Source organism: Serratia sp. JSRIV006 (genome assembly GCF_019968685.1).
GTDB classification, from domain to species: domain Bacteria; phylum Pseudomonadota; class Gammaproteobacteria; order Enterobacterales; family Enterobacteriaceae; genus Chania; species Chania fonticola_B.
Genome location: NZ_CP074137.1, coordinates 4251266 through 4364026, shown reverse-complemented (window position 1 = coordinate 4364026; position 112761 = coordinate 4251266). Strand labels below are relative to the sequence as shown.

Here is a 112761-nt window from a genome sequence, read left to right as displayed (position 1 = left end):
CAATGCCTTTTTCCCGTGCGCTGGAGTATTTGCCCAACAGCAGGCCACACAAGGCGGCGGAGCTGAAGCGCTGGGAAATGAAATCGAGGATCTCCTGCGCACCTTCCGACTGGGCCTCCACATAGCGGACGGCTTCGTCATAACGTTGCATATGCAGCAAGCCAGCGAGCGTGGCCGTCCAGTTCAGCTGTTCGTGGCGCATGATGCGCAGGTTGTCAGCATAGCGTTTTACCTGGCTAAGCTGGCTGCTGAGGGTGTTGATGTCGTTCTTGTCGCGAAAGCTGATCACCCAACCCTGTAGCTCATCTTCCTGCATGATCCGCACCCGGCTGGCAATGACTCGCACATGGTTGAAACGGCACACCTCGTCATGGGTGTCGTGCCCCAGCTGCGTAGCGGCAAAGAAATCGGGCTGCGACTGGATGATCTCACCGATATGCTGGCCCAACAGATTATTGGCCGGTTGGCGCAGGTCCAGCAGCTCACGCGCGGCGTGGTTAATGGTGATGATGCGCAGTTGCGGATCTATGGCGATCACCCCTTCATAGATAGCTTCCAGCAGGGCTTTTTGCTGGCGCACCAGCAGCGCGATCTCTTTCGGCTCTAATGAAAACATCTGGCGTTTCAGGTTTTTCGATAATAGCCAGGAAAAGATAAACAGTGCCATCAATAGCAAAACGATCGAGGCCACGATCTGGGTCAGCGTATGGGCATTTAAACTGTCGATATGGGATTTAAGATACCCGACGGAAACAATACCGATCACCCGGTTATTGTCATCCACAATCGGTGCCTTGCTGCGTAATGAAATACCGATCCCCCCATTGCGGATCGAGATAATGCTTTTGCCTTCCAGCACTTCTTTATTATCGCCCCCCACCATGGGGGTGCCCAAACGGTCGGCGTGTTCGGAATGGTAAAGGTGAATGGTATGGCTATCGCCGATCACAATATAGCTGGCATCGCTGCTGGCGCGGATTTTTTTCATCAGTGTAGCGATATATTGCGTGTCGTTATTTTCAACTGCGGTGACCAGGGAGGGGATCAGCGCAATCTCACGTGCCTGCACTTGGGCACGGGCACCCAGATCCCGGTGCAATTGCGCATCTAGTTTGTAGTAAGTGTAAACACCGATCAGCGTCAGCAACACGCAGGAAAAGGCGACCAGGCACAGGAACAGCTTGATATGAAAAGAGAGTTTGATGTGCATGGTTTGCCGCGAGTCCTGGTGTCCGTTTGGGTGACTACCCTATCATGAGTCGCCCTTGAAGTAATATTGCCCAAGATCAAGTTGTGAGCAGCGGCACGGCTTTATTGTAAGGAGGAATGAAAACAAACCTATTATTAAACCCATTAACTCCACAGGTTATTTTACATAAATCGTATTAACACCATAGAAACCATAATCCCCATTAAAAACCCTTGTTTATTTTGAACAAAATCACAGCGGTGACTCCAAGCGTTTCTCTATGATGGCCGAACAAACAATAAGAGGCCAGATTATGAGCACAACCGATGATTCCTACCTCGTTACCAAAGATAAAACTGCCGATATTCCGCTGCGCGAAAAGTGGTGGCATATTCTGGATAATTACAAAATAGGAATTATACCGCTGCCCTTCTTCGTGCTGGCAGGAGTGCTGATCCTGCTCGATTGCCTGGCAGGGAAATTACCCAGCGATATCGTGGTGATGGTGGCGACGCTGGCGTTCTTCGGCTTTGCCTGTGGTGAGTTTGGCAAGCGTCTGCCGCTGGTGGGGAAAATGGGGGCTGCCGCCATCTGCGCCACCTTTATACCTTCCGCACTGGTGCACTATGGTTTGCTGCCGGACGTGGTGGTTGAATCCACCACCAAATTCTACAAGTCGACCAATATTCTTTATCTTTACATCTGCTGCATCATCGTCGGCAGCATTATGAGCATGAACCGCCAAGTGCTGATCCAGGGTTTCCTGCGTATCTTTGTGCCGATGTTGTGCGGTGAGGTTGCCGGTATGCTGGTCGGGATGGCGGTGGGTATGGCGTTGGGCCTGGATCCGTTCCAGATCTTCTTCTTCCTGATCCTGCCGATCATGGCCGGTGGCGTGGGGGAAGGGGCGATCCCATTGTCGATGGGCTATGCCGCCATTTTGCATATGGAGCAGGGCGTAGCCTTGGGGCGTATCCTGCCGATCGTGATGTTGGGTAGCCTGACGGCTATCGTGATTGCTGGCCTGCTGAACCAAGTGGGGAAACGCTATCCGCACCTTACCGGCGAAGGCAGCCTGATGCCGAGCAAGCAGGGTGATAGCGAGGTCGCGGCAACCGAGAAACTGAGCGGTAACGTGGATGTTGCCACGATCGCCTGTGGCGCGCTGCTGGCTATCCTGCTGTATATGGTGGGCATGTTGTTACACCGGCTGATCGGCTTGCCGGCCCCGGTAGGGATGCTGTTTGCCGCGGTGGCGGTGAAGCTGGCACACGGCGTTTCGCCACGTATTCAGCAAGGATCGCAGGTGGTGTATAAATTCTTCCGCACCGCCGTGACCTATCCGATCCTGTTTGCCGTAGGGGTTGCTATTACGCCGTGGCAAGAGCTGGTGGATGCCTTCACCGTACAGAACCTGATTGTGATCGTGGCCACGGTAAGCACGCTGGTGGCCACCGGTTTCCTGGTTGGCAAGAAGATTGGTATGCATCCGATCGACGTGGCCATTGTTTCCTGCTGCCAGAGCGGACAAGGCGGAACCGGTGACGTGGCGATCCTGACTGCGGGCAACCGGATGTCACTGATGCCGTTTGCCCAGATCGCAACGCGCATCGGCGGAGCGATCAACGTTTCGCTGTCGCTGCTGGTGCTGTCGCATTTCTATTGATGACCCCTCACCCCAACCCTCTCCCACAGGGCTGAGTGATCCCCAGTAATATGGTCAGCATCCCATGACCATATTACTGTACTCATTCCCTAACTTTTTCAGCATATTAACTATATTCATCCGTCTCACTATTCCCGCTCTGTCTCTCAGGACCTCACCAGCAAGCCTCAGATACGACAGGATCCGTCTCCCTTTCTCACTATTTGCCTGATAATGCCTATGAAGTTGTTTCTTTTCCGCCATATACCCCGTCAGCCACATCACCAGGCTGGCCATCGCTGCCACTACACTCAGAACCGCCAGGCGACCCCAGCCCTGGCTGCGGCTTAGTCTCAGCCCATATCCGAAGCGCGGACTTTTTTCGTCGCGGAAGTTCTGCTCTATCTGCATCCGACGACTGTACAGGGTCATTATCTGATGAGGCTCCAGGCCTTCAACATTACTGAACAGCAACCACGGTTCCTGAGCGCTACTTCGATGCTCTTTCTCCGTTTTTGACCGTCTGCCTTTTCCGTGACGTCCCGCCGATGGGCGCTTTTGCAGATAAAAGCTACCGTAACAAGGCATCCTCGGCTTACGAGCAAGTACACCGTAACCGACTTTTATGGGAGTGCTCTCCGCCTGCAAGTCACTGATTTTCATCCAGCGGGTGCTTCCTTCCAACTGGAAGCAGACGAGCCCTCTGACCCTGCCCGTAAAACACCAGCCCAGTTGGCTTATGTGCCTGAACCAGTCAGTTCTGAAGCCCGCATCCGTGATTATTGTGACGGGTTTTCCGTCGGGAATGGCCGCGTGGAGACGGTCAAGGAAGGCGCACTGAACCTGGCTGTTTTGTGCCAGCCAGGCGGGCACCACTTCGCTCATCAGAGGGAGGGAACGGCCATTACAGACTAGGCTTGCTCGCAGCAGATGCCAGTTTTTGTCATGCCATCCGCTCCAGTCGACAGCAATAACGCAGAACGGCATCAGTGAGGTGATAGACCGCGTAAGCATCTGTTGAATAAGGGGAAGTTCGTGATGAATAGCGGTATTACCGAGGGCCCGATCGACACGTTTAATTTTATTTTTGACGTGAGCTCTGCCTGGAAGCGAACGGCCGAGACTGGTTAGCGTCAAGTCAGCGCCGTTGCAAAGTGCAATGGCCATAGAGATAAGTACATTGATCCGAAAGGAATGAATACCACGTAAAGACGCGGAGAAAAATTTCTGGCAAACTGTTTGTAAAGGCACGATGAGGTCTCTTCTGTTTTGTTAGCGCAACCAGTAGATCACACTTCATCGTGCCTTTCATTTTTTTGTGGGGATTCCTCAGCCCACAGGGAGAGGGAGCTGAAAGCCCCTGCTCTGTTGGGAGATAGGCGAAAATCTCAGCGAAGGTGAGTCAACTAAAGTCCATGATCGATCACCGTACTTTCAGACCAACTTGAACGGTCCTCAATGCGAGAGGGAGCTGAAAGCCCCTGCTCTGTTGGGAGATAGGCGAATATCTCAGCGAAGGTGGGTCGACTAATGTACATGATAGGTCCTGGTACTTTCATACCGATCTTGAGGAGTTAATCTGTAATTTGTTGATGTATAAGTAGAACATAGTAGTTGAAATGTGGCTCGTTCAGTCCCCTCTCCCTGTGGGAGAGGGTTAGGGTGAGGGGGCTAGCGGTGAGGTTAAGTGACTCTTGCTGATGAAAAAACAACCATAGCTATTGAGTATTCAAGAGTGGTGTAGCACAATTGAGCTACATTTTTTGTCATCGCCGAGGTTTGACCATGTCAACCACCACCATCCGCCTGCCTGAAGAACTTAAAGCTCGCGTCGCGGCCGCAGCAGACAAGGTTGGCGTGAGTTCTCACAGTTTTATTCTGCAGGCTATTACGGAAAAAACTCAGCGGGAAGAGTTACGTCGCGATTTCGAGGAACAGGCGGAACAGCGTTATGCCAACATTATCGCCACGGGTGAGACCATTTCCTGGGACGATATGCGCGGTTATCTGGAAAGCTATGTAGCCGGAAATAGCACGGCCACCCAGCCTGTAGCGAAAAAATTGGGGGGGCGATGACCAAAATCGAGTTGGCGCCAGAGGTCAGGGATGATATCGAGCGTATTCTCGACCATTTGGCGCATTATGAGGTAGCCGATACCGGGCAGCGAATTCAGGAGATTATCCAGGCGATTACGGTACTGGAACATAATCCGTTGATTGGCAGGCCACTTGGCTCAGGAACGCGTGAGTTGATTATTGGCCAGCAAACGCGAGGATATTTGGCGCTTTATAAGTACGTGCCCGATATTGATACGGTATTTGTTCTGGCCATCCTTAGCCAGAAGGAACTGGGTTATTAATTGTTGAGGTTTTAGCTAGAGGCGCAGCATCCTGTTCCCTATCAGGCTCAGAATTCCCAGTCCTCATCTTCGGTATTCACCGCTTTGCCCATCACATAGGAAGAGCCGGAGCCGGAGAAGAAATCGTGGTTCTCATCGGCGTTGGGTGACAGCGCCGACAGGATTGCCGGGTCTACTTGTGCCATTGCCGGTGGGAACAACGCCTCGTAGCCCAGATTCATCAGCGCCTTGTTGGCGTTATAGTGCAGGAAGGTTTTGACTTCTTCCGTCCAGCCCACCCCGTCGTAGAGCTCTTCGGTATAACGCACCTCGTTGTCGTAGAGATCCTGCAGCAAATCGAAGGCAAAGTTCTTCACCTGCTGGCGGCGGGCCGGGCTGGCCTGCTCCAGGCCTTTCTGGAACTTGTAGCCAATATAGTAGCCATGCACCGCTTCATCGCGAATGATCAGGCGGATCAGATCGGCGGTGTTGGTCAGCTTGGCCCGGCTCGACCAGTACATGGGCAGGTAAAAGCCGGAATAGAACAGGAACGACTCCAGAAACACGCTGGCGACCTTTTTCAACAGCGGATCGTCGCTGCGATAGTGCGCCAGAATGATGCAGGCCTTTTTCTGTAGCGTGGCGTTTTCCTCGCTCCAACGGTAAGCCTCGTCAACATCCCGGGTTTGGCACAGGGTGGAGAATATCGAACTGTAGGAACGGGCGTGTACCGCCTCCATAAAGCTGATGTTGGAATACACCGCCTCCTCGTGCGGGGTAATAGAATCGGCGATCAGCGCCGGTGCGCCAACGGTATTCTGGATGGTATCCAGCAGCGTCAGCCCGGTAAATACGCGGATGGTGAGCTGTTGTTCCTTGGCGGTCAGCGTGGCCCAGGACGGAATATCGTTCGACAACGGCACCTTTTCCGGTAGCCAGAAGTTGCTGGTCAGCCGGTTCCACACCTCCAGATCCTTGTCGTCATCAATCTTGTTCCAGTTGATGGCCTGCACTCGTTGCATTGTCATAATCTTCCTCACAGCGCGCAGGACACGCAGCCCTGCACCTCGGTGCCTTCCAACGCCATCTGGCGCAGACGGATGTAATAAATGGTCTTGATGCCTTTACGCCAGGCGTAGATTTGCGCGCGGTTAATATCGCGGGTGGTGGCGGTATCGCGGAAGAACAGCGTCAGCGACAGCCCCTGATCCACATGCTGCGTGGCGGCGGCGTAGGTATCGATAATCTTTTCCGGGCCAATTTCGTAGGCGTCCTGGTAATACTCCAGGTTGTCGTTGGTCATGTAGGGGGCTGGGTAATAGACCCGGCCAATCTTGCCCTCCTTGCGGATCTCGATGCGTGAGACGATCGGATGGATGCTGGAGGTTGAGTTATTGATGTAGGAGATGGAGCCGGTAGGCGGCACCGCCTGCAGGTTCTGGTTATACAGCCCGTGCATCATCACCGCAGCGCGCAGTGCCAACCATTCCTCACGCCCAGGTATGGCGATATTGGCGTTGGCAAACAGTTCGCGTACCCGCGCGGTTTTTGGCTGCCACTCCTGCTCGATGTATTTGCTGAAATACTCCCCGCTGGCGTAGGTGGAGTTCTCGAAACCGGCAAAACTGCTGCCGCGTCCTATTGCCAGCCGGTTGGAGGCGAGCAGGGCGTGGTAGGTCACGGTGTAGAAGTAGATATTGGTGAAGTCGATGCCTTCGTCCGAACCGTAGAAGATGCGTTCGCGCGCCAGATAGCCGTGCAGGTTCATCTGGCCCAGGCCGATGGCATGTGTTGCCTGATTCCCGGCGGCGATAGACGGCACCGAGCCGATATCGCTCATATCCGCTACCGCCGTCAGCCCGTAGATCGCGGTTTCCACCGCCTTACCGAAGTCTGGCGCATCCATGACTTTGGCAATGTTCAGCGAACCCAGGTTGCAGGAGATATCTTTGCCGATCTCGGCATAGCTCAGGTCCTGATGGTACCGGCTGGCGCTGTTAACCTGCAGGATCTCCGAGCACAGGTTGCTCATATTGATGCGCCCGGCGATCGGATTGCTGCGGTTGACCGTATCTTCAAACATCATGTACGGATAGCCGGATTCGAACTGGATCTCCGCCAGCAGTTGGAAAAATTCACGGGCGTTGATGCGGGATTTGCGGATGCGTTTGTCATCCACCATCTCACGGTATTTTTCGCTGACGCTGATCTCAGACAGCGGTACGCCGTACACCTGTTGCACATCATAGGGAGAGAACAGGTACATCTCTTCGTTATTTTTTGCCAGCTCGAAGGTGATATCCGGGATCACCACCCCCAGCGACAGGGTTTTGATGCGGATTTTTTCGTCGGCATTTTCCCGCTTGGTATCCAGGAAACGCAGAATGTCTGGGTGATGGGCGTGCAGATACACAGCCCCAGCGCCTTGACGTGCTCCCAGTTGATTGGCGTAAGAGAAGGCATCCTCCAGCATTTTCATTATCGGGATCACCCCGGAGGACTGGTTCTCAATGCGCTTGATTGGCGCACCAACCTCGCGGATATTGCTCAGCAGAAAGGCCACACCGCCGCCGCGTTTGGAGAGTTGCAGCGCCGAATTCACCGCGCGGCCAATCGACTCCATATTGTCTTCAATACGCAGCAGGAAGCAGGAAACCAGCTCGCCGCGCTGCTGTTTGCCGCAGTTGAGGAAAGTGGGGGTTGCGGGTTGGAAGCGCCCGGAGATGATCTCTTCCACCAGATCCTGCGCCAGAGCGGTATCACCCGCCGCCAGCCGTAACGCAACCATGCACACCCGGTCTTCATAGCGTTCCAGATAGCGCTGGCCATCGAAGGTTTTCAGCGTATAGCTGGTGTAATATTTGAAGGCGCCGAGGAAGGTCTCGAAGCGGAATTTCCTGGCATAGGCCTGTTGGAACAGCTGCTTGATAAAGGCGAACTCATACTGCTCCAGCACCGCTGCTTCGTAATATCCCTCATCCACCAGATAGCGCAATTTCTCCGCCAGATTGTGGAAGAACACGGTGTTTTGGTTCACGTGCTGCAAAAAGTATTGCCTGGCGGCCAGCCGATCCTTATCGAACTGGATGCGCCCTTCGGCGTCATAAAGGTTGAGCATCGCGTTGAGCGAATGGTAATCCAGCGTGGCGCTGGCGGACCTGGTCAGTTCTGTCGTTGCCAAAATGCGGTGACTCCCTGTTGAACGATTGCGACGTCTTGTGTGGCGCCGAGTAGCTCAAATCGATAAAGCACCGGTACCTGGCATTTTTTGGCGATGATGTCACCGGCGATGCCATACGCGGCGCCGAAATTGGTGTTACCTGCGGCAATCACACCGCGCAGGTAACCGCGATTCTGCGGATCATTGAGAAAACGGATCACCTGGATCGGTACGGCACCGACGCTGCTGCCGCCGCCGTAACTGGGCACGATCAGGATATAAGGGTGCTCCATCAGTACTTTTTTACTGCCCGCGATCGGGATGCGTATCGCGGGCAGTGCCAGCTTCTCAACGAATCTGTGGGTGTTCTCCGAACTGCTGGAGAAGTAGACCAGCGGATCCATGGCACACCTCAGGAGGTTAGGGCGTTGGCTAACGCGCCGATCTTGTCCGGGCGGAAACCAGACCAGTGATCGTCACCGGCGATAATCACCGGAACCTGTTGATAGCCCAGTGATTTAACGTGGTTCAGCGCCTGCTGATCTTGCGTTAGATCGACCACGCGATAGTCGATCCCTTGTCTATCCAGGGCACGGTAGGTGGCATTGCACTGGACACAATCTGGTTTGGTGTAAATAATAATACTCATGATTCGCATTTACCTTTTGTGTTGAAGGAAAGGCGGATAAGTCAGAAAGTTGAGCATGCTAGAGCGTTTCTGACGGCGTCACCAACCCAAGCGTTTCCCCCTGTGTTGATGAATGAATACTATATGTGGATATTTATATTATCAACACCACTATATGTGGTGTTTTTCGGTTTTTTGGGCGCAGGCCGCGCCGAGGCTGGAAAAGCGGTGGGGAAATATTTTTTGCGATGAGGATCGAGCAGGCCGGGTTGCCCCGGCCAGCAAAATTACTGCCGCATGCTGACTGCCAGGCGGTTAAAGGCGTTCATAATGCTGATGGCAAAGGTCAGATCGCTGATTTCGGCATCGCTGAAATGGGCTTTCAGGGCGTCAAAGGCACTGTCCGGTGCGCCGGTTGCCGCAATCAGGGTCACCGCTTCGGCCCATTCCAACGCGGCACGTTCTGCCTCGCTGAATTCATGGCTGACGCGCCAGCCCGCCAACGTATCCAGCTTGGCGTGGTTCGCTCCCCCTGCACGCAGCGCTTTGCCGTGCATATCCAGGCAAAAAGCGCAGCCGTTGATCTGCGAAACGCGCATAAACATCAGCTCAATGATCGCTTTATCCAGCGGGCCTTTCTCTAGCCCGCCCAATGCGCTCACCATGGCTTTATAAGGGGCCGGTGACAGTTCGGCGTACTGCAAACGTTGCTTGATCATGTTCAAACCTCGGATTAATGACGTAACCAATGTATGGCGCTACTTTAGCCGCGATATGGTCTATGCTATAGAGCCATAAAATGATTATTTAACCAGGCCATGACACGCCCTATTTTTGCTGCCCTACGGCTGGATCCCCAACTGGCCGAGCCCCTATACCGACAGATCTATCTGCGGATCAAAGACGCGATCGTGCAGGGAACCCTGGTGGCTAACAGCCGTTTACCTTCGGTACGCGGCTTGGCAAGCGATTTGGGGGTAGCACGTGCGACGGTAGAAAATGCCTACGCTGCGCTGGTGGCTGAAGGTTTTCTGCAAAGCCGGGGCCAGGCGGGAACCTATGTTTCCTCCCAGTTGCTGAAAATGCCTGAGCGCCCCAAGCTGTCAGCGGTACCCCCCTTGGCGACTCCGGCGCCCTCCGCATTTCAGTCTCATCCCGCCGGGCCGACTCAACCCTTCCAGCTTGGCCTGCCCGCGCTGGATGCCTTCCCACGGGCGGTATGGCAGCGCATCGTTGCCCGGCAACTGCGTGGCACCACGATGGCCTCACTGGCACACCCACCACCTAATGGCCTGCCGGAACTGCGCGAGGCAATCGTGCATTACCTGCACCTTTCCCGTGGCATTGTCTGTCGGCCGGAACAGGTATTTATCTGTGCGGGTTATCAGGCTTTGCTAGAGCTGGTGATCAACGCGTTGTTGAAACCGGGAGAGGCGGTCTGGCTGGAGGACCCTGGTTATCCGGTTACCCAGCCGCTGTTTAGCGCCGCCGGCATGCAAATTGTCCCAGTGCCGGTTGATGAGGAAGGGATGGATATTGACGCCGGTATTGCCACCCGGCCAGACGCCCGCATGGCGGTGCTGACGCCGACTCACCAAAGCCCACTGGGCGTTACCCTCAGCCTGGCCAGGCGTATGGCGCTGCTGGATTGGGCAACCCGTCACTCGGCATGGATCATCGAAGACGATTACGACAGCGAATGCCGCTACTACGGCAAACCTTTGCCGCCGTTAAAAAGCCTCGATCCTCAGGGGCGGGTGCTGTACGCCGGGACCTTCAGCAAAACCCTGTTTCCGGCGTTACGCATGGCCTATCTGGTGGTGCCCGCAGAGCAGACGGCGGCTTTTGAGCGCTGTAGCCAGCTGCGAGGCTGCGGTTGCCCACCGTTACTGCAAGCCGGAGTGGCCGATTTTATCAACGGCGGGCATTTTTACCGCCATCTGAAGCGCATGCGGTTGCTGTATCGCCAGCGGCGCGCATGGTTGGTGCAGGCCCTGACACAGCGGCTTGCAGACTATTTGACGGTGGCACCGCAGGCCGGGGGCATCCAGATGTTGGCGCATTTGCAAGCTGGGCTCAATGACAGTGAGCTGGCAAAGAGAGCTTGGCAACAGGGGTTGTCGATACAGGCATTGTCGGATTGGCAGATGTCTACGCCTGCCGATAATGGTTTATTGATGGGCTTTGGCAACTTCACCAGCTATAGCGAAGCGGAGCGCGCGGTGGACCGGCTGGCGGCGATTATCGAGGGCGGAAAATAAAGCGGCCCACGGAAAACCGTGGGCCAGACGCACATCTGTTTTTATGGTTAAAACCAGCTACATGGGTTAACGCCGTGCAAGCAAGACGCCGAGGACGATACCAACAGCGGCACCGATGCCTACGCCCTGCCAAGGTTTTTCTCGTACATAGCTATCGGCATTGCCGGCTACGTCGCGAGCATGTTGTGTCAGGCTGCTGGAACCGCTGAAGCGTGCACGGGCATCGCGTAATATCCCTTTTGCCTTACTGTGCAGTTCATGCAGTTCTTCTTTGGTCTTGCTGCTGGAGTCACGTAATACTTCATCCAGCGTATCGGCCAGCAGGTTCACGTCCTGATCGATGTCTCGTTCTACTTTCTCTGTCTTGTTAAACATTCGACTCTCCGTTACGACACATGTCCTTTAAGTGTAGACCATTTTGAGAAGTGTGCTGGCGATCACGAAAATTAATGGCTATCCCCGCGAAAAACGAAGCTTTTTTCGGGGCTTATCCCCGCCTAAGGGCCTGGCGACAAGCTCTGTACATTTGGTTACTCAGCGAAACCAATCACTCACGGAAACGGCGAATTGATTCCTCTATTATCTCCTCAACGGCCCAACCGGGCTTACCGAAAAACACAATCTGAGGATTTAAAGATGAAAAAAGTATTAGCGCTGATCGTTGCTGCCACCATGGGCCTGTCTTCTGTTGCTTTCGCTGCTGATACTGCGGCTGCACCGGCACCTACTGCGGCTCCTACTACTGCGGCTCCTGCGGCTGAGAAAGCTCCAGCTAAAGCGACTCACCACAAGAAAGAACACAAGAAAGCCACCAAAAAAGCACCAGAGCAGAAAGCTCAGGCCGCTAAAAAGCACAGCAAAAAAGCGCCAGTAGCTCAGAAGGCTCAGGCTGCCAAAAAGCATCACAAAGCCGCCACCAAACCCGCTCAAAAAGCTCAGGCCGCTAAAAAACACCACAAAGCTGCCGCGACCAAAGCTCCAGTAGCTCAGAAAGCTCAGGCTGCTAAAAAGCACCAAAAAGCCGCAGCCAAACCCGCTCAGAAAGCCCAGGCTGCTAAAAAACACCACAAATCAAGCAAGAAAGCCGCAGCTCCTGCCGCTAAATAAGTGAAGATAGCGGAGCCGTCAAAGGTTCCGCCTCCTCTGCTGAATACTCTGACACCCGGTTTTCCGGGTGTCTTCTTTTGAGGTGAGGTCATCATGATGAACCGCTACCTGTTTGAAGTGATCTTCAGTGCCGTCACGCTATGTGGTCTGGTGGTTGCCTGGCAATTGTTCCTGGCCAGCAGCTTCCTGTAATTATTGCCCGATAGGCGTTTCGTGCAGGTGCAGCCAGCGTAGCCCGTCTGCGGTCTGAGTAAAGACCACGGTGGAATAACGCAGGGTCGCAGGTTGGCCTGGCAGCGTTTGCTTCTCGCGATAGTTGACTACGGCCCCCGTTGGCCATTCTGCGACCATCTTCATTTCTTCGATCGCAATCTCCAGCCCCGGCTTTGCAGCCCGATGCGCCTGGAAAAATCCCTCCAGTTCGTTGGACCCCAGCTTGCTGCCGTTTAGGGCAATCATGCAAAAATCTGCCTGAAACCGCGCCAAGAGCGGTTGCAGTTCCCCAGCTCCTTTTCCCAGCCAGTCGGCGATAGCCACATGGGCGTCAATCACTTCGGTAAAATAACGATTCATCAGGATCCCTGTTCAGCGTTGAGATGGCGCACGATGGCGCGGTTGGTAATACGCAGGCACAGCAGCATCGGGAACAGCGTACTGGCTGCGGCGAGATAAAAACAGTAACGATAGGCCATGAGCGCCTCCATATGGCCGAGCAACAGATTGAGCAACAGGCTGAGCAGGGTAACGCCAAAGCAAAAGCTCAACTGGCGGTTGATATTCCATAGGGCGCTGGCATCGGCCAACTGGGTGTCGGCAATGGTGAGAAAGGCGCAGCTTTGTGCCGTGCTGCTACATAGGCTGCCACCCAGCCCCATCAAGGCAAACGCGAAGATTTGCCAGCTATGCTGCCCGGCATCTCCGATCTGCGATAAGGCCAGCATCCCCAGGCCTTGCAAAGCGCAACCGGCAATAAACAGCGGGCGCGGGCCGCAACGGTTGAAAACCTTGCCGGTCAGGGTGATAGCAGCGAAAGAGGCCAGTGACCAGGGAACCATCAGCCCGCCCACCTGAGTGGCCGACATACCCAGCTGGTTTTGCAGGTACAGCATCGCCACCAGGCTGACGCCGATGAACAGACCAGGGATGCACTGGTAGACGATCATGGCGATACGCAATTGTGGGTCCCGCACCAACCGCAGGTTCAGCAGCGGGTGTGGATGGCGCAGGCTGTGCCGCAGGTAGTAAGCAAACACCAACAGCCCAGCGAACAGCAAGCTAGCGCCTTGCAACAGCAAATGGGGGTCGCTCAGACGGGTCAGGCCAAGCAGGATCAAGGTAAGTGCCAGGCAGGCGCTAATCAGCCCGGTGACGTCCAGCCGCTTAACCTCGCTGGCCGCAGGCTCGTTACGCAGCCACAGAACGGCCAACAGCAAAGCCAGTGCCGCCAGCGGCAGGTTGCTGTAAAACACCCAACGCCAGTCAAGATGATCGACAATCAGGCCACCCAATGCCGGGGAGAGCGCCGGAGCCAGCAGCCCCACCAGCATGATGGCGGCAGAAAGCCCGGCGCGTTCATGGCTGCGAAACAGCTGATAGGTGAGCGTTTGGCCAATCGGGATCAGCAACCCTCCGCCCATACCTTGTATCACCCGCCAGCCGATCAGTGCTTCGATCGAGCCAGCGCGGCCTGCCGCCGTGGTTGCCAGCATAAACAGCACCAACGACAGCAGAAAGACCTGCCGCCCGCCAATGCGTTGCGCTAGCCAGGCGCTGAGCGGGATCACCAGCGTCAGGCCAAGCAGGTAACCGTTGCTGATCCAGGCCAGTTGGCTGATGTTGGCCTGCAAAGCGTGTCCGATCGCCGGGTAGGCGACGTTGGCGATAAACATGTTGATCAGATCGACAAAGAATCCGAGCAGATAGACGATTGCCACTTTAGTGCGATAAGCCATGAAGCCTCCGGTTGAAGGCGTGCAGTGTAGCGGGCGGGAAAGGGCTGATAAATCGGCGCTGGGCGATTACACTGTCAAAAATATTTTGACAGTGGGTGGGTGAAAGATGCTCAATTTAGCCAGATTAGCGATGTTTGCGGCGGTGGTCGACACCGGCAGTTTTACCGCTGCGGCGGAGGCACTGGGGCAAACCAAGGCGGTGGTCAGCTTTAACATCAAGCAGTTGGAAAGCGAGCTAGGCGTTTCATTGCTGGTGCGCAGTACGCGGCGGCTGTCACTGACCGATGCTGGCGAGCGTTTTTATCCACGTTGCCAACGGCTATTACAAGATGCGGAGTACCTGCTCGACGATGTGCGTCGCGATCATCACGGCTTGAGTGGCATTCTGCGCATCACAAGCACGCCGGAATATGGTGCGCAGGTTGTGGTTCCGGCCTTGGCCGCCTTCGCGCAGTTGCATCCGCGCTTACGCATTCAGCACGTTTCTTCTTCCTATCACGCGGATCTGATTTCCGAGCGGTTTGACGTGGCTATCCGTCTGGGTCAGTTGGCGGACTCCAACCATCATGCGGCGCTGATCGATAACTTCGCTATCTTGCCGGTAGCGTCTCCGGATTATCTTGCACGGTGGCCGATCGCGTCATTGCCTCAACTGGCTCAGGCTGCCTGGCTGGCCCACAGCCGCCTCCCTTCGCCGCTGAGTTGGCAAGTGCTCACCCCTGAACGTCAGGCGGTGTTGTTCAGGGTGGAAGATGACGCCAGGCTGATGGCCGATAGCGCCACCGCGTTGCTGACTTTCGCGTTACAAGGTGCGGGGGTGGCCCTGCTGCCAGAATGGTTGGTACGGCCCGTTATTGCCAACGGGCAGTTATGCCACCTGCTGCCAGATCATCAGTTCCCGGTACAGAGCATTTATGCGCTCTATCCCAACACGCGCCATGTGCCTGAGAAGGTCCGAGCGTTTATCGATTTCCTGCGGGCGCGGATAGCCACGGCTGAATAAAAGCCAGCACGGCAGCGATGGTTTGCTGGTGGGCGCGTTCACGCTCGGTGGGGGACGATCCACAGATAAAGGCTTCCCCTTCCTCCGCTAATATCTCTGGGGCGGCTGGGGTACAAAGCTGTAAGAAATCGAAGTGATTGCTGCCCGGCAAGACGACGGCCTTGATTGGCTTCTGCCCGCTGTGCGTTGCCAACGACTCAGCTCCCAGACTTTCCGGATCGCTGCCCGGCATAAAGCGTTGTGCGGCGATAACCAGCAGCGGCGCGCTGATTTGGCGCAGGCTGGCCGGTTGCAGATAGGGCACCATGCCTGGGTCCAGGGCGATGGCGAAGCGGATGCGGGCATCGGTGTAATTAGCGTCAAACTGGGTGGCAGAGATGCTGTTTTTGTTAACACCGGCATAAAACAGGCAGTTAGGCGAGCGAGGCTGGCGCTGGCAACCGGCGATAAAATCCTTTAACGCGACTTGGCCGCCAATTGCAGATATCGCGCTGTAACCCCCTTTGGAATGCCCTGCCACACCAATGGCCTGTGCGTTGATCCGCGGCTGCCATGTGCCATCCTTGAGCATGGCATCGATCAGCGCCGAGATATCGCGCGTTTGTTGCCACAGTTCGAGCGATTTTGCCGGGATGGAATCACCGCTGGTACTGCCCGGATGATTGGCTGCAACCACGATCATTCCTTGTTCCACCAACGCCTTCGCCAGCCAGGCTTGGCTGCTATTGTTGCCACCGCTGCCGTGGCTGATGATCACCAAGGGAAAATGCCCGGTTGCCGGTGGGGCGTCTGGCAGAGCAGGGATGCCTGCAAATACCGGCCTGCCGCCAACCTGTTGCGGCTGGCCTTGGGCATGAGTGGGATAATAGATACGGCTAACCAATGGGCGATCGCCGTTATAAAACGTTTGCAGGCGGCTGGCAACCTGCCAGGGCGCGGCGGTGGCGACACTGCTAAACAGCAGGCACAAGATCCATAACTTTTTCATGATGACTCCTTCAAGGGGAAAACCAGACCATCGCATTCGCGTTCTCCTGGCGCGACCTCGATCGCGATCCAGGTCGTTAAGCGATTGTTTTAGCTGATTATGGTCTCTACACTGGGGCGTTCCCGAATAACCACAGAGGTAACATGCCGCTTATCCCGCTGTCTTTTCTCTTCAGCCTGTTGTGCCTGGCGTTGATCGTGCGCCTTGGTTGGCCACGGCCACACCGTTGGCTGCTACAGCTGTTGCTGTTGATCTGCGCCTGGCAAAGCCTGCTGGTGGGGATCCGTTTTGGCTATCAGCAACCTTGGGTCGCTATTTTACAACCGCTGGGGGCCGCTCTGATCCCGCCTTTGTGTTATCTGGTGCTGATGCTACAAGCCCGTGGGCCGATGGGCTGGCGCATTGTTGGGCATCTGACGTTCCCGCTATTGGTGCTATTGGCGCAGTGGCGCGTCTTGGCGGCGCTGGATGGGCTGATCGTTATTGGCTATCTCGGTTACGGCGCGGCTATTTTGCTGTACCTGCGGCGCGGTGAGAATGCCTTGCAGCAGGTGGCGCTGGCGGACAGTTGGCTGAGCTATCGCTTATGGTGCGGATTGGGCGGCCTGCTGATCGTCTGCGGCCTGACCGAGTTGGCGATCACCCTGGATTATTCGCTATTAGCCGGGAGGCATGCTGGCGCACTGGCGGCTTTTGGCAATGTGATGATGGTCTTGGGAGTCGGACTGGTGCTTGGCCGTGAGCGCCAACAGCAGGAACCCGAAGAACAGCCCTTGCCACCAGTGAAAACCGAGGCGCTAACAGAGGATGATGAGCACTGCTTTGAACTGATCAACCAGCGGCTCCGCCAGGACGATCTCTATCTGGAACCGGCACTGAACCTAGCCCGGCTAGCACGCAAGGTGGGCATACCGGCACGTAAGGTCTCCCAGGCGATTAACCAGCAAGCGGGGATGAACGTATCCCAATACGTGAATCAATTACGCATTCAGCAAGCGGCGCAGTGGTTGAGCAGCAGCGATCGCCCGGTGACCGAGATTATGCTGGAAGCCGGTTTCAGCACCAAATCCAACTTTAACCGTGAGTTTCTGCGGGTTCAGGGGATGAGCCCCAGCGAATGGCGTAGACAGCAGGCGGGGGGCCAATAGCTGCAGATTATTCCTAAACCAGAATGAGTACGGATAAATTAATTGTTTCATCTCCTGATTACGGTAAGGTCGCAAAGCTACCCAGAACTGATAGGAGAAATAGATGTATTTACGGCCGGATGAAGTGGCTAAGGTGTTAGAGAGTACCGGTTTTGAGCGTGATTATGTCACCGATCAGACCTACGGTTTTCGCAAGGGCGAGCACTACGTGTATGTGAATCGGGAAGCGCGAATGGGCAGAATGGCGTTGGTGATCCACCCGGCATTGAAAGAGAAGAGCCTCCATTTTGCCACGCCGACCTCGTTGATGCGTAACAGCGAGCAGTATCTTGAGTTTCCCCTGGATTTAAGCGGTGATACGCCCAACACGCGTTACGGCATTCCTCACGGTTTCAGCTCCCGCGATGCGCTCTCGCGCTACCTCTACAGCATGTTCCTTTAAACTCTCCCCCGTAAGCGGGGGAAAGCTTCACCAGTTGCCCAATGCTTCCCGGTTATAGCGTTCGTTGTAGGCCCGGCGGAACTGCGCCAGTTCAAACGCATCCAGATCCAGTTCGGCAAAGTAAAACAGCGCCGCCTCGGTGTGTTCGGCATGCAGTTCCGGCGACAGCCCGGCACGCAGCAGCGTTTCCCGCCACAGGCCAATCTGCTCATCGTCCGCCTGCTTGATAAACGTCAGATAGATAAACAGCATATAGGCGGCCTGATGCATCTCTTCGGTATAGCCGTTGTTCAACATGCGGATAAAGCTTTGGCTGTGGCGGTTGCCCATTTCCTGCAGCATGGACTCCACCAGCATCGGTTTTACTTTCAGCAAATGCGCCAGTGAATCTATCGCCTTGCGGGTGTCGGAGGTCAGGACACGATAACCAATAATGAAAACTACGATCAGGGCGGCGATGATGATCCACGTCATGTATGATTTTTACCGTCTTGGTGCGCAGCATCCGCGCCCGAAATTGTCAGTGTTGCTCGCCGCTGAAATTGTCTGCGGCCCGTTGTTTATTATGGACATGGCGATTAAAGGTGGCGGCATCTTGTGCCAGCGCATCCAAATGGGCACCCAGCATCTTGATCTGCTTGACCAGGGCATGCTGTTCCGGCACCGAACTGGCGGTGCTTAGTTTGTTGACCAGCTGTTCATTCTGCATGCGCAGCGCGATTTCACGCCGTTGCGCTTCGGCCAGCTGCTGTTGCAGAGCCTGGTAGCTTTGTTGCCATTCACGGTGCTGCTGTTCGAAGCTGGCTTGTAACTCATTCATTGCATTCTGAAACTGGATTTCCAGCTCGCGCATATTCATGGGTTGGATCCTTTGCGGCACTCAATAATGGCCTGCAGTATAACGAAAACCGCTCACAACCTCACCCGTTGCCGTCAATTCCTTGCTTGCAACCCTGGCAAGGCGTTTTACAATCAAGCCATTCAATAGCCCGGCGGTGGGTGAAATCTCCCGAGAGTGATGTGAAATGAGCAACGAAGAGAACGATTTTTTTGCCCAGGCGATGGCCGATGTGAGGCCGTTATCCGCAGGGCAATCCACGCTGTACCTCAAGGCGCAGGATCCCGTCGATAAACGTGCTCGCCGGGAAGCTCAGGCGTTACAGTTGGAGAACTTCCTCAGCACCGGCTTTCTGGACATTATTCCCTGCGATACCCCGCTGGAATATAAGGGCGAAGGTATTCAGCAAGGGGTGCTAGACAAGCTGCGTCACGGCCACTATCCACCGCAAGTAAGCCTTAATCTGTTGCGTCAGCCGGTCGAGAACTGCCGCCAGGCGCTGTTCCGCTTTATCATCCAGGCGGAGAAAGACAGCCTGCGTTCGTTGCTGATTGTGCATGGCCGTGGGCGGACAGATCAAAGCCATCCGAATATCATCCGCAGCTACCTGGCCAAATGGCTGGGGCAGTTTGAGCAAGTGCAGGCGTTTTGCCGGGCACTGCCACGTGACGGTGGTGAGGGGGCGTGCTACGTCACCTTGCGTAAGTCTGCCGCAGCCAAGGCGGATAACTTCGAACGCCATGCCAAACATAGCCGCTAAGGTGTGAGCATGGCGGCGCAGGGGAGCGCCGCCACAGGGGAGCGTTAGCGTTTAAACCACTTATAATCCAGAGAGTAACGGCCAGCACCGGTGACGGCAAGCAGCAGCAGACCGGCGATAATACTGATGTTTTTAAAGAAGTTGATTTCGTTGGCGATCATTTCTGCCCCGCTAAAACGCCAGAACGGGTGGCCGATAAAGGCGGTGCCCAGCACATAGAGCGCATAAATGATGGCTATCGGCCGGGTGAAGGCCCCCAGCACGATGAAGATACCGAAAATGAACTCCACCACCACGGCGACAACCGCGGCCAGGTAAGGCATTGGCGTACCGTAGCCCTCCATCGCCGTGACCGTGGCACCAAAGTTGGTCAGCTTCATCCAACCGAAAATCAGAAACAGGATCATCAGCAAAATTCTGGCCAACAGAATGGTGCCGTCTTTTACACTTTCGCTCATTGTGAACCCCTTAACCACTACCCAAAATAGGTTGCTGTACCTGGTAAATACTAGATCAACTTCACATTTTATCTAGGGAGATGGCGTGAGAGAGCTCACGGAATATCAGCAGACGCCGAAGTCGCCGTCTTCGTGATAGGGGTTCACTTCGTTGGCCTGCACCTCGGTGCGTTGCTCTACCCCCAGTTCGACCCAACTGCATATCAGCGCCTCTCCATCCTCTTCGATAACGGTCATTTTTGGCCCACCGGTTTTACGCTGCACAAAATCACCCACGTTAAATGACATATCGTTTCTCCAGATCTGTTTGGGGGAAAACTGAGTATAGGAGACCGGAGGGATCCCTCTATAAACATTTCTCAGTTGCCACCTTACGCAGGGGCGTGCCTGCTTAGATGCCCGATAAATTGTCGTTTGTGCCTGAATTGGTTAAGTATTATGCTGGCAGCAGGAAAATCACGCTATTTAGGGAACATCATGACAATTGAAATTCGCCCGGCGGTGAAAGCCGATGCCAAGCTAATTCTGGATATGATCATCGAGCTGGCCGTGTACGAAAAGGCTCGTGATGAGGTGCGTACCAACCAGGCAGAGATCGAGGAAAGCCTGTTTGGCCCCAACGCCTGCGCAGAGGCGCTGATTTGCAGTGTCAACGGCGAGCCAGCAGGCTATGCGGTGTTCTTTATGAGCTACTCGACCTGGCTGGGTAAAAACGGCATCTATCTGGAAGATTTGTACATCACACCCAAGTTCCGTGGGGCGGGAACGGGCAAAGCCTTGCTGCGCCATATCGCTCAGCTTGCTTGCGAGCGCCGTTGCGGACGCCTGGAATGGAGCGTGCTGGACTGGAATCAGCCAGCGATTGATTTCTATCTCAGCATTGGTGCGGCTCCGCAAGATGAATGGGTGCGCTATCGTATGGAAGGCAAGGTACTCGAGCAGTTTGCCATGTCTTGATCTGCGCTTGGAAATGCCGCCGGTAGAGGAAGTTCAGAGCGAGCCTGAACCGGAAAGCCACGAAGGCGAAATGGTAAGCGAGAGCGAGTAAGTTGTACCGACAGTGAAACGGTGTTGTCCTGAAGTTGCCCAGATCCGTTTGCTGTGAATAAGCTTGGAAAGTATTGGGGGGAGGCAGCCTCCCCAATATTGGATGTTTTAACGATATTTAATAAAGCGAAAAGCCATTACGCAGCGGGTTTTTGTACCGCCAGGATAAAGATCATCGGGCGTTCTTTTTCTTCATCCAGTGCTGGGTTGTCGGCAATCTGCTGAGCCGAGGGACCCCACTCGTTCAGGTAGCGGATGGTGAATCCCTGCTGGACCAACAGATTGATATAGGTGCCCAGCATACGGTGCTGCTTGATCACTCCTTCCGCCAGCCAGTTGGAAATACGCTGTCCTTCTTGCTGGTAGCCATTGATTGGCCAGGATTTTTGCCCTGCCTCATCCACCAACCAGCCCTGATGCTTTGGCGCAGTATAAATCGGGTGCTCGGCGGTAAAAATAAACTCCCCACCACTCACCAATGCCTGATAAACGGTTGCGAACAGCTTGCTGAGGTCTTCGATATAGTGCAGCGTTAGCGAGCTATAGACCAAATCAAAGCTGGCTGCTGGGAGCTGTAACGCCTCCAGATCCTGCTGGCGGTATTCAATCGCCGGATCTTTAGTCATCTCTTTTGCCTTGCCCAACATCTTCTCTGAAAGATCCATTCCCAGTACCTGGGCTGCACCTTGTTCACGAGCACTGCGGCAGAACCAACCGTAACCACAGCCAAGATCGACCACCTTTTTGCCCTGCAAATCTGGCAGAATGCTGCGGATAGTTGACCATTCCGGTGCGCCATCTAAACCCTGTACCGAACGGCTGAGCTGTGCATAGCCGTCGAAGAAGGTTTGATTGTCATAGATATTTTGTGACATAACGTCTCCTGTATTAAATAAACCGCATAACAGCGCGGCGCATTAATGGTATTCGTTCAGCAACTGACTGCCAACAAAAAAAGGCATAATGTAGCGACCACAGAATAAATCAGGAGCTTGGGTGAATATTATTTCGGTGCGTCAGGAGCCAGCCTATCGCGATGTGGCTATCGATTATTTCCAGCGTCAGTGGGCATCGCCAGAGACCATGATGCTGTATCAAGACTCGATAACCCATTGTATCGATGCGGTAAACCCGCTGCCGCAGTGGTATTTGTTGCTGGATGGGGAAACCGTTGTGGGTTGCGCGGGTTTGATTACCAATGACTTTATCAGCCGTATGGAGCTGTATCCGTGGCTATGTGCATTGTACGTCGATGAACAGTATCGCGGGCAGGGATGCGGCGCATTGTTGGTCAATCACGTAGCCAAGGCCGCAGGCGAACTGGGATTTCCCCGTTTGCATCTGTGTACCGACCATGTGGGTTATTACGAGAAATTGGGGTTCAGCTTTGATGGGCTTGGTTATCACCCGTGGGGTGAGTCGTCACGGGTCTATTCGTTGGATGTTGCCTAACCTTGATGTTGGGGGCGCAGCGGCGCCCCTAAGGTTGGGCATCTCGCTATTTGGGTTGGTTCCAAGGCATTTTGGCCAACAGCGTCGCCATCCCGCAAAATCCGCTGATACCGGCAAATAGCAATCCAGCACCGACAAAGCCGGACAACAGGAAGAACAGGGGAGAGATTACATACCCCAAGATTGTCCCAGCCAGAATAAGGGAGCCAGCAGCAATCTGCACCTGTCGCATGAGGGGAAGTGGCTGGTTGTTACCCTTGATGACAGCCAATCCCTGTTGCTTCCAGCCGTTGATACCGCCTTCAAGCAGATAAACCTTGGCAGGCGTTGCGGCCCCTGCCAATAGCGCTGCGTTTTCTGCCGTACGGCGGCCAGACTGACAGTGAAAAATCACCACATCCTGTTCACTAACGGCCTGCGGTTTGCCACCTTTCTCAATATCAGTCAGCGACAGCAAGCTGGCTTGGGCAATATGCTCGTGGGCATACTCATCCTTTCCGCGAATATCCAGCAACCGTGCTCCCTGCATGATTAATTTTTGCGCTTGCTGGGCAGTTATCGTTTCTATGTTCATGGTGTCCTCAGGGGCAATAGATGACTTTTAGCGTGCTGATGACCTGCTGCACGGCGTTATTTTTAATTGAGTAGTTGATGCGCTGCCGATCGCGGGTGCTTTCAATCAGCCCTTCCTCGCGCATCTTGGCCAGATGCTGTGAGGTCGCTGATGGACTAAGCCCGGTAGCTAGCGCCAGCTCACCGGCACTGGTGCCTGGCGCGTCCACCAACATACAAAGGATCAACAGGCGGCGGGGGTTGCTCATGGCTTTGAGCAACGTCGCGGCGGCATTGGCGCTGGCAAGTAGTGAGGCGTTTTCGTCAGTCATTAATCATTTTAGTATTTGCTAAATTTAGTAAATGCTAAAGTAATTGACGGGAAAATGCACGTGTTTTTTCAAGCGTCAGACAAAGGCCAAACTTGGGTTCATTCACAACGATATATACCGGCTATAGGGAGCGGCGCGTGAGGCCTTCGTAAATCAGCTTAATGGCGAAAGCCCCGATTAGCTAACGCTCCTACGCCTACTGTGTGTGGTAGGCGTTAAGATCTCATCACCGCCATTTATGTCGTTCTGGCTGCATGTGCTTTGCTTCGGCGGCTTTTTTGGCACTGTGTGGGGCCTGTTTATGTGGTTTACCGCCTGGCTTGATGATGGCGCTATATCACTATTGGCGAAAACGGGTAAACAAGCTGCCGGACTGGGGCAGTCTTTAATTGGTGAGTGGGGGCAAAAGTCATTCACCTGGGCCCCCAGCAAGCTGTGCTGTCAGCCTTTCGGCAATAAAGCACCAATCAGTGAGGTAAACACGCCTCCAGTGGTAAAGGCATGCGCTGTTTTGTATTCCTCACCCTTAATGTCTTTAAATCTGGCAAGGGCCGCTTGCGGGGAGGTGGCTTGCAACTCTTCAAATTGCTTGGCATAGCCTTTATCTAACAGGTGCTTTTGATTATCTGCGAAATCAGGTACAGAGTTATCCAGTACCACAATCTGCTCGCCCTTCACGAAAAAACTGTAAATCACCATAGTATCTTCCTTAAGTTAGTGTCACGACGATCCCAGGATCGGATGAGTGTTGTGTGGTCTATTTTCGCATAGGGCGACAAATCACAACCATTGCTATTGCGCTGCAAAATGGGAAAAATGCCAGGTGTAGCCAAGGGAAAATGGCTTCATAGGAAGGAACCAATGCGGCGTCAAGCTGGTTGCCAAGCAAGAAATTTCCCGCCAGTACCGCACATCCTCCGGCTGAGGCAAGCGCACCATAGTGTGCGCCCAACGTCGATTCGTTAGCAAACCATGGGATCAAGTCTTTCACTGAAGGCACCAGCAGCATTTGCCCCAGGGTCAATAACGTCACAAAACAGGCCGCAGGTAAAAGCCGGTATCCGTTTTCTGGCGGAGGGGTAGAAGCAAACAGCGAGACGCTAAGAAATGAGACGGAAATAAGCAGAAAACCCACGGGCAGGATGCGCGCAGCCCCGATGTGACGAGCAAAGCGTGCAAGCGGTAACTGTAGGGCAATAATCAGCAGCGATGCCAGCATAAACAACGGGCCAAGATCTTTTTCGCTGCCGCCGGCACGTTGGATCTCCACCGGCAGCGCAAAATATAACTGGTTATAACTTAACAGCCACGAGCTATAGGCGATAATAAAAGCGACAAACCGTGGTTTACCGAATGTCGTCCACCACGGAAGGATGTTTAGTGTCTGTTTTCTGACATTCGTAGCTGGAAGGCAGAAAAACAACACCACCAGTGCTATCACGAAGATACCCGCCCCCGCCAGTGCAACCTGACGAAAACCCAACCCTGTCAATAATGCTCCTGCCACCGGCCCCAGTACAGCCCCCAGCTCTCCGCAAACCGCAAACAGCGCAAACCATTCCGCCCGGCTGCGTTTCCCTTGTAATTCGCTTTGCGTTCCAGCCTTTGCCAGTAACGCTTCGATTGATGGAGAGAACAGGGCACCGCCGATGCCTGTAAGACAGGCACCAATGATAATCGGAGATAGTGACTCGCCAAGAGCCAGTAGCAGGTAGCCTGCCACACGGATCATGCAGCCGCAGAGGATAATGATACGTGCGCCGTAGCGATCGGATAATGCGCCGCCAACGATAAACATGCCTTGCTGAGAAAACGTTCGCAAACCTAATATCAACCCGATGAGTCCGCCGGACAGCATCATGTCGTCGCGTAAAAACACGGCCAGAAACGGCACAACGGCGTAAAAGCCAATATTAAAAACAAACTGGCTGCCCAGTAATACAGGCGGCCAGACCTGAGTCACTGACCGCAGAATTGGCAAAGGCATGCTAATAACCCGGTATTAAGCGATGTAGTGGATATGTTTTTTTCCGTGGAAGGGCGAAATTTCAATCTTGGTCTCTACTTTGAATACATCCCAAAGCAGAGACTCTGTGAGGATCTCCTGCGGGCTACCAGCGGCGACGATCTGCCCTTGTTGCATTACAATCAACGAGTCGCAGAACATGGAGGCGTGGTTGAGATCGTGAATAGCCACAATGCTGGTCACTGGCAGTTCGCTGACGAGTTTCATCAACTGTATCTGATGACGGATATCCAGATGGTTGGTCGGTTCATCCAGGAGGATCTCCGTCGGCGATTGTGCAAGAGCTCGTGCAATGTGAACACGCTGGCGTTCGCCACCCGATAAACTCTGCCACCCCTGTTCACTCTTGCCGAGCATATCCACGCGCTGGAGCGCGGCGGTGACAGTATCGTCATCCTGCGTGGTCCAATTGGAAAATGGAGAGTGATGGGGAATTCGCCCCAGTTTGACCACGTCGACAACGCGCATATTGGCCTCGGTCATGCCGTGCTGTTCCACAAAGGCCACCCGACGCGCCAACTGCTTTTTGGTTATCTGAGCGATATTTTGCCCGTCCAGCGTGACAGTACCTGAGTGGGGGCGCCGTAATCCAGCGAGGATCCGCAGCAGTGATGACTTTCCGCAGCCGTTAGGGCCCAATAATCCGACGGTTTCACCACTCGAAACGCTCAGCGAGACGTTGTTGACGATGATTTTTTTACCCACACTCCAGGTAATATTTTCAGCGGCGATACTCATCACTTATTCCTTGAGCGGTAGATGATAACGGCAAAGAACGGCACGCCAACCAGCGCGGTGACCACGCCGACCGGAAGACTTTGCGGGGCTATAAGTAAGCGCGAAGCTATATCGGCCAGCACCATCAAGATGGCACCTGCCAATGCGCAGGTGATAAGTAACCTGCGGTGCAATGGCCCAAAAAAGAAGCGCATGACATGCGGAACGACCAAGCCCACAAAGCCGATGGAACCTGCCATGCTGACGATGGTTGCTGTAATCAGTGCAGTGATGGTGAACAGGAGCAGGCGGACCCAGGGCACGGCGATGCCTAGCGAGGCGGCCGCATCATCGCCAAAAGTAAAAGCATCCAACGCTCGAGAATAGTAAAGGCACACTGCAAGCCCTACCAACACGACTACCAGCACCAGTTGAAATTCTGGCCATCTCACGCCGCTGAAACTGCCCAACAACCAGAACATCACGTCACGCGCCTGCTGCGCGCTAGCGGATGTGCTGATGGTGTAAGCGGTAATCGCGTTGAAGAGCTGGGACGCAGCAACGCCCGCCAGAATGGTGCGCTCATTGCCTCCACGTGCGCCATTGGTCAGAAAGGCGACAAAGGCAAAGGCGGCGAATGCCCCCGCAAATGCCCCGGCGGAGAGCGACACGGCACCGGTACCTATGCCCAATACGACCACTGACACCGCGCCGGTTGAAGCGCCCGCAGAAACGCCAAGCACGTAAGGCTCTGCCAGCGCATTTTTCAGCAGACTTTGCAGCACCGCACCGCATATGGCCAACCCGGCACCGCAGCAAGCCGCAACAAGCGCACGGCTCAGGCGAAAGTCCCAAATCACACTTTCGTAAATGCGGCTAAGGGGCACTTCTGTCAGCCCGAGTTTATTGCTTATGGCATAGAACACGCTTCGCAGCGGGATAGAAAGCTCACCCACGCTAACGCCAATCGCGATCACCAGCACTAGCAACACCGCTGAAAAAACAGTCGACGCGGCTAGCAGAAACGTCTGTTTCATCGGTTGCGCCACTGCTGTCATTTATCTAGCCCAAGATTTCTGAGCTGTTCGCCAACTTGTTCTGCACCATAGATGGTACGAATCGTTGGGTTCATTGCCTGGCCGTCCATCACGACGATGTGGCCTTTTTTCACCGCATCTAATTGACTAACAGCAGGATCGGTTTTGAGAAATTTAATCTTTTCTTCTGCGTTATCGAGCGCCCAGCGATTTCGGTCAAGGCTTGAAACCACAATCACATTGGGGTTGGCGGCAATGATGCTTTCCCAACCGACGGTTGGCCACTCAGTCTCTGAGGTGATGGCGTTATGGCCGCCTAACAGATTAGCGATAAAACCGGAGGCGCTGTTCTTGCCGCCGACATAGGCGTCAGAGGAGGGGGAAGAGCTAGAGAACCAGAAGACAAACGAAAGATCCTGGTTGTTTTTTCCGAACTCCCGGCGAAGGTCTGCTTCGCGTTGTTTAAAATCGGCAATTAACGCCTGGCCGCGATCTTCGACGTTGAAGATTTTGGCAAAGTCTGCAATCTCTTGATAAAGGAAGGTCATGTCCCACAGTTTTTGGCGGCTACCGTACATATCGCCAATGTCTTTTTTGGTTGCACACATACCCGGAGACATGTAGCTATTCACGCCAACGGTGGCGAGATCTTCGCGCTTGGCGACTTTACTTTCTGGGCCGAGCAGTAAAGGCAGTTGTGCGGGAACAAAGTCAGGGTCTTGCGCAAGAATGGATTCCAACGTTGGTATTTCTACCGTCAGCGTTTTGATTTTCTCATTCTGTTCAGCCAGTTGCGGCAGCACTTTAGTCGGCCAAAACGCACTGGCGACTATCTTGTCCTGCAATCCCAATAGCAGCAGAATTTCGACGGTATTTTGTCCCAGTGCGACGACGCGCTCGGGGGCTTTGGTAAACGTCTCTTTATAGCCACAATTCTCAATAGTTAGAGGATACGTGGTTGCCAAAGCAGAGCTGGCCGAGGCGAGCACCATTCCTAACGCATAGATGACCTTTTTCATTTTACACTACTCTTAACGGAATGAGTTTTGACTGCGGAAACGCAATGATAATGAAAATTATTTATTATGCGATAAAAATTTACTGCTTAACCCATGGAAAACCACGCATTAAATACCCATCAAGACTAGGGATTAAGCGGTGAAAAACACGTCAAGTAGGGTATGAGGCCGTGAGGCCGGTGAAGATGGAATGAAAATTGCTTGCGTATCTTACACGTGCCAACTTGCTGATGTATCAAGTTGGGGTGATAAGAAAGTAAAGGGATGAATGAACCTGCTGAGGGTGTCTGGTACTTATCCACAGTAGTATGCGCTTACTGTTATCCTGCTGGCTTTTGGCCTATCTTTTCTCATTGGCATATCAACAGGCATGGCAGGAGCTGTTATCAGTTTGCTAATAATCGCAATAGTCGGTTTTGTGGCTAAGAAGGCGATTTTATATGAAAATTTTATATTTAGACGATGAATCTCTTATATAAAAAACATCATATATATTCTAATTTTTTTTTATAATCTGGTATCATTTTAAGCCCTATTTTAAAGGGTAAATTTCATAAAAAGTCTAACTACTTTGGTTAGTGGTGGCTTATGTTAGAAAAAAATTAATTGATTTTAATGATTGTTTGATTATAGTATGAGTCAATCATAAATAATAAAGCATCTAAAAATTATGAACGGAATAGATATTGTAAAAGATTCATGGCTATTCGATGAGCATTTCAAGGGGATCACCGGGCCGCTGATTGTAGCAATTTTTTTATGGTCAATTAGATCAATAAGAAGAGTTTTTTTCCCATTCTTCTGGATCTTCAAAAATAATCTTTCGTCTGGGTTTTTAAAACTATCAGTAGACGATAAAATTAATGCCTTGAAATTAATAAGTGAATATAAAGAGACTGATGAGAAATATGATGTTTTAATGAAGGAATTAAAGCTAAAACAGTATGGTTTATTTTACCCATTGCCTATACTACAAATCTTATTTAACTATATTTATGATAAAAATATCCGTATGAATAGTATTGGTTTTTTGTCTTTTCTTGATTGCAATCAGATTTTTGATTATGACAGAAACACAATGCCAACACATTCATTAAGAAAAATAATATTATTTATGATAGCTCATACCGCATTTGTTGCTCTTTTAGTTTGCTACGTTTTTGAAGTATTCGAGTTAGTTGGGTCATTGTATCATGCTCGTGTAAATTTCATTAATATAATAACAATGCTAGCAATGCTCATTATTGTCATCTATACAGTTAGAGTTATTTATATTATTGTCGAGAATTCAATCTCTTTCATCTGGGCTATTGTTTTTTCAAAAAAACTAAATGACTATTCATTTTTAAGAAAAAGAAAAGAATTAATTGATAAATACAAAGTAACACCTAAATAATTCTGATAATGAATCATTAAAATGCTGCTTTACTAATACGATAGGTGATGTTTTAGATGGCTTTATTATCCGGAGGCGATCTTTTTTATCGACTACGAATTTGAAACTAAGGAAGATGTGTGATTAATTTCTGACTGAACATACATAGGGCGACTTGGGAAATTAGTGTTCTCTTGTTCTCTTGTTCTCTTGTTCTCTTGTTCTCTTGTTCTATAGGTTTGTGATTATTATTAAACCTTATTAGTTTCTTCAAGGCAGCGCGGGAAAGGTAGATGCCTCCACCTTATCAAAGACGTAGTTTTCTGATACGTAACCGAACGGTTACCTCGTGTTGTACGATTAAAATAATGTAATAAGTTGAGGAGGATTAACTGAAGCGGTTTTCGGCGTAAGGTAATAGATTGTTGATCCGACTGTTAGGCCAGGTCGGCAAGCGGGTCAGCACATCACGCAACCAGTTGTAAGGGGAGTGGTCGTTTAGTTTGGCGATTCACAACAGACTCAGGATAGATGCCATCCGTTGCCCGGACTGCAACGACTAGGCGATGAATCAAAGCGAAAGGAGAAGGTGTTGATATCAGGCATTGCACCCCAAGGCCGCTTTCGCGACCTTAGGCTACTGTCTACAGCCATTAATTTTCCACTGTTTCGCTAACAATAATCATTGTATTTTCTCTCCTCAGAATACCTTCATTCAATAAACCTTCTATGACTTCAGATATTGTTTTTCTCAAGACACTGCTTGTGGCTCTGAATCCCAACATTCTGGAAACAGATGAAATGATTTCGTCATCAGTCGCTCCTAAGTTTCTTGCCACGACTGCATTGATGCCGACGGCTATTTCTTCAGGGGCAATCATTTCAGGTTTTCTCAGACCAGATGACAGAACGTTCTGTCGATTTCGGAGCGTAATTTCTGAGGTACTACACATAAGGAAATTCCCAGCCTGCAATATCGTTCCTTTTTTGCATGCGATATTGATTGCCTGATTTACTGCCGCTTCTATTCTTGCCCCGGCACGCTGTAACCCCCATGCGGTTCTTAGGCGTGTAACGACTTCACTGACATGAATTGGTGACTCGGTTTGAACGATTTTTTCAATCAGGTCCACCAGAATGCTTGCTGGTGTTTCATGCAGCTGCCAATTGGCATGAAACTCAGGGGTAGACTCGATATAATTTTCAACATGTTCAAGGCTCTGTTCAGAATCGACGAGACTAATTTCTGTTACAGACTCACGTTCAATAGTGATAATTTCAATCGGCACAGCCCTGGTATCAGAACTTCTGCGATCCGAACGAAGGGCAAGTTCATTTTTTGCTGTTTCGATTGCTTCGACAGTGCGTTGCAACTGTTCTTCTGGTCGCTGGAACCAGTCGGAGCTCCAAATTCGGTGAATAATCCACCCGTGATCCTCCAGCACGGATTGGCGTAATCTGTCACGCTCACGGGCGGACCGAGAGGAATGATAGGCTCGACCATCACACTCAATGCCAATCAGATATCGTCCTGGCATATCAGGATCTGCAATGGCTAAATCGATAAAGAATCCAGCAATGCCAACTTGTGGATGGACCTGGTAACCTCTTTTTTGAAGTGCGTCAGCTACCTGTTCTTCAAACACACTATCCATTGCACGATCGGATTTTTGAGCCAAGGATAAACGTCCTGTGCGAGCGTATTGAAGAAACAGTTTGAACGCAAAGACACCTTTGCCTTTTGCCCGCTCAAGATCGATATCTTCGTCAGTGATTGACGCAAAAACCTCACAACGTCGTTTTGCTCTACTTATCAGAACATTCAAGCGGCGTTCTCCCCCTTCTGCGCCTAGAGGGCCGAAACGCATAGCCATGTAACCATTGGTGTTTTTGGCATAGCCAACGGAAATCATAATCACATCGCGCTCATCTCCCTGAACGTTCTCTAAGTTTTTAACAAAGAACGGTTCATTTGGATGGGCATGGAAGAAATCTTCCAACTCCGGGTTCAGGCGGCGTAATACCTCTAGTTCGTCCTGGATGGCTTTTCGCTGCGAAACCGAGAATGTCGCAACACCCAGAGACAGCCCCTTATGATTTTGTGCATGTTCCATTATTGCTGTAGCTACGCGTCTTGCTTCCACCGGGTTAGAGCTGCTGCTTCCCGATTCAAAAACGCCATTTTGCACATGATGAAATAACAATCCCATTCCGGCTTCTTGAGTGTACGGGCTAGGTACTATAAAGAGTTTATTCTCATAAAATTGGCTGTTAGATACGGCAATTAATGACTGATGGCGGCTGCGATAATGCCAACGCAACATTCTCTGCGGTAACCCTCTCGCGACAAATAATCCCAATACGCTCTCGATATCTGCCACTTGTGAAAGTTCATCATCATCCTCACTATCCGATTCTATCATCCTAGAGAAAAAGCTGGTTGGGGGTAATTGTCGCTCATCGCCTACGACAACAACTTGCCCGCATCTTGCAATGGCGCCGATGGCATCAACAGGTTGGATCTGGCTAGCTTCATCCATCACGAGAAGATCAAATTTTTGGCATCCAGGTACCAGAAATTGTGCAATGGATAATGGACTCATCATCATTACTGGTTTTAGAGCTTGTATCGCTAAGCCAGCTTTTAGCATTAGCTGCCGGATTGGCATATGCCCCCTCTTACGTGCCATTTCTGCACGCAGAATACCAACAGGACCAGCACCACCTATTTGAGATGGAATTCTACGATGATGTGCTCTAACCACTTCAAAGCTGGCTGCTTTGATACGCTTACGATCCAGGTCAGAAAATTTTTCTACTTCTCTGGAATGAAGCTCTCCATCAAATCGAACAAGTTCAGGATCTTGTTCCACCATTAATGCCAATAAAGATTCATAATAAGTGCGTTCAACAGCGGTGAAGCTGTTTTCTTGCGTAAGGCTTCCATTTGCAAGTTTTTCAATAAACTCGCTCATGCCTAGTTTTTTAGCTAAAGAAGCTCGGTATTGCCAAGCAACCCATTTGGAAAGCTGTTCTGAATTATCCATCCACAATAGCAACTTAGTGCCTGCGGCCAGTATTGATAACTCATCAATTGAACCCACTTTAAACAGTGTCTCAGTTTTTGAAGCTAATCTTATCGACAGATTATCGATAATGTTGATAAAATTAATACCTGTCTGTTGATATTGATTTGCAAGTTCCGCCATTTCATTTCGATTGTTGATGTTGGCTGCAATAAAACGTAAATCCTGATGTTGCTCTATCCAGTTAGAAGCCTGCATCAATGATTTCCAATCGGAATCACTTTTCATCCAGCTATTCGAAAATGCCTGAGCACCTAGAATATCCAAAGAGTCTATTGTCTGAGATAGTTGCTGTAACTTTATGACCTTCGATAATAAATATCGCCTTTCACTCAAAATATCTGGTGGGTTTTTAAATAGCTCTCTAGATCTTTCGTCAATCCAGATTAACTTTTTAACATGTTTCTCGATAAAGTTAAGTGGTACGCGACTTATAGAGAAGTTATTTTCAAAAAATTCACTTGGAGACAAATCGAAAGCATTCCATAGAGTATCTAACTGAACGCTTACCTGTTCAAATGTGATATTAAGTTGATCAACTTGGCATTTGACTAAATCACGGTCAGCAAGGCGGCTAGCAAGAACTCGAGTTTCTGTATTGAATTCTTTTAATGTCCTCATCCAATCGATGAGTGCTAACAATAGTTGGCTATTGCTACTTTCCCCACGCCAATCACTGCCAAATGCGGATTGTCCAAATGCATCGAGCTCTTTTATTTTTTTTCTTAATGATTGTACTTCCAGCAGTTTATCTAATAATTCAACTTGCAATGGAATTGGCATTGAAGGATCGCGAATAAGGGATCGCACAAAAGCCCGTGATTTTCGCCATTCACTGCTGAAAAACCGAAGTGGATCAGTTTGTACTGCCAAACTGTTTCTCGCAGTAATAACGTCAGCTTCCCAGGCAACCCCTTGTAGTTGGTGTTCAATATTAGAATACGTTTCGGTTAATCGTATTATCGAGTTAACGAGGTCTGAAGCTTGTTCAACACCTTGCTCCCAAACGGATGCAATGAGGGCTTCGGGGCTGACTTCGGGCACAGAGGCCACCTTTTCACCTAGTTCGATTAACTGCTTGATATTTTGGCAAGTATCCAGTCCTGTTTGGGACCCTAATTCAAGCTGTAGTTGACGTGCTTCAGCCAGCAGCTTTGTCAAAGACCTCTGAAGAGGAATTGCAGTGGCAAAGCCTGAGGGTAGTAAACTATCCGGAAGCGCATTTAATTCAACCTCGAGTTCAGTAAGAGGCATCTTTAAATTTTCAACTACAATCTCACTCTCAATTTCTGTAAAAACCCTTTGATAATCAAGGCCTAAATTAATTAGATTATTGATCTCTACTAGTTGAGTTTTCCATATTGGCGAGGTTAATGCTTCCACTGAGAGATTGGGCGCGCTGTTAATGTGCTCCGTAACCACCACGAGCTCATCAATATCTTTGAATGTATTTGGAGCAGGGAATAATGCTACATCTCTTGCCAGCGCTATAGTTTTCGAATAAAACTCTGCTAGTTGGATTAGCACACCGTTAATATCTGAGACTAAACGCTCTACCTCGCTGGGTATAATTCTCTCAAGACCAACGCCATGCCACGGGTGATTATCAGGTATCCCAATATCATTTACCCTATCTAAGAGTTCTTTTGTAAGCTCTAAGCGTTTTGTTAAGTCATTGCTGCTCCACAATTCGATGCCGTGCAAACGGAAATTTGTTGGGGCTTGACCAACCTGACGTAAGCGGACTAAGTGACCCATGACTTGATATGGAGTGAGTTCCGAAGGGCTATAAACCTTATGGATCCTGGCTGGATGCTGGTTTAATAGGTCTCGCACTTCGGTCAGATTATCTATCAATGTGTCCGAGAATTCTCCACGTGGGGAGCCTAATTCCCAAACTCTTTTAAGTTCTTCCAGGAAGGCGCGTTTGTTTGTTTTGTTGCTGTGTAGCTCTAGACAAGCATCGCCAACGCCGGACTGATCAAGGCGACGCTTAACAACCTCTAAAGCAGCCATTTTTTCAGCAACGAAAAGAACTGTTTTTCCATCCGCTACAGCAGAAGCAATGATGTTTGCGATAGTTTGTGACTTACCTGTTCCAGGCGGTCCCTGTATGACCAAACTTTTACCCCGACGGACCTCATGAATCGCAAGAGTTTGTGAACTGTCGCTATCCATGATGTGCAACATATCTTTTGGTGGAATAATAGGGTCGATCGGTTCATCTTCGGATAGCAGGCTGTCATCCCCATCAAACCCATCCGACATCAGTGCACGGATAATGGGTTGGGTGGTAATACTATCTTTGGCGGGCCAATTAGCAGGATCTAGATCGCGATACATTAAAAATTTAGCGAAGGAAAATAGGCCCAAAGTGATATCATTTTCTAGAACTTGCCAATCAGGCTTAAGGCTGACTGCTTCAGCGATATCTGACATGTAACTAGTAATATTTAATTCATGATTATCATTTAGTCTCAGCTCTGGAAGAGTAAGTTGGTGAATTTTTTCTAAAAAGGCCTCCAGAGAAAGGTTCGCGATAATTTCTTCGTTCCTTGCTCGTAGTTTAAACCTTTCACCGACATTGCCACGTTCAAGGGTTACAGGAATTAAAATTAATGGCGCATAGCGAATATTTTCTTTATTAGCAGGATCTATCCATTTTAACGATCCCAGTGCTAAATAAAGAATATTGACACCTTGTTCTTCCTCTAACGTTCGAGAGTCGTGATAAAGGTCCAATAGCCTTTTTTGTAACCCTTTAGCCGTCAGCCTTGTTTGGAGTTTTGTATCTAAATGTTGTGCTTTTGGAGTATCATCTTCTTTGAATGGATAGAGAAATGTTTCAATGTTATCATTCGTTTCTTCACTTTCCTGGTTATCATCATCTTTGCCAGTTTTCCCATGCAGGAAGGTAAAGGTTTTTGCTTCAATCACTAATAGCTTATAAATATCTTCAGAGCGCTCATCACACACATCAAGAAATTTTGACGTCCGTGCTCTGGGAATGTTGAGCAATCTATTTCTAGCACCTAAATCAAGCAGTTGCGCTCGTGCTCTTTCAAGTTTTTGCTCAAGGGAGAATGCATTGCTTTGAAATAGTGTCCCTTCGTTATCATTCATACAATTATTAGTCCGTCATATTGTTCTTGTTAACCCCTACGCTATCTGAGATATCATTGCGGTAGGATGCTATGAAAGAGTGCTGATGAATATTTTATAATAATTTGATAATGACTTTACTCCAGCCCCGAGAGGAAGTGAAGAGGGGTATTCTGGTTTAGGTCTCTGTTTTTGCGTCTTTTGACGAGTGGTGGCAAGATTTCCTTTCTAAGGCTCGATTAGACAGAGGGGGAGATTGGGGGCGATTTACACGTTAGATAGGCTATTTTGATGTTGATAGGAAAATTCTTATCTATTAAAAGTTTCCCCCATAAAGTCGCTAGCCTCATCATCGAGGAGCGTAAGTTTCAAACACAAAAAAGCCCGCAACGTGAATTGCGGGCTTTTTCGTCACTGTCGCCGGGTCTATCTGGTATCACTGGCGACCTATTTGGTGGAGCTGGGGGGATTTGAACCCCCGTCCGAAATTACTACACCGTCGGCACTACATGCTTAGTCCAATCTTTACATTCGCCGGTCAGCTGCGGATGGACACGCCACTAACAAACTAGCCTGATTAGATTTAGCACTTCAGCCCCAGGCAGGACTTCCATGCGATCTCTTTTGGGTTTGACCTCTCTTGATCCCCGTCTTAAGAGCGGAAGCTAGGGAGAGAGGGCTCTAAGCAGGGTATTAAGCTGCTAGTGCGTAGTTTTCGTCGTTTGCGACTATTTTTTTGCGGCTTTTTACGAGGCAAACCGCCCCTCGGCATGCTCCTAGGGCTTCGCAAATCCCGTCGAATCCAGAATCAGCCCCAAGTACTTTGTGCAGTATAACAGAAGATTACCCTGTTAAGCCAGCGGCTTAACGATTGGCATGCTTCATGATACGGGCTTTCGCCGTCTGCCACTCACGATCTTTGATGTCATCGCGCTTATCGTGTTCTTTCTTACCTTTGGCTACGCCAATCTTCACTTTGCTCCAGGCATTTTTCCAATACATGGAGAGGGCGACGACGGTATAACCATCGCGGGTAACGCGGCCGATCAGTGAGTCTAGCTCACGTTTTTTCAGCAGGAGTTTACGGGAACGTGTTGGATCGCATACCACATGAGTTGAAGCGACGTTCAGCGGCGAAATGGTGGCGCCAAACAGATAGGCTTCACCGTCGCGGAACATCACATAACTGTCGCTGATGTTAGCTTTGCCAGCACGCAGTGATTTTACTTCCCAACCTTGCAGGGCCAAACCCGCCTCGATCTCCTCTTCGATGGAGTATTCGAAACGTGCTCGCTTGTTTTGTGCAATGGTCGCGGAACCGGGTTTGTATGCTTTTTTCTTTGTCATAGTGCGCTCATTATACTGGATGACGCAGCGAAAGAAATCCTTTCCCACTCAGCACCTGCGCAATTTCTCGCATTTTGGATCCGTGCCGCGCGTAGCAGATTTTTTGTTTGGCGCCAGATAAATGGTATTATCTGTACGTTTTTTGCCTCTCAGGAAATGATATGCCCCAGATCAGTCGATCTGCATTAGTGCCATTCAGCGCTGAGCAGATGTATCAGTTGGTTAACGATGTTCATTCTTACCCCGATTTTCTGCCAGGATGCACCGGCAGCCGGGTGATTGCCGCTTCCCCAAATGAAATGACCGCCGCGGTAGAGGTGGCAAAAGCCGGCATCAGCAAAACCTTTACCACGCGCAATACGCTGCTGGATAACCAAAGCATCAATATGCAGCTGGTCGATGGCCCGTTCCGCAAGCTGATGGGCGGCTGGCAGTTCACCGCGTTAAGCCCCGAGGCGTGCAAGGTAGAGCTGCACCTGGATTTTGAGTTCACCAACAAACTGATCGAGCTGGCCTTCGGTAAAGTGTTTAAAGAACTGGCCGGTAGCATGGTGCAAGCGTTCACTCAGCGCGCCAAAGAGGTCTACAGTGTCTGAGATACGCGTTGAGGTGGTCTATGCGTTGCCAGAACGCCAGTATGTGCGCCAGGTTAAGTTGGCCGCAGGCAGCAGCGTTGAGCAGGCCATCCTGGCTTCTGGGCTGTTAGAGCTACGGAGCGATATCGATTTGGCCAGCAACAAGGTGGGCATTTACAGCCGACCGGCCAAGCTGAGCGATGTGCTCAATGATGGTGACAGGGTAGAGATTTACCGGCCATTGATTGCCGATCCGAAAGAACTGCGCCGTCAGCGGGCGGAAAAGGCAAAAAAATAAGGCGCTGAATGCGCCTTATCTTCATCAGAACGTTGTCTTCCGAGTTGCAGCCTGCGACTGTCATGAAGGATTTCACTCTTCCCCCATGGGCCGGATGACAGCTCCGGCTCGGCTTACTCGGTCAGTGCCGGTTTATTCTGCAGATCCGTCAACACGCCTGCGCTGTCGAACGTCAACGTCAGCGTTTGCTGCGTGATCTTCTCATGGCCTGGCTCTTGGCGGAACACGTAGAACCACGTCTGGGTACCAAACGGATCCTGCATCATTGGCGTGCCCAATGTGTAAGCAACCTGTTGTTGCGTCATTCCCTTGTGGATTTTTGCCACGTCGGTTGGTGTCAGGTAGTTACCCTGGTTGATATCAGGCCGGTAAACCACCTTCTCAAAAGTAGAACAGCCTGCGGTCAGCATCACAAGAACCACAGCGGCAGCTGTCAGCATTTTACAGCGCATAATAATCACATTCCTTTAGGGCATAGGATGCCGATGATAATAGACCTTGCAGCAGTTGGGAACCTTTACAGGGCCTCATTATGACCTCAGGAAAGTAAAAAAGTTATGCGGCCAGCAATTCTTTTGCGTTTGCCAGCGTATTTTTAGTGACTTCACTGCCGCCGAGCAGGCGCGCCAGCTCTTGCAGACGGGCACGTTTGTCCAAGGGAGACATCTGGGTTTCGGTTTCCGTGCCGTCGGTTTGCTTGCTGACAAATAAATGCTGATGACCGCAACCGGCGACCTGCGGCAGGTGGGTCACGCACATAACCTGGGTTGATTCACCCAACTGACGCAGCAGGCGGCCAACAATGGCGGCCGTTGGGCCACTGATGCCTACGTCTACCTCATCGAAGATCAGCGCCGGGGTTTCCATTTTACGGGCGGTAATGACCTGGATGGCTAACGCGATGCGGGAAAGCTCACCGCCGGAGGCTACTTTTGCCAACGGCTGCAGCGGTTGCCCCGGGTTGGTAGAGACGCAGAACTCAACGCGGCTGGCCCCCTCGCTGCTCAGGTATTCCGGTTCAAAGCGGACGTCGATATTAAATTTGCCGTGCGGCATCGAGAGCGCATTCATGCTCTCGGTGATCAGGGTGGTTAACTCGGCCGCATAGTGCTGCCGCTTCTGGTGCAACTGCTCAGCCAGCGCCAGCGCCTGTTGATGATGCAGGTTGACCGCTTCGCTCAGGTGTTGCTGATCGCTGGCCTGTTGGGAAAGCAGCTGTTGCTCATCCAGCAGTTGTTGATGCAGGCCGGGTAATTCTTCCGGTGAAACATGGTGCTTTCGTGCCAGGCTGATTTGGCGCGACAGGCGCTGTTCCAGCTCATGCAGGCGGTTGGGATCGAGATCCATGCGGTCTGCGTAATGGCGCAGTTCATCGCTGGCTTCGCTGATTTGGATCGAGGCTTCTTCCAGCATGTCCAGCAGGCCGCTTAGCTTCTCATCCATACCGATCAGGTCCATCAGCAGGTGCTTGGTGGTGTAGAGCTGGCTGAGCATGTTGTGTTGCTCGTCATCGGCCAGCAGTTGCAGGGCCTGCTGGCTGAGGGTCAGCAACTGGCCGCTGTTGGCCAGGCGCTTGTATTCGCTGTCGATCTGCTCAAACTCACCGGCCTGTGGGGCGAATTCGTTCAGCTCTTTCAACTGGTATTGCAGAAGTTGCTTGCGGGCATCGCGCTCGAGAGATTGTTGCTGATGGTGTGCCAGCTCGCGGCAGCTTTGATGCCATTGGTGGTAAGCCTGGTGCATGGCGGCCTGCAAGGCCGGTTCGCCGGCATAGGCATCCAGCAACTGTTTTTGGTGTTCGGGTTTTAGCAGCAACTGGTGAGCATGCTGGCCGTGGATCTGGATCAGGCGCTGGCCTAGCTCCCGTAATTGGGAAAGGGGAACCGCGGTGCCGTTGATAAAGCCACGGGAGCGGCCATCTGTTCCGATCACGCGGCGCAGCAGGCACTCGTTGCTGTCATCCAGCTGGTTTTGTTCCAGCCATTCGCGGGCGGATGGGGTATCTGCCAGTGAGAAGCGGGCACAGATATCGGCACGGGAGGCCCCCAGACGTACCACGTTGCCGTCGGCGCGGTTGCCGAGGCACAGGCCTAACGCATCAATAGCAATCGACTTACCGGCACCGGTTTCACCGGTGATTGCCGTCATACCCGCTTGAAAGTCGATCTCCAACTCACGAACGATAGCAAAATTGCTGATGGTTAATTGCGCCAACATAGGGACCTTCCTGTTCATAAACACATAACTGTGATTTCATACAGTATAAACTGGTTTTATATACAGTAAAGCGGTTGGCGCCATTTTTAGAATAATTTTTTTGACCAGCCCAGTTTGGTACTCAACGTATTGAAATAGCTGTAGTCCTTGGGGTGGATCAGGTTTAAGTGGAAATCGCTGCGGCGGATCAGTACCTCTTCGCCTTCCTGGATGGGCAGGGCGATCTGGCTGTCGCAGCTGATTTCCAGATCGCTGCCGATATGGGAAAACTTCAGGCGAATGGTGCTGTCACCGTTGATCACCAGCGGCCGGGCGGAAAGCGTGTGCGGGAACATTGGCACCAGCGCGATGGCTTCCAGCGACGGAGTCAGAATGGGCCCGCCTGCGGAAAGCGAGTAGGCGGTGGAACCGGTTGGCGTGGCGATGATCAGGCCATCGGAACGCTGCGAGAAGGCGAAGCGATCGTCAATATAGACTTCGAACTCGATCATGTGCGCCACCTTGCCAGGGTGTAACACCACTTCGTTAATCGCGGTGCTGACGCGGCATTGCTGGTGCTCTTTATGGACGATGGTTTCCAGCAGGAAGCGCTTCTCGTCGATATATTCCCCTTCCAGCACGTCCGCCAACTGCTGGAGTGCGTTGTCCGGGTCGAGATCGGTCAGGAAGCCGAGATTGCCACGGTTTACCCCAATCACCTTGATGTCATAACGCGCCAATACGCGCGCTGCGCCCAGCATGTTACCGTCACCACCCACCACGACGGCCAGATCGGCCCGTTGACCAATCTCCGCCAGGCTGCCGGTATCTACGTCTTTCATACCCAAATCGTGGGCAATCTGGCGTTCAAGGATCACCTTGTAGCCACGGGCAACCAACCATTCGAACAGCATTTCATGAGTAGCCAATGCGGAAGGGTGACGCGGGTGCCCAACAATGCCAATAGATGCAAATTTTTTCTTCATCGCTGCCATTTTCCTCACCAGGGACGGTTTATGCCCCACATTGTGACCGGTTGACTTGAAACCCCGGTTTTGATCCCCATAATAAGCCAAGTTGCGAGATTAATGCTAAAACGCGGAGATATTCATGAGTAGTAAAGAACAGAAGACGCCAAACGAGCAAGCCTCGGAAGAAATGGAACAGCAAGCACAGCACGAGGAAGCCATGGCGGCAGGCGCCGATCTGCGCGATGATCGCATTGCCGAGTTGGAAGCCCAACTGGCTGAAGCTCAGCAACGCGAGCGTGATAGTGTGCTGCGTGCCAAGGCCGAAATGGAAAACGTTCGTCGCCGTAGCGAGCAGGATGTCGAGAAGGCCCACAAATTCGCGCTGGAAAAATTCTCCGGTGATTTGCTGCCGGTGATCGACAACCTGGAGCGTGCGCTGGAGCTGGCGGACAAGAACAACCCTGAACTGGTCGCGATGATCGAAGGGATTGAGCTGACGCTGAAGTCACTGCTGGACGCGGTACGCAAGTACGGCATCGAAGTGGTAGGCGAGCTCAACGTGCCATTCAACCCAGACGTTCACCAGGCGATGAGCCTGATGGAATCAGCCGACCATCAGCCGAACCATGTGATGATGGTGATGCAGAAAGGCTATACGCTGAATGGCCGTCTGCTGCGCCCTGCGATGGTTGCGGTATCCAAAGCCAAGTCTTAATAAGACCTGCTGAGGATAAAGGCACCTTCGTGGTGCCTTTTTTGTGGCTGGATCATTCCTGCGGCAGGTGCGGCACCCAGTCAATCGGTGCCAGGCCTTGTTGTTCCAGTAACTGATTGGTTTGCGAAAAGTGGTGGCAACCCAGGAAACCGCGATGGGCAGAAAGCGGGGAGGGGTGCGGCGCTTTCAACACATGATGGCGCTGGCGGTCGATAAAGCTCCCTTTCTTTTGTGCGTGTGACCCCCACAGCAGGAACACGACACCCTCGCGATTTTCGTTTAGCGCGGCAATAACCTTGTCGGTAAAGGTTTCCCAGCCCAGATTGGCGTGAGAATGCGCGCGGCCACCTTCAACGGTTAATACGGTATTGAGCAGCAGTACGCCTTGCTCGGCCCAGCTTTGCAGGCAGCCGTGTGTCGGGCGTTCAAAGCCGGGGATATCCGTCACCAGCTCTTTGTACATATTGACCAGTGAAGGCGGCGCAGGGATGCCTGGGCGCACGGAAAACGACAGGCCATGGGCCTGGTTCGGGCCGTGATAGGGATCTTGCCCCAGGATCACCACTTTGACGTCTGCCAACTCGGTAAAGCGGAAAGCATTAAACACGTCTTTCTGCGGTGGATAAATGGTCTTACCAGCCTGGCGTTCATTAGCTACAAAGGCGAGTGTATCGAGAAAGTAGGGCTGCTCTTTCTCTTTGCCGATGACGTCGTGCCAGGTGAGGGAGGTAGACATAAGCACTCTCCTTTGTTTTTGTTAGCAATTCATGGTGCATAGCTTACCGTTAACCCCCGCTCGGCGAAACCCGCTTTTTCCATGGGTATGGTGAGCGAGATATACAAATATTTTTGAAAATTTACAAAAATAATTTTAACGAGCAAAAAGGTAAAATTGATATAAAACATAAATTTGCCTCTGCTGCTCATTCGGTTACCCCGTAAAAATTGATTTTAGTCAAAGAATTGACCCGGTTTGACTGGTATACAGAACAACAAGACAACATTGGTTTTACCAAATGGCCGGAAACCACAACCGAGTTTTCGGCGACGTAGAAATTTTTCGCCCTATTACGGAGGCAACAAAATGATTACTGGTATTCAAATCACTAAAGCGAACAATCAAGCACTGGTGAACTCTTTCTGGCTGCTGGATGAAGAGAAATCAGAAGCGCGCTGTGTCTGTGCCAAAGCGGATTACGCGGAAGATCAGATCGTGCCTGTTAGCGAACTGGGCCAGATCGAGTACCGCGAAGTGCCGATGGAAATGCAACCTACCGTGCGCGTAGAAGGTGGTCAGCACCTGAACGTGAACGTGCTGCGCCGTGAAACGCTGGAAGATGCCGTTAAGAACCCAGAAAAATATCCGCAGCTGACCATTCGTGTTTCTGGTTACGCGGTGCGTTTCAACTCACTGACGCCAGAACAGCAACGTGACGTTATCGCACGTACCTTTACCGAAAGCCTGTAATTCTCGGCTAGGTAGACAAAAGGGAGCTTCGGCTCCCTTTTTTAATGCCTTCACGGCAGAAAATAGATTTTGATCACATTAGCTGCAAAAAATAATCATTCCCATTACAGAACTCGTAGGACTCGCCGATAGCTAAATCAGTTCCATTTGGGGCTGTCTATGGATAAGGAGTCTTTATGAGTTTGCCTTTGAGTTTCATCTCGACGATGACGCCCATCACCGAGGTATCTGCTGCGGCACTCCCGGCTCAAGACGCAATAAAACCAGTCCACACCGACGAGCCACAGGTGACAAAAGTTGCTGTGTCGCTCCCCTCTGAAAATAGTCGTAATGCACAAAATCTGTTGGATTCACTGACTCGCGATCTTTCTGCTGCGGTACCTTTGGCCCCAAGGCTGGAGATGTCTCGTGGGCAAGAGTCTCAGCAGGGGGATTACTCTTTGGCGCTATTGGCCAAGGATGTCTACAACCTTACGGGGCAGGGGGCGGAGGGTTTTTCGCGCATGAGTGATAACGATTTGCTGGGTGTTGGCATTGACCCCGCAAGTTTATTGGATACAGCCTCGGGGTTACAGGCGGGTATTTATTCGAATAAGCAGCACTATGTGCTGGCCTTCGCCGGTACTAATGACATGCGCGATTGGCTGAGTAATGTGCGTCAGGCTACGGGGTACGACGATGTGCAGTACAATCATGCTGTGGCAATTGCCAAGAATGCCAAAGCGGCGTTTGGTGACGGGTTAGTGATCACCGGTCATTCGTTGGGGGGAGGGTTGGCAGCAACGGCGGCGCTGGCAACGGGTTCTCTGGCGGTAACATTCAACGCCGCTGGGGTTTCCGATCATACTCTCAACCGTTTCGGTATTAATCCCGCTGCGGCAAAGCAAGATGCAGAATCTGGCGGGATCCGTCGTTACAGTGAACAATACGATATGTTGACGGGGACGCAGGAGTCGACGTCACTGCTTCCCGATGCTATCGGGCATAAAATAACCATTGCCAACAATGAGACTCTGAGCGGCACTGATGCTTGGCGGCCAAGCAAATATTTCGATCGCAGCATGACGGCACATGGCATCGATAAAGTAATCAGTTCAATGGCGGAACAGAAGCCATGGGAGATCAAGGCGAATGCCTAAAAGGTGGTGCAGAGGCTGCTGGATAGCGGCTCTCGTTTTGCCCCTGTTTGGGATCGCTGGGTTATTGATGGTAGCCAAGGAGCACTATATGGAACAGCAAACTTCGCCATTTGCGGGTACCGATATCCTGTCTTTATCACAGGCGGTGGCTGAAGATGACGTTTGGCAAATTAGCCAGCAAGCAACGATTGAACGGCTTTATGTGCGGGGAGATTTGCAGATCACACTGTTGCAGTGGGCGATTCTGCAGCAGAGGCCAGGCAGTGTACAGGCGTTGATACAGGCGGGAGCAGATATTGGGCAGCCTGGTATGGAGGGCAACGGGGCATTGCATACGGCGGCGATGGTTAAGGATGCGCAATATTTACGCTTGTTATTGCAACAGGCTCCCCAGGTTAATATGCGTAATCTGGTCACTGGTGCTACGCCATTAGCCGCTGCCGTGCTTGCGGGGCGGGAGGAGCAGGTGCGTATGCTGTTGAATGCCGGGGCTGATAGTACCTTGAGTGACAGAGTAGGGGATACGCCCTTGCACCTGGCCGCAAAAATCAACGCACCAGAGTTGGCGTTGCTGCTGTTACAAACGGGGGCTGATGCCAAGGCACAAAATCAGCAAGGGAGAACGTTCCAGTATTATTTTGCCCAGACGCCAATGCATTTGCAGAATAGCGAGTTGCGTGAACAGTACCGCCAATTGGAGGTCTGGCTCAAAAGTCAGCAATTGGCTGAGCACTATACTCAGCTTTGAAAATAGAAAAACCGCCCTCTAAGTGATGGCGGTTTTTTGATGGCAGAGAGATTATTCTGCGTCTGGTTTGGCTTTTGGCTTGCGGCGCTTACCGACGTTTTTCGCGTCGCGATGGCGTACCTTCACCTTGGCCTTCTCTTTGTTCTTCAGCTTGTCTTCGATGCGCTTGGCCAGCACCTTCTTCGAGGGCTTACCGTTGCTCTTCTCGCTAGGCACCTTGGTGGATGGACGCAGTTCGTCGATCACGCGGGCTTTCAGTGGCTCATTGAGGTAACGCCCCACTTTGCCCAGCAGCAGATGGTCGTGCGCTTCTACCAGCGAAATGGCGGTGCCTTTACGCCCGGCACGGCCAGTACGGCCAATGCGATGCAGATAGGTATCGGCAGTGCGCGGCATATCGAAGTTGAACACGTGGGTGATATCCAGGATATCCAGCCCGCGTGCTGCAACGTCGGTAGCGACCAGCACGTTGACGCGGCCATCCATCATGCGTTTTACCGCTTCGTTACGCTTGGCCTGCACCATTTCCCCTTCGAGATAGCAGGTGTTGATGCCTGCTTCACGCAGCCAGGCGGCCAGCTCATGCACGCGCTCACGCTTACGTACAAAGATCACTGACTTCTGCACGTCCGGCTGTTGCAACAGATGCACCAGCAGGGCGGTTTTATGCTTCACGTCATCGGCGCGGTAATACCATTGCAGGATCTTTTTACGTTCGCGGCGGGAAGGATCGGCTTCAACCTCAACCGGATCTTTCAGGATACGCTCGGCAAACTCGCGGATCGCTTCGCCTTCCAACGTTGCGGAGAACAGCAACGTCTGGGTACGCCAGCGGGTTTCGGCCGAGATGGTCTCGATGTCTTGCGCAAAGCCCATATCGAGCATGCGATCGGCTTCGTCCAGGATCAGCGTTTCTACCGCGCGGCAGTCAAAGTTTTCTTCTTTGATGTATTGCAGCAGGCGGCCGGTGGTGGCAACCACCACGTCCTGGTTTTCGCTAAAGACTTCGGCGTGGTTCATATACGCCACGCCGCCGGTGATGGTGGCGATATCCAGCGAGGTATGCGCAGCCAATTCACGAGCCTGATCGGCCACCTGCATTGCCAGCTCACGCGTCGGGGTGAGGATCAGTACGCGCGGTGGGCCAGACTTCTTGCGTGGGAAATCCAGCAGATGTTGCAGAACCGGCAGCAAGAATGCGGCGGTTTTGCCTGTGCCGGTCGGTGCCGAACCTAATACGTCGCGCCCGTCCATGGCTGGCGGGATCGCCTCGGCCTGGATAGCGGTGGGGCGATCGTAGCCTTTATCACGCAAAGCGAGGATCAGGCGCTCATCGAGTTCGAGTTCGGAAAAATTGGTTGCTGTCATTATCTACCTCTACTTGGGGCGCCGATTATAGACGGGATGGCCGCAGGGTTCACCCTTTTTAACTTTTACCCTAAATCAGTTTGCCTTATGCTACGCCAGTTTTGTCTGCTGGTGGCCATTGTGAGTAATCAAAATAAAACAAAATCGACCCCGCGCCGCGGCGGTTTTACCTTTAAACAGTTCTTTGTCGGCCACGATCGTTGTGCGATGAAGGTAGGTACCGATGCGGTTATGCTCGGTGCCTGGGCTAGCGTGGATAACGTGCAGCGGGTGCTGGATATTGGCTGCGGCAGTGGGCTGATCGCCCTGATGTTGGCGCAGCGCACGGCTGGCGAGGCCACCATCGATGCGGTTGAGCTGGATAACGCCGCCGCCTTGCAGGCGCGTGATAACGTGTTTGAGTCACCTTGGCCGCAGAAGATCCAGGTGCACAGCCAGGATATCCATCATTTTGCCCAGCAGCATGCCCATTGTTACGATCTGATCGTCAGCAACCCACCGTATTTTGAGCCTTCTGTTGCCTGCCGCGATCAGGCCCGTACCAACGCCCGCTATACGGAAACGCTGACTCACGACGCTTTGCTGGATAGCGCTGAAAGGTTGATAACTGCGGAGGGCCATTTCTGCGTGGTGCTGCCTTACGAGATTGGTGAAGCTTTTGAAGTGAATGCCCACCAACGTGGCTGGCACACCGCACGACGGCTGAACATCAGCGACCGGGCCGATACGCCAAAGCACCGCTTGATGCTGGCATTAGCGCGCAAACCGGTGGCAAAAGAAGAGGCGGAGTTGGCAATAAAACTGGCGGATGGCAGCTACACCACCGATTTCCGCCAGTTGATTACCGATTTCTATCTGAACTACTGAAGCCTCAGGGTTGCAGAATGGTGGGTTTTGGCTCCGGCAACATGTCCGGGTAATCCAGCGTGTAATGCAGCCCACGGCTTTCCTTGCGCTCCATCGCGCTGCGCACAATCAGTTCCGCCACCTGCACCAGATTACGTAGCTCCAGCAGATTGTTGGAGATGCGGAAGTTGGCGTAATACTCGTCGATCTCCTGCTGCAACGTATTGATGCGGCGTAGTGCTCGCTCCAGGCGTTTGGTGGTGCGCACGATCCCGACGTAGTCCCACATAAACAGCCGCAGTTCGTGCCAGTTGTGCTGGATCACCACGCGTTCATCCGAGTCATCCACGCGGCTTTCATCCCACTGCGGTAACTGTTTGGCCAGCTTGATGGCAGGCAGGCGCGTCAGAATATCTTCGGCGGCGGACCAGCCATAAACCAGGCATTCCAGCAGCGAGTTGGACGCCATGCGGTTGGCCCCGTGCAGGCCGGTGTAGCTCACTTCGCCAATGGCATACAAACCGTCCAGATCGGTGCGGCCATGCTGATCGACCATCACGCCGCCGCAGGTGTAATGCGCCGCAGGGACGATCGGGATCGGCTGTTGCGTCAGGTCAAAGCCCAGCGTCATCAGCTTTTCGTGGATCATCGGGAAGTGCTGGGTGATAAATTCCGCCGGTTTGTGGCTGATATCCAGGTACATGCAGTCTGCACCCAGGCGTTTCATCTCATGGTCAATAGCGCGGGCGACGATATCACGCGGAGCCAGCTCACCACGCGGATCAAAGTCTGGCATAAAGCGGCTGCCGTCTGGGCGTTTCAGATGGGCACCTTCACCGCGCAGCGCTTCGGTCAGCAGGAAGTTACGTGCCTGCGGGTGGAACAGGCAGGTTGGGTGAAACTGGTTGAATTCCAGATTGGCGACACGACAGCCAGCGCGCCAGGCCATGGCGATACCATCGCCCGAAGAGATGTCCGGGTTGGTGGTATATTGATAAACCTTGGCCGCTCCGCCGGTGGCTAACACCACCGTTTTGGCACGGTAGGTTTCCACCTGCTCCCGCTCACGGTTCCAGACGTAAGCGCCCACTACGCGCTTGGTGCCCGGCAAGCCGATCTTGTTGGAGGTGATCAGGTCGACGGCGTTGCGGCGCTCCATCACGCAAATATTGGGGTGAGCACTTGCTTTCGCTACCAGGGTAGTCTCTACTTCTTTGCCGGTGGCGTCGGCGGCGTGGAGGATGCGCCGATGGCTGTGCCCGCCTTCCCGCGTCAGGTGATAGCGTTCTTCACCTTGGGAGTTGGTTTCGGTGTCGAACAGCACACCCTGATCGATCAGCCACTGTACGCAGTGGCGCGCATTGCTGGCAATAAACTCGACGGCGTCTTTGTCACACAGGCCGGCTCCGGCGATCAGCGTGTCATCAACGTGCGAGGCGATGCTGTCCGTTTCATCAAACACCGCGGCGATCCCGCCTTGGGCATAAAAGGTGGCGCCTTCATTGAGCGGACCTTTGCTGAGTACAGTAACCTTGCAATGTTGCGCCAGGCGCAACGCCAGGGAGAGGCCAGCAGCACCGCTACCGACGATCAATACATCGCTAACATGTTCAGATGATGGTTGCATAACGTATGATGTGTGCAGAAGAAGAGTGAAATTCATGTTAGCCTACTTGTCCGGGCAAAAGCCACGGACAAGGTGACATCAACAAAAAAACAATGGCGGTATGGAACTTAGCGTTCCGTATGAACTCCAAGCGAGTGCTTGCTCAGGAAAATAATGTATGGCTGGCGGTACAATTTCACGCGTGGAGATAGATTTGGGGAGAATTTACCTCGGATGAGCGAGCAGTTAACGGATCAGGTTCTGGTTGAGCGGGTCCAAAAGGGCGATCAGAAATCGTTTAACTTACTGGTAATTCGTTACCAGCATAAAGTGGCGAGTCTCGTTTCGCGCTACGTACCACAGGGCGACGTGCCGGATGTGGTGCAGGAGTCGTTTATTAAAGCTTATCGCGCACTGGAGTCGTTCCGTGGCGATAGCGCCTTTTACACCTGGTTGTATCGAATTGCTGTCAATACAGCAAAAAATTATCTGGTTGCTCAGGGCCGGCGCCCACCCTCAAGCGATGTGGATGCCAATGATGCCGAAAATTACGAAAGTGCGGGTGCACTGAAAGAAATTTCGAACCCTGAGAACTTAATGTTGTCAGAAGAACTGAGACAGATAGTTTTCCGTACCATTGAGTCACTCCCAGAGGATCTTCGCATGGCGATTACCCTGCGGGAGTTGGATGGTCTAAGCTACGAAGAGATAGCCGCCATCATGGATTGCCCGGTCGGAACCGTACGTTCACGTATTTTCCGTGCTCGGGAGGCTATCGATAATAAAGTTCAACCGCTGATCCAACGTTAGCGATAGCGGACACTGGAAGGGTACTTAGGCATGCAGAAAGAAAAGCTTTCCGCTCTGATGGATGGTGAAATGCTCGACAATGAGCTGCTGAGTTCATTGAGTAAAGATCGGGCGCTTCAACAAAGCTGGCAGAGCTATCACCTAATCCGTGACACGTTACGGGGTGATATCGGGCAAGTCATGCATTTCGATATCGCAGACCGTGTTGCTGCCGCATTGGAAAAAGAGCCCGCTCGTCTGGTTCCTTCGGCAATTCCCGAATCTCAACCGCAACCTCACACCTGGGGTAAACTGCCGTTCTGGCACAAGGTTCGTCCTTGGGCTAGTCAGCTCACTCAAGTCGGCGTTGCCGCTTGTGTCTCTCTGGCAGTGATCGTGGGTGTGCAACAGTACAATCAGCCAACGGCCCAATCAGGCGCGGCTGAAGCACCAGCGTTCAATACGTTGCCAATCATGGGGCAAGCTTCCCCGGTCAGCCTGGGCGTCCCGGCAGACAGTTTCTCAACCGGCAGCGGTCAACAGCAGCAGGTGCAGGAACAGCGTAAGCGTATCAATGCCATGCTGCAGGATTATGAGCTGCAACGCCGTTTGCACTCCGATCAGCTGCAACTTGAACAAAGCAGGCCACAGCAGGCCGCCGTTCAGGTTCCTGGAACTCAGTCTTTAGGAATGCAACAGCAGTAATGAAGCAAATCTGGTTCTCCGTTTGTCTTTTAACGGGCAGCCTGCTCAATTCAAATATCGCCTCGGCGCAGGAACCTGCGTCCGGGGCGTTATTGCAACAAATGAGCAGTGCCAGCCGTTCACTCAACTATGAACTCGCCTATATCAGCATCAGCAAGCAGGGGATAGAGTCGCTACGCTATCGCCATGCGGTGATCGATAAGCAGCCGCTTGGGCAGTTGCTGCATATGGACGGCCCTCGTCGGGAAGTGCTGCAACGTGGCGGTGGGATCAGCTATTTTGAGCCTGGTCTGGAACCGTTCACGCTGTCTGGCGATCACATCGTCGACGCCTTGCCCGCCATCGTGTTTGCCGATTTTGACTATCTGGCGAAATACTACGACTTCATCTCCGTTGGTCGCACCCGCATTTCCGATCGGCCTTGTGACGTCTACCGCGTCGTGGCTCGTGACGGCTCCCGTTACAGCTATGTGGTCTGGATGGATATGGAGACCAAGCTGCCGCTGCGGGTCGATTTACTCGATCGTGATGGCGAAACGCTGGAACAGTATCGGGTCATCTCGGTCGTGGTGGGCGATCAGGTGAAAAACGTCATGCAACCTTTGCTCAAGGCCAATCTGCCACCGCTATTGACCTTACCCGCGGCTGAAGACGTTAAGCTTGCCTGGAATGCCGGTTGGTTGCCCGCGGGCGTTAACGAGGTGGCGCGTAATCGCCGCAAGTTACCGAATGTGGCGGTGCCGGTTGAATCGCGGCTTTATAGCGATGGCTTGTTCAGCTTCTCGGTTAACGTCAGCCCTTCGGGCAGCAATACCAGCCAACAGTTTTATCGTCAGGGCCGCCGCACCATCCAAACCGAAATTCGTAATGGCAATGAAATTACCGTGGTTGGGGAATTACCTCCTTCAACGGCGAAACGCATTGCCGACAGCATTACTTTCAAGGTAGCGCCGCAATGATGAAAGAGTGGGCCACGGTGATCTCGTGGCAACAGGGTGTGGCACAGCTGCGTTGTGAGCCTAAAGCCGGCTGTGGCAGCTGTACCGCACGTTCTGGCTGCGGTGCTCGCGCGTTCGACGAACTGGTGCCTGAAAGTGAACATCACCTGCAGGTGGCAATCGCCCAGCCTCTGGAACCCGGCCAGCGCGTCGAAGTCGGTATCGCCGAAGGCAGCCTGTTGCGCTCGGCGATGCTGGTCTATCTGACCCCGTTATTAGGCATGATGCTAGGCGGTGGCCTGCTGCAATGGTGGTTGGGCAGTGACGCTGCGGCGGCACTCGGTGGGATTTTAGGGGGCTGCCTCGCTTTCCTGATCGCACGCGCATTGGCAAAACGCCTCGGCGAACAGGCCAATTATCAACCCGTGGTGCTACAAATCGGTTTGCCGCCCGGTGCCTTGCGGTTGAATACTGAAACCGAATCCCCGATTTAATACGGCGGCCGCGTCATCGCCGGGTTGTTATAGGCGGGGATGCGGTTGTTGATCATATGCTCCATCAGCGCAATAAACAGATCGGCGCTGAACAGCGAGTCATAACCCAGCGAAAACAGCTCATTACCTTGTAGATCCAGCAAACGAAGGGTGCCTCGCTGCAGATTGCTTTCCAGCCGGTGGATCTTTTCGATCTGAACCTGCGCCTGGGCGATACTCAGCGTCGTAGCGCTAAGCCGTAATGTTTGAGTCGGCTTCTCTTGCCACGAACCAAGCCAGCCCCTACCGCTAATGAGATAGCCGAAGGTCAATATTTCCCCCTGATAAAGCGAATTTAATGCCAGCGGGCCGCGTTGCTGGATCTGTTGCTGGATCAGGGTTTCAATCAGCTGCCGGGAGTGAGAGATATTGCTCTTGATGCTGTACCAGAACCCCGCCTCCGAGGTGCGAAACGCCATATTGTCGTTCAGCCCGCCAAGCAGCCTGCTACCGCGAGAATGGTAGATATCGGCAATCTTTTCAAACGCAATAAACCGTTCTTTATGACTGTGGTGATCCAGCACGCGCACGCCGTGCTCATACAGGCGATAGGTCAGCATTGGCCGCAGATAATGGCGCAATGCCAACAAAGTCGTGCCTAACAGAATGGTAGCCGCGCCGGCTTGCAGTAAGGCCAGAACGTGAGGATCTTCCATGTTGCTCAATAACGGCATTAATAACAGCGCCGCACCGAGTGTGAACAGCAGCGTTACCGCTGCCAAAATGCCCCAGTTGACCTTGGAAAAATCGTGCCGGCTCAGCATTTGCCCTTTATCGATCATGATAAACCTTCCAATCAATGTTCAGAGGAGATGCTGGTGAACTCTGGTGGGCTTGCCGATGTCGTAGTGCCCTGAAGTCTGTTTTTATCCAAAGTTCTTGCCACTTGTAACCGAGGGGCAAAGGAGCGTATATCAGGTTTATCCTAAAGCTTCTGCGTTGCGATTTAACTGTAAGTTATTGATAAAAATATTATTTATTAAAAAATTAAGATTGGGTTTATTGCGTAATCGCGTAATATGTATTACCACCGGGTAAATAGTGTCTGGCCAAGAGGATTGGCGCAATTAACCCACAATTTTTATCAGGCCTTCGCCGCGTTAATATCTGCTTTCATCAACTGCGGCGCGTTGTAACACTAAACTACGTATAATCGAATAGCTTCCCGACACCGATTGCTAGGTTTTCAGTGTTGTGGCATGTAGAATGCTGCGATTCAGGCGAAAAATAGCCGACCCATTCACTGTCGCTTTATGTCCATGCGGGTTCCATAGGCGAGTAATTCAGAAATACCAAGGCAGAAAAACTAATTAAATGAAACACATAAGAAATTTTTCTATCATTGCCCATATTGACCACGGTAAGTCGACGCTGTCTGACCGTATTATCCAAATCTGCGGCGGCCTGACCGAACGTGAAATGGCTGCACAGGTTCTGGATTCTATGGATCTGGAACGTGAGCGTGGTATTACCATCAAAGCGCAGAGCGTAACGCTCGACTATAAAGCCAATGATGGGCAGGTTTACCACCTCAACTTTATCGACACCCCTGGGCACGTTGACTTCTCCTATGAGGTTTCCCGCTCACTGGCTGCCTGTGAAGGCGCATTGCTGGTGGTGGATGCCGGGCAGGGCGTAGAAGCCCAGACCTTGGCCAACTGCTATACCGCACTGGACATGGATCTGGAAGTGGTACCGGTGTTGAACAAGATTGACCTGCCAGCCGCCGATCCGGATCGCGCCGCACAGGAAATCGAAGATATCGTGGGCATTGATGCGACTGACGCGGTGCGCTGCTCGGCAAAAACCGGCGTTGGCGTACCAGACGTGCTGGAGCGTCTGGTACGTGATATCCCGCCACCAGAAGGTGATGCGGATGCCCCGTTGCAGGCGCTGATCATCGATTCCTGGTTTGATAACTACCTTGGCGTTGTCTCCCTGATCCGCGTGAAAAACGGCACCCTGCGTAAGGGCGATAAAGTTAAGGTCATGAGCACCGGCCAAACTTATAACGCCGACCGCCTGGGGATCTTCACCCCGAAACGTGTCGATCGCGACGTGCTGAACTGTGGCGAAGTGGGCTGGTTGGTCTGCGCTATTAAAGATATCCTCGGCGCGCCAGTGGGCGATACCTTGACGCTGGCTCGCCAGCCGGCAGATAAAATGCTGCCAGGCTTCAAAAAAGTGAAGCCACAGGTGTATGCCGGCCTGTTCCCGATCAGTTCCGACGATTATGAAGCCTTCCGCGATGCGCTGGGCAAGCTGAGCCTGAACGATGCCTCCCTGTTCTATGAACCAGAAAGCTCTACCGCGTTGGGCTTTGGTTTCCGCTGTGGCTTCCTGGGTCTGCTGCACATGGAGATCATTCAGGAGCGTCTGGAGCGTGAATACGATCTGGAGCTGATCACTACGGCACCTACGGTAGTGTATGAAGTCGAAACCACCGGCAATGAAACCATTTACGTCGACAGCCCTTCCAAGCTGCCGCCGTTGAATAACATCGCTGAACTGCGTGAGCCGATTGCAGAGTGTCACATGCTGATGCCGCAGGAATATCTGGGCAACGTGATCACGCTGTGTATCGAGAAGCGTGGCGTACAGACCAACATGGTTTACCACGGTAACCAGGTGGCGCTGACCTACGAAATTCCAATGGCCGAAGTGGTGCTAGACTTCTTTGACCGTTTGAAATCTACCTCGCGCGGTTACGCCTCGCTGGACTATAACTTCAAACGTTTCCAGGCCTCGGACATGGTGCGCGTTGACGTGTTGATCAACAACGAACGCGTAGATGCGCTGGCGCTGATCACTCACCGTGATAACGCACAGTATCGTGGCCGTGAACTGGTCGAGAAAATGAAAGAGCTGATCCCACGCCAGCAATTTGATATTGCTATCCAGGCGGCGATCGGCACGCATATCATCGCTCGTTCTACGGTGAAACAGCTGCGTAAAAACGTGTTGGCCAAGTGCTACGGCGGCGACGTCAGCCGTAAGAAGAAGCTGCTGCAGAAGCAGAAAGACGGTAAAAAACGCATGAAGCAGGTGGGTAACGTTGAGTTGCCGCAGGAAGCGTTCCTGGCCATTCTGCACGTGGGTAAAGACGGTAAGTAAGAGCGAAAGCTCGCGTAACTAGGGAGTTTGCATGGCGAATATGTTTGCCTTGATCCTGGCGATTGCCACTTTGGTGACCGGGATCATCTGGTGCTTTGAGCGCTTTAAATGGGCGCCGGCACGCCGGGCGAAAATCGCGGCGGTCAATGCACAGGCGGCCGGAACGGTCGACGAAGCGGCCTTGGCGAAAGTGGCAAGGCAGCCGGGGTGGGTTGAAACCGGGGCTTCGGTGTTCCCGGTATTGCTGTTGGTGTTTGTGGTGCGTTCGTTTATTTACGAACCGTTCCAGATCCCTTCAGGCTCAATGATGCCGACGCTGTTGATTGGTGATTTCATTCTGGTGGAAAAATTTGCCTACGGCGTAAAGGATCCGATCACCCAGACTACGCTAATTGAAACCGGTCATCCCAAGCGCGGTGATATTGCGGTATTTAAATATCCACGCGACACCAAACTGGATTATATCAAGCGCGTGATTGGCGTACCTGGCGATCGCGTGACCTATGATCCGGTGAATAAGCGCGTGACGGTGCAAGAGTCCTGTAATAGTGGCCAGGCGTGTGATACCGCATTGGCGGTCACCTACAGCGATATGCAACCGAGCGATTTTGTGCAGATGTTTACCCGCAGTGGCATGGGCGAAACCAGCAACGGTTTCTTCCAGATCCCTCTGACGGATAACGTGCCACAGGGCGGTATTCGCCTTGGTGAGCGCAAGGAAACTCTGGGCAACGTAACTCACCGTATTCTGACCGTGCCCGGCGCACAAGATCAGATCGGCGCTTACTATCAGCAGCCAGGCCAGCCGTTAGGCGAGTGGGTAGTACCCGCCGGCCATTACTTCATGATGGGCGATAACCGCGATAATAGTGCAGACAGCCGTTATTGGGGATTCGTGCCTGAGAAGAATCTGGTAGGTAAAGCCACGGCGATCTGGATGAGTTTTGAAAAGCAGGAAGGTGAATGGCCAACGGGCGTCAGATTGAGCCGTATCGGTGGTATTCACTAATAGCGTTTTACAAACTGCAGCCAATTAGGCTGCAGTTTGACAGGCAATGGGTCTATATAAACGCAGCAATATATTTCCACTCGTTGTAGAATAGCCCCTCGAGCGATAAAAGTTGGCCCCTTTTGGGCGCCACTGCAAACGAAACAGCTTTGGATTGGCTTTTGGCAAAGCAGGCCTGTTCCGTATGCTGCAAGTTTTTGACGCATTCTTGATCTATTGGTAACTCATGAACCCCATCGTAATAAACAGGCTGCAGCGGAAGCTGGGCTACACTTTTCAACAGCAGGAGCTCTTACTGCAAGCGTTAACTCACCGTAGCGCCAGCAGTAAACACAATGAACGTCTCGAGTTTCTGGGTGATTCGATCCTTAGTTTTGTCATCGCCAATGCGCTCTACCAGCGTTTTCCTCGCGTAGACGAAGGAGACATGAGCCGCATGCGTGCCACGCTGGTGCGGGGCAATACGTTGGCGGAGATGGCGCGCGAATTCGACCTGGGCGAATGTTTGCGTCTTGGGCCGGGCGAGCTGAAAAGTGGTGGATTCCGCCGCGAGTCGATCCTGGCGGATACGGTGGAGGCACTGATTGGCGGTGTGTTCCTGGATAGCGATATTCAAAACGTCGAGCGCCTGATTTTGGACTGGTATCGTAGCCGGTTGGACGAAATCAGCCCCGGTGATAAGCAGAAAGACCCGAAAACCCGTTTGCAGGAGTTTTTACAAGGTCGTCATCTGCCATTGCCAACATATCTGGTGGTGCAGGTTCGCGGTGAGGCGCACGATCAGGAGTTTACTATCCACTGTCAGGTGAGTGGTTTGAGCGAGCCCGTCGTGGGTACCGGTTCAAGCCGCCGTAAAGCCGAGCAGGCGGCAGCGGAACAAGCGCTGAAAAAGCTGGAGCTTGAATGAGCGAAGAAAAACAATACTGCGGTTTTATTGCGATCGTAGGTCGTCCCAACGTGGGCAAATCCACGTTGCTGAACCAACTGCTGGGGCAAAAAGTCTCCATCACCTCGCGTAAACCACAGACGACCCGTCACCGCATTATGGGTATCGATACCGATGGCGCTTATCAGGCCATTTACGTCGACACCCCGGGTCTGCATATCGAAGAAAAGCGTGCCATCAACCGTTTGATGAACCGCGCGGCCAGCAGCTCAATCGGCGACGTCGAGCTGGTGATCTTCGTCGTGGAAGGCACCAACTGGACTGCCGATGATGAAATGGTGGTCAACAAACTGCGCGGCCTGAAAAGCCCGGTTCTGCTGGCGATCAACAAGGTCGACAACGTTACCGACAAATCCAAGCTGTTGCCGCACATTGCGTTCCTCAGCCAGCAGATGAACTTCCTGGATGTGGTGCCGATCTCTGCCGAAAAAGGCATGAACGTGGACACTATCGCGGCTATCGCACGCAAAGTGTTGCCGGAAGCGGAACACCACTTCCCGGACGATTACATTACTGACCGTTCCCAGCGCTTTATGGCGTCGGAAATTATCCGTGAAAAGCTGATGCGTTTCCTGGGTGAGGAACTGCCTTACTCGGTGACGGTCGAGATCGAACAGTTTGTACCGAATGAGCGCGGTGGTTACGACGTGCACGGTCTGATCCTGGTTGAGCGTGAAGGCCAGAAGAAGATGGTGATCGGCAACAAAGGTTCGAAGATCAAGACCATCGGTATTGAAGCCCGTCAGGACATGGAACAGATGTTTGAAGCCAAAGTGCATCTGGAGCTGTGGGTGAAAGTGAAATCGGGCTGGGCGGACGACGAACGTGCGCTGCGTAGCCTGGGCTATACCGACGACCTGAAGTAATACCGCCTATGGATGGCTGGGAGCGCGCTTTCGTCCTGCATGGGCGGCCCTTTAGTGAAACCAGCCTGATGCTGGACCTGTTCACGGAAGGTCATGGGCGGGTGCGCTTGCTGGCGAAAGGCGCACGCAGTCGCCGTTCTAATCTGAAGGGTTGCTTGCAACCCTTTACTCCTCTGTTAGTACGCTGGGGCGGTCGTGGCGAAGTTAAAACGCTGCGCGGTGCCGAAGCGGTCTCCCTCGGTTTACCCCTCAGCGGCATGATGCTTTACAGCGGCCTTTACGTGAATGAACTGTTGTCACGGGTGCTGGAGCAGGAAGGCAACTATTCGGTGTTGTTCTTCGATTATCTGCAATGCTTACAGGCCCTGGCAGCGGAAGACAGCTCCCCGGAGCATGCCCTGCGGCAGTTCGAATTGGCGCTGTTAGGGCACTTGGGTTACGGGCTGGATTTCCTCCATTGTGCTGGCAGCGGTGAGCCGGTGGATGATGGCATGACCTATCGCTATCGGGAAGAAAAAGGCTTTATCGCCAGCCTGGTGGTGGATCATTACAGCTTTACCGGCCGTGAACTCCGCGCCCTGGATGAACGCCAATTCCCCGATGCAGAAACCCTGCGTGCAGCCAAGCGCTTTACCCGCATGGCGCTAAAACCCTATCTCGGCGGTAAGCCGCTCAAGAGCCGTGAACTGTTTCGCCAGTTCGTGCGCAAACAACCCGATACCCCCGTCGACGAAGCCTAAGCGGTTTCTGCTTTTGCCGTTTTGCCCGCCCGTGTAAACTGCTGCTACTGAAAATGACTTAGTAGAGGGTTGTCATGGCTGATTTACTGCTGGGCGTCAATATCGATCATATTGCCACGTTACGTAACGCGCGTGGCACCAATTACCCGGATCCGGTGCAGGCGGCATTTATTGCCGAGCAGGCGGGGGCCGATGGCATCACCGTTCACCTGCGTGAAGATCGCCGTCATATCACCGACCGCGACGTGCGTATCCTGCGCCAAACCATCCAGACCCGTATGAACCTGGAAATGGCCGTCACCGATGAAATGCTGGATATCGCCATTGAGCTGAAACCTCAATTTTGTTGTCTGGTGCCGGAAAAGCGTCAGGAAGTGACCACCGAAGGCGGGCTGGACGTGGCCGGGCAGCAGGACAAAATGGCCGTGGCGGTTGAACGCCTGGCGCAGGCTGGCATTTTGGTTTCGTTGTTTATCGATGCCGATCACCGTCAGATCGACGCGGCGGTAGCCGTAGGTGCACCTTATATCGAGATCCATACCGGTGCCTATGCCGAAGCGCAGGGCGATCTGGCCGTGCAAGCCGAGCTCAAGCGTATTGCCAAAGCGGCTACCTACGCGGCCAGCAAAGGCCTGAAGGTGAATGCGGGCCACGGTTTGACCTATCATAACGTGCAGCCGATCGCCGCGCTGCCAGAGATGCATGAGCTGAATATCGGCCATGCCATTATTGGCCAGGCGGTGATGAGCGGTTTACCGGCGGCGGTGGCTGACATGAAGCTGCTGATGCGGGAAGCGCGTCGCTAATGGCGGTACTGGGCTTGGGAACCGACATCGTGGAGATGGCGCGTATCGAAGCGGTGGTGGAACGCAGCGGCGATCGCCTGGCTCGCCGGGTGTTAAGCCCGGCCGAATGGGAGGTGTATCAGCAGCATCAGCAGCCGGTACGCTTCCTGGCGAAACGTTTTGCGGTCAAAGAGGCCGCCGCCAAGGCGTTCGGCACCGGCATCCGCAACGGCCTGGCGTTCAATCAGTTCGAAGTGTTCAATGATGCCCTGGGTAAACCCAATATCCGGCTGCATGAACGTGCAGCCGAGCTGGCGCAGGAGATGGGGGTCAAGTCGATCCACGTTTCTTTGGCGGATGAACGCCGCTATGCCTGTGCTACGGTGATCATCGAGGGGTAATTGCCCAGAGTGGTTGCCAGGTGCCGGAGACAATCTACTCCCCTCATCCCAACCTTCTCCCACAGGGAGAAGGAGCTAGTTAGGCGTTGCCGTCTGTTACAGAAGTCAGTCTGTGGCACATTCGTTGGAAGAGCAAAGGTGAGCTCAATAACGATAAATAGCTCGATCGGCCCCCTTTGGGAGAGGGCATTGAACTCACAGACTATCGGCATGGTGCAGCACGACAAACTTGTCCCACAGCTGTTCCTGGTTCTCTACGTGCTGCGGATCGGTAATGATGGTGTTATCGATCGGGCACACCTGCTGGCAGGTTGGGGTCTCGTAATGCCCCACACATTCGGTGCAGCGGTTGGCATCGATCTGATAAATCTCATCCCCCATCGAAATCGCCTGGTTCGGGCATTCCGGCTCGCACATATCGCAGTTGATACATTTTTTGGTAATCAATAAAGCCATATCAATAAGTTACTCATTTAATCTTTTAAAATAAGCACTGGTTCGGTCAGCCGGTTTAACGGGGGTGCTTATTACTGTCAGGCAAACACCACTTTAAGACTGCCGGGTGTCCGGCGTGGCTTGCCTACCACAATTTGTACATCACGCCCTAAGCGGGTCAGGCATTCTAGCATTTTGGCTTCGCTGATGCCCCGGAACTGGCCGCGCAACAGATTAGACAGCTTGGGCTGTGTCATCCCCAGGAGCTTTGCGGCCTGCTCTTGTGTCAGACGGCGACTTTTGATGATGTCGCCAATTGTGCTGGCAAGTTGGGCTTTAACCTGCATTTCTTCAGCGCCGTCGCTGCCAATATCGGCATAAACGTTGCCGCTGCTGACTTCGATATCTTGGCTCATACTATGTCCCTCTGGCATGATTTTCTGCGGCTTTCAGTCGTTCACGGATTTTGTCCATATCTGGTTTCGGTGTGGCGATCCCGGCTGAAGACTTTTTCTGGAATGCGTGCAGAACATACACGGCATCACCAAACTTAACGGTATAGACTGCACGATAAGTATCAGTAAGAAAGTCTTAGTACTCCTGCCCCACCAAACCCTCTTAAGGGTTTCGTCTGGGAATGCTTACCACCTGCCTGCGCCAAGTGTAGAGCATAGCCGAAAACATCCTGAACCTCTTCGGGTAATGACTGGAGGTCTTTCTTACTGCTACCAACCCAATATAGTGGCTTCATCCGCGTTATCCATGCGTCAAATTATACCTATATGGATATAATTTAACATGACCAATGGTCGATTTATACTCAGAAAGCGAAAGAAGTTGATTTGATTAGTTCATACCACGTGTCCAACCGGCTCGTGCTGGAGCAGAGCCATAAACAGCAGGTCGGTCAGGGCGAACTGCGCGGTGCTGGAAGATATTGCCGCGCTGCGGATATTGGGCTCTTGCGCAATGGTATAAAGGCAGTGATCGGCCCGTTGCTGTAGGCCATTAGGTGAGAAGCTGGTCAGTGCCAACACCTTGGCTCCGGCAACACGCGCTTCTTCGGCAGCCAGGTTGATCTCCCGCCGTTCACCGCTAAACGAGATCGCCAGCAGCAGATCCTCCCTACTCAGCGCCTTTATCGTCGCCAGTTGAACGTACATATCCGCTTCTGCCACCGCCATCACGCCAATCTTTAGCAGCTTGAACGACAGGTCTTTGGCCACTAGCCCGGAAGCCCCGATGCCGACCAAGATCACCCGCCGCGCCGCGCGCAGCATCTCCAGGGCGGTAAGCAGCCGCTGTTCACTGTTGATATCCAGGGTAGCTCGTAATGCGGCCTGCTTTTCCAGTAGCAATTTCTCACCGACGGTTTTGAGCGGATCGCTGCTGAGGATGTGATTATGGACCGTCACCACCGGTGCGACCTGCGGTTGAGCCAGCACCTCACCCAATGCCAGCTTCAGCGCTGGAAATCCCTTGTAGCCCAGTTTCTGGGCGAACTTGACCACGCTCGATTGGCTGACACCGGCCAACTGGGCCAGCTTTTGTGAGCTGAGGTGGCGGGCCTGTTCGGCGTTATCCAACAGAAAGTCCGCCAGTTTGCGATCGTTTTGTGCCAGCGATGGGTAAATCTGACGAATGCGAAGAAGGGTACTCATGGTTTTTTCCTTTGAGCCAGCCAGCATTCTGCCATGCCGGTGGCAAAACGGGCAGCAATCATTTTTGCGAGCAGGCCGCTGAAACGCTTGCAGCAACACTATGACTTGATGAGTTAACGCGCCTGTGGCGTTGACCAATGTCGGTTGTATCTGGTCGGTCTAGTGATTACGATAATAGCCGGTTGTATTTTCACCTGCATAATGGGGTCAACGATCCTGAGGAGTAACGTTTGACTGACAAACCGGTTGCACAGGCCCAGCGCGTGGTATTTTTCGATCTGGATGGCACTTTGCATCAGGAAGACATGTTTGGCAGTTTCCTGCGCTTTTTGCTACGGCATCTGCCGTTGAACCTGGTGCTGGTGGTGCCGCTGTTACCCATTATCGGATTGGGTTTGTTGATCGGTGGGCGGGCGACACGCTGGCCCATGAGCCTGCTATTGTGGGCAATGACCTTTGGTCGTTCAGAGGCCAGGCTGAAAGCGCTCGAGGCGAAATTCGTCGACTATTTTCGCCGTAAGGTCACCGCCTTTCCGGTCGTGCAGATGCGTTTGCGCCAGTACCTGGATGCCCAGGATGCTCAAGTGTGGTTGATCACCGGCTCGCCGGAACGGCTGGTGGAGCAGGTTTATCGGGATTCTGCGTTCCTGCCACGGGTACGGCTGGTGGGGAGCAGCATTGTGCGTCGCTACGGGGGCTGGGTGTTGCCCATGCGCTGCCTGGGCGTTCAAAAGGTGGTGCAACTGGAGCAGCGCCTGGGAGCGCCATTGAAACTGTTCAGTGGCTACAGCGATAGCAAGCAGGATAACCCTTTGCTCTATTTTTGCGAACACCGCTGGCGGGTGGGTAAAGAAGGCGAGTTACAGCAGTTGGATTAAATAAGGCTCCCCCAGTCAAACGAGGGAGCCTGGCAGCGGTTACATGGCTGCTTTAAAGATGGCCACAATCTGTTCGTGGCTTGCCTGGATTGGATTGGTAAATCCGCAGGCATCGTTCAGGGCGTTAGTGGCTAACGTAGCAAAGTCTTCTTCTTTGACCTGCAGATCGCGTAAGCCAGCAGGAATTCCCACGTCTTTCGCCAGTTGGCGAATGGCGGCGATACAAGCGGCAGCGCCTTGCTCATCGCTAAGGCCTGCAACATTTACGCCCATAGCGGCGGCAATGTCTTTCAGACGCCCTGCGGCAACCTGAGTATTGAACTCTTGCACGTGCGGCAACAGCACGGCGTTACACACGCCATGTGGCAGGTTGTAGAAGCCACCCAACTGGTGCGCCATAGCGTGCACATAACCCAATGAGGCGTTATTAAATGCCATACCGGCCAGGAACTGGGCATAGGCCATGTTCTCGCGCGCCTGCATGTTTTGCCCGTCGTTGACTGCATCACGTAAAGACTCGGCAATCATGGTGGCGGCTTTTAGCGCGCAGGCATCGGTGATTGGGTTGGCGGCGCTGGAGACGTAGGCTTCGATAGCGTGGGTCAAAGCATCCATACCGGTGGCAGCGGTCAGGCCTTTTGGCATGCCAGCCATCAGGTGAGGATCGTTGACCGACAGGATCGGAGTCACGTGCTTGTCGACAATCGCCATTTTGATGTGGCGCGCTTCGTCGGTGATGATACAAAAACGCGTCATCTCCGAAGCGGTACCCGCAGTGGTGTTGATCGCAACGACCGGCAACTGCGGCTTAGCTGAGCGATCAACCCCTTCATAGTCTTTGATTTCCCCGCCGTTAGCGGCGACCAGGGCAATCCCTTTCGCACAGTCATGCGGCGAACCGCCACCCAGAGACACGACACAGTCACAGTGATGTGCGCGCAACAGTTCCAGGCCCTGTTTTACGTTTTCCGTGGTCGGGTTGGGATGCGTGCCGTCATAGACGCAGCTTTCAATGTTCTGTGCCGCTAACAGGGCTTGCACCTGAGCGACGACGCCAATGCCGTTCAAAACCTTGTCGGTCACGATCAGTGCGTTATGCAGACCATGCTCTTTCATGGTTTTTGCCGCGTCTTCCAGACAGCCGGAACCAATCATGTTGATGGAAGGGATAAAGAATGTTGAGGCAGCCATAAACTACTCCTTATAAAGGCTTTTTGCGTGAGGTAAACATTATCGTGCTAATGCTTAAGAGAATATGATCTATCACAATTTAGTTAGAAAAAATTTGCTTAATTCTGCAGCTTGATTTTCCACCAGTTTATAACGTTTATCTGAAATTTTAAGAAATGAATAAAATTTAATCATCATTAAATATGATGTTATTGATTTGTTGGTGGCGTTTTGAGCGATCGACAAATGTGGCCGGTTCAAGCTTATTTGCATCAACAAGGCCGAGTGGCTGCGGCAAAAGGGACTAGTGTGTATAATGCCCGCCGCGATGCGCACGAGGATTGATGTGGTGAATGAATATAGTGATGAGTATTGGATGCGTCAGGCGTTAAGCCTGGCTCAACGTGCGCAGGAAGAAGGTGAGGTGCCGGTTGGGGCGCTGCTGGTGCTGGACAATCAGGTGATTGGCGAAGGTTGGAACCGGCCGATCGGCCGCCACGATCCCACCGCTCATGCTGAGATCATGGCGCTGCGGCAGGGGGGAGCGGTATTGCAGAATTATCGCCTGCTGAATGCCACGCTGTATGTCACGCTGGAGCCTTGCGTGATGTGCGCCGGGGCGATGGTGCACAGCCGCATCCGTCGTTTGGTATACGGCGCGGCCGATGAAAAAACCGGAGCGGTGGGTTCGCTGGTGGATATTCTGCGCCATCCGGGCATGAATCATCAGGTAGAAATCGTCTCGGGCGTGCTGGCAGAAGAGTGCGCCGCCACCCTCAGCAACTTTTTCCGCATGCGTCGCGAGCAGAAAAAAGCGCTGAAGCTGGCGCAACGGGCCGGAAAAGACCCACAATAACTACATATTGAATCACTACAGGGCGAGCGCCAGCTTGGCTTCCACGGCAGGATAGCCTTTGGCCAGTTCGGCCTGTTTCATTGCTTCTACCGCCTTCTTCTCTTTTTCCAACAGATAGCCCACCAGGCTGACCTGATAACGGCGGATGTTTTCCACGTAGTTATAGGCTTCGCGGCCACGGGCATAGCCATAGGTGAGTGATGGATAGTAGCGCTTCTGGCTAAGCATCGGCAGGCGCTGTTTCACGTCGACCCAACTGTCGGGGTTGCCTTGCTGGTTTTTGGTGAGTTTACGCGCGTCCAGCATATGGCCCCAGCCCATGTTATAGGCGGCCAGTGCGAACCAGATCCGCTCATCTTCTGGTACCGTGTCGGGAACTTTCGCCATCAGACGCTGCAGATAGAGCGCCCCGCCTTGAATACTCTGCTCCGGATCGAGCCTGTCGGTGACGCCCAGGCCGTCTGCAGTGGCTCTGGTCAGCATCATCAGCCCACGGACACCGGTGGGGGAGGTCGCCTGAGGATTCCAGTGAGATTCCTGATAGGCGATGGCGGCCAGCAGCTTCCAGTCAATTTCGCTGGCATACTTTTCAAACAGCGAGCGGAAAGTGGGCAATACCGAGTCGATGGCCGACAGGAAGGTTTTAGTATCAACGTAGTCAAAACTGCCCACGTGTCCCAGATACTTCTCCTCCAACCGTGCCAGCGTGCCGTCTTCTACCCTTTGGCTATAAAAATCCAGCAGCGCAGCGTACAGGCTATCGTCATTGCTGCGCTTCAGATACCAGGTCACTGGCTCTTCATCGGTAATGTCAAAAGCGACGGCCAGCTGTGGATGGATACGCTGCAGCAGGGCAATGGTCACGGAATCGCCGATGGTGTAATCCAGCTTGCCATCGGCCACCTGTTCCAGCAGCTCTTTTGACGTCATATCGCTCGACGCTTCCCAACTGAGATCGGGGTATTTGCTTTGTTTTAGCTGCTTTAGCGTGCTGACGTGCGCCGAACCGGAGGCCACCGCCAGCTTGCCTTTGATATCGGCAAAGGATTTTGGCCGCGTGGTACCCAACCGATAAACCAACTGCTGGGAAACGGAATAGTACGCCGGGCCGGTACTGGCGCGGCTGAGGCGATCCCGGTTGTAGATTAACCCGGCGGCGAGAATATCGGCATTGTCGTCATCGAGATCGTCAAACAGGTCATTGATGTTTTGGTGTGGGATCACCACCAGCTTGACCCCCAGGTAGTTGGCAAAGCTTTTGGCCAGCTCATAGTCAAGGCCACTCGGCCCCTGTGGGGTAGTGAAATAGGTTAACGGTGAGTTTAACGTGCTGACGCGCAGTTCCCCACGCGCTTTGATCGCCTCGAGTTGGCCTCCCTGTCCACCACGCCAGGCGATATTGGGCCACAGGGCTAGCGCCAGCAACAGGGCCACAACACCGATTAGAATGTAATTTATTTTTAGGCGTTTCAAATAGTTATCTCAAATAGATGCACGCTTTATATTGACCGGAATCAGGATTTTTTCATGGTTAAATCACCAGTGCCGGGGCATTTTGCGCAACATTACGCCAGCGTGCAACTTTATTGATAGGTTATGAGAATTCGGCAGCGGGAATAGCTTTTATCAATAATAGCTACGCAAACGGTTTCGTCGGCGGCGCGGATTATCTATAATGGCGCGCGTTTTCCCCCTGTTGCGCCCAATGAAGTGCTGAACCCAGTTGCTTCGAAGACGAGAGAACTTTGATTATGGAAATACTGCGTGGTTCGCCCGCTTTGTCGGCTTTTCGTATTACCAAACTACTGTCCCGCTGCCAGGATGCTCAACTGCCGATCGTTGATATCTATGCCGAGTACGTTCACTTTGCCGATGTCAGCGCACCGCTAAGCGCCGAAGAGCAGGCCAAGCTGCAGCGGTTGCTCAAGTACGGCCCTTCTCTCGCTGAACATGCTCCGCAAGGCCGCCTGCTGTTGGTGACGCCGCGCCCGGGCACCATTTCGCCGTGGTCTTCCAAAGCCACCGATATTGCCCATAACTGTGGCCTGACGCAGGTGGTTCGTCTTGAGCGCGGCCTGGCATTTTATGTCACAGCGCCGACCTTGACCGATGCCCAGTGGCAACAGCTTGCCTCCCTGCTGCACGATCGCATGATGGAAACGGTATTCAGCGAGCTGCAACAGGCGGAAACACTGTTCTCTCATCATCAGCCCGCACCGTATCAGACGGTGGATATCCTGGCCCGGGGCCGCAGCGCGCTGGAACAGGCCAACACCAAACTGGGGCTTGCCCTGGCGCAGGACGAGATCGACTACCTGCTGGCCGCCTTTACCGAGTTGGGGCGCAACCCAACGGATATTGAGCTGTACATGTTTGCACAGGCCAACTCCGAACATTGCCGCCACAAGATTTTCAACGCCGACTGGGTCATCGACGGCGAACAGCAACCGAAGTCGCTGTTCAAAATGATCAAGAATACCTTTGAGCAGACGCCGGACTACGTGCTTTCTGCCTATAAAGACAACGCAGCGGTGATGGAAGGTTCCCAGGTAGGGCGCTTCTTTGCCGCGCCGCAAAGCGGCCTGTATGACTATCATCAGGAAGAAGCACACATCCTGATGAAGGTGGAAACCCATAACCACCCGACGGCGATCTCGCCTTGGCCAGGAGCTGCGACCGGTTCTGGCGGTGAGATCCGCGACGAAGGCGCTACCGGCCGTGGCGCGAAGCCGAAAGCTGGCCTGGTAGGGTTCTCGGTTTCCAACCTGCGTATTCCGGGTTTCGAACAGCCTTGGGAACAGGATTTCGGCAAGCCGGATCGCATCGTCACCGCGCTGGATATCATGACCGAAGGCCCATTGGGCGGTGCGGCATTCAATAACGAGTTTGGTCGCCCGGCGCTGGTCGGTTACTTCCGTACTTATGAAGAGCGCGTCAATAGCCACAACGGCGTTGAGCTGCGTGGCTACCACAAACCGATCATGCTGGCAGGCGGCCTGGGCAACATCCGCGCCGATCATGTGCAAAAAGGTGAGATTACCGTGGGTGCCAAACTGGTGGTGCTGGGTGGCCCGGCGATGAACATCGGTTTGGGCGGCGGGGCGGCTTCTTCGATGGCCTCTGGTCAGTCTGATGCCGATCTGGATTTTGCTTCCGTACAGCGTGATAACCCGGAAATGGAACGCCGCTGCCAAGAGGTGATCGATCGCTGCTGGCAGATGGGCGATAGCAACCCGATCCTGTTTATCCACGATGTGGGGGCCGGTGGCCTGTCGAACGCGATGCCGGAACTGGTTAGCGACGGTGGCCGCGGGGGCCGTTTCGAACTGCGTGACATTCTCAACGACGAGCCGGGCATGAGCCCGCTGGAAGTGTGGTGTAACGAATCTCAAGAGCGTTATGTGATGGCAGTAGCGCCTGAGCAGATGGCGACCTTTGAGGAAATCTGCCGCCGTGAGCGCGCACCTTTTGCGGTGATTGGTGAAGCGACGGAAGAACGCCATCTGACGCTCAACGATCGCCACTTTGACAATCAGCCGATCGACATGCCGTTGGATGTGCTGTTGGGCAAAACGCCAAAAATGACCCGCGACGTGAAACGTCAACAGGCGAGCGGCGAAGCGTTGCAGCGTGCTGATATCTCCATTGCCGATGCGGTCAAGCGGGTGCTGCACTTGCCAGCCGTGGCGGAGAAAACCTTCCTGATCACCATTGGCGACCGTACCGTCACCGGCATGGTTGCGCGCGACCAGATGGTTGGCCCGTGGCAGATCCCGGTAGCTGACTGTGCGGTAACCACGGCCAGCCTGGACAGCTATTACGGGGAAGCGATGTCGATCGGTGAGCGTGCTCCCGTCGCATTGCTGGATTTTGCCGCCTCAGGCCGCCTGGCGGTAGGGGAAGCGCTGACCAACCTGGCCGCGGTGGAAATCGGTTCGCTCAAGCGGGTGAAACTTTCTGCCAACTGGATGGCCGCAGCAGGCCACCCTGGCGAAGATGCCGGCCTGTATGAAGCGGTGAAGGCGGTGGGTGAAGAACTTTGCCCTGCGCTGGGGATCACCATTCCGGTGGGCAAAGACTCGATGTCGATGAAAACTCGCTGGCAGGAAGGCAATGAACAGCGGGAAATGACGTCACCATTGTCGCTGGTGATCACCGCGTTTGCTCGCGTGGAAGATGTGCGCCACACCGTGACGCCGCAACTGCGTACCGACAAGGGTGATAGCGCACTGTTATTGATTGACCTGGGTAATGGTCACAATGCCCTGGGGGCAACGGCGTTGGCGCAGGTTTATCGCCAACTGGGCGACAAGCCAGCCGATGTTCGCAACGTGGAGCAATTGGCCGGTTTCTTCAACGCGATGCAGCAACTGGTGGCGGATCGTGCGCTGTTGGCCTATCACGACCGTTCTGATGGCGGCCTGTTGGTCACCTTGGCCGAGATGGCATTTGCCGGGCATTGCGGCGTAGAAGTCGATATTCAGGCGCTGGGTTCCGACGCCTTGGCTGCCTTGTTCAACGAGGAACTGGGTGCGGTGATCCAGGTGCCAGCTGCGCAACTGGCAGCCGTACAGCAAGTCTTTGCCCAACACGGTCTGACGGATAACGTGCATCACCTTGGCCAGGCGCTGAGTGGCGATCGTTTCGTTATCACCAGCGCTGGCAAACCGGTGTACAGCGAAAGCCGCAGCACTCTGCGTACCTGGTGGGCTGAAACCACCTGGCAGATGCAGCGCCTGCGTGATAACCCGGAATGTGCCGATCAGGAGCACCAGGCCAAGCAGGAAGAGCGCGATCCGGGCCTGAACGTCAAGCTGACTTTCGCTACGGACGACGACATCGCGGCACCTTATATCGCCAAGGGCGCACGCCCTAAAGTTGCGGTATTGCGTGAGCAAGGGGTTAACTCCCACGTTGAGATGGCCGCAGCGTTCCACCGTGCCGGTTTCGATGCGGTTGATGTTCACATGAGCGATCTGCTGGCAGGCCGCCGCGATTTGCAAGAGTTCCACACGCTGGTGGCCTGTGGCGGCTTCTCTTATGGCGACGTGTTGGGGGCTGGTGAAGGCTGGGCGAAATCGATACTGTTCAACGAGCGCGTACGCGATGAGTTTGCCGATTTCTTCCATCGCCCGCAGACCTTGGCGCTGGGCGTTTGTAACGGTTGCCAGATGATGTCCAACCTGCGTGAACTGATCCCGGGGGCTGAACATTGGCCGCGCTTTGTGCGCAACCTGTCGGATCGTTTCGAAGCGCGCTTCAGCCTGGTGGAAGTGGCCAGTAGCCCGTCGCTGTTTATGCAGGGTATGACAGGTTCGCGCATGCCGATTGCCGTCTCTCATGGTGAAGGCCATGTAGAAGTGCGCGATGCGGCGCATCTGGCGGCGTTGGAACATCACGGCCTGGTTGCGTTACGCTTTGTCGACAACCATGGTCAAGTGACCGAAGCTTACCCTGCCAACCCGAACGGCTCACCGAATGGGATTACCGCAGTGACTAGCAGCAATGGCCGCGCCACCGTAATGATGCCGCATCCAGAACGCGTGTTCCGCACCGTCAGCAACTCCTGGCATCCAGAGGAGTGGGGTGAAGACAGCCCTTGGATGCGCATGTTCCGCAACGCTCGCAAGCAACTGGGGTAATTTAACCTGAGGTTTGCGTGAAGTTTACTGAGGCGCCGCATTGGCGCCTTTTTTATTTCTTTATTTTTTAATCGGTTAGCCCGTATGTCGGTTTTTTGAGACAAAGGCCATATTGCCTGTCTCTAAAAAGAGACATTTAACTCTTTGATTTTTATATGAGTTAAATCGATTGGATTTAGTTGTCGTGTTTTGGCGACGGTATGTCGGATTAATACTCAAGCTCGACTACCCAAGTAGAGCGCCGGAAGTGATGTTAAAATAAATTATCTTTAATAAACAATGTGATATAAATATTTTCATAAAGTTGGCACGGAAGGTGCATTATAACTATCAGTTGCTCATTCAACTTTTTATGATTGGCCCCGTCTAGTACGGAACAGCGCCTCATAAGCCTCCGAATGATGCCTAAGAAATGGTGCCTATCGTCCAACCAAACCGATAACAGACGCGCAAGCGACTTTATCAAGCATCGGACGACACGTGGAGTGAGGCACCGCCTAGTATCCAACTGTGATGATATGTTCATCAATCCCGGATACTTTTTGGATGCTATTCGTCCCAATCAGATGCCAGCCTAGTGCTACATCACCTGGGGACGATGAGTAAGGGCATCCACATATTCCTTGCGATGGGGCATCATGCCCCAGCGTCAATATACAAACCGCATTGCCTCCGTTATTTCCCTCGATACGTTCTCAAACCACATCAGTTTCCTCTTTTGGGATAACGCGTTTTTGCTTATCTGAACGCCATTAATCCGCTGCCGGGCTTTTCTCTCCCCGGATTGTCGGTTAGCATCTGGGCAGACTAGAGATAATGAGATGATTTCTTTGAAAAGATGGCGTCTATTTCCACGCTCGTTGCGCCAATTGGTCGTAATGGCGTTCCTGCTGGTGCTGTTACCGCTGCTGGTATTGGCTTATCAGGCCTACCAAAGCCTGGATCATCTCAGCGCGCAGGCGGCGGATATCAACCGTACGACGCTGGTGGATGCCCGGCGCAGTGAGGCAATGACCAGCGTGGCGCTGGAAATGGAGCGCAGCTATCGTCAGTATTGCGTACTGGTCGATCCGACCCTGGAGCGGCTGTACCAGAACCAGCGTAAACAGTATTCACAAATGCTGGATGCCCACGCCCCGATCCTGCCGGACGAACGTTACTACCAGACACTTCGTAAACTGCTGACTCAGCTAGCCACTATCAAGTGCCAGAGCAGCGGGCCGGACAAGGACGCTTCACTACTGTTAGAGTCTTTTTCACATTCCAACGCCGAAATGGTCCAGGCCACCCGTACCGTAATCTTTTCCCGTGGGCAGCAACTGCAGCAGGCGATCGCCGAGCGTGGCCAATACTTTGGTTGGCAAGCGCTGTTGCTGTTCCTGGTCAGCGTGCTGTTGGTGGTGCTGTTTACCCGCATGATTATCGGGCCCGTCAAGGCCGTTGAGCGTATGATTAACCGCCTGGGGGAAGGGCGTCCCATCGGCATGACGGCATCCTTTAAAGGCCCGCGAGAACTGCGTTCTTTGGCTCAGCGGATTGTCTGGTTGAGCGAGCGCCTGGCCTGGCTGGAATCGCAGCGCCATGAGTTCCTGCGCCATATCTCCCATGAGCTGAAAACACCGCTGGCCAGCATGCGTGAAGGCACCGAGCTGTTGGCCGATGGTGTGGCAGGCCCGCTCACCTCCGATCAGAAAGAGGTGGTGGCGATCCTCGATCAGAGCAGCCGCCATCTGCAATTGCTGATTGAGCAACTGCTGGATTACAACCGCAAACTGGCAGATGGCCCGTCGGAACATGAAAACGTCGAGCTGGAAGAACTGGTGGATATGGTGGTCGCCGCCCACAGTTTGCCGGCACGTGCCAAGATGATCCGTACGGAAGTCAAACTTGAGGCGGAAATCTGCTGGGCAGAGCCTACGCTATTAATGCGCGTACTGGATAATCTCTACTCCAATGCGGTGCACTACGGCAAGGAATCCGGTAACATTTGGATCCGCAGCCGCCAGGTCGGCCAGCGGGTACAGATTGACGTTGCCAATACCGGCAGCGCGATCCCGCAAGCGGAACGAACCATGATTTTTGAGCCTTTTTTCCAGGGGAGTCACCAGAGAAAAGGGGCCGTTAAAGGAAGCGGACTGGGGCTGAGCATTGCACAGGACTGTATTCGCCGTATGCGTGGCGAATTGACATTGGTGGATCTCGCCGATGCCGACGTCTGCTTCCGTATTGAATTGCCATTAACCGCCGAGAATGAATAAATAATGTACACAGGGTCTAATCGCGCTTATCAATCGCAGACCGAAGGTTCACCGCGTGTTTCTCTACGCGCACCGCTCGGCAAACATTCGCTTTCTTTTTTGGGCACGATCCTTTTTGCCCCGTTTCTGCTGATTGGCTGTGTCGATCGTGCCGTCAGTAGCGGCCCAGCCCAGCAGCAACAGGAAGCGATCCCGGATACCAAGGTGGTGGATTACCGCATTGCGCCTTGCGATACGCTATGGCAGCTTGACGAAAAAGAAGCCTTGGAAAACTCACTCTTTTGGCTGCGGGCGATGGACTGCGCCGATCGTATCGGCTCCACGCAGGCCAGAGCGTTAGCGAAAACCCTGCCGGGCAACAATTGGCAGGACGTGTTCAAGCAAAGCATTTTGCTGGGCAGCGCTGAGCCGAGCTCGAGCGAGCGCCGTCAGATCATCGATCGTTTGAACAGCTATCGCCTCGAGTTCCCTAACTCGCTGCGTCCATTGCTGCAACTGTGGCGTCAGCAGCAGGCGTTGCAAGTGAGCCTGTTTGACGAGCGCGCGCGTTACCAGCACCTGCAGGAAAGTTCAGACAGTCAGATCGATTCGCTGCGCCAGAACCAGATCCATCTGCAAAGCCAGTTGCAGGAGACCTCCCGCAAACTGGAGAACCTGACCGATATCGAACGCCAGCTCTCGTCACGTAAGCAAATGCAGGGGGAAATCCCGGAAAGCAGCGTGGTGCAGCCTAAAGCCGAGCCTGCAGGCAAGCCCGCAGCGCCCGCCAAAGTGGCCGAGCCCGCAGAGCCAGCCCCGGTGACTGAAACCGGTACCGCCTTGCCGGTAGAGCCGGAAGAGACCTACACGCCGCCCGCGGCTAACAAGGAGTCCCCAGCGCAATGACAGCTCGCAAACCGGCCAATTTGTTGTTGGTTGACGACGATCCCAGCCTGCTCAAGCTGTTGGGAATGCGCCTGACCAGCGAAGGTTTTCACGTTACCACGGCGGAAAGCGGCCAAGAGGCTTTGCGCCTGCTGGCCCGCGAAAAGATCGACCTGGTGATCAGCGATCTGCGGATGGATGAAATGGACGGCATGGCGCTGTTTGCCGAGATCCAGAAATACCAGCCGGGGATGCCGGTGATTATCCTGACCGCCCACGGTTCTATCCCGGACGCGGTGGCGGCGACCCAGCAGGGGGTGTTCAGCTTCCTGACCAAGCCGGTCGATCGCGATGCGTTGTATAAGGCGATCGATGAAGCGCTATCGCTGTCGTCGATCCCTGCCGGCGATGACAGCTGGCGTGAGGATTTTGTCACCCGTAGCCCGATTATGCTGCGGCTGCTTGAACAGGCCAAGATGGTTGCCCAGTCGGACGTCAGCGTGCTGATCAACGGCCAAAGCGGCACCGGCAAAGAGGTGCTGGCACAGGCTATTCATGCGGCCAGCCCACGGGCCAAGAAAGCCTTTATCGCCATCAACTGCGGTGCGTTGCCGGAGCAGTTGCTGGAGTCGGAGCTGTTTGGCCATGCCAAAGGGGCGTTCACCGGTGCCGTCAGCAGCCGTGAAGGTTTGTTCCAGGCGGCAGAAGGGGGCACGCTGTTCCTGGATGAGATTGGCGATATGCCGCTCTCGCTGCAGGTAAAATTGCTACGTGTGTTGCAGGAACGCAAGGTGCGCCCACTAGGCAGCAACCGCGATCTGGATATTGACGTACGCATCATTTCTGCCACCCACCGCGATTTGCCTAAAGCGATGGTAAAAAACGAGTTCCGTGAAGATCTCTATTACCGTCTGAACGTGGTTAACCTGAAAATACCAGCGCTCAACGAGCGGGCCGAAGATATCCCGCTGCTGGCCAACCATCTGCTACGTGCTTCGGCGCTGCGCCACAAACCTTTTGTACGCAGTTTCTCCTCCGATGCCATGAAACGCCTGATGACCGCCAGCTGGCCCGGCAACGTGCGCCAGTTGGTGAACGTGATCGAGCAGTGCGTGGCATTGACTACGGCGCCGGTGATCAGTGAAGCGCTGGTTGAGCAGGCGCTGGAAGGGGAAAACACGGCGTTGCCAACCTTTGTCGAGGCGCGCAACCAGTTTGAATTACACTATCTACGTAAACTGTTGCAGATCACCAAGGGTAACGTTACCCAGGCCGCGCGCATGGCGGGCCGTAACCGTACTGAGTTCTATAAATTGTTGTCGCGCCATGAACTGGATGCCAACGATTTCAAAGAATGATGTTTTCTTTTCTGAACCTGCATGCGCAGGTTCTCAACAAAGTAGCCGGAATGATTTACACTCCGGTTTCTTTGTTGTGGCATGGCAGACCATAGAGATATGAGCAGATCACTTTCCATTGCGTTGGCCCAGCTGAATTTGCTGGTGGGCGATATTGAAGGCAACAGCGAGCGCATGTTGCAAACCGTGCAGGAGCAGAAGAAGGCGGGAGCCGATCTGGTCATGTTCAGCGAACTGGCGCTGTCCGGCTATCCGCCGGAAGACCTGCTGTACCGTGATGATTTCTACCAGCGTTGCGATACCCAGCTAAGCCGCTTGCAGCAGGCCTCCGCCGATGTGGCGATCCTGGTCGGCCACCCGTGGCGTGAAGACGGCAAGCTGTATAACGCGCTGTCCCTGTTCTCTGAGGGGGCTTTGCAGGCTCGTTACTTCAAGCAACAGTTGCCTAACTACGGCGTATTCGATGAGAAGCGCTACTTCCATGCGGGTGATAAAAACTGCGTGGTGGAGCTGAAAGGTTACCGCCTGGGGCTGCTGATCTGCGAAGATCTGTGGTTCCCGGAACCGGTCGATGCGGCGAAAGCGGCGGGGGCAGAGATCCTGCTGTCGATCAACGCTTCCCCGTATAACCGCGAAAAGCCGTATATCCGCAAAACCCTGATGTCCGGCCACTGCCAGCGTACAGGGTTGCCGTTGGTCTATCTGAATCAGATCGGTGGGCAGGACGAACTGATTTTCGACGGCTGTTCAAAAGTCTTTGATGCCGCTGGCAATATGACTCATCGCCTGGCGGCTTTCGCCGAGCAGGTGACTCTGCTTGAGTTCAAAGGCCTGGAAGTGGTGCCGATGACGGCTCCGGCGGCAGAGTTGCCACAGCTGGCGCAGGTGTATGAAGCGCTGGTGCTGGCCGTACGCGACTATGTGACCAAAAACGGTTTCAAAGGCGCGGTGCTGGGCTTGTCCGGTGGGATCGACTCGGCGCTGACCCTGGCGATCGCCGTGGATGCGTTGGGCAAAGACAAGGTTCAGGCCTTGATGATGCCGTTCCGCTATACGGCAGATATCAGCATCGCCGATGCCAAGGAAGAGGCCGAAATCCTCGGCATCGAATTTGACATCGTCTCGATTGAACCCATGTTCGACGCCTTTATGGGCCAGCTCGCCCCGATGTTTGCCGATACCGCACGGGATACCACCGAAGAAAACCTGCAGGCCCGCTGCCGTGGCGTGGTGCTGATGGCGCTGTCTAACAAACGCGGCAGCATCGTGTTAACCACGGGTAACAAAAGCGAGGTGGCTGTCGGTTATTGCACGCTGTATGGTGATATGGCTGGTGGCTTCGACGTATTGAAAGATGTGCCGAAAACCCTGGTGTTCAAGCTTTCCGAATACCGTAATACCGTCTCCTACGTGATCCCTCAACGGGTGATCGATCGTCCACCGTCTGCCGAGCTGGCGCCGGATCAGCTCGATCAGGATAGCCTGCCACCGTATGACATTCTGGATGCTATTCTGGAAGGTTATGTCGAGCGCGATAAATCGGTCGCCGATCTGGTTGCTGAGGGCTTTGAAGAAGCCGTGGTGCGCAAGGTGATCCGCCTGGTGGACATCAACGAGTACAAACGCCGTCAGGCCGCCGTCGGGCCGCGCATTACCGCCCGTAACTTTGGCAAAGACCGCCGCTATCCGATCACCTCAGGCTTTGGCCGTAAAAATTGGTAATTAAGGAATAAAAATGAAAAAAATTGACGCGATTATCAAGCCCTTCAAACTGGATGACGTGCGTGAAGCACTGGCCGAAGTAGGCATCACCGGCATGACGGTGACCGAAGTGAAAGGCTTTGGTCGCCAGAAGGGCCATACCGAGCTGTACCGTGGTGCCGAGTATATGGTCGACTTCCTGCCAAAGGTTAAAATCGAGATCGTGGTAGCTGACGATATCGTGGATACCTGTGTGGAAACCATCATGCAGACAGCGCAGACCGGTAAAATTGGCGACGGTAAAATCTTTGTCTTCGACGTGGCCCGTGTAGTGCGTATCCGTACTGGCGAGCAGGACGAAGAAGCGATTTAATCAAAGCCCTAACAGGCTCACAACCAAGGCGCGGCTTAGCTGCGCCTTGGTTGTTTTTGTGCACTCCCTCCCTCTTTGCGTTCTAAAAAAGCGAACGACATCGCGTTTTTCACACATTTCCTGATGGCTTACCGGTGAGCATCTACACTCAAACCAACTGTTTTGTTTGAGATTGCTACCATGATGACGTTACGCCAAATCCGCCATTTTATTGCCGTGGCCGAAACCGGGTCGATCTCGGCGGCGGCGCAGGCGGTGTTTGTGTCACAGTCTTCGCTCACGCTGGCGATCCAGCAGTTGGAAACCGACATTGGCGTCCGGTTGTTCGAGCGCCACGCCAAGGGAATGAACCTGACCCACCAGGGGCACCAGTTCTTGCGCCAGTCGTACCTGATCCTGGCAACGGTGGATAATGCCAAGCGCAGCCTGCAACTGGGCACTGAAAGCCTGAGCGGCAAACTGACCATCGGCGTCACCAGTCTGGTGGCGGGATATTTTCTGGTGGAACTGCTCAAGCGCTTCAAGTCTGCCTATCCCAACGTGACTATCCAGGTGATTGAGGACGAAAGGCCCTATATCGAGCATTTGCTGGTGAGCGGTGAAATCGATATCGGGGTGCTGATCCTGTCGAACATTGAAGATCGCGACGCCTTACAGACCGAAGTGCTGATGCACTCCCCGTATCGCCTGTGGCTACCGCCGCTGCACCCGCTGCTGGAGCACGAAAGCATCGGTTTGGCAGACGTGGCCAAACAGCCGCTGATCCAGCTCAACGTCGATGAAATGGACGTTCATGCCCGACGCATCTGGGGACGCGCGGGCCTGAAGCCGGAGATCGCCATGAAAACTGCCTCCACCGAAGCGGTGCGTAGCCTGGTGGCGGCGGGCATGGGCATTGCCATCCTGCCGGATATGGCTTACCGCGCCTGGTCGCTGGAGGGCAACATGATTGAGGCGCGCAAGCTGGTGGATTTGCTGGAACCGCTGGATATCGGCCTGGCCTGGCGGCGTGGCAGTGCGCGGCCTGAATTGGTAACCCCATTCCTCACCATTGCGCGGGAGAACAGCAAAACGAACATGACCGGCCTCAAGCATTCGATTTAATCGAACGCTGCCTTCAGTATTTAGAATTTGTTGTCCGCAGTGCGCTCGCTTAGTCTGATTAAAACTAACTTATCACATTTAGTTAACGTTTTTGTCACATGAGGCGGCGCAATGGCAGAGCTACAGTTGGTTTCCGGTTTATCCTGTCGGCAATTCATTAACGGCGAGTCGCTCGAGGGTGAAGGCCATCAGGAGACCATTGTTAATCCTGCCAACGGTGAAACCCTGGTTTCCATTGCCGAGGCAACGCCAACCCAGGTGGGGCGCGCAGTTGCCGCCGCGCAGCAGGCATTTCCCCACTGGTCACGCACCACTCCCGCTTTCCGAGCAACAATCCTGCTGCGTATTGCCGATGCCATCGAACGGCAGGCAGAACATCTGGCGCGCCTTGAAGCGCTGAACTGCGGTAAACCTTTCCATCAGGCACTGAACGACGATCTGCCCGCAGCCATTGACGTATTCCGCTTCTTCGCCGGGGCCGTGCGCACCCAGCAAGGCCAGTTGGCAGGTGAATATGTTGAGGGCCATACCTCCATGATCCGGCGTGACCCGGTCGGCGTGGTGGCCTCCATCGCACCATGGAATTATCCGCTGATGATGGCGGCCTGGAAGATTGCTCCGGCGCTTGCAGCCGGCAACACCGTAGTATTCAAGCCCTCCGAACATACGCCATTGACCATTCTGGCCTTGGTGCCTGCGTTGCAGGAAATCCTGCCGCCAGGCGTGTTGAACATTGTCTACGGCGGTGGCGAAGGGGTGGGCAGCCATCTGGTTGGTCATCCGCAGGTTCGTTTAGTGTCGGTTACCGGCGATATCGTTACCGGGCAAAAAATCTTGCAGGCGGCGGTCAAAAGCGTCAAGCGCACCCACCTGGAACTGGGCGGTAAAGCCCCGGTGATCGTCTGTGACGATGCCGATCTGGATGAGGTCGTCAGCAGTATCCGTACCTTCGGTTACTACAATGCCGGGCAGGATTGCACCGCTGCCTGCCGCATTTACGCCCAGGCAGGCATCTATCCGAAGCTGGTGGAAGCCTTGGGGGAAGCGGTCGCCAGCCTACGTTTTGCCCGCAAGCGTGATGAAGATAATGAAATCGGCCCGCTGATCAGCAGCCGCCAGCGTGACAGGGTCGCCAGCTTTGTCGAACGGGCTCTCAGCCAGCCACATATCGAATTGATTACTGGTGCGGCGGCACACTCTGGCCCCGGCTTTTACTATCAGCCCACGTTATTGGCTGGCTGCCTGCAAACCGATGAAATCGTCCAGCGTGAAGTGTTTGGCCCGGTGGTCAGCGTGACGCGTTTCGACACCCTGGAGCAGGCGGTGACCTGGGCCAACGATTCCGAATACGGTCTGGCCTCCTCGGTGTGGACACAGAATATCGACCGCGCGCTGCATATCGCGGCGCATCTGCAATATGGCAGCACCTGGATCAACACCCACTTTACGCTGGCGAGCGAAATGCCTCACGGCGGCTTAAAGCGCTCCGGCTACGGCAAAGATCTCTCCAGCGATTCATTACAGGATTACAGCGTTGTCCGGCACGTGATGGCGAAGTTCAAGGCTTCCTTCTAGCCACACGGCCGATAAAAAATCGGCGGCAACCGTTCCTTGCCGCATACCAACATGCAACACAGGGGTAATTACGATGGGAAAAACACACGCAATCACCACAGTCACCGCACTCTGTATGACGATCCTTTGCGGTATGGCTCAGGCCGCCGATACGCCACAGCCGTTGGGCAAGGGGGAAGGGCGGTTGGACATCATCGCCTGGCCCGGCTACATCGAACGTGGTCAGTCCGACAAGAACTACGACTGGGTGACCCAGTTTGAGAAACAGACCGGCTGCGCGGTGAATGTGAAAACCGCCGCGACCTCGGATGAAATGGTCAGCTTGATGGCAAAAGGCGGTTACGATCTGGTGACCGCTTCTGGCGATGCCTCGCTGCGCCTGATCTACGGCAAACGCGTGCAGCCAATCAATACCGCGCTGATCCCTAACTGGCAGAATATCGACCCACGCCTGATAAACGGCCCTTGGTACAACGTGGCGGGCAAAACCTACGGTACGCCATATCAGTGGGGGCCAAACCTGCTGATGTATAACACCAAAACCTTCCCGACGCCGCCAGACAGCTGGGCTGTGGTGTTCCAGCAGCAAAACCTGCCGGACGGCAAGACCAATCAAGGCCGGGTGCAGGCTTACGACGGCCCAATCTATATCGCCGATGCGGCGCTGTTCCTGAAAGCGACTCAACCCCAGCTTGGCATCACCGACCCTTACCAACTGAACGAAGAGCAGTATCAGGCGGCACTGAAACTGCTGCGCAGCCAGCACGCGCTGATCCACCGTTACTGGCATGACACCTCGGTACAGATGAGCGATTTCAAAAACGAAGGCGTGGTGGCTTCCAGCGCCTGGCCATACCAGGCCAATGCCCTGAAAGGCGAAGGCCAGCCTATCGCTACCGTATTCCCGAAAGAAGGGGTTACCGGCTGGGCGGATACCACCATGTTGCACGCCGAGGCCAAGCATCCAAGCTGCGCCTACCAGTGGATGAACTGGTCGCTGGAACCGAAGGTACAGGGTGACGTTGCGGCCTGGTTTGGCTCGTTACCGGCAGTTCCTGCCGGTTGCAAAGCCAGCACCTTGCTCGGTGACAAAGGGTGTGAAACCAACGGTTTCAACCAGTTTGACAAAATTGCCTTCTGGAAAACGCCACAGGCCGAGGGCGGCAAGTTCGTCCCTTATAGCCGCTGGACCCAGGACTACATCGCCATCATGGGCGGTAGATAACCCTTATAGCTCTCACCTGCGAGCGCCAGACGGCTCCCCTGTGGGGACCGATCGAGTTTGCTGAGATGACTTTTTTACTTCCAAAAGAGCAGGGACTAACAGCTCCCTCTCCCTTTGGGAGAGGGTTGGGGTGAGGGGCAACATTTTGGAGCGTACATCATGACCATTGCTGTGCAATTTATCGATGTCTCGCGCATTTTCGGCGATGTTCGCGCCGTAGATCGGGTTTCTGTTGAAATACAGGACGGCGAGTTTTTCTCCATGCTTGGGCCTTCAGGCTCGGGTAAAACCACCTGCCTGCGGCTGATCGCTGGCTTTGAACAACTTAGCTCCGGCTCCATCCGCATTCATGGGCAAGAGGCGAGCAATCTGCCACCTTACCAGCGCGATGTGAATACCGTGTTCCAGGACTATGCGCTGTTCCCACACATGTCGGTGCTGGAGAACGTGGCGTACGGCCTGATGGTGAAAGGCGTTGCCAAGCGTGAACGGCTGGCGCGGGCGAATCAGGCATTGGAAAGCGTGGCATTGGGGTTTGCTGCCGAACGTAAACCGGCGCACCTTTCCGGTGGCCAACGTCAGCGCGTGGCTCTGGCTCGTGCATTGGTCAATCGCCCACGCGTGCTGCTGCTGGACGAACCGCTTGGGGCGTTGGACCTGAAATTGCGTGAGCAGATGCAGGGGGAGTTGAAGAAGCTGCAACGCCAACTGGGAATCACCTTTATCTTCGTTACGCACGATCAAAGCGAAGCCCTGTCGATGTCCGATCGGGTGGCGGTATTTAACAATGGCCGCATTGAGCAGGTAGATGCGCCTCGCGAACTGTATATGCGGCCAAGAACGCCGTTTGTCGCCGAGTTTGTCGGCACGTCCAACGTGGTACGCAGCGAATTGGCGGAGCGGTTGCTGGGGCAATCGGCCACCTTTTCGATCCGCCCGGAGCATATCCGCCTGCTGGATCAAAGCGGCGCAACGCAGGGGGAAGTTCAGGTTCAGGGTACCTTGCAGGATATCCATTACCAAGGGGCGGCGACACGCTATGAAATCGCCCTGAGCAGCGGTGAGAAACTGCTGGTCAGCCAGGCTAACCCGCAGTGGCAGGCCGTGGCACAGCAGCGCCTGATCGGTCAGCCGGTCACCGCCTGTTGGGCCAGAGAGGCAATGGTGCCGCTGCTGGAGGAGAGGTGAGATGGACATGAGCATCGAGCAGCCGGCAGCGCCCGGCGGTAAAATTCGCGCGATTTCCACCTACCTGTACCGCAAGCCAACGCTGTATCTGCTGCTGTTGCTGGTGCCGCCGCTGCTGTGGTTTGGGGCGGTGTATCTGGGCTCGCTGCTGACCCTGCTGTGGCAAGGTTTTTACACCTTCGACGATTTCACCATGACGGTGACGCCGGATCTGACCTTCGCCAACCTGAGCGCGCTGTTCAACCCGGCCAACTACGACATCATCGTCCGTACGCTGACCATGGCGGTGGTCGTTTCGCTGGCCAGTGCGGTATTGGCATTCCCCATCGCCTATTACATGGCCCGATACACCAGCGGCAAGGTAAAAGCGTTCTTTTATATCGCCGTGATGATGCCGATGTGGGCCAGCTACATCGTTAAAGCCTATGCCTGGACGCTATTGCTGGCGAAAGACGGCGTGGCGCAGTGGTTCCTGCAACATATGGGGCTGGAGCCGGTATTGGCGAGCATTCTGAGCATTCCCGGCGTAGGGGGTAATACGCTATCCACCTCCGGTCTTGGGCGCTTCCTGGTGTTTGTCTATATTTGGCTGCCGTTCATGATCTTACCGATCCAGGCGGCGTTAGAGCGCTTGCCGCCTTCGTTACTGCACGCTTCTGCGGATCTGGGCGCGCGCCCGTCCCAAACGTTCCGCTATGTGATCCTGCCGCTGGCGGTACCGGGTATCGCAGCCGGTTCCATCTTCACTTTTTCGCTGACGCTGGGTGACTTTATCGTGCCGCAGCTGGTGGGGCCGCCGGGCTACTTTATCGGCAGCATGGTGTATGCCCAACAGGGGGCGATCGGCAATATGCCGATGGCGGCCGCCTTTACGCTGGTGCCGATCGTCCTGATCGCCATTTATCTCTCGATTGTGAAACGCCTGGGGGCCTTCGATGCACTCTGAACGCGCGCCGTTAGGGCTGAAACTGGCCGCCTGGGGTGGCCTGATCTTCCTGCACTTCCCGATAGTGATTATTGCCATGTACGCCTTCAATACCGAAGACGCGGCATTCAGCTTCCCGCCGCGGGGCTTCACCCTGCATTGGTTCAGCGTGGCGGCGGGGCGGCAGGACATTATTGATGCGGTACTGCTTTCGGTACAGATCGCCTGCCTGGCCACGGCGATTGCGCTGGTGCTCGGCACGCTGGCCGCAGCGGCGCTGTATCGCCGGGATTTCTTCGGCAAGGACAGCATCTCTTTGCTGCTGCTGTTACCTATTGCCTTGCCGGGGATCGTCACCGGTCTGGCATTGCTGGCGGCGTTTAAGGCGCTGAACATCGAACCGGGGATCATGACGATCGTCATCGGCCATGCCACCTTCTGCGTGGTGATCGTGTTCAACAACGTGATCGCCCGCTTCCGCCGTACCTCACACAGCCTGATCGAAGCCTCGATGGATTTGGGGGCCGATGGCTGGCAGACCTTCCGTTACGTGATCTTGCCGAATCTGGGCTCGGCACTGCTGGCGGGGGGGATGCTGGCGTTTGCCCTGTCATTCGACGAAATCATTGTGACCACTTTCACCGCCGGGCACGAACGTACGCTGCCGCTGTGGCTGCTGAACCAGTTGGGCCGCCCGCGTGATGTGCCGATCACCAACGTGGTCGCGTTGTCGGTGATGGTATTGACGATGTTCCCGATCCTGGGCGCGTACTACCTGACCAAAGGCGGAGAAAGCGTCGCAGGCAGCGGTAAATAGCACCTCAATTCCTAAATAGCTTATGCCAATATTTCAAAGGATAACCCTATGCAAAGCCAACTGCTGATTAATGGTCAACTGGTTACCGGCCAGGGCGAAAAGTTGCCGGTCTACAACCCGGCAACGGGAGAAGTGATTGTTCAAGTGGCCGAGGCCAGCGCACAGCAGGTTGAAGAGGCCGTGCAGGCCGCCGATGCGGCGTTTGAACAGTGGGGGCAAACTACCCCGAAAGAGCGTGCCGAACACTTACTGGCGCTGGCGGACGTGATTGACCAGCATGCGGAAACCTTCGCCAAACTGGAGTCCCTCAACTGCGGCAAGCCTTATCACTGTGCGCTGAATGACGAACTGCCTGCGGTGGCCGATGTCTTCCGCTTCTTTGCCGGTGCCAGCCGTTGCCTGAGTGGCATGGCGGCCGGTGAATATCTGGCGGGGCACACTTCGATGATCCGCCGCGATCCGTTGGGCGTGGTGGCTTCGATTGCTCCCTGGAATTACCCACTGATGATGGCCGCCTGGAAGTTGGCACCCGCGTTGGCGGCAGGGAACTGCGTGGTGATCAAACCTTCTGAACAGACGCCGTTAACCACTTTCAAGCTGGCCGAACTGGCCGCTGGCGTGTTCCCGCCGGGCGTACTCAACGTGCTGTTTGGCCGTGGTGCCAGCGTGGGCGATGTGCTGACCGGACATGACAAGGTGCGCATGGTCTCTCTTACCGGCTCTATTGCTACCGGTGAGCATATCATTGCCCATACCGCTCCAGGGATTAAACGCACCCATATGGAGCTGGGCGGCAAAGCGCCGGTAATCGTCTTCGATGATGCCGACATTCAGCAGGTTGTTGACGGCATCCGCACCTTCGGTTTTTACAATGCCGGGCAGGATTGCACCGCTGCCTGCCGGATCTATGCGCAAAAAGGCATTTACCCAAAGCTGGTGAAAGCGCTGGGTGAAGCGGTGGCCAGCTTGAAGATCGGGCCACCGGAAGACAGCAGTACCGAATTAGGGCCGTTGATCACTTCCCAGCATCTGGAGCGGGTGATTGGCTTTGTTGAGCGGGCCAAAGCACTGCCTCATATCCAGGTGGTCACCGGGGGCGAAAAAGTCGCTGGCCCTGGCTTCTATTTCCAACCAACGCTGTTGGCAGGCGCGCGCCAGGAAGATGAGATTGTCCAGCGTGAAGTGTTTGGCCCAGTAGTGACGGTGACGGAATTCGACGACGAGGCGCAGGTACTGGCCTGGGCCAACGCCTCCAATTACGGTCTTGCTTCCTCTTTGTGGACGCGTGACGTAGGGCGTGCCCATCGCCTGAGCGCGCGTTTGCAGTATGGCTGCACCTGGGTGAACACCCACTTTATGCTGGTGAGCGAAATGCCGCACGGCGGGCAGAAGCTGTCGGGCTATGGCAAAGACATGTCGATGTACGGGCTGGAGGATTACACCACCATTCGCCATGTGATGTTCAAACACTAATCTGCTTGATCTGGTAGGATTTATACGCACAATAACGCGGCTCTCAGGCTGGCTTCGGCTGGCCTGATAATAATAAAGAATAAAAGGACGCTTTTATGGCTATCACCCGTCGCGATTTTCTTAATGGGGTGGCGATCACCATCGCCGCCGGGCTTACGCCGATGCAGATCCTGCGCGCATCGCCGCAAGCCGCCCATCAAACCCTGTATTACCCACCCGCGTTAACTGGTCTGCGTGGCAATCACCCAGGCTCATTCGAACATGCCCACCAACTGGGGCGTGATGGCAAAACCTTTGATTTTGGCAACCTGCCAATCGAAGAAGAATTCGATCTGGTGATCGTCGGCGCTGGCATCAGCGGCCTGGCGGCGGCCTGTTTCTGGCAGCAAATGAAGGGCAAACAGCAACGTATTTTGCTGATTGATAACCATGATGACTTTGGCGGCCACGCCAAGCGTAACGAATTCAGCAGTGAGAACGGCACCCTCCTCGGTTACGGGGGCAGCGAATCGTTACAGTCGCCGCGTTCCAACTTCAGCCCGGTAGCCATGGGGTTGCTGAAAAATCTGGGCGTTAGCCTGGACGGTATGGAAAAGGCCTTCGACACCACTTTCTATCCGGACCTCAATCTCAGCCGTGGCGTCTACTTCGATCGCCAGAACTTTGGCGTTGATAAGGTAGTGAGTGGCGATCCGGGCCGAGTGGTGGCGGATGATATTCCGCGTGATCGCCTCAATGGTCGCTCTTATGAAGATTTTATCAACGACTTCCCGTTGCCGCAGGCCGATCGCCAGGCCTTGATTGCGTTGCACACCGTCGAAAAAGACTACCTGCCGGGCCTGAGCCAGGAAGAGAAGGTAGCCTGGTTGGACAAGCACAGCTATAGCCAGTTCCTGCGCGAGAAAGTGGGGCTGAGCGAAATGGCGATCCGCTATTTCCAGCAAACCACCAACGATTTTCAGGCCGTCGGCATTGATGCGACTTCTTGCAGCGATGCCCGCATCTGTGATCTACCAGGCTTGAACGGTATGAACCTGCCGCCGCTGGATGAGGAATCGCAGGCCGATCTTGACGATCCCTATGTATTCCACTTCCCGGATGGCAATGCCACGCTGGCTCGCCTGATGGTGCGTCATTTGATCCCGGCGGTGGCTCCGGGTGGCAAAGATATGAACGACGTCATCCTAGCTCAGTTTGATTACAGCCAGCTGGATCGCCCCGAGTCACCGGTGAAACTACGCTTGAACAGCACCGGGCTGCACGTGGCCAACGTGGGTGATAAGGCCGAGGTGACCTATATCAACGGCGAGAAGATGGTCAAAGTGCGGGCCGGGCAGGTGGTGATGGCCGGTTACAATATGATGATCCCTTATCTGATCCCGGAAATGTCTCACGAGCAGCAAGAGGCGCTGAAGCAGAACGTCAAATCGCCATTGGTGTACAGTAAGGTGGTGATCCGCAACTGGCAGCCGTTTATCAAACTGGGAGTGCACGAAGTCTATGCCCCGACCGCGCCTTATAGCCGGGTGAAATTGGACTACCCGGTAAGCATGGGGGGATATCAGCACCCACGCGATCCAAACCAGCCTATCGGGCTGCATATGGTGTATGTGCCGACATTGCCCGGCAGCGGCCTTAGCCCGCGTGAACAGTCGCGCAAAGGGCGAGCGCTGTTGCTAGGAACCCCGTTTGAGGTACATGAGAAGATGATCCGTGAGCAGCTGCAGGGAATGTTAGGTGATGCCGGATTTGATCATCAGCGGGATATTCAGGCGATCACCGTCAACCGCTGGTCGCACGGTTACTCCTATTTCCTCAACGGTATGTTCGATGATGAAGATGAGGCTAAAAAGATTATCGAAACCGCGCGGCAGCCGATCGGCAAGATCGTCATTGCCAATTCCGATTCCGACTGGAGCCCGTATGCCAACTCGGCGATCGATCAGGCTTGGCGAGCCGTGAATGAACTGGCCTACGGCAAGGTTGCTGCCAAGGAGGGGGTATGACATTACGTCCGTGGTATCTGATGCTGTTGCTGGCTGGTGGCTCGGCTCACGCCATGTCCGCCGGGGAATACGTGGCCAAGGCAGGGGACTGTACGGCTTGCCATACCGCTCCGGGTGGTAAGGAACTGGCGGGCGGGATGAAGTTCCCAACGCCGGTAGGGGATATCTATGCCACCAATATTACGCCCGATAAACAGCAAGGTATTGGCAGCTACAGCTTTGCAGAGTTCGATCGTGCCATGCGGCAGGGCGTGGCCAAAGATGGGCATCGTCTGTATCCCGCCATGCCTTATACCTCCTACGCCAAAATGAGCGAGCAGGACATGCGTGCTCTGTATGACTACCTGATGCACGAAGTCCCGGCGCAAGACACTGCCAACCGGGAAAGCGATATCAGCTGGCCAATGTCCATGCGTTGGCCGTTAGCGGTATGGAATACGCTGTTCCATGAAGACCAAACCTATCAGCCAGACAGTAAGCAAAGCGCCCAGTGGAATCGCGGTGCTTATCTGGTACAGGGGCTGGGCCACTGTGGCAGTTGCCATACTCCGCGCGGCTGGGCGATGCAGGAAAAAGGGCTGGATAACCAATCCCCTGAGTTCCTGAGCGGCGCAGAGTTGGATGGTTGGTATGCCCCGAGCCTGCGTGGGTTGAAGCCGGATGATGTGGTTGCGCTGCTGAAAAGCGGCCGTAGCCAACACGCGGCTGTGGCCGGGCCGATGAGCGACGTGGTGGCGCATAGCACGCAATACCTCAGTGATGACGATTTAAAGGCTATCGCGCAGTATGTACACAGCCTGGAGATAGAGGCACCGAAACCTGTAGCAACCATGGCGGCATCAAGCGCGAGCATGGCTTCTGGCGGGCAGATCTATGCGATGTACTGTTCAACTTGCCATGGCAATAAGGGGGAGGGGAGCGACAACGTCATACCTGCTCTGGCGGGCAATCTGTCGGTGACGGCGGATAATCCGCTGACTGCCTTGCGCGTGGTGCTGGAGGGGGCGCATACGCCCGTCACCCAACATGCACCATCGATCGTTATGCCGGGCTATGGCTGGGTGCTCAACGATCAGAAGGCTGCCGATCTGATGAGCTATCTGCGCGGGAGCTGGGGGAACCAGGCTGCGCCGGTGACGGCGGAACAGGTACGGGATGCGTGGAAGCTGACTAAATAACAGAGTGTTGCGGTGTGTTACTCTGTGCTTGTTTTATAGGGTTCGAACATGTTCGAACCCTATAACTTCAGCCACTCTCATCGAATGCCACCTCCAGATTGTCGAAGCGCCGTATATCGTACCCAGGCAAACCCCACCGTATACACCAAATTAACATCATGTCTGCGATATCTGATGCAGCTAATTAAAAAATAATTAACCATCGTGTTTTCCCTTCCGAATAAGCTCGTCATAATACTCAGGCGTATGGATCAAGGTTTGTATAAACTACTTCACCTAAATAGCTGCGCCTAATAGTAGATCACTTAAAGGGAACTCAGCCCGGGTTGTGCGATCTGATCAATCGCCAAACCAACCAAAATCACCAACCGGACTGAGTTATGCCGATCATAGCACCCATCCCCCGAAATGAACGACGCCAGATGCAGAAAATCATCCATAAAACACCAGATAAAAATCATGCCCGCAGGCTTATGGCTATGTTGATGTTGCACCGTGGAGAACGCGTCAGCGACGTCGCAAGAACTCTCTGTTGTGCCCGTTCATCCGTAGGCCGCTGGATTAACTGGTTTACATTATCGGGTGTCGAAGGTCTGAAATCCTTGCCTGCCGGGCGCTCTCGACGCTGGTCTTTTGAACACATCTGCACATTGTTACGCGAACTGATAAAGCACTCTCCCGGCGATTTTGGGTATCAGCGTTCACGATGGAGTACAGAACTGTTGGCGATAAAAATCAGAGAGATAATAGGATGTTCGTTACATGCCGGAACTGTACGTCGCTGGTTGCCGTTAGCCGGACTGGTCTGGCGCAGGGCAGCACCAACCCTGCATATCCGTGACCCACACAAGGATGAAAAGATGGCTGTAATCCATAACGCGCTGGCTAAATGTAGTGCAGAACATCCGGTCTTTTATGAGGATGAAGTGGATATCCATCTCAACCCAAAAATCGGCGCAGACTGGCAACTTCGCGGACAACAAAAGCGAGTGGTAACGCCGGGCCAGAATGAAAAATACTACCTTGCCGGGGCCTTACACAGCGGTACGGGAAAGGTCAGTTACGTAGGTGGCAACAGCAAAAGCTCGGTGTTGTTCATCAGCCTGCTTAAACACCTTAAAGCCACATACAGACGGGCAAAAACCATCACACTCATCGTGGATAACTACATTATCCATAAAAGCCATGAAACACAGCGTTGGCTAAAGGCGAATCCAAAGTTCAGGGTGATTTATCAGCCGGTTTACTCGCCGTGGGTGAACCACGTTGAGCGTTTATGGCAGGCGCTTCATGACACAATAACCCGCAATCATCAGTGCCGTTCAATGTGGCAGTTGTTGAAAAAGGTTCGTCATTTTATGGAAACCGCCGGCCCATTCCCTGGAGAGAAACAGGGTCTGGCAAAAGTGTAGCGGTATTAAGCGCAGCTATTTAGGAACGCCAGTTATTGATATGGAGAGTTAACTGCTGGAAATCGGCAGCTAACCCTACTGTATCATTACAAAAATCATTTGCATATTAAATTAATAATGCAGATATTTTCTATAATACTCTTCAGTATCCTGTACTGAATTAATATCCGTGTAAGATCCTCTGCATCGAATGCTTATTTGCTCATCTGGAATATCAGCGACATTCCCTATCCTTCCCTTTTCATTGCTACCTACACAAACATATACTTCATCTTCATCTGCTTCTATGCAAGCGATAAACTCATCATGATGAACACTTGCCAATGGCTCCCATTCTCCATATAAATCAAAGTTATCCATTCTACCATTCAGTAGAAACCCAACAACTTCCTTCTTCCAGAAAACTTTATCTTTTCGCATAGTTACTCCAACTCTTTTTTCACATCAACAATTTTGAAACCTGATTTACTAGTTCCTTTTCCCTTAGGCGGAACATATAGATCCTTAATTCCGAACTCATTCATTTCCTCATCTCTAAACCTATTGGGTTTTGTTCTTCCACCTCTAGTTTCAAGTTCCAGATTGAAATCTATGCCAGCACTTTTTGGACCTCTAATCGTAATAAGCTCCACATTTCTACCGTCATTTAATGCCTCACGAAATTCACGTTCTGCCCCAGCTTTATCAAAAGTTGTAGATATCACTGGACTGCTACCTCCACCAGCCTGAGCATGCTGCATAGCTCTAACCGCGTCTGCAGGATCATCAGACTCCAGTTTTCCAAGCAATTTCTTCCGCTGATTATTTGCCTGCATTATAGATTTACCTTTCTCACGCTCACGCAAGAATGCACCACCTAAAACAATATCTGAATTAGGTCTCACGGGCTGAACTCGATAAACTTCAACCAGTTCTTCACCCGCATGCGCTCTTACTCCTGTGCCCGGCGGCTCCGGACAATCTCCAGGAACGCTAGCCAAACCAAGCGGATCCACCCACCCGGTAGGGTTAGGTACATACTGCGTCTGGTTTAGGCCACCGGCCAGCCCAATCGGATCAGGGATGATAAACCTTGCGGTCTCCGGCGAGTAATAGCGATACCGGTTATAGTGCAACCCGCTTTCTACATCGAAGTACTGCCCCTGAAAACGCAGTGGTTGCGGCACAGATTCAACGAACGCTACCGCCAGATTGCCGTAGGCGCGGTACGCCGCGCTCCAGGCAATCTGTCCTTTGCCGTTGACCAGTTCCTCGGGGGACCTAGGTAGTCATTCAGATTGTTCAGGTCGATATTTTCATATCGACCTTTCTGAGCTACCTTTATATCATTTCATTCACTTTATAGTTATAAATTCCTTTTTTATTATCATCTATTTCTTGATTGATTGAGATTTCAATTGCATACTCAAGAAGTAATTTCATAAAATGGTGGGGATCTTCTAAGATGTCACCAAATACTAACTTATGCAAAGCATCTTCAAAAGACTCGTCAGCATTCAAAAGATACTTCTCAAGCACGGTAATAGTTAAAAACATCCAAGCAGGGATGATGCCAGATCACTTTTTATATATTTATCAAATAATTTAAAAATGCTTGACTTATCGGAGAAATTGCATTCAAATATATCCTCACTCCACAGTAGTGATATTTGAGTTGAAGGGGCTTAACACCCCCCCTAAAAACCCCATCGCTTTCAGCCTTTTCTTTTTATTTAATTTCACTTTTACTGTCCCCGTTTAGGATGGCTGGTTAATGGACTGCCATTATCATCAATATCTTTCCCCATATGTTGAGGCCTTTTTGAAAGACTGTTGTCACCTCTTTGTTTCAATATCAATTTGGCGTGATAAATAGAGTTAAGCTGATCTCGTTGGCTTAAATATCGTTTCGGAGCTCTAGGGGACTTTCGCTTGCCCAGCTTTCGCGGCACTTTTATGTATTACTGCTTGATAAACCGGACTGTATCCAGTGACTGGAAAGATAAGTGATGTAAAAAGCCGGAACTATCAGAAGTTCCAGCATTCTCATCTACAACATAACTAATGAATTACGTCAAGTTATCATGAGAGCAGTGGGTTAACATTTATCTAATATTGTTTATTATTTCCCTTGCTTTATAAGTCAAAACAAAACAATCCTCCAGTGGTTCTCCATCTAACGCCCAGTATTCAATTAACTGAAAATGCTTCTGGTGATTATTTGAAAGCAAATCTAATGCTTTAACGATAACTTCATTATTAGTATCCATTCCCATACTTAAACAATCATTAGTAACATCGAGTATCAATTGCATCAGCAAATCTCTCTCTGATTCTGAATAATTATCATTTGAGTAAGTTAAGATATATTTGTTCAGATATTCCTCGGTACGAAATTCCTCAGGTAATTCATATGTCCAATCTTGAGTAAAATCATCCCCGCAAGGTAAGCCAAGATCTCTGCATATCCGTTCTATTGAGTTCATTTTTTGCAACTTTATAATTTTTTTTGAGATGTGTTAAGTTATATAGCAATGACGTTATGGCAGAGCCAGAATATCAATCTGGTGGGACTGTAAGCATGATATCCGACAAGGTGATTCGGTGTGGCAAAGGAATATACTTATATAACAAAAAAGATATAAGGCCGAAAAAATCTTAACCTCCGGCCTTTCTAATCACTTAAGCATATACAACTTCGCACTGACCTATCACATCAAAGACATGATCATAAGTACTTAAAATGTAATTGTTATTTCCTCCTGAAACAATCAAATCAAAACAAGACTTCTTTATCAACTGATAGTCTGATTCATCAATCATTATTATTTTTAAGCTCTTTATGTTTTTGAATTTAAAACAAACTAGAGCTTCAATATTACTTTCTGTGGGCGGCTGACAAAAAGACAGATCAAGTAAAGCATTCACCTCAATGCTCATGGGGTACATATCTAACTTGACATCCTTTAATATTAGCGCATCTCTTCCATGTATTGTCCCGTACTGAGTTTTAATTGCTCTGTTTTCCATTTTTAATTCCTCACCCTTATATTTTTCCCACCTGTTTTAGTGGAGAACCTGTCAACTAAATTAATCCCTTTCAAATCATCCGGTGTTGCCCATCGTGTTGGAATTTGGGATATTCCAGCCTCCTTAGCTGCATATAACCTTCTGTTGTCTAAAGAAAATACTGAATGTTTGTGCGCTCCTTGTGACAATAGTTTTTCTTGGACTTCAACAGGGAGATCCACCATCCTCACTCTTCTTATTGGCTCAACTTGATTGATATATGAAGGATCATTTTTCAATCTAAATATTAAATCATTAATTTTATTACCGTCACTAAAATGTGGATTAATACTATCTTGAGAGTACTGGATAGTTTTAGGATTTATGAACTTAATTGATGGCGGACAATCTCCCAACGCATTCGCCAACCCCAGCGGATCCACCCACCCAGTAGGGTTAGGCACATACTGCGTCTGGTTCAGCCCACCGGCCAACCCAATAGGATCAGGGGTGATAAACCTTGCGGTCTCCGGCGAGTAATAACGATACCGGTTATAGTGCAACCCGCTTTCTGCATCGAAGTACTGCCCCTGAAAACGCAGTGGTTGCGGCACAGATTCAACGAACGCTACCGCCAGATTGCCGTAGGCGCGGTACGCCGCGCTCCAGGCAATCTGTCCTTTGCCATTGAGCAGTTCCTGCGGGGGGCCCAGATGGTCATTCAGGTAGTAGTAAATCTCCGACTGATATCCTTGACTCAGTAACTGCACAAGTGGGTGCTGGCTTCGCACCCACACTAGCTTGGCGCTGCGCACTTCGCGTGTCAGGTTGCCGAAGCGACATAGTCAAACCACGTTCGCAAGCAGGTTGCCACGGACTTTTGCCCCACTGCAAGTGGTGTTCGTTCACTATGCTGAGAGCCGCATTCGGTGGATTGGAATGCTCTTCAACATCATCACTGCACCAAAGTGAGTTGTTCGTAACACTACATAATTAAGGCCTCATGATTTTTTAAACTCAACTGAGTCTGGCAATGCTAGGATTTTCAAAACAGCGTTATTAGACCACGCGGAAAAAAAATTGAAGCAAATCATTTCAGAAAGGTCTTCATCTGTATATTTTTGGCTTTCATGTTTAAAGTCGTCGTTGCTCGATTCTTCGAGATGTGACAATTCACAACCAATTGAATTAAATGATAGCAAGGCAGATACATCGTTAAAATGAAGAGTGTTTTCTCTTTCCTGCCAATCAAGAACATAAACATCCACACTCCCATCCGTATTTGAAGTTATTTTTTTTAATATATTATCACTGATATTTATTTTACTTATAGCCATTATTCTATCCCTGGATGTTGTTCACCGGGCAAATGGCCAGTACCATGCCCACGTTGATAGTCTCTTGGTGTAACCTTTGTAACTCTATTTTGCCTTCCTGCTTGTCCCCAAGATAACTCTTCTGGTTTTAACTCGATGTGATAATGCTCACCATGATGTCGGGCGTTGAATGTTCCTCCATCACCAGGGTGGCTTTCATACCTGATGCGAGTATCACTATTTGGTTGCCATACCATACGGGTGGTTCCATGTTGGGTCTCCGTTATCTTGGGAGGAACACCTAATACTTTAGTTAGTTCGTTTGGATCTTCTGGAAAATGGGTATAGGCGGTTTTTCCATTTGATGTCGGGATATCAGGCTCACCCGTCTTCACCCCAGCCGGTATATCTGAGTCCGGAGGGCACCCCCCCTTCACACTAGCCAACCCCAGCGGATCCACCCACCCAGTAGGGTTAGGCACATACTGCGTCTGGTTCAGCCCACCGGCCAACCCAATAGGATCAGGGGTGATAAACCTTGCGGTCTCCGGCGAGTAATAACGATACCGGTTATAGTGCAACCCGCTTTCTGCATCGAAGTACTGCCCCTGAAAACGCAGTGGTTGCGGCACAGATTCAACGAACGCTACCGCCAGATTGCCGTAGGCGCGGTACGCCGCACTCCAGGCAATCTGTCCTTTGCCGTTGACCAGTTCCTGCGGGGTACCAAGGTGGTCAGTCAGGTAGTAGTAAATCTCTGACTTACGTCCTTTACCCAGTAACTGCGCCAGCGGCACAAAGCTGCCGGGGCTGTACAGGTAGCTTTTATAGGTCGCCAGGTGCGCCGGTTTTGGGTCATCCGCTGTGAAGATATTATCATCGTCGGCGCATTCTGCCACCATCCGCTCACCCTGCCAGAAGAACCGGGTTATGGCATCAGGCCGTTGGGCTAGCAGGTCCTGTTTTTGGATGCGTCGACCAAAGGCATCATAGGTATAGGCAAAGTGGGTTTTCTGCCCCTGGCGTTGTTCAATAAATTCCACCAGCCGATGCTGGCAGTCATAACGGAACTCCCGCACCCACAGTGGCTTGGTGCTGCGCACTTCACGTGTCAGGTTGCCAAACTCGTCATACTCGAACCGCACATCGCCTTTCTGCTTCAGCAGGTTGCCACGCACTTGTGTTCCACGGGAGGCAGCATCGTTCCCCAATACGTTACCCGCTGCATCGTGCGTAAACTGTTCACTGATACCCCTCCAGCGCAGCGCCTGCGGCAAGGCTTCGGGGTAGGCTATCGGGTGGTGCAGCGCTTCGGTCAGGCGATGTTGCTTATCGTAGCGGTATTCCCGGTTGCCTTTGTGCGGGTCGAGGATCTGTGTCAGGTTACCTGCCGGATCGTACTCGTAGCGGCGCTGCATCACCGGCGTCACGTCTGGGGCGTCACCCTCCATTTCTGCCTGGACCACGGCGGTAGCCCGTTGATGGCGCAGGCGTTGCTGCGCGTCATAATCAAACTCGCTGACCACCTCACCGGTGATGCGTCGGGTTTCCCGCTCGCCGCGATACTGGTGTTCACTCAGTATGCGGCCATTCAGGTCAATGCGTGAGACTTGCCCCTGTTGGTAGTGGTAAGCCAGCAGGTTGCCATCGGGCAGGCGTTGGCGTGTCAGGTTGCCCGCGTTGTCATAGCCGTAAAACAGGCTGGCAAAGCCCTGATACTCCTCCGTCAATCGACCAACCTCATCATAGCCGTACGCCAATGGCCAATGTCCGTCGTCCACCAGCCGTAGGCGGTTAAAACTATCGTAGGCGTAACTGACTTCCTTGCCGTCCGGCAACACCTTGCGAACCAGCCTACCGGCAGCATCCCGCTCGTAGCGAGTCACCAGCGCGGTCTGTTCACTCCGGCTGGTGCCGTATTCGGTGCGCTGGCTCAGGTGCCCGTTCAGGTCGTAGTCATAGAAGAAGTGACGTCCGTCAATGGTGTGTTCTTCACTCACCAAGCCATTGGGGTGATAGGCCAGTCGATGATGTTCGCCGTTCTGGTTGATGATGTCGCTGACGAAGTTCTTCGGGTTGTCATAGCGGTATTCCACCTGACTGAGGTCAGGGTATATCACCCGACTCACCAGATGGGAGTTTGGATGGTATTCGTATTGGGTGGTGAGCCCTTTTTCGTCACGCTCGCTGGTCACCTTGCCGTAGGCGTTATAGCGGTACTGCCGCACCGTGCCGTCCGGTGAGTGGATGGCTTCCAGACGGTTGGCTGCGTTCCAGGTATAACGGGTGCCGTTGACCCCGGCCTCGTCCAATGGGCTGTCGCTGTGCCGGATCACTTGCCCCAGCAGGTTGTAGCGATAATAGTGGGTCAGCCCGTTGCGCTGATGGTGTTCCAGAACCTGGCCAAAGGCATCGCGGACAAAGCGCTCGCGGCTGCCATCCGGGTATTGCACCTCGTTGAGTGCCCCTTGCGCAGACCACAGGTAGTGGCAGGTATTGCCCAACGCATCGGTTTCTTCCGTCAGGTTGCCCTGCGTATCGTAGCGATACCGTTCACGGATCTTGTCCTCCTGATCGAGGCTCCAGGTGGTTTTCTCTACTACTCGGCCCCGCGAATAACGGTATTGGGTCTCTTGTCCGTCAGGAGTGCGCACCCAAGTGCACTGTAGTTCACCGTTATAGCCATATTCGGTGCGGTTGCCCAACGGATCGGTTTCACTCAGCAGCTCACCGCGTTCACCGTATTCGTTGTGGTGAATCGCCCCGTCTGGGTCGACCTTCTTTATCAGGCGGCGAAAGCGGGTGTCATGTTGCCAGGTCTCCCGTGAACCGTCCTGATGGACCAGGGTGACGGCCCCGGGTTGCTCATCCCACAGAAAACGTTGGTCAAAGTTAGGCAGGTTGCTCCAGTGGCGCACCGCACGAGCTTGTTTGCCTTCCCCTTGCCATTCCCAATAAAACTCAGCCCCGCCGGCCAACTGCCGCAGGCTGAACACATAATCATCACGATACTGATAGCGCTCGGCCTCCCCGGCCGCATTGATAGCGGCACTCAGTTGCCCCCGTTCATCGTACTCATAGGTCATCAGTGGATGGAGAGCCTCTTCCCGACCCGATTCTGGGGTCAGGCTCAGCTGCGTCAGGCGCCAGCCTTGAGGCAGCTCTTGATAGCTGAACTGCAAGGCCGCACCTGCCGGATGTTCCAGCCGAACAGGTAAGCCATCGTGATAATGCAGGGTCAATCGCAACTGGCGGTGTGAAAGGCCGGTGATAAGCCCGGTCGTCTTGCCCGGCAGCCGCTGCACATGCAGCACCCAGCCTTCCATGCTACCGGCCATCAGGCAGTAGCTATCAGGTTCCTCGTTCAGATAGGCGGCGGCCCCGGCTACATAGTTAAGCCCACTTGGGGAAACTTCGGTAGGTAACGGCAGAATGGTGGTGAGGGTCTGGTGATCGGTCCAGTGCAGTTCATCACCGATAAACTCCACCTGATGTTGCAGGCTATGGCTCCAGCCAAAACCAAACACCGATGTGCGTTCGACCGCGGTGGTGCGGTACTGACGCTGGAAGATAAAGGGCGTCAGGCCAATCAGTTGCCCATCGTCCAGAGTAAGCAACTCTTCGCCGTTGATCAGCGAGACCGGGCAGCCGGTGCCGGGGGTGCACTGCGAGTTCACCGTGGGCTGGTCAGCCGCATTTGTCGCGGGGTTGTTTTTCACCGTGCCTGAGTTATCCACCAGACCAGTATGGTTTGACGAACCCAGCTGGTTTTTCCGATCCTGTTTCAACTTGGCATTGGCCTGGCGCTTGAGGTTCAGTTGGCGGGTCTTCTCAAAGAACCGTTTGACCAGTTCCAGGGTGGCAAACAGAATCGTCTTCAGCCCCTGCCAGACAGACTGCAATGCGTTGCCCAGTTTCTTGAGCAATCTGCCTACCTTATAGATCAGGAACGCCACGCCCAACCCGGCGGTCACCAGGGTCAGCAGCGCCCCGAAGACAATACCGACCAACGCATCGCTGATAATGGACCCCCCTATTTTTACCATCGGTTCCAGTAGTGCGCCCCAAGGGTACATACGCACTTGCAGTTCCACTGAGCGCATAAACAGGTACAGCGCAGCTTCATCATTGAACAGCGCCAACAGCTCGCGGGCCATCTGCTTGCTGCCTTCCAGCAGCGACTTCAGCTTCTGTTCATCTACCTGGGTGATCAGATCCTTATACTTACCCGCTTCCGCATAGATTTTCTGCCCGTACTTTGCGGGGTCGGTGATCACGTCGTAGGCCAGTTTCACGTCGTCCCACAGCCCAAACATGCCGTCGTACAACCCAGTGCCCAGCGCAGTCAACAGGCCTGCATTGATTGGACTCAACTGCCACTGCGGCCTGTAGGTCTGCCATTGCGTTGACAAGGTGTCGTACATCTCCAGCATCAGGCCGTCATAGGCTTGCAGCATCTGGTCATTGTGCTGCTCCAGCTGGGGATCGGTGGCTTTAACGTAATATTTCTTGCCCGCAGTCAGACCAGGGAAACGGGCTATGCCTTGCTCATCGGTCTGCTGGGTAGCCACCTTGGAGTCAAAACCAAAACTGACATCTTCATAGATCTCAATGGTTACATCGGGGATGGGCAGTTCAAGCGTGGACTCGTAGGCGAGAGCCACCTTGATCTCGCCACTCTTCGGGCAGGTCACTACGCTACTCTCAAAGCTGCGATCGTTTTCCGAGACCACGGTCTTGCTGTCGTTGAGCCGCAGAGTTTTTTCCATCTCCAGCGTCGGCCCACCTAATCGCCCGGAAATGCTGCTGGCCGTGGCCCACTCCTTGACGATCTGCCGATACTCTTGGGTGATCAGGGTCTTGTTTTTGAAGCCCAGCAAGGCATTGTCAATACTCGCAATATATTCGGTCGTCATAGTCCATTACTCACGGTCGAAAAGAGGAAACGTTGAAGGTGATCACCTCGAACGGATTGGTACGGCGGCTTAGCGCATCTACCAGGGCCTGGGACAACCGGGCGGTTCGCTTCTTCGGATCTGGCGTCTGTTGCCAGACCTGTGGGTAAAGCCGCAGCGCTATCTGGCGCAGAACCGGTTCTGGCACGGCTTGATAGAGTTCAAACTCATTCTCGCGCAGCCAGGTCAGCTGGTTGGCGATCAGCGGTTCTGGATCTTCATCCAGCAGAGCATCCACCATCCCTTGGGGCACCTGCCACCAGGGGCTGATCTGGGCCTGCGCAGAAGGATCTACCGGGCAGGTAAAACCCTCGCCGTTCACCCAGTAATCGGAGAATACCGGCAGGATAGAGCGCCACTCATTGCCAAAGTAGCGCAGGTAAGCTGGCAGATAGCGCCCATCCCAATAGCGGAAAAACACCGCTTTGCCGCTGGGCATGATCACCTGTGTCAAACCGGCAAGGTGGGCCGCCAGGGCAGCCTGCGGCAACGGCGAACGTGCCAGCCAGCCCCAGTTGCGTAAAGGGGTTTCTGCCACCCAGCGTAAGAATGGGCTGCCTTCGTTTAGCTGCACCAGTACCGGCATCACTTCAAACCAGTTGGCATAGGGCGTATTGGCGTAAAGCCCGTGCGGCGTGCGGCTGCCGTCCTCACGGTAATAGGCCTTGATGCCTTGCGCACCATGGGTATTGGCCAGGATGGCATACAACGGTGTACCCGCCGTGTTTCTTACCCAGTCCTGTACGGTCTGTTGCATCTCTGTACCTCCTTGAAGATGACGCAAATAGTGAGTCCACTGATGCGATCAACGTACACTTTCCATAATTAACAACGTGAATGAACAGCTATGGCTGCCAAAAAAGGTATTAGCCTGACGGGAGTATGGCGAGAGTGGCGGGTCAGATTACTGGCGAAAATACAGCGGGATGCTGAAAGCTGGATCATCCTTGCGCTCCATGCAAAGTCCTTATCAATGGGGCGTAGATTTACCACAATGTCGGTTTAAAAACGATAGTGGAAAGGGGAATAACATTAAGGAAATTGTAGGTTTTAGATTGAGGTCAAATCCGTTGATGATTTTTGCGGGTACCGTTTCTTAGGCACCCGCACTTATCGCGCAAAGTAATCAATAACATTCGTACCTGATAATGTTATCAAGACACTAGGATGTTACAGCACCTTATGCGGGCCGAAGCATTCGTAGTGGATACGTTCGGCCTCCACGCCCATCTCAAGCAACTGCTTACCCACGTGCTGCATAAACGGCACCGGGCCACAGAAGTAGTAATGCATCTGCGGATCGCTTAACTCGCTACGCAATGCGCTCAGATCCATCAGGCCCTGGCTGTGATAATCGCGGCCCTGCACATCATCGGCATTGGGTTCACGGTACCAGACATGACGGCTCAGATTAGGCATACGCCCGGCTATATCCGCCACTTCGTCGGCAAAAGCATGCACCGCACCGTTTTCTGCAGCATGTAACCAGTGGATGTTGGCCGGATGCTGATTGTTGTGCAGGGTGTTAAGCATCCCCAGCATTGGCGTTTGGCCAACGCCTGCCGAGATTAATGCCACTGGCGTAGTCGGTTCTACCTGCAGGAAGAAATCGCCGTGTGGTGCCGCAAGATGAATGATATCGCCTTCTTTGGCCTGCTGATGCAGGAAGTTGGAAACGGCGCCCCGTTCCTCACGTTTGACCGCGATACGATAATATTCCCCGTTCGGTGCGGTGGTGAGTGAATATTGGCGGATCTCCTGATGTTGCAGGCTGTCATCGTTAATATAAATCGCCAGATACTGGCCTGGCTGATAATCGGCCACGCGACCACCGTCTACTGGAGCCAGTACAAAGCTGGATATGACCTCGCTCTGAGGCTGTTTTTTCACGATGCGGAAGGCACGCAAATCACGCCAGCCACCGTCACTCTTTTCCGTTTCCTGGTAGATCTGGCCTTCACGTTGAATAAACACGTTGGCCAGCACCCCGTAGGCTTTTCCCCAGGCATCAAGCACTTCCTGGCCAGGGCTGAGCATTTCGTCCAACGTGGCTAACAGGTGGTGGCCGACAATCTGATACTGATCGGGCTGGATATTGAAGCTGGCGTGCTTCTGGGCAATGCGTTCTACCGCAGGCAGCAGGGCGGCCAGGTTTTCCAGATTGCTGGCGTAAGCGCAGATGGCATCGAACAACGCCTGGCGCTGATCGCCGTTACGCTGGTTGCTCATATTGAAAATATCTTTCAATTCAGGGTTATGGGCAAACATGCGATCGTAGAAGTGGGCGGTCAGTTTGGGGCCGGTTTCGGCTAACAGGGGAATGGTCGATTTAACGGTGGCGATGGTTTGACTATCCAGCATGGTGATACTCCTTGGCGGGCGTTTTATGTTTGTCTAATAGGTGTATTTTAAATGCATCTTATAAAATTACCCCGTGCTTGTAAATATCCCTGTTATTGTTATGGGGTTGTTAACCGTCGATCGCCTTCACAGAACATGAAAAAAGCGCATTTTGTTGATGAGTAAAACTCCGTTGCCAAAATGTGGCCTTTAAGGGTTCAAAGCCTTACGCCACGTGATGCCAATCGTTTGCGTAAAAACCTCTGTCAAGACCTATCTTCGATAGGCCGAAACGGTTTACACTGTTGCCCAGCACCCGTAGGGGTAAATTAAGTTAGCTGATTTCAGTCAGGAGATGCCGGATGTTAAAGCGTGAAATGAACATTGCTGATTATGATGCCGAACTGTGGCATGCAATGGAGCAGGAAGTCGTGCGTCAGGAAGAGCACATTGAGCTGATTGCGTCTGAGAACTACACCAGCCCGCGCGTGATGCAGGCCCAGGGTTCCCAACTGACCAACAAATACGCAGAAGGCTATCCGGGCAAGCGTTACTACGGCGGTTGCGAATACGTTGATATCGTTGAGCAACTGGCGATCGATCGCGCCAAAGAGCTGTTCGGTGCCGACTATGCCAACGTGCAGCCACACTCAGGTTCCCAGGCTAACTTTGCCGTTTATACCGCGCTGCTGCAGCCGGGCGACACCATCCTGGGGATGAACCTGGCACACGGCGGCCACCTGACGCACGGTTCACCGGTGAACCTGTCCGGTAAGCTGTATAACGTGGTGCCTTACGGCATCGACGAAACTGGGCAGATTGACTATAACGATCTGGCCAAACAGGCGCAGACACACAAACCAAAAATGATCATCGGCGGTTTCTCTGCCTTCTCCGGTGTGGTTGATTGGGCAAAAATGCGTGAAATCGCAGACAGCATCGGCGCTTATCTGTTCGTGGATATGGCACACGTGGCGGGCCTGATTGCCGCTGGCGTTTACCCGAACCCGGTTCCTCATGCCCACGTCGTGACCACTACTACCCATAAAACGCTGGCGGGTCCGCGTGGCGGCCTGATCCTGGCCAAAGGTGGTGATGAAGAGCTGTATAAGAAGCTGAACTCTGCCGTCTTCCCTGGCGGCCAGGGCGGCCCGCTGATGCACGTCATCGCCGGTAAAGCGGTAGCGTTGAAAGAAGCGATGGAGCCTGAGTTCAAGGTTTACCAGCAGCAAGTGGCCGATAACGCCAAAGCGATGGTGAAAGTGTTCCTGGAGCGCGGTTACAAAGTGGTTTCCGGCGGCACCTACAACCACCTGTTCCTGCTGGATCTGGTCGATAAGAACCTGACCGGTAAAGAAGCTGATGCCGCGTTGGGCCGCGCTAACATTACCGTTAACAAGAACAGCGTGCCAAACGATCCGAAGAGCCCGTTTGTGACCTCTGGCATTCGTCTGGGTACTCCAGCGGTGACTCGCCGTGGCTTTAAAGAAGCCGAAGTGCGTGAACTGGCTGGCTGGATCTGTGACGTGCTGGACAACCTGAACGACGAAGCCACCATCGAACGTACCAAGAAGAAAGTGCTGGATATCTGCGCTCGCTTCCCGGTTTACGCCTAAGTACTTCAATTGGTTTGCAGATAAACCCGCCTCGGCGGGTTTTTTTTAGCATTGTTGCAGCTAAACTGTGAACTGCTTTGCACTCTAGCCCTTTGAACATGAATGAAGATTGCTGCAAGGTGTGAGCTCTGTCAAAGTATTGCCCTCATCCTGGAGGGAACATGGTTCTGCAATCAACGCGTTGGCTCGCTCTCAGTTATTTCACGTACTTCTTTTCCTATGGCATCTATCTCCCGTTTTGGAGCGTTTGGTTAAAAGGTGAGGGCATACCGCCTGAAACCATCGGTATCTTGCTCGGCGCTGGCCTGGTGGCGCGCTTCCTCGGTAGCCTGCTGATTGCTCCACGTGTAAAAGATCCCTCCTATTTAATCACCGCGTTGCGTTTGTTGGCATTGCTCTCCCTGGCGTTTGCCGTCGGCTTCTGTTTCGGTAATGGCTGGGCCTGGCTGATGCTGGTGATCGCCGGTTTTAACCTGTTCTTCTCCCCGCTGGTTCCGCTGACCGATGCGTTGGCTGCCACCTGGCAACGGCAGATCACTCTGGACTATGGCCGGGTGCGGTTATGGGGATCGCTGGCCTTTGTGATCGGCTCGGCGTTAACCGGCAAGCTGGTGTCCGTTTGGGGCCATAATGCGATTTTGATCAGCCTGTTGGTCAGCATCCTGGCGATGCTGGTGGGCATGTTGCTGAAACCGAGCGTGCTGCCACAAGGTGAGTCTCGGGCGCAGAATGAACCTAGCCGCTCCTGGCGTGAACTGCTCAGCGAAGGGCCTGTCTGGCGTTTTCTGCTGTGTGTGACGCTGTTGCAAGGGGCACATGCCGGTTATTACAGCTTTGCCTCCATCTATTGGGAAGAGGCGGGTTACTCTGCGGCGACTATCGGCTACCTGTGGTCTTTGGGGGTGGTCGCTGAAGTGGTTATCTTTGCCAGCAGCAATTTCCTGTTCCGCCGTTGGAATGCGCGTAATCTGCTGTTACTTTCCGCCGTGTGTGGTCTGCTGCGCTGGGGCCTGATGGCAACCACGACGGAAATCGGCTGGCTGTTGCTGGTGCAGGTGCTGCACTGTGGTACCTTCACGGTCTGCCATCTGGCGGCAATGCGCTTTATTGCGGCGCGTCAGGGGGCGGAAGTGATCCGTCTGCAGGCGGTTTATTCGGCGCTGGCGATGGGCGGCGGTATTGCCGTGATGACCGTAGTGGCGGGCTTCCTGTTTGAGCACTATCAGGGCGGAGTGTTCTGGGTGATGGTCGCGGTGGTGGTGCCAGCGTTGTTTATTCGCCCACCGGCGGTGGCGGTTAGCAATAGCCGTTAATGGCTTTCCAGCAGCGCACGGATCGCCTTGCGCTGCTGACGCTCCAGCGGCAGTTCGGTAATAATCAGTGTGGGTGGTTGCTCCTGGCTCGGTGTGGCGTAGGGGCTAATCACCAGCGTAATCCCTTGTGGTGCACCAGCAAGCAGGTAGTCGTGTAAGGGCTGATATTTGATATTCAATGGCAACAGCGTCAATTCGCGGATCTGATATTCCACTTCTTCTTCCAACTGCGGGTTATCCAGCGTCAGCAACAGTATCTGCTTTTCATGCAGCGCGTTGCCCTGCATCAACCAGGCACCAAAGCTGATCGCCACTAGCCCTGCTTCTTCCCGCGAAAATTGAATCTCATATTCCTGTTCAAACGGCGCTAACGCCTCCTGTGTGGTACGCATCAGACGGGGATATTTACGGACCACCTCTTCCAGTAGCGTATTGTCGATGCCGATAGCAAACCGGCAGCGTTCCACGGCAGGGGCCAAATGGGCAAACAGCTGGCTGATTAACCCCTCCTGGCTGCTGAAATGCATGCCGGAGATCTGTTGGAAGCGTTCCACCACCTGCCCGATGGCCGCCATCAGGCGTTGGTCCTCGGGCGAATCACTGCTCTGGTAGCTGTGACTTTTCAGCAGGGTAAACATCAACGCCAGGAAGTCACATTCTCTACTGTCACCGGGCTGGCCAAATAGCTGATTTAGCGCTTGATGCAGTTCCTCTGCCGCCAGATGCTCTGGCTTGGTTTGCAGCCACTCATGCTGGCGGCGATCAAATTGAGGATGGCGCTGATGCTGGCTAGCCCAGACGCAATAACAAAGATAGTGTTGCAAAAACAGTCGGTCACGCTGCTCAAAGCGGCGGTTAAGGCGCTGTTCACATTGGTTGATGCACAATTCCAATGCCGGAAGCTGTGGGTGTTGAAGTTGCATCGCCCGCTGAAACTGAGGGCCAAAGTGTTGCTCGACAAACTCTGGGCTGCAACGCAAGGCTCGCCGTAGCCATTGGAGCAGACACAAGCGAAGATCCAGCGCGCTGCCCTGGATCTGGTAGCCCTCGTAGGGATCGCCGCTGATTTCCAGATGATGGAAATGCTGGATCTCGCGGGCAACCTCAGCTATATCTTGCCGGGTAATGAGCAGGTCTACGCCGTTGATTTGGCCGATGGTCTCCAGTTGTACCGAGGGTACTGGCGCATACAGCATCAGCAGTAAATGACAGCGCCGTTGTTGACCTGAAAACTCAGGCGCAGAAGAAGTCTCCAGGCTCATATCACCTTCTGGCAGGTCGTGTTTAAATTATGTTTAAGCATAGCAAAAGGCTCTGTGGGCCGTGGCAGTTGCCCCTGCTTTTACTTCGGCTTACTACTTTCGTCACAGTTATTCGGCTTGTTAACGCCGGTTGAGGTTTGGTTGATGTTATATTATAACAATAAAAAGTATGCTTGGATGATGAAACTCCGTGGCCTGGTGACTTGCTTGCTAATGATGACCTGCATGGGCGCACTCGCCCACCCACACAGTTTTATCGATATGAACACCACCTTTGTGGCTAAGGATCAGAAGCTGACCGGTTTAAAAATGGTTTGGGTAATGGATGAGATCACCTCGGCGGATCTGCTGTATGACGCAGAAAATGCCAACAGCGATTCAGAAGTCTGGAAAAAACTGGCGGCGGAAGTAATGGCTAACGTCCTCGGGCAGCACTATTTCACCGATATTTACCGCGCAGGCAAACCGGTGAAATACCTCAATCTGCCAACCGAATACCATCTATCCCGGCAGGGCCATAAAGCCGTGCTGGAATTTGTGCTGCCGCTGGCGGAGCCACAGCCGCTGGTGGGAGAACCCTTTGAGATTGCCACCTACGATCCCACCTATTTTGTGGACATGACCTATCAGGATCAAAAGGCGCTGCACTTGCCGCCAGAGATGGCAAAGCAGTGCAAATTCAGCCTGGTGACGCCAAAGCCCGATTCGTCATTACAAGCTTATGCATTGTCTCTCGATAAGAACGACTCGCCCGGTGAAGATATGGCATTAGGGCAACAGTTTGCCCAGCGGGTGACGTTAACATGTCAATAAACCTCAGCCAGACCAGCAAACCTCAGCGCCATTGGGCCTTCAGCCTGTGGCCGCTGTTGCTGTTCTTCATTCTGCTGGCGGCGGTGGCCCAGTGGGTTTGGCATTACTGGCCGCAGCTGTTGATGCAAAGCGTGGTGTGGCAGAAAGGGTTACATCAGGAAATGGCGGCCTTGCTGCAACAGGTCAAGGCGGCTCCCCAGCAAGCGGGAGTGGCGCTGATGCTGTTCAGTCTAGGCTATGGCGTATTGCATGCCCTGGGGCCGGGCCACGGTAAAGTGGTGATCGCCACCTATCTGGCTACCCACCCGGCACGGTTGAAAAGCAGCCTGAAGCTGACGTTTGCCGCCTCTGTGGTGCAGGGATTGGTCGCGATTGCCCTGGTCACGCTAGTGCTGGTGCTGCTGCAACTTTCTTCCCGGCAGTTGCATCAAAGTAGTTTCTGGCTGGAGAAGGGCAGTTTTATTCTGGTGATCCTGCTCGGTGTCTTGCTCAGTTGGCGGGCGTTAAAGCGCTTGTTTATGGCGGTGAAAGCGATGCGGCCTCGGCCTGCGCTGCGCATCAACAGCTTGCAGCCTCTGCCTGCCGATCATGTCCATAGCGCGAATTGTGGTTGTGGCCACCGGCATTTGCCGAGCGATGAGGAACTGCAAGCTGGCAATGATTGGCGCACCAAAACGGCGATTGTGCTGGCAATGGGTCTGCGGCCTTGCTCCGGGGCGATCCTGGTCTTGCTGTTTTCCAAGGTGATCGGCGTTTTTACCTGGGGCGTGTTGTCGGCACTTGCCATGGCACTGGGTACTTCGATCACGATTTCCGGGTTGGCGCTGTTGGTGCATTACAGCCGTAAGCTGGCGATACGCATCAGCCGCCAGCGCGCACCGGCGGCCTGGAGTGCGGTTGCTTGGGGCTCGTTGGCGTTAGCCGGAGGTTTAATTCTGCTGTTTGCCGGTGTGCTGCTGTACGTCAGCGCTCAGCCGGAATTTGGTGGCGGGATACGGCCTTTTGCCCGCTGAGGAAAAAAAAAGCGCTGCAAATGCAGCGCCTTGATTTTCAGCTGAGTTATTAACGCTTCAGCGCTTCACTCAGTTCTTCACGCATATTGGAAAGCAATGCTTTCACCACACGTGGGTTACCGGCAACCACGTTGCCAGAGCTGAAGTGGTTATGGCCGCCAACAAAGTCGGTGACCAGGCCGCCAGACTCACGTACCAGCAATTCGCCAGCAGCAAAGTCCCAAGGCTTCAGGCCAATCTCAAAGAAACCATCAACGCGGCCAGCGGCAACGTAGGCCAGATCCAGCGCGGCTGAACCGGTACGGCGGAAGTCGGCACATTGGGTGAACAGTTTGCCCAGCACGTTAATGTAAGCCGGTGCGTGCTGTTTGACTTTGAACGGGAAGCCGGTCGCCAGGATGGTGCCATCCAGATCTTTGGCATTGGTGCCGCGCAGACGGTAACCGTTGAGCTGTGCGCCCTGGCCACGGGTGGCGGTGAACAGTTCGTTGCGCATTGGATCGTAAACCACGGCCACTTCGGTACGGCCTTTAATGCGTACGGCGATGGAAACGGAAAAGTGTGGGAGACGTTTGATGAAGTTGGCGGTGCCATCCAGTGGATCAATCACCCATTGTACATCCTGATCTTCACCGGTTAACTCACCGCACTCTTCACCAATAACGGTGTGTTTCGGGTAAGATTTACGGATGATTTCGATGATCAGACGCTCAGCCTCGCGATCGACGTTAGTGACAAAGTCGTTAGAACCTTTTTGTGTCGCTTCTACAGCGTCTGGAGTCTCGTAATTTTTGGCAATCAGGTTGCCAGCCTTGCGCGCAGCGCGCACGGCGATAGTCAGCATCGGATGCATGGGTATCTTCCACAGGATGTTAAAGAACAGGAAACGGCGCGAAGTATAGCAGGTGTTCGGCAAAATACCTACGACTGTGTTAGGATGCTACGATTTTCCGCAACGCTCAGAGTTTGTATGCTGCACAATATCCGCATTGTTCTGGTTGAAACCTCTCATACCGGCAACATGGGCTCTACTGCCCGTGCCATGAAAACCATGGGGTTAACCAACCTTTATCTGGTCAATCCACTGGTGAAACCCGATTCCCAGGCGATCGCCCTGGCCGCAGGCGCCAGCGATGTGATTGGCAACGCCACGATTGTCGATACCTTTGACGAAGCCATTGCGGGTTGCCGCTTGGTGGTGGGCACCAGCGCTCGCTCGCGCACTCTCCCATGGCCGATGCTGGAACCTCGCGAATGCGGCGTGCGCGCGGTACAGGAAGGCGAGCAGGGGCCGGTTGCGTTGGTCTTTGGCCGTGAACGCGTTGGGCTAACCAATGACGAATTACAGAAATGCCATTATCATGTCGCCATTCCTGCCAACCCGGAGTACAGCTCGCTGAATCTGGCCATGGCGGTGCAAATCCTGGCGTATGAGGTTCGCGTTGCCTTCCTCGATCGTCAGCAGGCTGATGCCGCACCGGTGGAAGAATCACCGTATCCTCTGGTGGATGATATTGAACGCTTCTATCAGCATCTGGAGCAGACTTTGGTGCGCACCGGCTTTATCCGCGCCGCCCATCCAGGGCAGGTGATGAACCGTTTACGCCGCCTGTTTGCCCGGGCACGCCCGGAAGCGCAGGAGCTGAATATCTTGCGTGGTATGCTGACCTCGATCGAGAAACAGGATAAACAGCAAGGTAATTAATTTTGCTGTCACCCGCAGTTAGGCAAGATAGTATTGCTTATCTGCGGGTTATAAGGTGTATTTTATATGCATCGGATAGCAAAGCGCACAAAAAGCACGAATACTTGAGTAAATTACTAGGTTAAATAGTTGACTGATTTACTCGGGAATGTCAGAATTTGGCCCATGTTTGACCAACAGGTAACCAATTAGCTATGAGACTGACATCCAAAGGCCGTTATGCAGTAACTGCCATGCTCGACGTGGCATTACACTCCCAGGAAGGGCCGGTACCACTGGCGGATATTTCCGAACGCCAAGGTATCTCGCTCTCTTATCTGGAACAACTGTTTTCCCGTCTGCGTAAGAATGGCCTGGTGGCCAGCGTGCGTGGGCCAGGCGGTGGTTACCTGTTGGGCAAAGAAGCGGACGCTATCGCCGTAGGCGCGGTGATTTCCGCAGTCGACGAATCGGTAGACGCCACCCGTTGCCAGGGTAAAGAAGGCTGCCAGGGGGGCGATCGTTGCCTGACCCATACCCTGTGGCGCGATCTGAGCGAGCGCATCAGCGGGTTCTTGAACAATATTACGCTGGCCGAACTGGTAAACAACCAGGAAGTGCTGGACGTGGCAGACCGTCAAAATAGCGATACGCGCCGCACGGCCAACGGTCGTCTGCAAGAAACGATCAACGTTAATCTGCGCGCATAAGCAGCTGACGACTAATTTATTGGTTTTTGGAAGTGATGTACGGAGTACAAGAGCAATGAAATTACCGATTTATCTGGACTACTCGGCCACGACTCCGGTCGACCCGCGTGTTGCCGAGAAGATGATGCAGTTTTTGACCCTGGACGGCACTTTCGGTAACCCGGCCTCCCGTTCCCACCGTTTCGGCTGGCAGGCGGAAGAGGCGGTTGATATCGCCCGTAACCAGATCGCTGAACTGGTTGGTGCGGACCCGCGTGAGATCGTGTTTACCTCAGGGGCCACCGAATCCGATAACCTGGCGATCAAAGGCGCTGCCAACTTCTATCAGAAGAAAGGCAAGCACATCATCACCTGTAAAACCGAACATAAAGCCGTGCTGGATACCTGCCGCCAACTCGAGCGCGAAGGTTTTGAAGTCACCTATCTGGCACCGCAGAGCAACGGGATCATCGATCTCCAGGTTCTCGAAGCCGCGATGCGTGAAGACACCATCCTGGTTTCCATCATGCACGTGAATAACGAAATTGGCGTAGTGCAGGATATCGCCGCCATCGGCGAAATGTGCCGGGCGCGTGGCATCATCTATCACGTCGATGCAACCCAGAGCGTAGGCAAACTGCCTATCGACCTGAGCAAGCTGAAAGTGGATCTGATGTCCTTCTCCGGCCACAAGATTTATGGCCCGAAAGGCATTGGTGCCCTGTATGTGCAGCGTAAGCCGCGCATCCGCATCGAAGCCCAGATCCACGGCGGTGGCCATGAGCGCGGTATGCGTTCCGGTACCCTGCCAGTGCATCAGATCGTTGCCATGGGTGAAGCCTATCGTATCGCCAAAGAAGAAATGGCCAGCGAAATGGCACGCCTGCGCATCCTGCGCGATCGTCTGTGGAACGGCGTGAAAGATATGGAAGAAGTGTATCTGAACGGCGATCTGCAACACGGTGCACCGAACATTCTCAACGTCAGCTTCAACTATGTTGAAGGTGAGTCGCTGATCATGGCGTTGAAAGACTTGGCGGTTTCTTCAGGCTCAGCCTGTACTTCTGCCAGCCTTGAACCTTCCTATGTGCTGCGTGCACTGGGTATGAGTGATGAGTTAGCGCACAGCTCGATCCGTTTCTCCCTGGGGCGTTTCACCACGGAAGAAGAGATCGATTACACCATTTCGTTGGTGCGTAAATCCATTGGCCGTCTGCGCGATCTCTCCCCACTGTGGGACATGTTCAAGCAGGGCGTGGATATCAACAGCATCGAATGGGCACATCATTAATTCTCAGGATCCGGGAGCAACGTCATGGCTTACAGCGAAAAAGTAATCGATCATTATGAAAACCCGCGTAACGTAGGGTCGTTTGATAACGAAGATCCTACCGTCGGTAGCGGTATGGTAGGGGCACCGGCCTGTGGCGACGTGATGAAGCTGCAGATCAAGGTCAACAACGAAGGCATTATCGAAGATGCCCGTTTCAAAACCTACGGCTGCGGTTCCGCCATCGCTTCCAGCTCGCTGGTCACCGAATGGATGAAAGGCAAGTCTCTTGATCAGGCCGAAGCGATCAAAAATACCCAGATCGCCGAAGAACTGGAGTTACCTCCGGTTAAAATTCACTGCTCAATTCTGGCCGAAGACGCCATTAAAGCAGCGATCGCCGACTACAAGAGCAAGCACAGCGCCAAGTAGTTATTATTGAGTCAGTTAGCCCGCCTTGCGGGCTAAGATTGAAGAGGTTGTTATGTCGATTACCATGAGCGACAGCGCCGCGCAGCGGGTTCAGGCATTTTTGGACCACCGTGGCAAAGGTCTCGGCCTGCGTCTGGGCGTGCGAACTTCCGGCTGTTCCGGAATGGCGTATGTGCTCGAATTTGTTGATGAAACGAACGACGATGATATCGTTTTTGAAGACAAAGGCGTCAAGGTGATCATTGACGGCAAGAGCCTGGTCTATCTGGACGGTACCGAGCTTGATTTCGTCAAGGAAGGTCTGAACGAAGGCTTCAAGTTCAACAACCCGAACGTCTCAAGCGAGTGCGGCTGCGGCGAGAGCTTTAACGTCTGACAGTCCATCGTGCTCCCCCGTGAGCCACGGGGGAACCTCAATCATCACGATAACGCCCCGAGCACGCTATGGATTACTTTACTTTATTCGGGTTGCCGGTCCGCTATAGCGTAGACGGCAGCTTGCTTACCTCACGCTATCAAGATTTGCAGCGCCAATTCCACCCCGATCGTCATGCTCTCCAACCGGAGCGTGAACGCCTGATGGCGTTACAGCAGGCGGCGACCATCAACGAAGCCTATCAGTCGCTGAAGCACCCGTTAAAACGTGCCGAGTATATGTTATCTTTGCACGGCTTTGATTTGGGCAACGAGCAGCATACCCTGCGCGACACCGCGTTCCTGATGGAACAGTTGGAGCTGCGTGAAGAGCTTGATGCCATTGAACGCTCGCCGGATGCGCAAAACGCATTGGCTGCCTTCGCCACGCGCCTGAACAAGACCTTCAAACAGCGTAGCGCGCAGATGGTGCAGGAGTTGGACGAGCAGCAGTGGTCACAGGCTGCCGATACCGTGCGCAAGCTACGCTTTTTGGACAAACTCCAGCAACAGATTGAACAACTCGAAGAAAAACTGCTGGGTTTTGAGTAATAGATTCTTGATCTCGATTTTGGAAGCTCTGTAAATGGCCTTATTACAAATTAGTGAGCCTGGCCTCACGGCTGCGCCGCATCAGCGCCGCCTGGCTGCCGGTATTGATCTGGGGACCACCAACTCGCTGGTGGCTACGGTGCGTAGCGGCCAGGCCGAGACGCTGGCCGACATTGAAGGGCGCTATCTGCTGCCTTCTGTGGTGCATTATCAGGCCACCGAACATCAGGTTGGCTGGA

General features: G+C 53.4%; 110 protein-coding genes, 1 other RNA gene and 3 pseudogenes (2 of these 114 only partly in view). 61 read left to right on the top strand and 53 right to left on the bottom strand.

Going from position 1 to position 112761, the window contains the following annotated elements; translation table 11 throughout:
• Positions 1 to 1210, bottom strand: the 5' portion of a protein-coding gene (locus KGP16_RS20260; protein ID WP_021807619.1) for a sensor histidine kinase. 383 nt of this gene lie to the left of the window's left edge; only the first 1210 of its 1593 coding nucleotides appear in the window; the start codon lies at positions 1208 to 1210; the stop codon falls past the left edge of the window.
• Positions 1211 to 1502: 292 nt separating this feature from the next.
• Here KGP16_RS20260 and KGP16_RS20255 point away from each other — a divergent pair, with 292 nt between their 5' ends.
• Positions 1503 to 2855, top strand: coding sequence for a 2-hydroxycarboxylate transporter family protein (locus KGP16_RS20255; protein WP_021807620.1), 1353 nt, complete (start codon positions 1503 to 1505; stop codon positions 2853 to 2855).
• A 54-nt stretch (positions 2856 to 2909) separates the two neighbouring features.
• Here KGP16_RS20255 and KGP16_RS20250 read toward each other — a convergent pair whose 3' ends face one another.
• Positions 2910 to 4085, bottom strand: a complete 1176-nt coding sequence (locus KGP16_RS20250; protein ID WP_059199164.1) for an IS4 family transposase — start codon at positions 4083 to 4085, stop codon at positions 2910 to 2912.
• A 534-nt stretch (positions 4086 to 4619) separates the two neighbouring features.
• Here KGP16_RS20250 and KGP16_RS20245 point away from each other — a divergent pair.
• Both KGP16_RS20245 and KGP16_RS20240 read left to right on the top strand, forming a co-directional pair.
• Entirely contained in the window at positions 4620 to 4910 is a 291-nt protein-coding gene (locus KGP16_RS20245; protein ID WP_021807621.1) for a CopG family ribbon-helix-helix protein, read from the top strand.
• On the top strand, positions 4907 to 5194 hold the full coding sequence (locus KGP16_RS20240) for a type II toxin-antitoxin system RelE/ParE family toxin (RefSeq protein ID WP_223500251.1): 288 nt from the start codon (positions 4907 to 4909) through the stop codon (positions 5192 to 5194). Before KGP16_RS20245 ends, KGP16_RS20240 begins: the two co-directional genes overlap by 4 nt.
• Positions 5195 to 5241: 47 nt before the next feature.
• On the opposite strand, the gene nrdF is transcribed toward KGP16_RS20240, so the two are convergent.
• The 5 genes from nrdF to KGP16_RS20215 all read right to left on the bottom strand — a co-directional run bounded on the left by nrdF (position 5242) and on the right by KGP16_RS20215 (position 9680).
• Positions 5242 to 6201: a class 1b ribonucleoside-diphosphate reductase subunit beta gene (nrdF, locus tag KGP16_RS20235; protein WP_094982637.1), complete on the bottom strand. Its 960-nt coding sequence runs from the start codon at positions 6199 to 6201 to the stop codon at positions 5242 to 5244.
• A gap of 8 nt (positions 6202 to 6209) precedes the next feature.
• Positions 6210 to 8354 (bottom strand): class 1b ribonucleoside-diphosphate reductase subunit alpha, encoded by a 2145-nt coding sequence (nrdE, locus tag KGP16_RS20230; RefSeq protein ID WP_209555294.1) that lies wholly within the window; start codon positions 8352 to 8354, stop codon positions 6210 to 6212.
• On the bottom strand, positions 8336 to 8737 hold the full coding sequence (gene nrdI / locus KGP16_RS20225) for a class Ib ribonucleoside-diphosphate reductase assembly flavoprotein NrdI (protein ID WP_223500249.1): 402 nt from the start codon (positions 8735 to 8737) through the stop codon (positions 8336 to 8338). Before nrdI ends, nrdE begins: the two co-directional genes overlap by 19 nt.
• Positions 8738 to 8745: 8 nt before the next feature.
• Positions 8746 to 8982 carry a glutaredoxin-like protein NrdH gene (gene nrdH, locus KGP16_RS20220; RefSeq protein WP_024484825.1) on the bottom strand — a complete coding sequence of 79 codons (237 nt, stop codon included), beginning with the start codon at positions 8980 to 8982 and terminating at the stop codon, positions 8746 to 8748.
• A 266-nt stretch (positions 8983 to 9248) separates the two neighbouring features.
• Positions 9249 to 9680, bottom strand: coding sequence for a carboxymuconolactone decarboxylase family protein (locus KGP16_RS20215; protein ID WP_021807628.1), 432 nt, complete (start codon positions 9678 to 9680; stop codon positions 9249 to 9251).
• A 99-nt stretch (positions 9681 to 9779) separates the two neighbouring features.
• On the opposite strand from KGP16_RS20215, the gene KGP16_RS20210 reads away from it, so the two are divergent.
• The gene (locus KGP16_RS20210) at positions 9780 to 11222 is read left to right on the top strand and encodes a PLP-dependent aminotransferase family protein (RefSeq protein ID WP_223500247.1); all 1443 of its coding nucleotides are present in this window, start codon (positions 9780 to 9782) and stop codon (positions 11220 to 11222) included.
• Between the two features lie 66 nt (positions 11223 to 11288).
• Here KGP16_RS20210 and KGP16_RS20205 read toward each other — a convergent pair whose 3' ends face one another.
• Positions 11289 to 11597 (bottom strand): YqjD family protein, encoded by a 309-nt coding sequence (locus tag KGP16_RS20205; RefSeq protein WP_021807630.1) that lies wholly within the window; start codon positions 11595 to 11597, stop codon positions 11289 to 11291.
• Positions 11598 to 11858: 261 nt separating this feature from the next.
• On the opposite strand from KGP16_RS20205, the gene asr reads away from it, so the two are divergent.
• Positions 11859 to 12329 carry an acid resistance repetitive basic protein Asr gene (asr, locus tag KGP16_RS20200; RefSeq protein WP_021807631.1) on the top strand — a complete coding sequence of 157 codons (471 nt, stop codon included), beginning with the start codon at positions 11859 to 11861 and terminating at the stop codon, positions 12327 to 12329.
• Positions 12330 to 12521: 192 nt separating this feature from the next.
• Here asr and KGP16_RS20195 read toward each other — a convergent pair whose 3' ends face one another.
• Positions 12522 to 12902 (bottom strand): DUF4440 domain-containing protein, encoded by a 381-nt coding sequence (locus tag KGP16_RS20195; RefSeq protein WP_115160030.1) that lies wholly within the window; start codon positions 12900 to 12902, stop codon positions 12522 to 12524.
• Positions 12902 to 14281: an MFS transporter gene (locus KGP16_RS20190; RefSeq protein ID WP_166733200.1), complete on the bottom strand. Its 1380-nt coding sequence runs from the start codon at positions 14279 to 14281 to the stop codon at positions 12902 to 12904. The genes KGP16_RS20195 and KGP16_RS20190 overlap by 1 nt, the downstream gene beginning before the upstream one ends.
• Before the next feature lie 106 nt (positions 14282 to 14387).
• Between KGP16_RS20190 and KGP16_RS20185 the strand changes: the two genes are divergently transcribed.
• Complete coding sequence (locus tag KGP16_RS20185; RefSeq protein ID WP_021807634.1) at positions 14388 to 15284, top strand: LysR family transcriptional regulator; 897 nt, start codon at positions 14388 to 14390, stop codon at positions 15282 to 15284.
• Here KGP16_RS20185 and KGP16_RS20180 read toward each other — a convergent pair.
• A complete protein-coding gene (locus KGP16_RS20180) occupies positions 15244 to 16272 on the bottom strand; it encodes a dienelactone hydrolase (RefSeq protein ID WP_223500246.1) in 1029 nt (342 codons plus the stop codon). The two genes, KGP16_RS20185 and KGP16_RS20180, sit on opposite strands and share 41 nt — an antisense overlap.
• 143 nt (positions 16273 to 16415) lie before the next feature.
• On the opposite strand from KGP16_RS20180, the gene KGP16_RS20175 reads away from it, so the two are divergent.
• Positions 16416 to 17420, top strand: coding sequence for an AraC family transcriptional regulator (locus tag KGP16_RS20175; RefSeq protein WP_021807636.1), 1005 nt, complete (start codon positions 16416 to 16418; stop codon positions 17418 to 17420).
• Positions 17421 to 17523: 103 nt separating this feature from the next.
• Positions 17524 to 17862, top strand: a complete 339-nt coding sequence (locus tag KGP16_RS20170) for a DUF2002 family protein (protein ID WP_021178947.1) — start codon at positions 17524 to 17526, stop codon at positions 17860 to 17862.
• A 27-nt stretch (positions 17863 to 17889) separates the two neighbouring features.
• On the opposite strand, the gene KGP16_RS20165 is transcribed toward KGP16_RS20170, so the two are convergent.
• Both KGP16_RS20165 and KGP16_RS20160 read right to left on the bottom strand, forming a co-directional pair.
• On the bottom strand, positions 17890 to 18336 hold the full coding sequence (locus KGP16_RS20165) for a DUF1198 family protein (RefSeq protein ID WP_059201588.1): 447 nt from the start codon (positions 18334 to 18336) through the stop codon (positions 17890 to 17892).
• Positions 18337 to 18382: 46 nt separating this feature from the next.
• Positions 18383 to 18721 carry an MbeD/MobD family mobilization/exclusion protein gene (locus tag KGP16_RS20160; protein ID WP_021178945.1) on the bottom strand — a complete coding sequence of 113 codons (339 nt, stop codon included), beginning with the start codon at positions 18719 to 18721 and terminating at the stop codon, positions 18383 to 18385.
• Positions 18722 to 18887: 166 nt separating this feature from the next.
• On the opposite strand from KGP16_RS20160, the gene smrA reads away from it, so the two are divergent.
• Entirely contained in the window at positions 18888 to 19460 is a 573-nt protein-coding gene (smrA, locus tag KGP16_RS20155) for a DNA endonuclease SmrA (protein ID WP_037376550.1), read from the top strand.
• Between the two features lie 44 nt (positions 19461 to 19504).
• On the opposite strand, the gene KGP16_RS20150 is transcribed toward smrA, so the two are convergent.
• Positions 19505 to 19918 (bottom strand): DoxX family protein, encoded by a 414-nt coding sequence (locus tag KGP16_RS20150; RefSeq protein WP_059201587.1) that lies wholly within the window; start codon positions 19916 to 19918, stop codon positions 19505 to 19507.
• Positions 19919 to 20023: 105 nt separating this feature from the next.
• Positions 20024 to 20206 carry a YodC family protein gene (locus KGP16_RS20145; RefSeq protein WP_223500245.1) on the bottom strand — a complete coding sequence of 61 codons (183 nt, stop codon included), beginning with the start codon at positions 20204 to 20206 and terminating at the stop codon, positions 20024 to 20026.
• Positions 20207 to 20395: 189 nt separating this feature from the next.
• Between KGP16_RS20145 and KGP16_RS20140 the strand changes: the two genes are divergently transcribed.
• Positions 20396 to 20875 (top strand): GNAT family N-acetyltransferase, encoded by a 480-nt coding sequence (locus KGP16_RS20140; RefSeq protein ID WP_024530931.1) that lies wholly within the window; start codon positions 20396 to 20398, stop codon positions 20873 to 20875.
• Positions 20876 to 21102: 227 nt separating this feature from the next.
• On the opposite strand, the gene KGP16_RS20135 is transcribed toward KGP16_RS20140, so the two are convergent.
• Entirely contained in the window at positions 21103 to 21840 is a 738-nt protein-coding gene (locus KGP16_RS20135) for a bifunctional 2-polyprenyl-6-hydroxyphenol methylase/3-demethylubiquinol 3-O-methyltransferase UbiG (RefSeq protein ID WP_223500244.1), read from the bottom strand.
• A gap of 121 nt (positions 21841 to 21961) precedes the next feature.
• Between KGP16_RS20135 and KGP16_RS20130 the strand changes: the two genes are divergently transcribed.
• On the top strand, positions 21962 to 22417 hold the full coding sequence (locus tag KGP16_RS20130; protein WP_179249282.1) for a GNAT family N-acetyltransferase: 456 nt from the start codon (positions 21962 to 21964) through the stop codon (positions 22415 to 22417).
• A 46-nt stretch (positions 22418 to 22463) separates the two neighbouring features.
• Here KGP16_RS20130 and KGP16_RS20125 read toward each other — a convergent pair whose 3' ends face one another.
• Positions 22464 to 22991, bottom strand: coding sequence for a rhodanese family protein (locus KGP16_RS20125; RefSeq protein WP_179249281.1), 528 nt, complete (start codon positions 22989 to 22991; stop codon positions 22464 to 22466).
• A 7-nt stretch (positions 22992 to 22998) separates the two neighbouring features.
• On the bottom strand, positions 22999 to 23301 hold the full coding sequence (locus tag KGP16_RS20120; RefSeq protein ID WP_223500243.1) for a helix-turn-helix transcriptional regulator: 303 nt from the start codon (positions 23299 to 23301) through the stop codon (positions 22999 to 23001).
• Positions 23302 to 23539: 238 nt separating this feature from the next.
• Here KGP16_RS20120 and KGP16_RS27575 point away from each other — a divergent pair.
• Positions 23540 to 23602: pseudogene (locus KGP16_RS27575) on the top strand (hypothetical protein); the annotation flags it as partial.
• 22 nt (positions 23603 to 23624) lie between these two features.
• Positions 23625 to 23690, top strand: coding sequence for a hypothetical protein (locus KGP16_RS27725; RefSeq protein WP_342454129.1), 66 nt, complete (start codon positions 23625 to 23627; stop codon positions 23688 to 23690).
• A gap of 52 nt (positions 23691 to 23742) precedes the next feature.
• On the opposite strand, the gene KGP16_RS20110 is transcribed toward KGP16_RS27725, so the two are convergent.
• From KGP16_RS20110 to KGP16_RS20090, 5 genes are read right to left on the bottom strand one after another with little or no spacing between them, the layout of a single operon-like run.
• A complete protein-coding gene (locus KGP16_RS20110) occupies positions 23743 to 24000 on the bottom strand; it encodes a hypothetical protein (RefSeq protein WP_209530198.1) in 258 nt (85 codons plus the stop codon).
• Positions 24001 to 24058: 58 nt separating this feature from the next.
• The gene (locus tag KGP16_RS20105) at positions 24059 to 25288 is read right to left on the bottom strand and encodes an MFS transporter (protein WP_223500242.1); all 1230 of its coding nucleotides are present in this window, start codon (positions 25286 to 25288) and stop codon (positions 24059 to 24061) included.
• Positions 25289 to 25303: 15 nt separating this feature from the next.
• Positions 25304 to 26065 (bottom strand): ABC transporter ATP-binding protein, encoded by a 762-nt coding sequence (locus KGP16_RS20100; protein ID WP_179249277.1) that lies wholly within the window; start codon positions 26063 to 26065, stop codon positions 25304 to 25306.
• Positions 26065 to 27081, bottom strand: coding sequence for an iron ABC transporter permease (locus KGP16_RS20095; RefSeq protein ID WP_223498240.1), 1017 nt, complete (start codon positions 27079 to 27081; stop codon positions 26065 to 26067). Before KGP16_RS20095 ends, KGP16_RS20100 begins: the two co-directional genes overlap by 1 nt.
• A gap of 17 nt (positions 27082 to 27098) precedes the next feature.
• Positions 27099 to 28100 (bottom strand): ABC transporter substrate-binding protein, encoded by a 1002-nt coding sequence (locus tag KGP16_RS20090; RefSeq protein ID WP_223500240.1) that lies wholly within the window; start codon positions 28098 to 28100, stop codon positions 27099 to 27101.
• A gap of 670 nt (positions 28101 to 28770) precedes the next feature.
• Between KGP16_RS20090 and KGP16_RS20080 the strand changes: the two genes are divergently transcribed.
• On the top strand, positions 28771 to 29496 hold the full coding sequence (locus KGP16_RS20080) for a hypothetical protein (protein WP_223500239.1): 726 nt from the start codon (positions 28771 to 28773) through the stop codon (positions 29494 to 29496).
• A gap of 367 nt (positions 29497 to 29863) precedes the next feature.
• On the opposite strand, the gene KGP16_RS27720 is transcribed toward KGP16_RS20080, so the two are convergent.
• The 4 genes from KGP16_RS27720 to smpB all read right to left on the bottom strand — a co-directional run bounded on the left by KGP16_RS27720 (position 29864) and on the right by smpB (position 37010).
• Positions 29864 to 29941, bottom strand: a complete 78-nt coding sequence (locus KGP16_RS27720; protein ID WP_371822717.1) for a hypothetical protein — start codon at positions 29939 to 29941, stop codon at positions 29864 to 29866.
• Positions 29942 to 30128: 187 nt separating this feature from the next.
• Positions 30129 to 35684: a DUF3320 domain-containing protein gene (locus KGP16_RS20070; RefSeq protein WP_223500238.1), complete on the bottom strand. Its 5556-nt coding sequence runs from the start codon at positions 35682 to 35684 to the stop codon at positions 30129 to 30131.
• A gap of 431 nt (positions 35685 to 36115) precedes the next feature.
• Positions 36116 to 36479, bottom strand: a transfer-messenger RNA (tmRNA) gene (ssrA, locus tag KGP16_RS20065).
• Positions 36480 to 36527: 48 nt separating this feature from the next.
• Entirely contained in the window at positions 36528 to 37010 is a 483-nt protein-coding gene (gene smpB, locus KGP16_RS20060; protein WP_021178921.1) for an SsrA-binding protein SmpB, read from the bottom strand.
• 161 nt (positions 37011 to 37171) lie between these two features.
• Between smpB and KGP16_RS20055 the strand changes: the two genes are divergently transcribed.
• On the top strand, positions 37172 to 37606 hold the full coding sequence (locus tag KGP16_RS20055; RefSeq protein ID WP_021178920.1) for a type II toxin-antitoxin system RatA family toxin: 435 nt from the start codon (positions 37172 to 37174) through the stop codon (positions 37604 to 37606).
• Positions 37599 to 37883, top strand: coding sequence for an RnfH family protein (locus KGP16_RS20050; protein ID WP_059201560.1), 285 nt, complete (start codon positions 37599 to 37601; stop codon positions 37881 to 37883). Before KGP16_RS20055 ends, KGP16_RS20050 begins: the two co-directional genes overlap by 8 nt.
• 113 nt (positions 37884 to 37996) lie before the next feature.
• Here the strand turns inward: KGP16_RS20050 and bamE are convergent, their stop codons facing one another.
• From bamE to nadK, 3 genes are all read right to left on the bottom strand, one after another.
• Positions 37997 to 38335, bottom strand: coding sequence for an outer membrane protein assembly factor BamE (gene bamE / locus KGP16_RS20045; RefSeq protein WP_021178918.1), 339 nt, complete (start codon positions 38333 to 38335; stop codon positions 37997 to 37999).
• Between the two features lie 103 nt (positions 38336 to 38438).
• Positions 38439 to 40100, bottom strand: a complete 1662-nt coding sequence (gene recN, locus KGP16_RS20040; protein WP_059201559.1) for a DNA repair protein RecN — start codon at positions 40098 to 40100, stop codon at positions 38439 to 38441.
• Between the two features lie 86 nt (positions 40101 to 40186).
• Positions 40187 to 41065, bottom strand: a complete 879-nt coding sequence (gene nadK / locus KGP16_RS20035) for an NAD(+) kinase (RefSeq protein WP_021178916.1) — start codon at positions 41063 to 41065, stop codon at positions 40187 to 40189.
• A gap of 124 nt (positions 41066 to 41189) precedes the next feature.
• Between nadK and grpE the strand changes: the two genes are divergently transcribed.
• Positions 41190 to 41765 (top strand): nucleotide exchange factor GrpE, encoded by a 576-nt coding sequence (gene grpE / locus KGP16_RS20030; protein ID WP_021807677.1) that lies wholly within the window; start codon positions 41190 to 41192, stop codon positions 41763 to 41765.
• A 52-nt stretch (positions 41766 to 41817) separates the two neighbouring features.
• Here the strand turns inward: grpE and ung are convergent, their stop codons facing one another.
• Positions 41818 to 42501, bottom strand: a complete 684-nt coding sequence (ung, locus tag KGP16_RS20025; protein ID WP_021178914.1) for a uracil-DNA glycosylase — start codon at positions 42499 to 42501, stop codon at positions 41818 to 41820.
• A 348-nt stretch (positions 42502 to 42849) separates the two neighbouring features.
• On the opposite strand from ung, the gene grcA reads away from it, so the two are divergent.
• From grcA to KGP16_RS20010, 3 genes are all read left to right on the top strand, one after another.
• Positions 42850 to 43233 (top strand): autonomous glycyl radical cofactor GrcA, encoded by a 384-nt coding sequence (gene grcA / locus KGP16_RS20020; protein ID WP_021178913.1) that lies wholly within the window; start codon positions 42850 to 42852, stop codon positions 43231 to 43233.
• Positions 43234 to 43409: 176 nt separating this feature from the next.
• Positions 43410 to 44372, top strand: a complete 963-nt coding sequence (locus KGP16_RS20015) for a phospholipase (RefSeq protein ID WP_223500237.1) — start codon at positions 43410 to 43412, stop codon at positions 44370 to 44372.
• Positions 44365 to 45120, top strand: coding sequence for an ankyrin repeat domain-containing protein (locus KGP16_RS20010; protein ID WP_223500236.1), 756 nt, complete (start codon positions 44365 to 44367; stop codon positions 45118 to 45120). Before KGP16_RS20015 ends, KGP16_RS20010 begins: the two co-directional genes overlap by 8 nt.
• A gap of 51 nt (positions 45121 to 45171) precedes the next feature.
• Here the strand turns inward: KGP16_RS20010 and srmB are convergent, their stop codons facing one another.
• A complete protein-coding gene (gene srmB, locus KGP16_RS20005) occupies positions 45172 to 46488 on the bottom strand; it encodes an ATP-dependent RNA helicase SrmB (protein ID WP_021178910.1) in 1317 nt (438 codons plus the stop codon).
• Between the two features lie 87 nt (positions 46489 to 46575).
• On the opposite strand from srmB, the gene KGP16_RS20000 reads away from it, so the two are divergent.
• Positions 46576 to 47355 carry a tRNA1(Val) (adenine(37)-N6)-methyltransferase gene (locus tag KGP16_RS20000; RefSeq protein WP_209529354.1) on the top strand — a complete coding sequence of 260 codons (780 nt, stop codon included), beginning with the start codon at positions 46576 to 46578 and terminating at the stop codon, positions 47353 to 47355.
• Between the two features lie 4 nt (positions 47356 to 47359).
• Here KGP16_RS20000 and nadB read toward each other — a convergent pair whose 3' ends face one another.
• Complete coding sequence (gene nadB, locus KGP16_RS19995; protein WP_021807681.1) at positions 47360 to 48961, bottom strand: L-aspartate oxidase; 1602 nt, start codon at positions 48959 to 48961, stop codon at positions 47360 to 47362.
• Between the two features lie 213 nt (positions 48962 to 49174).
• Here nadB and rpoE point away from each other — a divergent pair, with 213 nt between their 5' ends.
• The 4 genes from rpoE to rseC are packed head-to-tail and all read left to right on the top strand — an operon-like array spanning position 49175 to position 51866.
• Positions 49175 to 49750, top strand: a complete 576-nt coding sequence (gene rpoE / locus KGP16_RS19990) for an RNA polymerase sigma factor RpoE (RefSeq protein WP_012146382.1) — start codon at positions 49175 to 49177, stop codon at positions 49748 to 49750.
• Positions 49751 to 49780: 30 nt separating this feature from the next.
• Complete coding sequence (gene rseA / locus KGP16_RS19985) at positions 49781 to 50434, top strand: anti-sigma-E factor RseA (RefSeq protein ID WP_065686636.1); 654 nt, start codon at positions 49781 to 49783, stop codon at positions 50432 to 50434.
• Complete coding sequence (gene rseB, locus KGP16_RS19980; RefSeq protein WP_071683948.1) at positions 50434 to 51393, top strand: sigma-E factor regulatory protein RseB; 960 nt, start codon at positions 50434 to 50436, stop codon at positions 51391 to 51393. Before rseA ends, rseB begins: the two co-directional genes overlap by 1 nt.
• Positions 51390 to 51866 (top strand): SoxR-reducing system protein RseC, encoded by a 477-nt coding sequence (gene rseC / locus KGP16_RS19975; RefSeq protein WP_209529352.1) that lies wholly within the window; start codon positions 51390 to 51392, stop codon positions 51864 to 51866. The genes rseB and rseC overlap by 4 nt, the downstream gene beginning before the upstream one ends.
• Here the strand turns inward: rseC and KGP16_RS19970 are convergent.
• Entirely contained in the window at positions 51863 to 52687 is an 825-nt protein-coding gene (locus tag KGP16_RS19970) for a hypothetical protein (RefSeq protein WP_166733181.1), read from the bottom strand. The genes rseC and KGP16_RS19970 overlap by 4 nt on opposite strands.
• A gap of 532 nt (positions 52688 to 53219) precedes the next feature.
• On the opposite strand from KGP16_RS19970, the gene lepA reads away from it, so the two are divergent.
• From lepA to acpS, 7 genes are all read left to right on the top strand, one after another.
• Entirely contained in the window at positions 53220 to 55019 is a 1800-nt protein-coding gene (lepA, locus tag KGP16_RS19965; protein WP_166733180.1) for a translation elongation factor 4, read from the top strand.
• A gap of 31 nt (positions 55020 to 55050) precedes the next feature.
• Positions 55051 to 56028: a signal peptidase I gene (gene lepB / locus KGP16_RS19960; RefSeq protein ID WP_209529348.1), complete on the top strand. Its 978-nt coding sequence runs from the start codon at positions 55051 to 55053 to the stop codon at positions 56026 to 56028.
• Between the two features lie 226 nt (positions 56029 to 56254).
• Complete coding sequence (gene rnc, locus KGP16_RS19955; RefSeq protein WP_021178901.1) at positions 56255 to 56935, top strand: ribonuclease III; 681 nt, start codon at positions 56255 to 56257, stop codon at positions 56933 to 56935.
• Positions 56932 to 57840: a GTPase Era gene (era, locus tag KGP16_RS19950; protein WP_094982606.1), complete on the top strand. Its 909-nt coding sequence runs from the start codon at positions 56932 to 56934 to the stop codon at positions 57838 to 57840. The genes rnc and era overlap by 4 nt, the downstream gene beginning before the upstream one ends.
• Positions 57841 to 57848: 8 nt before the next feature.
• Positions 57849 to 58580 (top strand): DNA repair protein RecO, encoded by a 732-nt coding sequence (recO, locus tag KGP16_RS19945; protein WP_021178899.1) that lies wholly within the window; start codon positions 57849 to 57851, stop codon positions 58578 to 58580.
• Positions 58581 to 58654: 74 nt separating this feature from the next.
• The gene (pdxJ, locus tag KGP16_RS19940; protein ID WP_071683945.1) at positions 58655 to 59386 is read left to right on the top strand and encodes a pyridoxine 5'-phosphate synthase; all 732 of its coding nucleotides are present in this window, start codon (positions 58655 to 58657) and stop codon (positions 59384 to 59386) included.
• Positions 59386 to 59766: a holo-ACP synthase gene (gene acpS, locus KGP16_RS19935; RefSeq protein WP_059201551.1), complete on the top strand. Its 381-nt coding sequence runs from the start codon at positions 59386 to 59388 to the stop codon at positions 59764 to 59766. Before pdxJ ends, acpS begins: the two co-directional genes overlap by 1 nt.
• A gap of 195 nt (positions 59767 to 59961) precedes the next feature.
• Here acpS and KGP16_RS19930 read toward each other — a convergent pair whose 3' ends face one another.
• The 4 genes and pseudogenes from KGP16_RS19930 to KGP16_RS19915 all read right to left on the bottom strand — a co-directional run bounded on the left by KGP16_RS19930 (position 59962) and on the right by KGP16_RS19915 (position 61862).
• Positions 59962 to 60222, bottom strand: a complete 261-nt coding sequence (locus KGP16_RS19930; protein ID WP_071683942.1) for a YfhL family 4Fe-4S dicluster ferredoxin — start codon at positions 60220 to 60222, stop codon at positions 59962 to 59964.
• Positions 60223 to 60299: 77 nt separating this feature from the next.
• Positions 60300 to 60617 (bottom strand): helix-turn-helix domain-containing protein, encoded by a 318-nt coding sequence (locus tag KGP16_RS19925; RefSeq protein WP_024484273.1) that lies wholly within the window; start codon positions 60615 to 60617, stop codon positions 60300 to 60302.
• A gap of 1 nt (position 60618) precedes the next feature.
• Positions 60619 to 60952, bottom strand: a pseudogene (locus KGP16_RS19920) (type II toxin-antitoxin system RelE/ParE family toxin).
• 100 nt (positions 60953 to 61052) lie between these two features.
• Entirely contained in the window at positions 61053 to 61862 is an 810-nt protein-coding gene (locus tag KGP16_RS19915) for a MurR/RpiR family transcriptional regulator (RefSeq protein WP_094982605.1), read from the bottom strand.
• 230 nt (positions 61863 to 62092) lie between these two features.
• Between KGP16_RS19915 and yfhb the strand changes: the two genes are divergently transcribed.
• The gene (gene yfhb / locus KGP16_RS19910) at positions 62093 to 62740 is read left to right on the top strand and encodes a phosphatidylglycerophosphatase C (RefSeq protein WP_021178894.1); all 648 of its coding nucleotides are present in this window, start codon (positions 62093 to 62095) and stop codon (positions 62738 to 62740) included.
• Between the two features lie 39 nt (positions 62741 to 62779).
• On the opposite strand, the gene yiaY is transcribed toward yfhb, so the two are convergent.
• The gene (gene yiaY, locus KGP16_RS19905; protein WP_059201549.1) at positions 62780 to 63931 is read right to left on the bottom strand and encodes an L-threonine dehydrogenase; all 1152 of its coding nucleotides are present in this window, start codon (positions 63929 to 63931) and stop codon (positions 62780 to 62782) included.
• Between the two features lie 328 nt (positions 63932 to 64259).
• Between yiaY and tadA the strand changes: the two genes are divergently transcribed.
• A complete protein-coding gene (gene tadA, locus KGP16_RS19900) occupies positions 64260 to 64766 on the top strand; it encodes a tRNA adenosine(34) deaminase TadA (protein ID WP_024484269.1) in 507 nt (168 codons plus the stop codon).
• 15 nt (positions 64767 to 64781) lie between these two features.
• Here tadA and mltF read toward each other — a convergent pair whose 3' ends face one another.
• Positions 64782 to 66239, bottom strand: a complete 1458-nt coding sequence (gene mltF, locus KGP16_RS19895; protein ID WP_037376561.1) for a membrane-bound lytic murein transglycosylase MltF — start codon at positions 66237 to 66239, stop codon at positions 64782 to 64784.
• Between the two features lie 275 nt (positions 66240 to 66514).
• Between mltF and purL the strand changes: the two genes are divergently transcribed.
• The 16 genes from purL to KGP16_RS19815 all read left to right on the top strand — a co-directional run bounded on the left by purL (position 66515) and on the right by KGP16_RS19815 (position 89865).
• Complete coding sequence (gene purL / locus KGP16_RS19890) at positions 66515 to 70408, top strand: phosphoribosylformylglycinamidine synthase (RefSeq protein WP_223501551.1); 3894 nt, start codon at positions 66515 to 66517, stop codon at positions 70406 to 70408.
• Between the two features lie 821 nt (positions 70409 to 71229).
• Positions 71230 to 72666, top strand: a complete 1437-nt coding sequence (locus KGP16_RS19885) for a HAMP domain-containing sensor histidine kinase (protein WP_037376562.1) — start codon at positions 71230 to 71232, stop codon at positions 72664 to 72666.
• A 3-nt stretch (positions 72667 to 72669) separates the two neighbouring features.
• Entirely contained in the window at positions 72670 to 73551 is an 882-nt protein-coding gene (qseG, locus tag KGP16_RS19880; RefSeq protein ID WP_094982603.1) for a two-component system QseEF-associated lipoprotein QseG, read from the top strand.
• Positions 73548 to 74888: a two-component system response regulator GlrR gene (gene glrR / locus KGP16_RS19875; RefSeq protein WP_021178888.1), complete on the top strand. Its 1341-nt coding sequence runs from the start codon at positions 73548 to 73550 to the stop codon at positions 74886 to 74888. Before qseG ends, glrR begins: the two co-directional genes overlap by 4 nt.
• 99 nt (positions 74889 to 74987) lie before the next feature.
• Positions 74988 to 76610: an NAD+ synthase gene (locus KGP16_RS19870; RefSeq protein WP_021807698.1), complete on the top strand. Its 1623-nt coding sequence runs from the start codon at positions 74988 to 74990 to the stop codon at positions 76608 to 76610.
• Between the two features lie 13 nt (positions 76611 to 76623).
• A complete protein-coding gene (gene glnB / locus KGP16_RS19865; RefSeq protein WP_004847623.1) occupies positions 76624 to 76962 on the top strand; it encodes a nitrogen regulatory protein P-II in 339 nt (112 codons plus the stop codon).
• A gap of 180 nt (positions 76963 to 77142) precedes the next feature.
• Entirely contained in the window at positions 77143 to 78066 is a 924-nt protein-coding gene (locus KGP16_RS19860) for a LysR substrate-binding domain-containing protein (RefSeq protein ID WP_021807699.1), read from the top strand.
• Positions 78067 to 78177: 111 nt separating this feature from the next.
• Positions 78178 to 79641 carry a gamma-aminobutyraldehyde dehydrogenase gene (locus KGP16_RS19855; protein WP_021807700.1) on the top strand — a complete coding sequence of 488 codons (1464 nt, stop codon included), beginning with the start codon at positions 78178 to 78180 and terminating at the stop codon, positions 79639 to 79641.
• Between the two features lie 115 nt (positions 79642 to 79756).
• On the top strand, positions 79757 to 80866 hold the full coding sequence (gene ydcS, locus KGP16_RS19850) for a putative ABC transporter substrate-binding protein YdcS (RefSeq protein WP_371822716.1): 1110 nt from the start codon (positions 79757 to 79759) through the stop codon (positions 80864 to 80866).
• Positions 80867 to 81025: 159 nt separating this feature from the next.
• Positions 81026 to 82054 carry an ABC transporter ATP-binding protein gene (locus tag KGP16_RS19845; RefSeq protein WP_021178883.1) on the top strand — a complete coding sequence of 343 codons (1029 nt, stop codon included), beginning with the start codon at positions 81026 to 81028 and terminating at the stop codon, positions 82052 to 82054.
• A gap of 1 nt (position 82055) precedes the next feature.
• The gene (locus tag KGP16_RS19840; protein ID WP_021807702.1) at positions 82056 to 83000 is read left to right on the top strand and encodes an ABC transporter permease; all 945 of its coding nucleotides are present in this window, start codon (positions 82056 to 82058) and stop codon (positions 82998 to 83000) included.
• The gene (locus KGP16_RS19835) at positions 82990 to 83796 is read left to right on the top strand and encodes an ABC transporter permease (RefSeq protein ID WP_021178881.1); all 807 of its coding nucleotides are present in this window, start codon (positions 82990 to 82992) and stop codon (positions 83794 to 83796) included. Before KGP16_RS19840 ends, KGP16_RS19835 begins: the two co-directional genes overlap by 11 nt.
• A 48-nt stretch (positions 83797 to 83844) precedes the next feature.
• On the top strand, positions 83845 to 85269 hold the full coding sequence (gene patD / locus KGP16_RS19830) for an aminobutyraldehyde dehydrogenase (RefSeq protein ID WP_021807703.1): 1425 nt from the start codon (positions 83845 to 83847) through the stop codon (positions 85267 to 85269).
• A gap of 95 nt (positions 85270 to 85364) precedes the next feature.
• The gene (locus tag KGP16_RS19825) at positions 85365 to 87275 is read left to right on the top strand and encodes an FAD/NAD(P)-binding protein (RefSeq protein ID WP_223500235.1); all 1911 of its coding nucleotides are present in this window, start codon (positions 85365 to 85367) and stop codon (positions 87273 to 87275) included.
• Positions 87272 to 88453 carry a cytochrome c gene (locus tag KGP16_RS19820; protein WP_071683927.1) on the top strand — a complete coding sequence of 394 codons (1182 nt, stop codon included), beginning with the start codon at positions 87272 to 87274 and terminating at the stop codon, positions 88451 to 88453. Before KGP16_RS19825 ends, KGP16_RS19820 begins: the two co-directional genes overlap by 4 nt.
• Positions 88454 to 88833: 380 nt before the next feature.
• Entirely contained in the window at positions 88834 to 89865 is a 1032-nt protein-coding gene (locus tag KGP16_RS19815; RefSeq protein WP_059201542.1) for an IS630 family transposase, read from the top strand.
• A 111-nt stretch (positions 89866 to 89976) separates the two neighbouring features.
• Here KGP16_RS19815 and KGP16_RS19810 read toward each other — a convergent pair whose 3' ends face one another.
• The 11 genes and pseudogenes from KGP16_RS19810 to hmpA form a co-directional block, all read right to left on the bottom strand.
• Positions 89977 to 90285: a hypothetical protein gene (locus KGP16_RS19810; RefSeq protein WP_037376419.1), complete on the bottom strand. Its 309-nt coding sequence runs from the start codon at positions 90283 to 90285 to the stop codon at positions 89977 to 89979.
• Positions 90286 to 90287: 2 nt separating this feature from the next.
• Positions 90288 to 90845, bottom strand: coding sequence for a hypothetical protein (locus KGP16_RS19805; RefSeq protein ID WP_223498216.1), 558 nt, complete (start codon positions 90843 to 90845; stop codon positions 90288 to 90290).
• A 57-nt stretch (positions 90846 to 90902) separates the two neighbouring features.
• Positions 90903 to 91031, bottom strand: a pseudogene (locus tag KGP16_RS27715) (RHS repeat-associated core domain-containing protein); the annotation flags it as partial.
• Positions 91032 to 91185: 154 nt separating this feature from the next.
• Positions 91186 to 91365 carry a hypothetical protein gene (locus KGP16_RS19795; protein WP_137751187.1) on the bottom strand — a complete coding sequence of 60 codons (180 nt, stop codon included), beginning with the start codon at positions 91363 to 91365 and terminating at the stop codon, positions 91186 to 91188.
• 584 nt (positions 91366 to 91949) lie between these two features.
• Complete coding sequence (locus KGP16_RS19790; protein ID WP_071683925.1) at positions 91950 to 92330, bottom strand: hypothetical protein; 381 nt, start codon at positions 92328 to 92330, stop codon at positions 91950 to 91952.
• A gap of 196 nt (positions 92331 to 92526) precedes the next feature.
• Positions 92527 to 92874 carry a hypothetical protein gene (locus KGP16_RS19785; protein ID WP_059201538.1) on the bottom strand — a complete coding sequence of 116 codons (348 nt, stop codon included), beginning with the start codon at positions 92872 to 92874 and terminating at the stop codon, positions 92527 to 92529.
• 2 nt (positions 92875 to 92876) lie between these two features.
• The gene (locus KGP16_RS19780) at positions 92877 to 93623 is read right to left on the bottom strand and encodes an RHS repeat domain-containing protein (RefSeq protein WP_371822643.1); all 747 of its coding nucleotides are present in this window, start codon (positions 93621 to 93623) and stop codon (positions 92877 to 92879) included.
• 231 nt (positions 93624 to 93854) lie between these two features.
• Positions 93855 to 94190, bottom strand: coding sequence for a hypothetical protein (locus KGP16_RS19775; protein WP_059201537.1), 336 nt, complete (start codon positions 94188 to 94190; stop codon positions 93855 to 93857).
• The gene (locus KGP16_RS19770) at positions 94190 to 99085 is read right to left on the bottom strand and encodes an RHS repeat-associated core domain-containing protein (protein WP_094982797.1); all 4896 of its coding nucleotides are present in this window, start codon (positions 99083 to 99085) and stop codon (positions 94190 to 94192) included. Before KGP16_RS19770 ends, KGP16_RS19775 begins: the two co-directional genes overlap by 1 nt.
• 10 nt (positions 99086 to 99095) lie before the next feature.
• The gene (locus tag KGP16_RS19765; protein WP_021807200.1) at positions 99096 to 99881 is read right to left on the bottom strand and encodes a DUF4123 domain-containing protein; all 786 of its coding nucleotides are present in this window, start codon (positions 99879 to 99881) and stop codon (positions 99096 to 99098) included.
• A 413-nt stretch (positions 99882 to 100294) separates the two neighbouring features.
• Positions 100295 to 101485, bottom strand: coding sequence for an NO-inducible flavohemoprotein (gene hmpA, locus KGP16_RS19760; protein ID WP_094982796.1), 1191 nt, complete (start codon positions 101483 to 101485; stop codon positions 100295 to 100297).
• A 341-nt stretch (positions 101486 to 101826) separates the two neighbouring features.
• On the opposite strand from hmpA, the gene glyA reads away from it, so the two are divergent.
• Positions 101827 to 103080 (top strand): serine hydroxymethyltransferase, encoded by a 1254-nt coding sequence (gene glyA, locus KGP16_RS19755; protein WP_024529358.1) that lies wholly within the window; start codon positions 101827 to 101829, stop codon positions 103078 to 103080.
• 161 nt (positions 103081 to 103241) lie between these two features.
• Complete coding sequence (locus KGP16_RS19750; RefSeq protein WP_094982795.1) at positions 103242 to 104393, top strand: 3-phenylpropionate MFS transporter; 1152 nt, start codon at positions 103242 to 103244, stop codon at positions 104391 to 104393.
• Here the strand turns inward: KGP16_RS19750 and csiE are convergent.
• A complete protein-coding gene (csiE, locus tag KGP16_RS19745) occupies positions 104390 to 105655 on the bottom strand; it encodes a stationary phase inducible protein CsiE (protein WP_021807196.1) in 1266 nt (421 codons plus the stop codon). The genes KGP16_RS19750 and csiE overlap by 4 nt on opposite strands.
• Positions 105656 to 105799: 144 nt before the next feature.
• Between csiE and KGP16_RS19740 the strand changes: the two genes are divergently transcribed.
• Positions 105800 to 106468 carry a DUF1007 family protein gene (locus KGP16_RS19740; protein ID WP_371822642.1) on the top strand — a complete coding sequence of 223 codons (669 nt, stop codon included), beginning with the start codon at positions 105800 to 105802 and terminating at the stop codon, positions 106466 to 106468.
• A complete protein-coding gene (locus KGP16_RS19735) occupies positions 106459 to 107481 on the top strand; it encodes a nickel/cobalt transporter (RefSeq protein WP_223500232.1) in 1023 nt (340 codons plus the stop codon). Before KGP16_RS19740 ends, KGP16_RS19735 begins: the two co-directional genes overlap by 10 nt.
• Before the next feature lie 49 nt (positions 107482 to 107530).
• Here the strand turns inward: KGP16_RS19735 and suhB are convergent, their stop codons facing one another.
• On the bottom strand, positions 107531 to 108334 hold the full coding sequence (gene suhB, locus KGP16_RS19730) for an inositol-1-monophosphatase (protein ID WP_021178863.1): 804 nt from the start codon (positions 108332 to 108334) through the stop codon (positions 107531 to 107533).
• A gap of 117 nt (positions 108335 to 108451) precedes the next feature.
• On the opposite strand from suhB, the gene trmJ reads away from it, so the two are divergent.
• The 7 genes from trmJ to hscA form a co-directional block, all read left to right on the top strand.
• Positions 108452 to 109186 (top strand): tRNA (cytosine(32)/uridine(32)-2'-O)-methyltransferase TrmJ, encoded by a 735-nt coding sequence (trmJ, locus tag KGP16_RS19725; protein WP_021807193.1) that lies wholly within the window; start codon positions 108452 to 108454, stop codon positions 109184 to 109186.
• A 194-nt stretch (positions 109187 to 109380) separates the two neighbouring features.
• Positions 109381 to 109875, top strand: a complete 495-nt coding sequence (iscR, locus tag KGP16_RS19720; protein WP_021807192.1) for a Fe-S cluster assembly transcriptional regulator IscR — start codon at positions 109381 to 109383, stop codon at positions 109873 to 109875.
• A 55-nt stretch (positions 109876 to 109930) separates the two neighbouring features.
• Positions 109931 to 111145 carry an IscS subfamily cysteine desulfurase gene (locus KGP16_RS19715; protein WP_223500230.1) on the top strand — a complete coding sequence of 405 codons (1215 nt, stop codon included), beginning with the start codon at positions 109931 to 109933 and terminating at the stop codon, positions 111143 to 111145.
• A gap of 24 nt (positions 111146 to 111169) precedes the next feature.
• Positions 111170 to 111556, top strand: a complete 387-nt coding sequence (iscU, locus tag KGP16_RS19710) for a Fe-S cluster assembly scaffold IscU (RefSeq protein WP_004952090.1) — start codon at positions 111170 to 111172, stop codon at positions 111554 to 111556.
• 52 nt (positions 111557 to 111608) lie between these two features.
• Positions 111609 to 111932, top strand: coding sequence for an iron-sulfur cluster assembly protein IscA (gene iscA / locus KGP16_RS19705; protein WP_021178859.1), 324 nt, complete (start codon positions 111609 to 111611; stop codon positions 111930 to 111932).
• 68 nt (positions 111933 to 112000) lie between these two features.
• The gene (hscB, locus tag KGP16_RS19700; RefSeq protein WP_021807191.1) at positions 112001 to 112522 is read left to right on the top strand and encodes a co-chaperone HscB; all 522 of its coding nucleotides are present in this window, start codon (positions 112001 to 112003) and stop codon (positions 112520 to 112522) included.
• A gap of 34 nt (positions 112523 to 112556) precedes the next feature.
• Positions 112557 to 112761, top strand: the 5' end (the start) of a protein-coding gene (gene hscA, locus KGP16_RS19695) for a Fe-S protein assembly chaperone HscA (protein WP_223500228.1). Its footprint extends 1646 nt past the window's final position; only the first 205 of its 1851 coding nucleotides appear in the window; its start codon is at positions 112557 to 112559; the stop codon falls past the right edge of the window.

Excerpts from the sequence above, each read along its gene's own strand:
- KGP16_RS20255 (WP_021807620.1), top strand. The coding sequence starts at position 1,503 with ATGAGCACAACCGATGATTCCTACCTCGTTACCAAAGATAAAACTGCC.
- KGP16_RS20245 (WP_021807621.1), top strand. The coding sequence starts at position 4,620 with ATGTCAACCACCACCATCCGCCTGCCTGAAGAACTTAAAGCTCGCGTC.
- KGP16_RS20240 (WP_223500251.1), top strand. The coding sequence starts at position 4,907 with ATGACCAAAATCGAGTTGGCGCCAGAGGTCAGGGATGATATCGAGCGT.
- nrdF (WP_094982637.1), bottom strand. The coding sequence starts at position 6,201 with ATGACAATGCAACGAGTGCAGGCCATCAACTGGAACAAGATTGATGAC.
- nrdI (WP_223500249.1), bottom strand. The coding sequence starts at position 8,737 with ATGGATCCGCTGGTCTACTTCTCCAGCAGTTCGGAGAACACCCACAGA.
- nrdH (WP_024484825.1), bottom strand. The coding sequence starts at position 8,982 with ATGAGTATTATTATTTACACCAAACCAGATTGTGTCCAGTGCAATGCC.
- KGP16_RS20215 (WP_021807628.1), bottom strand. The coding sequence starts at position 9,680 with ATGATCAAGCAACGTTTGCAGTACGCCGAACTGTCACCGGCCCCTTAT.
- KGP16_RS20210 (WP_223500247.1), top strand. The coding sequence starts at position 9,780 with ATGACACGCCCTATTTTTGCTGCCCTACGGCTGGATCCCCAACTGGCC.
- KGP16_RS20205 (WP_021807630.1), bottom strand. The coding sequence starts at position 11,597 with ATGTTTAACAAGACAGAGAAAGTAGAACGAGACATCGATCAGGACGTG.
- asr (WP_021807631.1), top strand. The coding sequence starts at position 11,859 with ATGAAAAAAGTATTAGCGCTGATCGTTGCTGCCACCATGGGCCTGTCT.
- KGP16_RS20195 (WP_115160030.1), bottom strand. The coding sequence starts at position 12,902 with ATGAATCGTTATTTTACCGAAGTGATTGACGCCCATGTGGCTATCGCC.
- KGP16_RS20190 (WP_166733200.1), bottom strand. The coding sequence starts at position 14,281 with ATGGCTTATCGCACTAAAGTGGCAATCGTCTATCTGCTCGGATTCTTT.
- KGP16_RS20185 (WP_021807634.1), top strand. The coding sequence starts at position 14,388 with ATGCTCAATTTAGCCAGATTAGCGATGTTTGCGGCGGTGGTCGACACC.
- KGP16_RS20180 (WP_223500246.1), bottom strand. The coding sequence starts at position 16,272 with ATGAAAAAGTTATGGATCTTGTGCCTGCTGTTTAGCAGTGTCGCCACC.
- KGP16_RS20175 (WP_021807636.1), top strand. The coding sequence starts at position 16,416 with ATGCCGCTTATCCCGCTGTCTTTTCTCTTCAGCCTGTTGTGCCTGGCG.
- KGP16_RS20170 (WP_021178947.1), top strand. The coding sequence starts at position 17,524 with ATGTATTTACGGCCGGATGAAGTGGCTAAGGTGTTAGAGAGTACCGGT.
- KGP16_RS20165 (WP_059201588.1), bottom strand. The coding sequence starts at position 18,336 with ATGACGTGGATCATCATCGCCGCCCTGATCGTAGTTTTCATTATTGGT.
- KGP16_RS20160 (WP_021178945.1), bottom strand. The coding sequence starts at position 18,721 with ATGAATATGCGCGAGCTGGAAATCCAGTTTCAGAATGCAATGAATGAG.
- smrA (WP_037376550.1), top strand. The coding sequence starts at position 18,888 with ATGAGCAACGAAGAGAACGATTTTTTTGCCCAGGCGATGGCCGATGTG.
- KGP16_RS20150 (WP_059201587.1), bottom strand. The coding sequence starts at position 19,918 with ATGAGCGAAAGTGTAAAAGACGGCACCATTCTGTTGGCCAGAATTTTG.
- KGP16_RS20145 (WP_223500245.1), bottom strand. The coding sequence starts at position 20,206 with ATGTCATTTAACGTGGGTGATTTTGTGCAGCGTAAAACCGGTGGGCCA.
- KGP16_RS20140 (WP_024530931.1), top strand. The coding sequence starts at position 20,396 with ATGACAATTGAAATTCGCCCGGCGGTGAAAGCCGATGCCAAGCTAATT.
- KGP16_RS20135 (WP_223500244.1), bottom strand. The coding sequence starts at position 21,840 with ATGTCACAAAATATCTATGACAATCAAACCTTCTTCGACGGCTATGCA.
- KGP16_RS20125 (WP_179249281.1), bottom strand. The coding sequence starts at position 22,991 with ATGAACATAGAAACGATAACTGCCCAGCAAGCGCAAAAATTAATCATG.
- KGP16_RS20120 (WP_223500243.1), bottom strand. The coding sequence starts at position 23,301 with ATGACTGACGAAAACGCCTCACTACTTGCCAGCGCCAATGCCGCCGCG.
- KGP16_RS20110 (WP_209530198.1), bottom strand. The coding sequence starts at position 24,000 with ATGGTGATTTACAGTTTTTTCGTGAAGGGCGAGCAGATTGTGGTACTG.
- KGP16_RS20105 (WP_223500242.1), bottom strand. The coding sequence starts at position 25,288 with ATGCCTTTGCCAATTCTGCGGTCAGTGACTCAGGTCTGGCCGCCTGTA.
- KGP16_RS20100 (WP_179249277.1), bottom strand. The coding sequence starts at position 26,065 with ATGAGTATCGCCGCTGAAAATATTACCTGGAGTGTGGGTAAAAAAATC.
- KGP16_RS20095 (WP_223498240.1), bottom strand. The coding sequence starts at position 27,081 with ATGAAACAGACGTTTCTGCTAGCCGCGTCGACTGTTTTTTCAGCGGTG.
- KGP16_RS20090 (WP_223500240.1), bottom strand. The coding sequence starts at position 28,100 with ATGAAAAAGGTCATCTATGCGTTAGGAATGGTGCTCGCCTCGGCCAGC.
- KGP16_RS20080 (WP_223500239.1), top strand. The coding sequence starts at position 28,771 with ATGAACGGAATAGATATTGTAAAAGATTCATGGCTATTCGATGAGCAT.
- KGP16_RS20070 (WP_223500238.1), bottom strand. The coding sequence starts at position 35,684 with ATGAATGATAACGAAGGGACACTATTTCAAAGCAATGCATTCTCCCTT.
- smpB (WP_021178921.1), bottom strand. The coding sequence starts at position 37,010 with ATGACAAAGAAAAAAGCATACAAACCCGGTTCCGCGACCATTGCACAA.
- KGP16_RS20055 (WP_021178920.1), top strand. The coding sequence starts at position 37,172 with ATGCCCCAGATCAGTCGATCTGCATTAGTGCCATTCAGCGCTGAGCAG.
- bamE (WP_021178918.1), bottom strand. The coding sequence starts at position 38,335 with ATGCGCTGTAAAATGCTGACAGCTGCCGCTGTGGTTCTTGTGATGCTG.
- recN (WP_059201559.1), bottom strand. The coding sequence starts at position 40,100 with ATGTTGGCGCAATTAACCATCAGCAATTTTGCTATCGTTCGTGAGTTG.
- nadK (WP_021178916.1), bottom strand. The coding sequence starts at position 41,065 with ATGAAGAAAAAATTTGCATCTATTGGCATTGTTGGGCACCCGCGTCAC.
- grpE (WP_021807677.1), top strand. The coding sequence starts at position 41,190 with ATGAGTAGTAAAGAACAGAAGACGCCAAACGAGCAAGCCTCGGAAGAA.
- ung (WP_021178914.1), bottom strand. The coding sequence starts at position 42,501 with ATGTCTACCTCCCTCACCTGGCACGACGTCATCGGCAAAGAGAAAGAG.
- grcA (WP_021178913.1), top strand. The coding sequence starts at position 42,850 with ATGATTACTGGTATTCAAATCACTAAAGCGAACAATCAAGCACTGGTG.
- KGP16_RS20015 (WP_223500237.1), top strand. The coding sequence starts at position 43,410 with ATGAGTTTGCCTTTGAGTTTCATCTCGACGATGACGCCCATCACCGAG.
- KGP16_RS20010 (WP_223500236.1), top strand. The coding sequence starts at position 44,365 with ATGCCTAAAAGGTGGTGCAGAGGCTGCTGGATAGCGGCTCTCGTTTTG.
- srmB (WP_021178910.1), bottom strand. The coding sequence starts at position 46,488 with ATGACAGCAACCAATTTTTCCGAACTCGAACTCGATGAGCGCCTGATC.
- KGP16_RS20000 (WP_209529354.1), top strand. The coding sequence starts at position 46,576 with ATGCTACGCCAGTTTTGTCTGCTGGTGGCCATTGTGAGTAATCAAAAT.
- nadB (WP_021807681.1), bottom strand. The coding sequence starts at position 48,961 with ATGCAACCATCATCTGAACATGTTAGCGATGTATTGATCGTCGGTAGC.
- rpoE (WP_012146382.1), top strand. The coding sequence starts at position 49,175 with ATGAGCGAGCAGTTAACGGATCAGGTTCTGGTTGAGCGGGTCCAAAAG.
- rseA (WP_065686636.1), top strand. The coding sequence starts at position 49,781 with ATGCAGAAAGAAAAGCTTTCCGCTCTGATGGATGGTGAAATGCTCGAC.
- rseB (WP_071683948.1), top strand. The coding sequence starts at position 50,434 with ATGAAGCAAATCTGGTTCTCCGTTTGTCTTTTAACGGGCAGCCTGCTC.
- rseC (WP_209529352.1), top strand. The coding sequence starts at position 51,390 with ATGATGAAAGAGTGGGCCACGGTGATCTCGTGGCAACAGGGTGTGGCA.
- KGP16_RS19970 (WP_166733181.1), bottom strand. The coding sequence starts at position 52,687 with ATGATCGATAAAGGGCAAATGCTGAGCCGGCACGATTTTTCCAAGGTC.
- lepA (WP_166733180.1), top strand. The coding sequence starts at position 53,220 with ATGAAACACATAAGAAATTTTTCTATCATTGCCCATATTGACCACGGT.
- lepB (WP_209529348.1), top strand. The coding sequence starts at position 55,051 with ATGGCGAATATGTTTGCCTTGATCCTGGCGATTGCCACTTTGGTGACC.
- rnc (WP_021178901.1), top strand. The coding sequence starts at position 56,255 with ATGAACCCCATCGTAATAAACAGGCTGCAGCGGAAGCTGGGCTACACT.
- era (WP_094982606.1), top strand. The coding sequence starts at position 56,932 with ATGAGCGAAGAAAAACAATACTGCGGTTTTATTGCGATCGTAGGTCGT.
- recO (WP_021178899.1), top strand. The coding sequence starts at position 57,849 with ATGGATGGCTGGGAGCGCGCTTTCGTCCTGCATGGGCGGCCCTTTAGT.
- pdxJ (WP_071683945.1), top strand. The coding sequence starts at position 58,655 with ATGGCTGATTTACTGCTGGGCGTCAATATCGATCATATTGCCACGTTA.
- acpS (WP_059201551.1), top strand. The coding sequence starts at position 59,386 with ATGGCGGTACTGGGCTTGGGAACCGACATCGTGGAGATGGCGCGTATC.
- KGP16_RS19930 (WP_071683942.1), bottom strand. The coding sequence starts at position 60,222 with ATGGCTTTATTGATTACCAAAAAATGTATCAACTGCGATATGTGCGAG.
- KGP16_RS19925 (WP_024484273.1), bottom strand. The coding sequence starts at position 60,617 with ATGAGCCAAGATATCGAAGTCAGCAGCGGCAACGTTTATGCCGATATT.
- KGP16_RS19915 (WP_094982605.1), bottom strand. The coding sequence starts at position 61,862 with ATGAGTACCCTTCTTCGCATTCGTCAGATTTACCCATCGCTGGCACAA.
- yiaY (WP_059201549.1), bottom strand. The coding sequence starts at position 63,931 with ATGGCTGCCTCAACATTCTTTATCCCTTCCATCAACATGATTGGTTCC.
- KGP16_RS19885 (WP_037376562.1), top strand. The coding sequence starts at position 71,230 with ATGATTTCTTTGAAAAGATGGCGTCTATTTCCACGCTCGTTGCGCCAA.
- qseG (WP_094982603.1), top strand. The coding sequence starts at position 72,670 with ATGTACACAGGGTCTAATCGCGCTTATCAATCGCAGACCGAAGGTTCA.
- glrR (WP_021178888.1), top strand. The coding sequence starts at position 73,548 with ATGACAGCTCGCAAACCGGCCAATTTGTTGTTGGTTGACGACGATCCC.
- KGP16_RS19870 (WP_021807698.1), top strand. The coding sequence starts at position 74,988 with ATGAGCAGATCACTTTCCATTGCGTTGGCCCAGCTGAATTTGCTGGTG.
- glnB (WP_004847623.1), top strand. The coding sequence starts at position 76,624 with ATGAAAAAAATTGACGCGATTATCAAGCCCTTCAAACTGGATGACGTG.
- KGP16_RS19860 (WP_021807699.1), top strand. The coding sequence starts at position 77,143 with ATGATGACGTTACGCCAAATCCGCCATTTTATTGCCGTGGCCGAAACC.
- KGP16_RS19855 (WP_021807700.1), top strand. The coding sequence starts at position 78,178 with ATGGCAGAGCTACAGTTGGTTTCCGGTTTATCCTGTCGGCAATTCATT.
- ydcS (WP_371822716.1), top strand. The coding sequence starts at position 79,757 with ATGACGATCCTTTGCGGTATGGCTCAGGCCGCCGATACGCCACAGCCG.
- KGP16_RS19845 (WP_021178883.1), top strand. The coding sequence starts at position 81,026 with ATGACCATTGCTGTGCAATTTATCGATGTCTCGCGCATTTTCGGCGAT.
- KGP16_RS19840 (WP_021807702.1), top strand. The coding sequence starts at position 82,056 with ATGGACATGAGCATCGAGCAGCCGGCAGCGCCCGGCGGTAAAATTCGC.
- KGP16_RS19835 (WP_021178881.1), top strand. The coding sequence starts at position 82,990 with ATGCACTCTGAACGCGCGCCGTTAGGGCTGAAACTGGCCGCCTGGGGT.
- patD (WP_021807703.1), top strand. The coding sequence starts at position 83,845 with ATGCAAAGCCAACTGCTGATTAATGGTCAACTGGTTACCGGCCAGGGC.
- KGP16_RS19825 (WP_223500235.1), top strand. The coding sequence starts at position 85,365 with ATGGCTATCACCCGTCGCGATTTTCTTAATGGGGTGGCGATCACCATC.
- KGP16_RS19820 (WP_071683927.1), top strand. The coding sequence starts at position 87,272 with ATGACATTACGTCCGTGGTATCTGATGCTGTTGCTGGCTGGTGGCTCG.
- KGP16_RS19815 (WP_059201542.1), top strand. The coding sequence starts at position 88,834 with ATGCCGATCATAGCACCCATCCCCCGAAATGAACGACGCCAGATGCAG.
- KGP16_RS19810 (WP_037376419.1), bottom strand. The coding sequence starts at position 90,285 with ATGCGAAAAGATAAAGTTTTCTGGAAGAAGGAAGTTGTTGGGTTTCTA.
- KGP16_RS19790 (WP_071683925.1), bottom strand. The coding sequence starts at position 92,330 with ATGAACTCAATAGAACGGATATGCAGAGATCTTGGCTTACCTTGCGGG.
- KGP16_RS19785 (WP_059201538.1), bottom strand. The coding sequence starts at position 92,874 with ATGGAAAACAGAGCAATTAAAACTCAGTACGGGACAATACATGGAAGA.
- KGP16_RS19775 (WP_059201537.1), bottom strand. The coding sequence starts at position 94,190 with ATGGCTATAAGTAAAATAAATATCAGTGATAATATATTAAAAAAAATA.
- KGP16_RS19770 (WP_094982797.1), bottom strand. The coding sequence starts at position 99,085 with ATGACGACCGAATATATTGCGAGTATTGACAATGCCTTGCTGGGCTTC.
- KGP16_RS19765 (WP_021807200.1), bottom strand. The coding sequence starts at position 99,881 with ATGCAACAGACCGTACAGGACTGGGTAAGAAACACGGCGGGTACACCG.
- hmpA (WP_094982796.1), bottom strand. The coding sequence starts at position 101,485 with ATGCTGGATAGTCAAACCATCGCCACCGTTAAATCGACCATTCCCCTG.
- glyA (WP_024529358.1), top strand. The coding sequence starts at position 101,827 with ATGTTAAAGCGTGAAATGAACATTGCTGATTATGATGCCGAACTGTGG.
- KGP16_RS19750 (WP_094982795.1), top strand. The coding sequence starts at position 103,242 with ATGGTTCTGCAATCAACGCGTTGGCTCGCTCTCAGTTATTTCACGTAC.
- csiE (WP_021807196.1), bottom strand. The coding sequence starts at position 105,655 with ATGAGCCTGGAGACTTCTTCTGCGCCTGAGTTTTCAGGTCAACAACGG.
- KGP16_RS19740 (WP_371822642.1), top strand. The coding sequence starts at position 105,800 with ATGTTATATTATAACAATAAAAAGTATGCTTGGATGATGAAACTCCGT.
- KGP16_RS19735 (WP_223500232.1), top strand. The coding sequence starts at position 106,459 with ATGTCAATAAACCTCAGCCAGACCAGCAAACCTCAGCGCCATTGGGCC.
- suhB (WP_021178863.1), bottom strand. The coding sequence starts at position 108,334 with ATGCATCCGATGCTGACTATCGCCGTGCGCGCTGCGCGCAAGGCTGGC.
- trmJ (WP_021807193.1), top strand. The coding sequence starts at position 108,452 with ATGCTGCACAATATCCGCATTGTTCTGGTTGAAACCTCTCATACCGGC.
- iscR (WP_021807192.1), top strand. The coding sequence starts at position 109,381 with ATGAGACTGACATCCAAAGGCCGTTATGCAGTAACTGCCATGCTCGAC.
- KGP16_RS19715 (WP_223500230.1), top strand. The coding sequence starts at position 109,931 with ATGAAATTACCGATTTATCTGGACTACTCGGCCACGACTCCGGTCGAC.
- iscU (WP_004952090.1), top strand. The coding sequence starts at position 111,170 with ATGGCTTACAGCGAAAAAGTAATCGATCATTATGAAAACCCGCGTAAC.
- iscA (WP_021178859.1), top strand. The coding sequence starts at position 111,609 with ATGTCGATTACCATGAGCGACAGCGCCGCGCAGCGGGTTCAGGCATTT.
- hscB (WP_021807191.1), top strand. The coding sequence starts at position 112,001 with ATGGATTACTTTACTTTATTCGGGTTGCCGGTCCGCTATAGCGTAGAC.